This window comes from Sphingomonas sp. IC-56, from assembly GCF_021043375.1.
Lineage (GTDB): Bacteria > Pseudomonadota > Alphaproteobacteria > Sphingomonadales > Sphingomonadaceae > Sphingomonas.
Genome location: NZ_JAJNDV010000004.1, coordinates 112,078 through 223,516, shown reverse-complemented (window position 1 = coordinate 223,516; position 111,439 = coordinate 112,078). Strand labels below are relative to the sequence as shown.

General features: G+C 66.2%; 108 protein-coding genes, 2 tRNA genes and 1 pseudogene (2 of these 111 running past the window's edge). 52 read left to right on the top strand and 59 right to left on the bottom strand.

All coding sequences use genetic code 11. From position 1 onward, the window contains the following. Both LQ953_RS07725 and LQ953_RS07720 read right to left on the bottom strand, forming a co-directional pair. Positions 1–172 carry the 5' end (the start) of a putative bifunctional diguanylate cyclase/phosphodiesterase gene (locus tag LQ953_RS07725; protein ID WP_231030139.1) on the bottom strand. 1,448 nt of this gene lie to the left of the window's left edge, so the window shows 172 of its 1,620 coding nt (coding positions 1–172); the start codon lies at positions 170–172; its stop codon lies beyond the left edge, outside the window. Positions 173–308: 136 nt separating this feature from the next. Beyond that, a complete protein-coding gene (locus LQ953_RS07720) occupies positions 309–1,142 on the bottom strand; it encodes a LysR family transcriptional regulator (RefSeq protein ID WP_231030138.1) in 834 nt (277 codons plus the stop codon). Positions 1,143–1,377: 235 nt separating this feature from the next. On the opposite strand from LQ953_RS07720, the gene uraH reads away from it, so the two are divergent. The 6 genes from uraH to rimM all read left to right on the top strand — a co-directional run bounded on the left by uraH (position 1,378) and on the right by rimM (position 5,223). Beyond that, positions 1,378–1,770, top strand: a complete 393-nt coding sequence (gene uraH / locus LQ953_RS07715) for a hydroxyisourate hydrolase (protein WP_231030137.1) — start codon at positions 1,378–1,380, stop codon at positions 1,768–1,770. A gap of 49 nt (positions 1,771–1,819) precedes the next feature. Then, a complete protein-coding gene (locus LQ953_RS07710; protein WP_231030136.1) occupies positions 1,820–2,308 on the top strand; it encodes a GlcG/HbpS family heme-binding protein in 489 nt (162 codons plus the stop codon). Between the two features lie 268 nt (positions 2,309–2,576). Further along, the gene (ffh, locus tag LQ953_RS07705) at positions 2,577–4,064 is read left to right on the top strand and encodes a signal recognition particle protein (RefSeq protein WP_231030135.1); all 1,488 of its coding nucleotides are present in this window, start codon (positions 2,577–2,579) and stop codon (positions 4,062–4,064) included. Positions 4,065–4,101: 37 nt separating this feature from the next. Beyond that, entirely contained in the window at positions 4,102–4,500 is a 399-nt protein-coding gene (gene rpsP, locus LQ953_RS07700; RefSeq protein ID WP_231030134.1) for a 30S ribosomal protein S16, read from the top strand. A gap of 54 nt (positions 4,501–4,554) precedes the next feature. Continuing rightward, entirely contained in the window at positions 4,555–4,713 is a 159-nt protein-coding gene (locus LQ953_RS07695) for a hypothetical protein (protein WP_231030133.1), read from the top strand. Positions 4,714–4,743: 30 nt separating this feature from the next. Continuing rightward, positions 4,744–5,223 (top strand): ribosome maturation factor RimM, encoded by a 480-nt coding sequence (gene rimM, locus LQ953_RS07690; RefSeq protein ID WP_231030132.1) that lies wholly within the window; start codon positions 4,744–4,746, stop codon positions 5,221–5,223. An 8-nt stretch (positions 5,224–5,231) separates the two neighbouring features. On the opposite strand, the gene LQ953_RS07685 is transcribed toward rimM, so the two are convergent. Next, a complete protein-coding gene (locus LQ953_RS07685) occupies positions 5,232–6,134 on the bottom strand; it encodes an NAD(P)/FAD-dependent oxidoreductase (protein WP_231030131.1) in 903 nt (300 codons plus the stop codon). A gap of 86 nt (positions 6,135–6,220) precedes the next feature. Between LQ953_RS07685 and LQ953_RS07680 the strand changes: the two genes are divergently transcribed. The 5 genes from LQ953_RS07680 (at position 6,221) to LQ953_RS07660 (ending at position 10,570) form a co-directional block, all read left to right on the top strand. After that, positions 6,221–6,493 carry an AbrB/MazE/SpoVT family DNA-binding domain-containing protein gene (locus tag LQ953_RS07680; RefSeq protein ID WP_231030130.1) on the top strand — a complete coding sequence of 91 codons (273 nt, stop codon included), beginning with the start codon at positions 6,221–6,223 and terminating at the stop codon, positions 6,491–6,493. Continuing rightward, on the top strand, positions 6,486–6,866 hold the full coding sequence (locus LQ953_RS07675; RefSeq protein WP_231030129.1) for a type II toxin-antitoxin system VapC family toxin: 381 nt from the start codon (positions 6,486–6,488) through the stop codon (positions 6,864–6,866). The genes LQ953_RS07680 and LQ953_RS07675 overlap by 8 nt, the downstream gene beginning before the upstream one ends. Then, a complete protein-coding gene (gene trmD, locus LQ953_RS07670) occupies positions 6,863–7,597 on the top strand; it encodes a tRNA (guanosine(37)-N1)-methyltransferase TrmD (RefSeq protein WP_231030128.1) in 735 nt (244 codons plus the stop codon). Before LQ953_RS07675 ends, trmD begins: the two co-directional genes overlap by 4 nt. Further along, positions 7,594–7,983 (top strand): 50S ribosomal protein L19, encoded by a 390-nt coding sequence (gene rplS, locus LQ953_RS07665; protein WP_231030127.1) that lies wholly within the window; start codon positions 7,594–7,596, stop codon positions 7,981–7,983. Before trmD ends, rplS begins: the two co-directional genes overlap by 4 nt. Positions 7,984–8,326: 343 nt before the next feature. Further along, entirely contained in the window at positions 8,327–10,570 is a 2,244-nt protein-coding gene (locus LQ953_RS07660; protein ID WP_443026556.1) for a S9 family peptidase, read from the top strand. 137 nt (positions 10,571–10,707) lie between these two features. On the opposite strand, the gene LQ953_RS07655 is transcribed toward LQ953_RS07660, so the two are convergent. The 3 genes from LQ953_RS07655 to LQ953_RS07645 all read right to left on the bottom strand — a co-directional run bounded on the left by LQ953_RS07655 (position 10,708) and on the right by LQ953_RS07645 (position 13,822). Then, positions 10,708–12,525 (bottom strand): M2 family metallopeptidase, encoded by a 1,818-nt coding sequence (locus LQ953_RS07655; RefSeq protein ID WP_231030126.1) that lies wholly within the window; start codon positions 12,523–12,525, stop codon positions 10,708–10,710. 111 nt (positions 12,526–12,636) lie between these two features. Beyond that, positions 12,637–13,398: an alpha/beta fold hydrolase gene (locus LQ953_RS07650; RefSeq protein WP_231030125.1), complete on the bottom strand. Its 762-nt coding sequence runs from the start codon at positions 13,396–13,398 to the stop codon at positions 12,637–12,639. Next, positions 13,379–13,822: a GFA family protein gene (locus LQ953_RS07645; RefSeq protein ID WP_231030124.1), complete on the bottom strand. Its 444-nt coding sequence runs from the start codon at positions 13,820–13,822 to the stop codon at positions 13,379–13,381. Before LQ953_RS07645 ends, LQ953_RS07650 begins: the two co-directional genes overlap by 20 nt. Positions 13,823–13,924: 102 nt before the next feature. Between LQ953_RS07645 and LQ953_RS07640 the strand changes: the two genes are divergently transcribed. Next, on the top strand, positions 13,925–15,739 hold the full coding sequence (locus LQ953_RS07640) for a methyl-accepting chemotaxis protein (protein WP_443026555.1): 1,815 nt from the start codon (positions 13,925–13,927) through the stop codon (positions 15,737–15,739). 137 nt (positions 15,740–15,876) lie between these two features. Here the strand turns inward: LQ953_RS07640 and LQ953_RS07635 are convergent, their stop codons facing one another. After that, positions 15,877–16,905: an aspartate-semialdehyde dehydrogenase gene (locus LQ953_RS07635; protein ID WP_231030123.1), complete on the bottom strand. Its 1,029-nt coding sequence runs from the start codon at positions 16,903–16,905 to the stop codon at positions 15,877–15,879. A 197-nt stretch (positions 16,906–17,102) separates the two neighbouring features. Between LQ953_RS07635 and LQ953_RS07630 the strand changes: the two genes are divergently transcribed. Then, on the top strand, positions 17,103–17,846 hold the full coding sequence (locus LQ953_RS07630; RefSeq protein WP_231030122.1) for an SIMPL domain-containing protein: 744 nt from the start codon (positions 17,103–17,105) through the stop codon (positions 17,844–17,846). 3 nt (positions 17,847–17,849) lie between these two features. Here the strand turns inward: LQ953_RS07630 and LQ953_RS07625 are convergent, their stop codons facing one another. From LQ953_RS07625 to LQ953_RS07610, 4 genes are all read right to left on the bottom strand, one after another. Beyond that, entirely contained in the window at positions 17,850–17,993 is a 144-nt protein-coding gene (locus LQ953_RS07625) for a hypothetical protein (protein WP_231030121.1), read from the bottom strand. A gap of 80 nt (positions 17,994–18,073) precedes the next feature. After that, positions 18,074–19,525: an AMP nucleosidase gene (locus tag LQ953_RS07620; RefSeq protein WP_231030120.1), complete on the bottom strand. Its 1,452-nt coding sequence runs from the start codon at positions 19,523–19,525 to the stop codon at positions 18,074–18,076. A gap of 80 nt (positions 19,526–19,605) precedes the next feature. Then, positions 19,606–19,863, bottom strand: a complete 258-nt coding sequence (locus tag LQ953_RS07615; RefSeq protein ID WP_231030119.1) for a hypothetical protein — start codon at positions 19,861–19,863, stop codon at positions 19,606–19,608. A 73-nt stretch (positions 19,864–19,936) separates the two neighbouring features. After that, positions 19,937–20,419: a peroxiredoxin gene (locus tag LQ953_RS07610; RefSeq protein ID WP_231030118.1), complete on the bottom strand. Its 483-nt coding sequence runs from the start codon at positions 20,417–20,419 to the stop codon at positions 19,937–19,939. Positions 20,420–20,526: 107 nt separating this feature from the next. Here LQ953_RS07610 and LQ953_RS07605 point away from each other — a divergent pair, with 107 nt between their 5' ends. Both LQ953_RS07605 and LQ953_RS07600 read left to right on the top strand, forming a co-directional pair. Further along, positions 20,527–21,087: a YqgE/AlgH family protein gene (locus LQ953_RS07605; protein ID WP_231030117.1), complete on the top strand. Its 561-nt coding sequence runs from the start codon at positions 20,527–20,529 to the stop codon at positions 21,085–21,087. A 2-nt stretch (positions 21,088–21,089) separates the two neighbouring features. Then, positions 21,090–21,512: a DUF1810 domain-containing protein gene (locus LQ953_RS07600; RefSeq protein ID WP_231030116.1), complete on the top strand. Its 423-nt coding sequence runs from the start codon at positions 21,090–21,092 to the stop codon at positions 21,510–21,512. Between the two features lie 4 nt (positions 21,513–21,516). On the opposite strand, the gene LQ953_RS07595 is transcribed toward LQ953_RS07600, so the two are convergent. Then, a complete protein-coding gene (locus LQ953_RS07595) occupies positions 21,517–21,957 on the bottom strand; it encodes a DUF2141 domain-containing protein (RefSeq protein ID WP_231030115.1) in 441 nt (146 codons plus the stop codon). Positions 21,958–22,167: 210 nt separating this feature from the next. Between LQ953_RS07595 and ahcY the strand changes: the two genes are divergently transcribed. The 10 genes from ahcY (at position 22,168) to trxA (ending at position 35,668) form a co-directional block, all read left to right on the top strand. After that, complete coding sequence (gene ahcY / locus LQ953_RS07590) at positions 22,168–23,562, top strand: adenosylhomocysteinase (protein WP_231030114.1); 1,395 nt, start codon at positions 22,168–22,170, stop codon at positions 23,560–23,562. A 156-nt stretch (positions 23,563–23,718) separates the two neighbouring features. Then, the gene (locus LQ953_RS07585; RefSeq protein WP_231030113.1) at positions 23,719–23,952 is read left to right on the top strand and encodes a hypothetical protein; all 234 of its coding nucleotides are present in this window, start codon (positions 23,719–23,721) and stop codon (positions 23,950–23,952) included. Position 23,953: 1 nt separating this feature from the next. After that, positions 23,954–24,262, top strand: coding sequence for a hypothetical protein (locus LQ953_RS07580; protein ID WP_231030112.1), 309 nt, complete (start codon positions 23,954–23,956; stop codon positions 24,260–24,262). A 91-nt stretch (positions 24,263–24,353) separates the two neighbouring features. Continuing rightward, entirely contained in the window at positions 24,354–26,690 is a 2,337-nt protein-coding gene (locus LQ953_RS07575) for a PAS domain-containing sensor histidine kinase (protein WP_231030111.1), read from the top strand. Beyond that, positions 26,690–27,133, top strand: a complete 444-nt coding sequence (gene tsaE / locus LQ953_RS07570; RefSeq protein ID WP_231030230.1) for a tRNA (adenosine(37)-N6)-threonylcarbamoyltransferase complex ATPase subunit type 1 TsaE — start codon at positions 26,690–26,692, stop codon at positions 27,131–27,133. Before LQ953_RS07575 ends, tsaE begins: the two co-directional genes overlap by 1 nt. Then, positions 27,130–28,101: an aminoglycoside phosphotransferase family protein gene (locus LQ953_RS07565; protein WP_231030229.1), complete on the top strand. Its 972-nt coding sequence runs from the start codon at positions 27,130–27,132 to the stop codon at positions 28,099–28,101. The genes tsaE and LQ953_RS07565 overlap by 4 nt, the downstream gene beginning before the upstream one ends. Next, a complete protein-coding gene (locus LQ953_RS07560) occupies positions 28,098–28,859 on the top strand; it encodes a nucleotidyltransferase family protein (RefSeq protein WP_231030110.1) in 762 nt (253 codons plus the stop codon). The genes LQ953_RS07565 and LQ953_RS07560 overlap by 4 nt, the downstream gene beginning before the upstream one ends. 41 nt (positions 28,860–28,900) lie before the next feature. After that, the gene (addB, locus tag LQ953_RS07555) at positions 28,901–31,840 is read left to right on the top strand and encodes a double-strand break repair protein AddB (protein WP_231030109.1); all 2,940 of its coding nucleotides are present in this window, start codon (positions 28,901–28,903) and stop codon (positions 31,838–31,840) included. Between the two features lie 23 nt (positions 31,841–31,863). Further along, positions 31,864–35,292 (top strand): double-strand break repair helicase AddA, encoded by a 3,429-nt coding sequence (addA, locus tag LQ953_RS07550; RefSeq protein WP_231030108.1) that lies wholly within the window; start codon positions 31,864–31,866, stop codon positions 35,290–35,292. Between the two features lie 55 nt (positions 35,293–35,347). Continuing rightward, positions 35,348–35,668, top strand: a complete 321-nt coding sequence (gene trxA / locus LQ953_RS07545) for a thioredoxin (protein ID WP_184083270.1) — start codon at positions 35,348–35,350, stop codon at positions 35,666–35,668. A gap of 197 nt (positions 35,669–35,865) precedes the next feature. On the opposite strand, the gene LQ953_RS07540 is transcribed toward trxA, so the two are convergent. Together LQ953_RS07540 and argJ are read right to left on the bottom strand one after the other, a co-directional pair. After that, a complete protein-coding gene (locus LQ953_RS07540) occupies positions 35,866–36,477 on the bottom strand; it encodes a glutathione S-transferase family protein (protein WP_231030107.1) in 612 nt (203 codons plus the stop codon). 5 nt (positions 36,478–36,482) lie between these two features. Continuing rightward, positions 36,483–37,703: a bifunctional glutamate N-acetyltransferase/amino-acid acetyltransferase ArgJ gene (argJ, locus tag LQ953_RS07535; RefSeq protein ID WP_231030106.1), complete on the bottom strand. Its 1,221-nt coding sequence runs from the start codon at positions 37,701–37,703 to the stop codon at positions 36,483–36,485. Positions 37,704–37,845: 142 nt separating this feature from the next. Between argJ and LQ953_RS07530 the strand changes: the two genes are divergently transcribed. Together LQ953_RS07530 and secA are read left to right on the top strand one after the other, a co-directional pair. Further along, entirely contained in the window at positions 37,846–38,106 is a 261-nt protein-coding gene (locus tag LQ953_RS07530) for a hypothetical protein (protein ID WP_231030105.1), read from the top strand. Between the two features lie 109 nt (positions 38,107–38,215). Further along, positions 38,216–40,957, top strand: coding sequence for a preprotein translocase subunit SecA (secA, locus tag LQ953_RS07525; protein WP_231030104.1), 2,742 nt, complete (start codon positions 38,216–38,218; stop codon positions 40,955–40,957). Positions 40,958–41,155: 198 nt separating this feature from the next. Here secA and LQ953_RS07520 read toward each other — a convergent pair whose 3' ends face one another. From LQ953_RS07520 to LQ953_RS07510, 3 genes are all read right to left on the bottom strand, one after another. Next, positions 41,156–41,770 (bottom strand): CC0125/CC1285 family lipoprotein, encoded by a 615-nt coding sequence (locus tag LQ953_RS07520; RefSeq protein ID WP_231030103.1) that lies wholly within the window; start codon positions 41,768–41,770, stop codon positions 41,156–41,158. A gap of 130 nt (positions 41,771–41,900) precedes the next feature. Next, a complete protein-coding gene (locus tag LQ953_RS07515) occupies positions 41,901–42,416 on the bottom strand; it encodes a phosphoribosyltransferase (protein ID WP_231030102.1) in 516 nt (171 codons plus the stop codon). Then, positions 42,413–43,429, bottom strand: a complete 1,017-nt coding sequence (locus LQ953_RS07510) for an adenosine deaminase (RefSeq protein WP_231030101.1) — start codon at positions 43,427–43,429, stop codon at positions 42,413–42,415. Before LQ953_RS07510 ends, LQ953_RS07515 begins: the two co-directional genes overlap by 4 nt. A 71-nt stretch (positions 43,430–43,500) precedes the next feature. Here LQ953_RS07510 and LQ953_RS07505 point away from each other — a divergent pair, with 71 nt between their 5' ends. Then, positions 43,501–43,695, top strand: coding sequence for a KTSC domain-containing protein (locus tag LQ953_RS07505; protein WP_231030100.1), 195 nt, complete (start codon positions 43,501–43,503; stop codon positions 43,693–43,695). An 11-nt stretch (positions 43,696–43,706) separates the two neighbouring features. On the opposite strand, the pseudogene LQ953_RS07500 reads toward LQ953_RS07505, so the two are convergent. From LQ953_RS07500 to moaA, 5 genes and pseudogenes are all read right to left on the bottom strand, one after another. Beyond that, positions 43,707–44,131, bottom strand: a pseudogene (locus LQ953_RS07500) (secondary thiamine-phosphate synthase enzyme YjbQ). Positions 44,132–44,194: 63 nt separating this feature from the next. Continuing rightward, a tRNA-Asn gene (locus LQ953_RS07495) sits at positions 44,195–44,269 on the bottom strand. Between the two features lie 49 nt (positions 44,270–44,318). Next, positions 44,319–44,393 (bottom strand) — tRNA-Asn (locus tag LQ953_RS07490). A gap of 48 nt (positions 44,394–44,441) precedes the next feature. After that, positions 44,442–45,209, bottom strand: a complete 768-nt coding sequence (locus LQ953_RS07485; RefSeq protein WP_231030099.1) for an NAD kinase — start codon at positions 45,207–45,209, stop codon at positions 44,442–44,444. Further along, the gene (gene moaA, locus LQ953_RS07480) at positions 45,206–46,222 is read right to left on the bottom strand and encodes a GTP 3',8-cyclase MoaA (RefSeq protein ID WP_231030228.1); all 1,017 of its coding nucleotides are present in this window, start codon (positions 46,220–46,222) and stop codon (positions 45,206–45,208) included. The genes LQ953_RS07485 and moaA overlap by 4 nt, the downstream gene beginning before the upstream one ends. An 80-nt stretch (positions 46,223–46,302) precedes the next feature. Between moaA and LQ953_RS07475 the strand changes: the two genes are divergently transcribed. Together LQ953_RS07475 and LQ953_RS07470 are read left to right on the top strand one after the other, a co-directional pair. After that, complete coding sequence (locus tag LQ953_RS07475; protein WP_231030098.1) at positions 46,303–48,291, top strand: putative bifunctional diguanylate cyclase/phosphodiesterase; 1,989 nt, start codon at positions 46,303–46,305, stop codon at positions 48,289–48,291. Next, positions 48,288–48,695, top strand: a complete 408-nt coding sequence (locus tag LQ953_RS07470; protein ID WP_231030097.1) for a hypothetical protein — start codon at positions 48,288–48,290, stop codon at positions 48,693–48,695. Before LQ953_RS07475 ends, LQ953_RS07470 begins: the two co-directional genes overlap by 4 nt. Before the next feature lie 4 nt (positions 48,696–48,699). Here LQ953_RS07470 and mfd read toward each other — a convergent pair whose 3' ends face one another. Both mfd and LQ953_RS07460 read right to left on the bottom strand, forming a co-directional pair. Then, positions 48,700–52,158 carry a transcription-repair coupling factor gene (mfd, locus tag LQ953_RS07465; RefSeq protein WP_231030096.1) on the bottom strand — a complete coding sequence of 1,153 codons (3,459 nt, stop codon included), beginning with the start codon at positions 52,156–52,158 and terminating at the stop codon, positions 48,700–48,702. Positions 52,159–52,269: 111 nt separating this feature from the next. Then, complete coding sequence (locus LQ953_RS07460; protein ID WP_231030095.1) at positions 52,270–52,536, bottom strand: FAD assembly factor SdhE; 267 nt, start codon at positions 52,534–52,536, stop codon at positions 52,270–52,272. 78 nt (positions 52,537–52,614) lie between these two features. Here LQ953_RS07460 and recG point away from each other — a divergent pair, with 78 nt between their 5' ends. Then, positions 52,615–54,675, top strand: coding sequence for an ATP-dependent DNA helicase RecG (recG, locus tag LQ953_RS07455; protein WP_231030094.1), 2,061 nt, complete (start codon positions 52,615–52,617; stop codon positions 54,673–54,675). Between the two features lie 13 nt (positions 54,676–54,688). Here the strand turns inward: recG and tyrS are convergent, their stop codons facing one another. Next, positions 54,689–55,915 carry a tyrosine--tRNA ligase gene (gene tyrS, locus LQ953_RS07450; protein WP_231030093.1) on the bottom strand — a complete coding sequence of 409 codons (1,227 nt, stop codon included), beginning with the start codon at positions 55,913–55,915 and terminating at the stop codon, positions 54,689–54,691. Between the two features lie 47 nt (positions 55,916–55,962). Next, a complete protein-coding gene (locus LQ953_RS07445; protein ID WP_231030092.1) occupies positions 55,963–56,454 on the bottom strand; it encodes a DUF4126 domain-containing protein in 492 nt (163 codons plus the stop codon). A 105-nt stretch (positions 56,455–56,559) separates the two neighbouring features. Here LQ953_RS07445 and LQ953_RS07440 point away from each other — a divergent pair, with 105 nt between their 5' ends. Genes LQ953_RS07440 through LQ953_RS07420 form a run of 5 tightly spaced genes read left to right on the top strand, consistent with a single transcriptional unit; the run spans position 56,560 to position 62,079 of the window. Further along, the gene (locus LQ953_RS07440) at positions 56,560–57,117 is read left to right on the top strand and encodes a DOMON-like domain-containing protein (RefSeq protein ID WP_231030091.1); all 558 of its coding nucleotides are present in this window, start codon (positions 56,560–56,562) and stop codon (positions 57,115–57,117) included. Next, entirely contained in the window at positions 57,114–58,310 is a 1,197-nt protein-coding gene (locus LQ953_RS07435) for an exo-beta-N-acetylmuramidase NamZ family protein (RefSeq protein WP_231030090.1), read from the top strand. The genes LQ953_RS07440 and LQ953_RS07435 overlap by 4 nt, the downstream gene beginning before the upstream one ends. Before the next feature lie 41 nt (positions 58,311–58,351). Beyond that, a complete protein-coding gene (locus tag LQ953_RS07430; RefSeq protein ID WP_231030089.1) occupies positions 58,352–59,533 on the top strand; it encodes a hypothetical protein in 1,182 nt (393 codons plus the stop codon). A 36-nt stretch (positions 59,534–59,569) separates the two neighbouring features. Beyond that, on the top strand, positions 59,570–60,667 hold the full coding sequence (locus tag LQ953_RS07425) for a DUF2336 domain-containing protein (RefSeq protein ID WP_231030088.1): 1,098 nt from the start codon (positions 59,570–59,572) through the stop codon (positions 60,665–60,667). 14 nt (positions 60,668–60,681) lie between these two features. Then, positions 60,682–62,079 (top strand): sensor histidine kinase, encoded by a 1,398-nt coding sequence (locus LQ953_RS07420; RefSeq protein ID WP_231030087.1) that lies wholly within the window; start codon positions 60,682–60,684, stop codon positions 62,077–62,079. 84 nt (positions 62,080–62,163) lie between these two features. On the opposite strand, the gene LQ953_RS07415 is transcribed toward LQ953_RS07420, so the two are convergent. The 3 genes from LQ953_RS07415 to gltX all read right to left on the bottom strand — a co-directional run bounded on the left by LQ953_RS07415 (position 62,164) and on the right by gltX (position 65,341). Further along, entirely contained in the window at positions 62,164–62,487 is a 324-nt protein-coding gene (locus LQ953_RS07415) for a hypothetical protein (protein ID WP_231030086.1), read from the bottom strand. Positions 62,488–62,607: 120 nt separating this feature from the next. Next, positions 62,608–63,891: a citrate synthase gene (locus LQ953_RS07410; protein ID WP_231030085.1), complete on the bottom strand. Its 1,284-nt coding sequence runs from the start codon at positions 63,889–63,891 to the stop codon at positions 62,608–62,610. A 31-nt stretch (positions 63,892–63,922) separates the two neighbouring features. Next, a complete protein-coding gene (gltX, locus tag LQ953_RS07405; RefSeq protein ID WP_231030084.1) occupies positions 63,923–65,341 on the bottom strand; it encodes a glutamate--tRNA ligase in 1,419 nt (472 codons plus the stop codon). A gap of 172 nt (positions 65,342–65,513) precedes the next feature. On the opposite strand from gltX, the gene LQ953_RS07400 reads away from it, so the two are divergent. After that, positions 65,514–67,523, top strand: a complete 2,010-nt coding sequence (locus LQ953_RS07400; protein WP_231030227.1) for a ComEC/Rec2 family competence protein — start codon at positions 65,514–65,516, stop codon at positions 67,521–67,523. Here LQ953_RS07400 and lexA read toward each other — a convergent pair. After that, positions 67,517–68,188 (bottom strand): transcriptional repressor LexA, encoded by a 672-nt coding sequence (gene lexA / locus LQ953_RS07395; RefSeq protein WP_231030083.1) that lies wholly within the window; start codon positions 68,186–68,188, stop codon positions 67,517–67,519. The two genes, LQ953_RS07400 and lexA, sit on opposite strands and share 7 nt — an antisense overlap. 60 nt (positions 68,189–68,248) lie before the next feature. Then, a complete protein-coding gene (locus tag LQ953_RS07390) occupies positions 68,249–69,433 on the bottom strand; it encodes a molybdopterin molybdotransferase MoeA (RefSeq protein ID WP_231030082.1) in 1,185 nt (394 codons plus the stop codon). Positions 69,434–69,611: 178 nt separating this feature from the next. On the opposite strand from LQ953_RS07390, the gene LQ953_RS07385 reads away from it, so the two are divergent. Beyond that, positions 69,612–69,833, top strand: a complete 222-nt coding sequence (locus LQ953_RS07385) for a hypothetical protein (protein WP_231030081.1) — start codon at positions 69,612–69,614, stop codon at positions 69,831–69,833. A 145-nt stretch (positions 69,834–69,978) separates the two neighbouring features. Here the strand turns inward: LQ953_RS07385 and LQ953_RS07380 are convergent, their stop codons facing one another. The 5 genes from LQ953_RS07380 to LQ953_RS07360 all read right to left on the bottom strand — a co-directional run bounded on the left by LQ953_RS07380 (position 69,979) and on the right by LQ953_RS07360 (position 74,256). Then, positions 69,979–70,932: a PilZ domain-containing protein gene (locus tag LQ953_RS07380; protein WP_231030080.1), complete on the bottom strand. Its 954-nt coding sequence runs from the start codon at positions 70,930–70,932 to the stop codon at positions 69,979–69,981. Between the two features lie 103 nt (positions 70,933–71,035). Continuing rightward, positions 71,036–71,506, bottom strand: coding sequence for a cyclic pyranopterin monophosphate synthase MoaC (gene moaC / locus LQ953_RS07375; protein ID WP_231030079.1), 471 nt, complete (start codon positions 71,504–71,506; stop codon positions 71,036–71,038). A 345-nt stretch (positions 71,507–71,851) separates the two neighbouring features. Continuing rightward, the gene (gene trpC, locus LQ953_RS07370) at positions 71,852–72,622 is read right to left on the bottom strand and encodes an indole-3-glycerol phosphate synthase TrpC (protein WP_231030078.1); all 771 of its coding nucleotides are present in this window, start codon (positions 72,620–72,622) and stop codon (positions 71,852–71,854) included. Then, positions 72,619–73,614, bottom strand: coding sequence for an anthranilate phosphoribosyltransferase (gene trpD, locus LQ953_RS07365; RefSeq protein ID WP_231030077.1), 996 nt, complete (start codon positions 73,612–73,614; stop codon positions 72,619–72,621). Before trpD ends, trpC begins: the two co-directional genes overlap by 4 nt. A gap of 57 nt (positions 73,615–73,671) precedes the next feature. Next, positions 73,672–74,256 carry an anthranilate synthase component II gene (locus tag LQ953_RS07360; RefSeq protein WP_231030076.1) on the bottom strand — a complete coding sequence of 195 codons (585 nt, stop codon included), beginning with the start codon at positions 74,254–74,256 and terminating at the stop codon, positions 73,672–73,674. A 110-nt stretch (positions 74,257–74,366) separates the two neighbouring features. Between LQ953_RS07360 and LQ953_RS07355 the strand changes: the two genes are divergently transcribed. After that, the gene (locus tag LQ953_RS07355) at positions 74,367–74,771 is read left to right on the top strand and encodes a hypothetical protein (protein WP_231030075.1); all 405 of its coding nucleotides are present in this window, start codon (positions 74,367–74,369) and stop codon (positions 74,769–74,771) included. A 1-nt stretch (position 74,772) separates the two neighbouring features. Here LQ953_RS07355 and trpE read toward each other — a convergent pair whose 3' ends face one another. Together trpE and LQ953_RS07345 are read right to left on the bottom strand one after the other, a co-directional pair. After that, positions 74,773–76,272: an anthranilate synthase component I gene (gene trpE, locus LQ953_RS07350; protein WP_231030074.1), complete on the bottom strand. Its 1,500-nt coding sequence runs from the start codon at positions 76,270–76,272 to the stop codon at positions 74,773–74,775. A 2-nt stretch (positions 76,273–76,274) separates the two neighbouring features. Then, the gene (locus LQ953_RS07345; RefSeq protein WP_231030073.1) at positions 76,275–78,218 is read right to left on the bottom strand and encodes a peptidylprolyl isomerase; all 1,944 of its coding nucleotides are present in this window, start codon (positions 78,216–78,218) and stop codon (positions 76,275–76,277) included. Positions 78,219–78,364: 146 nt separating this feature from the next. On the opposite strand from LQ953_RS07345, the gene tpiA reads away from it, so the two are divergent. Together tpiA and LQ953_RS07335 are read left to right on the top strand one after the other, a co-directional pair. After that, entirely contained in the window at positions 78,365–79,123 is a 759-nt protein-coding gene (gene tpiA / locus LQ953_RS07340) for a triose-phosphate isomerase (RefSeq protein WP_231030072.1), read from the top strand. Between the two features lie 73 nt (positions 79,124–79,196). Then, positions 79,197–81,161, top strand: coding sequence for a putative bifunctional diguanylate cyclase/phosphodiesterase (locus LQ953_RS07335; protein ID WP_231030071.1), 1,965 nt, complete (start codon positions 79,197–79,199; stop codon positions 81,159–81,161). On the opposite strand, the gene LQ953_RS07330 is transcribed toward LQ953_RS07335, so the two are convergent. From LQ953_RS07330 to serS, 10 genes are all read right to left on the bottom strand, one after another. Further along, a complete protein-coding gene (locus LQ953_RS07330; protein ID WP_231030070.1) occupies positions 81,112–82,506 on the bottom strand; it encodes a leucyl aminopeptidase family protein in 1,395 nt (464 codons plus the stop codon). The two genes, LQ953_RS07335 and LQ953_RS07330, sit on opposite strands and share 50 nt — an antisense overlap. Positions 82,507–82,538: 32 nt before the next feature. Further along, a complete protein-coding gene (locus tag LQ953_RS07325) occupies positions 82,539–83,411 on the bottom strand; it encodes a hypothetical protein (RefSeq protein WP_231030069.1) in 873 nt (290 codons plus the stop codon). Then, positions 83,411–84,811 carry a serine hydrolase domain-containing protein gene (locus tag LQ953_RS07320; protein ID WP_231030068.1) on the bottom strand — a complete coding sequence of 467 codons (1,401 nt, stop codon included), beginning with the start codon at positions 84,809–84,811 and terminating at the stop codon, positions 83,411–83,413. The genes LQ953_RS07325 and LQ953_RS07320 overlap by 1 nt, the downstream gene beginning before the upstream one ends. A 60-nt stretch (positions 84,812–84,871) precedes the next feature. Next, complete coding sequence (locus tag LQ953_RS07315; RefSeq protein ID WP_231030067.1) at positions 84,872–85,234, bottom strand: DUF6481 family protein; 363 nt, start codon at positions 85,232–85,234, stop codon at positions 84,872–84,874. A 6-nt stretch (positions 85,235–85,240) separates the two neighbouring features. Further along, positions 85,241–86,581 (bottom strand): 30S ribosomal protein S12 methylthiotransferase RimO, encoded by a 1,341-nt coding sequence (rimO, locus tag LQ953_RS07310; protein ID WP_231030066.1) that lies wholly within the window; start codon positions 86,579–86,581, stop codon positions 85,241–85,243. An 87-nt stretch (positions 86,582–86,668) separates the two neighbouring features. Continuing rightward, entirely contained in the window at positions 86,669–87,034 is a 366-nt protein-coding gene (locus LQ953_RS07305) for a DMT family protein (RefSeq protein ID WP_231030065.1), read from the bottom strand. Further along, complete coding sequence (locus LQ953_RS07300) at positions 87,031–88,083, bottom strand: potassium channel family protein (protein WP_231030064.1); 1,053 nt, start codon at positions 88,081–88,083, stop codon at positions 87,031–87,033. Before LQ953_RS07300 ends, LQ953_RS07305 begins: the two co-directional genes overlap by 4 nt. Next, on the bottom strand, positions 88,083–89,213 hold the full coding sequence (locus tag LQ953_RS07295; protein ID WP_269141354.1) for a M23 family metallopeptidase: 1,131 nt from the start codon (positions 89,211–89,213) through the stop codon (positions 88,083–88,085). Before LQ953_RS07295 ends, LQ953_RS07300 begins: the two co-directional genes overlap by 1 nt. Positions 89,214–89,217: 4 nt before the next feature. Further along, on the bottom strand, positions 89,218–89,982 hold the full coding sequence (gene surE, locus LQ953_RS07290) for a 5'/3'-nucleotidase SurE (RefSeq protein ID WP_231030062.1): 765 nt from the start codon (positions 89,980–89,982) through the stop codon (positions 89,218–89,220). Further along, positions 89,982–91,256 (bottom strand): serine--tRNA ligase, encoded by a 1,275-nt coding sequence (serS, locus tag LQ953_RS07285; RefSeq protein WP_231030061.1) that lies wholly within the window; start codon positions 91,254–91,256, stop codon positions 89,982–89,984. The genes surE and serS overlap by 1 nt, the downstream gene beginning before the upstream one ends. Positions 91,257–91,347: 91 nt before the next feature. On the opposite strand from serS, the gene LQ953_RS07280 reads away from it, so the two are divergent. Next, positions 91,348–91,860, top strand: coding sequence for a host attachment family protein (locus LQ953_RS07280; protein ID WP_231030060.1), 513 nt, complete (start codon positions 91,348–91,350; stop codon positions 91,858–91,860). 202 nt (positions 91,861–92,062) lie between these two features. On the opposite strand, the gene LQ953_RS07275 is transcribed toward LQ953_RS07280, so the two are convergent. Next, positions 92,063–92,944, bottom strand: coding sequence for a hypothetical protein (locus LQ953_RS07275; RefSeq protein ID WP_231030059.1), 882 nt, complete (start codon positions 92,942–92,944; stop codon positions 92,063–92,065). 402 nt (positions 92,945–93,346) lie between these two features. Between LQ953_RS07275 and dksA the strand changes: the two genes are divergently transcribed. Together dksA and LQ953_RS07265 are read left to right on the top strand one after the other, a co-directional pair. Then, on the top strand, positions 93,347–93,814 hold the full coding sequence (gene dksA / locus LQ953_RS07270) for an RNA polymerase-binding protein DksA (RefSeq protein ID WP_231030058.1): 468 nt from the start codon (positions 93,347–93,349) through the stop codon (positions 93,812–93,814). Positions 93,815–93,912: 98 nt separating this feature from the next. After that, entirely contained in the window at positions 93,913–94,272 is a 360-nt protein-coding gene (locus LQ953_RS07265; RefSeq protein WP_231030057.1) for a PilZ domain-containing protein, read from the top strand. A gap of 58 nt (positions 94,273–94,330) precedes the next feature. Here the strand turns inward: LQ953_RS07265 and LQ953_RS07260 are convergent, their stop codons facing one another. Next, entirely contained in the window at positions 94,331–94,483 is a 153-nt protein-coding gene (locus LQ953_RS07260; RefSeq protein ID WP_231030056.1) for a YdcH family protein, read from the bottom strand. A 158-nt stretch (positions 94,484–94,641) separates the two neighbouring features. Between LQ953_RS07260 and LQ953_RS07255 the strand changes: the two genes are divergently transcribed. After that, on the top strand, positions 94,642–94,839 hold the full coding sequence (locus LQ953_RS07255) for a YdcH family protein (RefSeq protein ID WP_231030055.1): 198 nt from the start codon (positions 94,642–94,644) through the stop codon (positions 94,837–94,839). A 72-nt stretch (positions 94,840–94,911) separates the two neighbouring features. Beyond that, the gene (locus LQ953_RS07250) at positions 94,912–95,370 is read left to right on the top strand and encodes a DUF1465 family protein (protein WP_231030226.1); all 459 of its coding nucleotides are present in this window, start codon (positions 94,912–94,914) and stop codon (positions 95,368–95,370) included. Positions 95,371–95,494: 124 nt separating this feature from the next. Here the strand turns inward: LQ953_RS07250 and LQ953_RS07245 are convergent, their stop codons facing one another. The 3 genes from LQ953_RS07245 to LQ953_RS07235 form a co-directional block, all read right to left on the bottom strand. Then, positions 95,495–96,436: an NAD(P)H-dependent flavin oxidoreductase gene (locus LQ953_RS07245; RefSeq protein WP_231030054.1), complete on the bottom strand. Its 942-nt coding sequence runs from the start codon at positions 96,434–96,436 to the stop codon at positions 95,495–95,497. A 73-nt stretch (positions 96,437–96,509) separates the two neighbouring features. Further along, positions 96,510–97,034: a gamma carbonic anhydrase family protein gene (locus LQ953_RS07240; protein ID WP_231030053.1), complete on the bottom strand. Its 525-nt coding sequence runs from the start codon at positions 97,032–97,034 to the stop codon at positions 96,510–96,512. Between the two features lie 3 nt (positions 97,035–97,037). Then, positions 97,038–97,268, bottom strand: a complete 231-nt coding sequence (locus LQ953_RS07235; RefSeq protein ID WP_231030052.1) for a hypothetical protein — start codon at positions 97,266–97,268, stop codon at positions 97,038–97,040. A 207-nt stretch (positions 97,269–97,475) separates the two neighbouring features. On the opposite strand from LQ953_RS07235, the gene ndk reads away from it, so the two are divergent. Next, positions 97,476–97,898, top strand: a complete 423-nt coding sequence (ndk, locus tag LQ953_RS07230; RefSeq protein ID WP_231030051.1) for a nucleoside-diphosphate kinase — start codon at positions 97,476–97,478, stop codon at positions 97,896–97,898. Positions 97,899–98,008: 110 nt separating this feature from the next. After that, complete coding sequence (locus tag LQ953_RS07225; RefSeq protein WP_231030050.1) at positions 98,009–99,631, top strand: NAD(P)/FAD-dependent oxidoreductase; 1,623 nt, start codon at positions 98,009–98,011, stop codon at positions 99,629–99,631. A 6-nt stretch (positions 99,632–99,637) separates the two neighbouring features. On the opposite strand, the gene LQ953_RS07220 is transcribed toward LQ953_RS07225, so the two are convergent. From LQ953_RS07220 to LQ953_RS07200, 5 genes are all read right to left on the bottom strand, one after another. After that, on the bottom strand, positions 99,638–100,975 hold the full coding sequence (locus LQ953_RS07220) for an ATP-binding protein (RefSeq protein ID WP_231030225.1): 1,338 nt from the start codon (positions 100,973–100,975) through the stop codon (positions 99,638–99,640). Positions 100,976–101,007: 32 nt separating this feature from the next. Then, positions 101,008–101,727, bottom strand: coding sequence for a response regulator (locus tag LQ953_RS07215; protein ID WP_231030049.1), 720 nt, complete (start codon positions 101,725–101,727; stop codon positions 101,008–101,010). Positions 101,728–101,798: 71 nt separating this feature from the next. Then, positions 101,799–102,422: an EF-hand domain-containing protein gene (locus tag LQ953_RS07210; RefSeq protein ID WP_231030048.1), complete on the bottom strand. Its 624-nt coding sequence runs from the start codon at positions 102,420–102,422 to the stop codon at positions 101,799–101,801. 122 nt (positions 102,423–102,544) lie between these two features. Beyond that, a complete protein-coding gene (locus tag LQ953_RS07205) occupies positions 102,545–104,050 on the bottom strand; it encodes a class I adenylate-forming enzyme family protein (RefSeq protein ID WP_231030047.1) in 1,506 nt (501 codons plus the stop codon). An 81-nt stretch (positions 104,051–104,131) separates the two neighbouring features. Continuing rightward, entirely contained in the window at positions 104,132–104,830 is a 699-nt protein-coding gene (locus LQ953_RS07200) for a glutathione binding-like protein (RefSeq protein ID WP_231030224.1), read from the bottom strand. Between the two features lie 281 nt (positions 104,831–105,111). On the opposite strand from LQ953_RS07200, the gene LQ953_RS07195 reads away from it, so the two are divergent. Together LQ953_RS07195 and LQ953_RS07190 are read left to right on the top strand one after the other, a co-directional pair. After that, a complete protein-coding gene (locus LQ953_RS07195) occupies positions 105,112–107,877 on the top strand; it encodes a TonB-dependent receptor (RefSeq protein WP_231030046.1) in 2,766 nt (921 codons plus the stop codon). A gap of 130 nt (positions 107,878–108,007) precedes the next feature. Next, positions 108,008–108,316 carry a DUF1488 family protein gene (locus LQ953_RS07190; protein ID WP_231030045.1) on the top strand — a complete coding sequence of 103 codons (309 nt, stop codon included), beginning with the start codon at positions 108,008–108,010 and terminating at the stop codon, positions 108,314–108,316. Between the two features lie 5 nt (positions 108,317–108,321). On the opposite strand, the gene LQ953_RS07185 is transcribed toward LQ953_RS07190, so the two are convergent. Further along, positions 108,322–109,560, bottom strand: a complete 1,239-nt coding sequence (locus LQ953_RS07185) for a TetR/AcrR family transcriptional regulator (protein ID WP_231030044.1) — start codon at positions 109,558–109,560, stop codon at positions 108,322–108,324. 140 nt (positions 109,561–109,700) lie between these two features. Here LQ953_RS07185 and LQ953_RS07180 point away from each other — a divergent pair, with 140 nt between their 5' ends. Then, positions 109,701–110,984: an acyl-CoA dehydrogenase family protein gene (locus tag LQ953_RS07180; RefSeq protein ID WP_231030043.1), complete on the top strand. Its 1,284-nt coding sequence runs from the start codon at positions 109,701–109,703 to the stop codon at positions 110,982–110,984. After that, positions 110,981–111,439 carry the start of a Zn-dependent alcohol dehydrogenase gene (locus LQ953_RS07175; protein WP_231030042.1) on the top strand. Its footprint extends 627 nt past the window's final position, so only the first 459 of its 1,086 coding nucleotides appear in the window; it begins with the start codon at positions 110,981–110,983; its stop codon lies beyond the right edge, outside the window. The genes LQ953_RS07180 and LQ953_RS07175 overlap by 4 nt, the downstream gene beginning before the upstream one ends.

Below are 111,439 nucleotides of genomic sequence, written 5' to 3'. Positions count from 1 at the left end.
GCTGGTCGGCCGGTTCGGCGCCCTGAGTGAAGTGATCGATCGTCTGGGACAGCACCGAGCTGCCGGTGCCGACGAACAGGAGGATGGCCGCAACGCTGACCGCGCCAGTCAGCAAATGCCCGCGCGGCGCAGCGGACCGGCTGTGCGTGTCCTCGTCATAGCTCACCGACATCGCCGGCCTGTCCCCTGGATTAGATAAGCAACGGCTTTTCCGATGGGGAAGTGTAGATCGGGTTAAACGGGGGCGCTGTGGACGTTCACCGCCAGGGCGCGGGAGCCGATACCGGTCCTTGGTTCATCCACGCGATCTAACGACGCGCCGTGACGCTAATGATCGCTTCTAAGAGCTCGCCGATCGATCCGCTGGACTCCCAAGCGTAGATCGAAAGAGTCAGAGCTGCTTCTGCCGAGAATATGCTGCTGACGCCAACGGCATAACCCTTGGCAGTGCTGATCGGCAGCACCGACACACCAAGGCCCGCCTCAACCGCCGACAGAACACTGGCGAGACTGTTACCGGCAAAGGCGATGTACCATCGGCGCCTTTCGCGCTCGATGCGGTCGATCATGATATCGCGATACAGCCCGCCCGGAGGAAAGGTCACCAGCGGGATCGGATCGTGCCAAGCTCCGCTGCCATTGCCCTCGAACCAGCCGAGTGGTTCGGGAAAGCTGGCCCTGGCATCCCCATCCGCCACCGCTTCCTTCACGATGGCGATGTCGAACTCCCCCGCCCGGAACCGCTTCTTCAGGTCCCGACTAAGGCCCGTTGTCACGTCGAGGCGGATTTCGCGATGACGTGCGGCGAACTCAGCGAACCGACGGCTCATGGCTGATGTCACGATGTCGTCGGGGACGCCGATCCGGATCGAAGTCGTTCCCAAGGGATCAGCGAACAATAGCTCCGCCTCCTCCTGCAAAGCCAGCAGTCTGCGAGCGTAGCCTAGCAGTCGCTCGCCTGATGCGGTTGCCGCGATCGGGCGTGAGGATCGATCGATGAGCGACTGGCCTACCGCGGCCTCCAATCGCCCCAGATGCTGACTAACGGTGGATTGCGTGGAGTGCAGTCGTTCGGCAGCGAGCGTGAAGCTCGCAGTATCGGCGACAGCGACAAACGTCCGAAGGAGCCTGAGGTCGAGCATTCCGTCATTCTAATCGTGAATAACAAGTATTCCCATATTTCATTCGCAAATGGGTGCGCGGATTGCCACTTCTGGTTCTCACAATCCTGAAGACCATCAAGTTGACGATCAGCTCCGCCGCCCCCCGCTCGGCTCCCCACGCCTCGTTTGAGGATGATCGAATCCAATGTCGGCGACATCGAACTTGCGGCTCAGTACCCTTTTTTCTCTTGAACCATCAGCAAGGTTTCCGCTCATGAAAACCATTCTTCTCGCGCTACTGATCGGCACCGTCGCTACGCCTGCCGTGGCGGCGGACATCTCGACCCACGTGCTTGATCTGGCCCAAGGCGTCGGCGGCAAAGCCGTGCCTGTCGTCCTCTACAAGCGTAGCGCGGACGGCGGCTGGCAAAAGGTCGGCGCCGCCACGACCGACGCCAACGGCCGCGTTCGTAGCTTCGGCGATGCCAACGCTTTCGACATCGGCCTTTACAGGCTTCAGTTCGACATGTCGGCCTATCCTAATGCCGCAGCGTCGCCGTTCTTCCCGGAGATCACGCTGACTTTCCGGGTGACTGACAGGGCGGGACATTACCACGTACCGGTGGTCGTCAGCCCCTATGGCTATTCGACGTACCGGGGAAATTGAACGACACCCTTCTCTTTAATCCCTCGGTACATTCGGAAGGCCTGTCGCCGTGTTGAGCAACCTCCTACTTTTTTCGGCAGCCGTCGCCACTTCCGGCCCGGTGGTTCAGCTGGAGCGCAAGACAGTGTCGCTGGCGCTGGCTAACCGCTTGGCGGACGCGGCGGTCGCGTCCTGTCGCACGATCGGCAAGGAAGCGGTGGTTGCGGTCGTCGATCGCGGCGGGAACCTCGTTGCTCTGCAACGGGGTGACGACATCGGTCCGCACAACACCCTTGCGGCCCAACGCAAAGCGTTCACCGCCCTGTCGACGAAAACAAGCACTGCCGCGTTGGCCGAACGTGCGGCAATCGACCCCACCTCGCACAACCTCCTGACCATTCCAGAGTTGCTGCTGCTCGGCGGGGGGATGCCGCTGCTGGTCAATGGAGAAGTTATCGGAGGCATAGGAGTAGCCGGCTCGGGCGGAGCGGCGAATGACGAGCGCTGCGCGACGCAGGCGATTGCGCAGGCTCTTACATCGGAGAACGGGCGTCGATGACCGGGTTGGCGTGTCACGGTTGTAGGAAACGCGCACGATGATCTTGGATAAGCTCCCACATCGACTTGTAGAACGATGACGTCCGCGCCTTGCTGGCTTCCTCTCCCTGGGTTGCCTGCACGGCGCGGTTCGGCTATGGGGCGCGGGACCGTTCCTGTGGGACGCGAGACTCTGACGCCCTGAGGGGTGACGCCGGCCAACGAGGTTTCGTTCGCCGGCGTGTTTTGCGTTTAGCACGTTCGGCAGTGATTTTGGAGTGGTTGGGCCCATGTTCGACAGTCTGAGCGATCGGCTTGGCGGTGTATTCGACCGGCTTCGGGGGCGTGGTGCGCTTACCGAGGCCGATGTGCGTACCGCCATGCGCGAAGTGCGCGTCGCGCTGTTGGAGGCCGACGTTGCGTTGCCGGTGGCGCGCAGCTTTGTCGAGAAGATCACCGAGCAGGCGATCGGCCAGAATGTCCTGCGTTCGGTGACGCCGGGCCAGCAGGTCGTGAAGATCGTCCATGACGGTCTGGTCGACATGCTGGGTTCGGATACCGCCGAGCTGGAGATCGACGTCACCCCGCCGGCCGTCATCATGATGGTGGGTCTGCAGGGGTCGGGTAAGACCACCACCACCGCCAAGATCGCCCGCCTGCTCAAGAAGCAGGGCAAGAAGGTGATGATGGCGTCGCTGGACGTCAATCGCCCGGCCGCGCAGGAACAGCTGGCGGTGCTGGGCACCCAGATCGAAGTGACGACGCTGCCGATCGTCGCGGGCCAGCAGCCGGTCGATATCGGTCGCCGCGCGCTGCAATCGGCGAAGCTTCAGGGCTTCGACGTGGTCATGCTCGACACGGCGGGCCGTCTGCACGTCGATCAGGCGCTGATGGACGAGATGAAGGCGGTCGCCGACATCGCCCGTCCGCAGGAAACGCTGTTGGTCGTCGACAGCCTGACCGGCCAGGACGCGGTGAACGTCGCCACCAACTTCTCCGAGCAGGTGCCGCTGACCGGCGTGGTGCTGACCCGCATGGACGGCGATGCGCGCGGTGGCGCGGCGCTGTCGATGCGCGCCGTTACGGGCAAGCCGATCAAGTTCGCCGGCATGGGCGAGAAGCTGGACCAGATCGAGCCGTTCCATCCCAAGCGGGTGGCCGGGCGCATTCTGGGCATGGGCGACGTCGTCAGCCTGGTCGAGCGCGCCGCGGAGTCGATCCAGCAGGAAGACGCCGAGCGCATGGCGAACCGGCTCGCCAAGGGCCAGTTCGACATGAACGACCTGCGCAGCCAGTTGCAGCAGATGCGCAACATGGGCGGGCTGGGCGCGCTGGCCGGCATGATCCCGGGCATGAAGAAGGCCCAGGCGGCGATGGCGCAGGGTGGCATGGACGAAAAGATCCTGTTGCGCATGGACGCGATGATCACGTCGATGACGCCCAAGGAGCGCGGCAAGCCCGAGCTGATCAATGCCAAGCGCAAGATCCGCATCGCCAAGGGCAGCGGCACCACGGTTCAGGACGTCAACAAGCTGCTCAAGATGCATCTCGAGATGCAAACGGCGATGAAGAAGCTCAAGAAGATGGGCGGCCTGAAGGGCATGCTGGGCATGCTGGGCAAAGGTGGTCCGGGCGGCGGCATGGCTGGTCTGGGCAACGCACTGGGCGGCGCGGACATGGGCGACATGATGGGCAAGATCGGCGGCGGGCTTCCCGGCCTTCCCGGTGGCGCCAAGCTGCCGCCCGGTTTCGAGAACATGTTGAACAAGAAGAAGTAATCCAACCTCTTATCATTCGAAGAAGGAAGTAGATTTTATGGCTCTCTCTATGCGTCTCTCGCGCGGCGGTTCCAAGAAGCGTCCGTATTACCGGATCGTGATTGCGGATGCCCGCAGCCCGCGCGACGGCAAGTTCATCGAGAAGATCGGCACGTACAACCCGCTGCTCGCCAAGGATTCGGGCGAGCGCATCAAGCTGGACACCGAGCGCGCTGCGCACTGGCTCAAGATGGGCGCGCAGCCGACCGACCGCGTCGCTCGCTTCCTGGACACCACGGGCGTCAAGGAGCGCACCGCGCGCAACAACCCGAACAAGGGTGTTCCGGGCGAAAAGGCCAAGGAGCGCGCAGAAGAGCGTGCCGAGAAGGCGCGTGCCGCTGAGGAAGCCGCCAACGCACCGGCTGAAGCTCCCGCCGAGGAAACCGCCGAGGCGTGAGGAACTTGCCGGCCGTCATGCGTTCCGTAACGGACAGCACCAAAGGAGCGCATGATGGCCGGCAATATGCCCAACGGAACCGGACCTGATGACCAGGAAGACCGCGACAATCCGGGTGGGACGACCCTCAACCCCAGCGGCGTGTCGACCGACGCGCCGGCTGAGGGCGACGAAGAAGCCGATCCCAAGCAGCCGGGATCGCCGCAGGGTTGACCCTGCGCTAGCTATACGGGGCGGTGCGTTATGAGTTCGGACCGTCCCGTTACGCTTGCCGCCGTGATCGGCGCGCATGGCATCGCCGGCGAGGTCCGGTTGAAGGTGTTCGCCGACGACCTGGCGACCTACAAGAATTTCAATGGCGGCGCGTTGACGCTGAAGAGCCTGCGTGAGGGCTCGAACGGCGCGATCGCGCGCTTTGCCGAAGTGCCCGACCGCAATGCCGCCGAAGCGCTGCGGGGTACCGCACTGACGGTGCCGCGCTCGGCGCTGCCTGCCTTGGAAGAGGGCGAATATTATCATGTCGACCTGATCGGCCTGCCGGCAGAGGACGAAAGCGGTGCTGCCTTGGGGCAGGTGATCGCGGTCGACGATTTCGGCGCGGGCGATGTGATCGAGATCGAGACGCCCGAGGGCAAGCGCTTCATGGTGCCGATGAACGCGCAGGCGGTTCCGGACTGGAACGGCGAGCGGCTGGTGGTAGCCGAGGACTTTATCGAACGGTGAGCGCTTGCTCAGCGCCAGATGGGGCGTTGCGCGTTCAGCATGTTGCGGATGGTCGTGGCGGCGACGCCGGCTTCGCCCATGGCGTGGCTGATCTGATCGAGACCCTTGGCGACGTCGCCGGCGGCGAACAGGCCGGGAAGTGAGGTGCGCTGGTGGTCGTCGACCTCCAGGCAGCCATCCTCCGCGGCGCGGGCGCCGGCCTGGACGGCCAGATGCGAGCGGATGCGCGAGCCCAAGGCGGGATAGACGCTGTCGAAGGAAAGGCGGCCCTCGGCGGTGTCGAAGGCGATCTGGTCGCCCTCGATTCGCCAATTGCCGCAGGGACCGTCGACACGGCGGATGCCGGCTTCGTCGAGCTGGTCGGCTAGGTCGGTGTCGAGATCGTGCGCTTCCGGGGCGATCATGGTCAGGTCGGCGGTGAAGCCGCGGATGAACAGCGCCTCGCGCATGCCGTGCTCGCCGGTGCCGATCACGCCGACGCGCTTGTCGGTGACTTCATAGCCGTCGCAAACCGGACAGTAGCGCAGCAGGCCGCGCTGGAGTGCTTCATCGTGGAGGTCGTCGGGCATGTCGGGGCGGTGGTTGACCACGCCGGTGGCGAGCAGGACCGAGCGGGTGGCATATTCGCGCTCCCCGACGCGGACGGCAAACCCTTGATCGAGTACGCGCAGGCTGGTGACTTCCGCCTGTTCGCGGGTGGCGCCGTATTTCTCGGCCTGTTCGAGCATGAGGCCGAGCAGCTCCTTGCCCGATATGCCATTCGGATAGCCGGCATGGTTGTGCGTGCACGGGATCAGCGCGGCGCGGCTCGATCCGGAATCGAACATCCGGATCTTGAGATGATAGCGCGCGAGATAGATGGCGGCAGTGAGCCCGGCGGGTCCTGCGCCGATGATGATGCAGTCGTCCATGGTGCGGCGTAGCGCGTGGGGAGCGGGTTCGTTCCTTGATCGGCGGGCGGATAATGTATATACATGATGTATATACGGAGGCGGTGATGAGCGAGGAATATCGCGCCAAGGTGTTCAAGTCGGGCAATTCGGTCGCACTGCGGCTGCCCAAGGCGCTGGGCATCAAGGAAGGCACGGAGATGCGGGTGCGTGAGGAGGCTGGGCGCTTCGTGGTGGAGCCGGCAGAGGCTGCGCCACGCAAGATCGACGTCAGTGCCTTTGCCGGCAAGATCCCCGGGTTCAAGCCCTTCACGCCGGAAGAGCGGGAGTTCGAGGAGCGCGTGCTGGACTGGGAAGGCGCCGGATTGAAGCGTGGCTGAACCGCGATACCTGCTCGACACGAACATCTGCATCTACATCCTGGCCGATAGCGGGCCGGCGGTGCGCAGGCTGGCGAACGAACTGGAAGGTTCGGTGGTCACTTCCAGCATCGCCTTTGCCGAGATCGAGCTTGGATTGCGCAATGCCGATGCGAGTGCGCGGGCGGCAGCCGATGCGCTGTTTGCAGCGGTCGGTGTGCTGCCCTTCGACCAAGCGGCGGCGCGGGCTTATGCAGCGCTGCCGTTCAGGCGCGGGCGCTTTGACCGGTTGATCGCCGCGCACGCGCTGTCAGCGGGGCTGACGCTGGTGACCAACAACGAAGCCGACTTTGCCGACGTGCCGGGCCTCCAAATCGAGAATTGGACCAAGTGACTTTCGCTGCCACCATATTGACGCTGTACCCGGAAATGTTTCCCGGGCCGCTGGGACTCTCGCTTGCCGGTCGGGGGCTGCGCGAAGGGCTGTGGAGCCTGGAGACGGTGCAGATCCGCGACTTTGCCGTCGACAAGCACCGCACGGTGGATGATACGCCAGCGGGCGGCGGAGCGGGCATGGTGCTGCGGGCCGATGTGCTGGGGGCGGCGCTGGACAGCGTGGCGCCGGGGCGGCCGGTGCTGGCGATGACGCCGCGCGGGCGCCCGCTGAGCCAGGAGCGGGTGCGCGCACTTGCGGCGGGGCCGGGCGTGACCGTGCTGTGCGGGCGATTCGAAGGGTTTGACGAGCGGCTGTTGGAGGCGCGCGACGTCGAGCAGGTGTCGATCGGCGACTATATCTTGTCCGGCGGGGAGATGGCTGCGCTGACGCTGCTGGATGCTTGCATTCGGCTGATTCCCGGCGTAATGGGCGCGGCTTCAAGCGGCATGGACGAGAGCTTCGAAACGGGGCTGCTCGAATATCCGCAATATACCCGACCTGTCGAATGGGAAGGGCGCACGATCCCCGAAGTGCTGCGATCGGGGGATCATGCGAGGATCGAAGCCTGGCGACGTGCCCAGGCCGAGACCGATACACGGCTAAGGAGGCCGGACCTTTGGGAGCGCCATGAGGGCGCTCGGGTTCAGTCTCCCTCTGGCGCGCGGCAACGAAACGGGAAAAAGACATGAACGTCATCCAGACGCTCGAAGCCGAGCAGATCGCCAAGTTCAACGAAGCGAAGAAGATTCCGGAGTTCCGCCCGGGCGACACCGTCAAGGTCGGCGTGAAGGTCGTCGAAGGCGAGCGCACCCGCGTGCAGAACTTCGAAGGCGTGTGCATCGCTCGTGCCAACCGCGGCATGGGTTCGAGCTTCACCGTCCGCAAGATTTCGTTCGGTGAAGGCGTGGAGCGCGTGTTCCCGCTCTATTCGCCGAACACCGATTCGATCGAAGTCGTGCGCCGCGGTGTCGTGCGTCGCGCCAAGCTGTATTATCTGCGTGGCCGCACCGGCAAGTCGGCGCGTATCGCCGAGCGCCGCGATCCGCGTCCGACCGAGGTCGCCGCAGCCGAGTAAGCTTCGGCTTATCGAAACAGGAAGGGGCGCGGTGGCTTGGCTACCGCGCCCTTTTTCGTTGATTATGACAGGCGTGCGACCCCCGAGCATGCGTTGGGTTGCCCTCAGATCTTCCCCTGAAAGGGGTGGCGCGCGAAGCGCGACGGAGGGGTATCGCCGTGTCGGGGATGCAGGACGTTCGGAGGCGGGTATACCCCTCCGTCAGCCCTGCGCGCTGCCACCTCCCCTTTCAGGGGAGGATCTTGGAGTGGACGTGAATTCCTGGCGGTCTTTACCCGGCGGCTTGGCTCCGCGATAACCCGCACTCCCCGCGTTCGCGGGTGATGCTCCGGAGAGTCGTGGGATGCGCAAATGGTTGCTGGGATTGGCGTTGGTGTCGTTGGGAAGCGCCGGGATGACTGTTGAGGCTGCGGCGCAGGCGGCCAGCCAGTCGCTGACGCTGGAGCGCATCTTCGGTAGTCCCGACCTGAACGGGCAGACCCCGCGCGCACCGCGCCTGTCGCCCGACGGCAAGTATCTGACGCTGCTGCGCAACCGTGCCGATGAAAAGGAGCGGTTCGATCTGTGGGCGATGGACACCACGTCCGGCGAATGGCGGATGCTGGTCGATTCCAAGAAGATCGGATCGGGCGCGGAGCTGTCCGAAGCCGAGAAGATGCAGCGCGAGCGGCTGCGGATTGGTGGCAGCAAGGGCGTGGTCGCCTATGGCTGGGCGCCCGACGGCAAGTCGATCCTGGTGCCGCTGGACGGCGACTTGTACCTGGCGACGCTGGACGGGCAGACGCGCCGGCTGACCGAGACTACCCAGGGCGAACTGAACCCGACGGTGAGCCCCGCGGGCGGCTTCGTCAGCTTCGTGCGCGACCAGAATTTGTTCGTGCAGCCGCTGAACGGCGGTGCCGCGAAGCAGCTGACCACCACCGGCGCGGACACGGTGCACTGGGGCGAGGCCGAGTTCATCGCGCAGGAGGAAATGGACCGGCGCACCGGATACTGGTGGTCGCCCGACGACTCCCTGGTGGCGGTTGAGCGGTTCGACGAAGCGCCCGTGGGCGTGGTGCGCCGCGCCGCGATCGGCGCCGAGGGCACCAGCATCTATGAGCAGCGCTATCCCGCTGCGGGCACGCCAAACGTGCTGGTCGAGCTGTATGTGATCGATCCGGCGAGCGGCCGGCAGGTCAAGGTCGACCTGGGCGCGAACCCGGACATCTATCTGGCGCGGGTCGATTGGGCGCCGAATGGCAAGACTCTGTACGTGCAGCGCCAGAGCCGCGACCAGAAGCGGCTCGACATGCTCAAGGTCGATCCGGCGACCGGCAAGGCATCGGTGCTGTTCAGTGAGACGATCCGGCCCGAGGCGGGCGGCAAGAGCTGGCTGAACCTGTCGGACGCCTATCACTTCATGCCCGATGGCAGCCTGATCTGGTCGTCGGAGCGCAGCGGCTTCCGCCATCTGTACCGCTATGCCGGCGGCAAGTGGAAGCAGCTGACCAAGGGACCGTGGGTCGTGACCGATCTGGTAGGTGTGGACGAGGCCCGCGGGCGCCTGTTCTTCACCGCCAACAAGGACGATCTGCTCGAGCAGCAGCTCTATGCGCTTGACCTGGCGCATCCGGACAAGGTCACGCGGCTGACCGAGGCCGGGTGGAACAATGGCGCGACGATGGACGGCGCGGCGACGCGGGCGATCGTGACGCGGTCGAGCCCGAGCCAGCCGAGCCAGGTGTATCTGGCCGATGCGGCGGGCAAGCGGATCGCGTGGGTCGAGGAGAATGCGCTGAAGCCGGGGCATCCTTACTATCCCTATGCGGTGAGCCACCGGAAGACGCAGTACGGGTCGTTCAAGGCCAAGGACGGCACGACGCTGTATTGGGAGATGATCACGCCCGAGCTGGAGCCGGGCAAGCGCTACCCGGTGTTCTTCGAGCATTATGGCGGTCCGGGCACGGGGCAGCAGGTGATGCACCGCTGGACCGGCGCGCTGCCGCAATATCTGGTCGACCGCGGATATGTGTATTTCCGCATCGACAATCGCGGGTCGTTCAACCGCGGCAAGGAATTCGAAGACCATATCTACCATGCGATGGGCACGGTGGAGGTCGAGGATCAGGTCGCCGGGGCGAACTATCTGAAGACGCTGCCCTTCGTCGATCCCAAGAAGATCGTGACCTATGGCTGGTCCTATGGCGGCTATATGTCGATCAAGATGCTGGAAAAGGCGCCCGGCGTGTTCGCGGCGGCGGTTTCCGGTGCGCCGGTGACACGGTGGGAGCTGTACGACACGCATTATACCGAGCGCTATCTGGGCGACCCGAAGACGGACCCGCAAAGCTATGCGTCATCCGACGCACTGGCGGAGGCGGGGAACATTCGCGACCCGCTGCTGCTGATCCATGGCATGGCCGACGACAATGTCGTGTTTGAAAACGCGACCGTGTTCGCGGCGCGGATGCAGGCGCAGGGCAAGCCGTTTGAGATGATGTTCTACCCCGGGCAGACGCACCGTGTCGGTGGGCCGGGCGTGAGCGTGCATCTGTGGGAGACGATCCTGAACTTCCTGGATCGGTATACCACGGACGCGAAGTAAGGGCTTGGCGATAGGGTTCCCCGGCGAAGGCCGGGGAACAGTTGCGGGCGGGTGCGGCTCCGTTCCCGCGCCTTCGACAGTGTGTTGCAACTGCGCCCCGGCCTTCGCCGGGGAACAGTTGGTTTGTAGCAGCGGGCTTACCAGCCTTGCGGCTGGCCCTTGTTCTGCTGGTCGAGCCAGGTCTTGAGCGGGGCGAAATATTCCATCATCGCCTTGCCCGAGATCTCGCGGGTGCCGGTGAAGGCCTGAAGCGCGTCGGGCCACGGCTTGGACGCGCCCATTTCCAGCATCTTGTTCAGCCGCGCGCCGACTTCCTTGTTGCCGTAGAAGGAGCAGCGATGGAGCGGGCCCTTCCAGCCGGACTGGTCGCAGGCGGCCTTGAAGAACTGGAACTGGAGCAGGCGGGCGAGGAAGTAGCGGGTGTAGGGGACGCTGCCCGCCACATGGTATTTGCCGCCGGCATCGAACTTGGTCTCATCGCGCGCGACCGGGGGGACGATGCCCTGGTACTGGAGACGCAGCTTGTCCCAGCCGGCTTGATACGCCTCGGGCGCGATCTGCCCTGAGAAGATGTTCCAGCGATATTTGTCGACCATCAGGCCAAAGGGCAGGAACGCGACCTTGTCCATCGCCTGGCGCAGCAGCAGGCCGGTGTCCTTGTCTGCGCTGGGCACCTGCGCCTTGTCGAGCAGGCCGATCTGGGTGAGGTATTCGGGCGTGATCGACAGTGCGACGAAATCGCCGATCGCCTCGTGGAAGCCGTCATTCGCGCCGTTGCGGTACAGCATGGGCTGGTTCTTGTAGGCGCGCTGGTAATAGTTGTGGCCGAGCTCATGGTGGATCGTGACGAAGTCGTCGCCATTCACCTTGATGCACATCTTGATGCGGATGTCGTCCTTCTCGTCCAGGTCCCAGGCCGAGGCGTGGCACAGCACTTCGCGGTCGGCGGGCTTCAGGAAGAGCGAACGTTGCCAGAAGGTCTCGGGCAGGGGGGCGAAGCCGAGCGAGGAGTAGAAGCCCTCACCGGTCTGCACCATCTTGCGCCAGTCATAGTTCTTGGCCTTGAGCAGCTCGCCGGTGTCATAGCCCAGATCGCCCGCGCCCTTGGGGGCCACCACGTCATAGATGTTGCCCCATTCCTGGGCCCACATGTTGCCGAGCAGGTCGGCGCGGATCGGGCCGGTCTTGGCCTGGACCGCGTCGCCATATTTCTCGTTCAGCTTGCGGCGGACATAGGTGTGGAGGGAGACGTAGAGCGGCTTCACCTCGCTCCACAGCTTGTCGGTGAGCTTGGCGAACTCCTCGGGCGGCATGTCATAGGCCGAGCGCCACATGGTGCCGGTGTCTGGGAAGCCCAGGTCGCGTGCGCCCTGGTTGGCGATGCTGGTCATCTTGGCATAGTCGCCGCGCATCGGCGCGCCGACCTGATCGTTCCAGCTGACCCACATTTCCTTGAGCTCGGCGGGATTGCGGCTTTCGCCCATCGCCGCTTCGATATCGCTGCCGTTGATCGGCTTGCCGTTCAGCGTGCCCTTGCCGCGCGCATACATCGAGCCGAGCTTGGTCGAGATGTCCGACAGCGTCTGTGCGGCGCCGGGCGTGGTGGGCGCGGGGAGGGTGATCGCGCTGCGCAGCATGGTCAGCTGGCGCTGCTGCTCGGCGGTGAGGCCGCGCGCCTTCTGGAAGCGGGCCGCTTCGCCGGCATAGCGCACCGCCATTTCGGTCCCGCGCGCACCATAGTCGGCGGCAAGCGCGTCGGTGTCTTCGTTGACATAGGTGGCGTTGATCCAGGCGACACGCTGCGCCGTCAGGTTGAACTCGGTCACTTCCTTTTGGACGCGGTCGAGGAATGCCTGTGCCTCGGCCGCGGTAGGTGCCTGTTGCGCCGTCTGAGAGACTGCGGGTGTGGACAGAAACGCGGCCAGAGCGAGCATCGAAATGCCGGTACGGATCATGGAGGTGCCTTCAAGGACAGGAGGGATGCGCCGGACACTCGCGCGCCGTGCCGCTTGGGTCAAGATGTTGATCGCGGTGGTGAATTCACCTCCACCGAGGTCCGCAAAGGCCTAGCTCTGCAGGAACTCCAGGATCGCGGTCGCCAGTTCGGGCCGCGATACTGCGCTCATGTGATTGCCGGGGATTTCCACAAAGCGGCCGTCAGGGAGCAGGTCGGCCACTTCCTGTGCCGAGCCGTTGTCGAAATCCTCCGCACCAGCGACTACGATGATCGGCTGGGGGATCGCTGCGATCTCTTGCTGCGGCGTGTCGACAAAGGTCTGGAGGATCAGCAGCAGTGCCTCTGGATCGCCCTTGGTGGTCTTGAGGAACGCCTCGGTCATCCATTCGGTGCTGCCGCGCTCGAAGCTGCCGAGATTTGTGAGGACGCGGCGGAAATATTCGCCGCGGCCTTCGGTGGCGAGCAGGCCGCTCAGGCCCATCCCGCACAGCGCCGCGCGTCTGGGGCTGGCGCCGTTGGCAAGCATGCGCACCACCGTGCGGGCGCCGAGCGAATAGCCGCCCAGGTCATAGTCGGTGAGCCCCAGATGCTCGATCAGCGCCATCCCGTCGCGCATCAGCACGTCGGGCGGATAGGCGGCCGGATCGTGGGGCTTGGCGCTTTCGCCGTGCGCGCGCAGATCCGGGAGGATCAGGCGGAATCCTGCCTGCGCCAGCAGCGCGGCGTGGCCATATTTGATCCAGTTGATGTACGCCGTCGAGAAATAGCCGTGGATCAGTACCAGCGGGCGCCCCGTACCTATTTCATGCCACGCCAGTTCGGTACCGTCGAAGCTGGTGAAGCGGTGCGTTTCAGTCGGGAAGTCTGCCAAGTTTTTCCATCCAGCGTTTGACCATGCTCGCATTCTGGTCGGTCCGTGAGGCGGGCAGGTGGCTGGTGTCAAGCCAGTCGCGGTGCCAGCTCTCGCAGCCAGAATGCTCGACAGGCTTGAACCGTTCGGGGTGGTCGAAGCTCCCGACTGTCAGATCCATCTGGTCATGATCGTGCGCTTCATAGGTGAGCGGCGTCCCGCAGCGGGCACAGAAGCCACGCTCGGCGATGGGAGAAGATGTGTAACGCTCGGGCTTCGTATCCCAAACCACGTCCGCCTTAGGCAGGTTCTTGAAGGCGATCGACACGCCGCCCGTGGCGCGCTGGCACATGCGGCAGTGGCAGAGATAGGCGTCGTCGTCGGTGATCGTCGCGCGGTACCGGATGTGTCCGCATTGGCATCCCCCGGTTACCTCTTCGCGCATCGACCTGCTCCCGCAATCGCCAACCTACGTAGATTCCGCAGAGAAAATCCAAGTCGGCAAACGATCCTACAATGGAAAGGAATCACTTTCAAAGCGGGCGCAGTGCGTCCGCCCGGCACGATACCAGAGGACGTCATGTTCGCCCGCATCCGCAACTTTTCACTCGCGACGAAAACCACCGCACTTACCATCTGTGCACTGCTGCTGCTCGCGGTCTCGACTTTCGTCGTCAGCGACAATGCCGTGACGAGCGAAGCGGCCCGCACCGCTGCCGAGCGCCAGGAAACGAACATGCGCGTCGCCTGGAGCGTGCTGCACAACTATGGCGCCGAGTTCCGCCGCGAGGGCGACAAGCTGTATGTCGGCGACAAGCTGCTCAACAACTGGTCGGCGCCGGTCGATGAGATCAAGACGCTGGTCGGTGGCACCGCGACGGTATTCGCGGGCGACATGCGGGTCACCACCAACGTGACCAAGCCCGATGGCAGCCGCGCGGTCGGGACGCCACTGGCGGCAGGCCCGGCGCGCGACATGGTTCTGAACGAGGGCAAGACCTATCGCGGCGAGGCCGACATTCTCGGCAAGTCCTTCTACACCGCCTATGATCCGATCAAGGATGGCGCAGGCCAAACGATCGGCGTGCTGTATGTCGGCATTCCCAAGGACGATGTGGCCGCGTCGATCGACGATCTGCGCCGTTCGATGGCGATTGCGGGCCTGTTGATCGCACTGGCTGCAACCGCACTGTGCTTCCTGGTGAACCGCGCCATGTTCCGGCCGCTGGGGCAGATGGACAAGGCGATGCAGCGCCTTGCCACCGGCGAAACCGGCGTCGACATTCCCGCGCGGGACCGGGCCGACGAGATCGGCCGCATGGCCTCCGCGCTCGAAGTCTTCCGCCAGGCGACGATTGCCAAGCAGGCGGCTGAGGCGAGCAACGCAGAAGCGCAGGCGGACCGCGTTAAGGCGATGGACGCGCTCGGCAATGCATTGAACGGCCTGTCCGACGGCGACCTGACGGTGGAGTTGGGCCGTGATTTCCCCCGCGACTATGCAATGCTGGCCCGCGACTTCAACGACGCCGTGGCGAAGCTGCGCGAGCTGATTAGCGCAGTGGCCGAGAGCACGGATTCGATCCGCACCGGTTCCAGCGAGATCGCCAGCGCGTCCGAAGACCTGGCGCGCCGCACCGAGAGCAATGCCGCCAGCCTGGAGCAAACCTCTGCCGCGATCACGCAGATGAGCGAGCGGATCGGCTTCACCGCGCAGGCGGCAACCAAGACGCTGGCGCGTGCCGACGAGGCGATCGCGGTCGTCGGTTCGGGTCGCAGCACCACCGACGAAGCAGTGAAGGCGATGTCGCGCGTTTCGGAAAGCGCGCAGGGCATCGACAGCGTGATCGAGGGCCTGGACAAGATCGCGTTCCAGACGCGCGTGCTGGCCATGAACGCCGCCGTCGAGGCAGGGCGCGCCGGTGAGGCAGGCCGGGGCTTCGCGGTGGTCGCCGACCTGGTATCGGCGCTGGCGATGCGCGCCGAGGAAGAGGCAGGGCGCGCCCGCGATCAGCTGACCGCCACGCGAGGCGAAGTCGACCTGGCGGTGGGTGCCGTGGAGCGTGTCGACCAGTCGCTGTCGCAGATCGTCGGCACGGTGAACGAAGTGCACACGCTGCTTGGCGCGATCTCGGCGGATAACAATGCGCAGTCGCAGGCGATCCGCGAAGTAAGCACCGCGATCGGCACTATGGACCATTCGACCCAGCAGAATGCGGCGATGGTGGAGGAAACCTCGGCCGCGGCGCGCCAGCTGACCGATCAGGCGTCTGAGCTCGACCGCATGGCGCACGCCTTCCGGGTGTCCGGCAGCGCGCCGATCCGGCCGAAATCGTTCAGCCCGGCATTTCCGAAGGTTCGGTAATAAACTCCTCCCGCGGGAGGAGGGGAGCCGCTCGTGGAGCGAGTGGTGGAGGGGGCGTTCGCCAGCGGGTTCGCCCGCGGTGATCCCCCTCCACGATGCTTCGCAGGGTTCCCCTCCCCGTGCCGGGGAGGATCTTGTCAGTCCGCCTTTTGGAGGTGGCGGCGGCCGAGGAGTTCGGCGATCTGGACCGCGTTCAGCGCCGCGCCCTTGCGGAGATTGTCGCTGACGCACCAGAGCGACAGGCCGTTCTCCACCGTGGAATCCTCGCGCACGCGGCTGACATAGGTCGCATATTCGCCGACGCATTCGACCGGCGTGACATAGCCGCCGTCCTCGCGCTTATCGACCAGCATGATACCGGGCGCTTCGCGCAGGATCGACTGGGCCTGTTCGGCCGAGATTTCGTCCTCGAACTCGATGTTGATCGCCTCGGAATGGCCGACGAACACCGGCACGCGCACGCAGGTCGCCGTCACCTTGATCTTGGGGTCGAGGATCTTCTTGGTCTCGACGACCATCTTCCATTCTTCCTTGGTCGAGCCATCGTCCAGGAAGCTGTCAATATGCGGGATCACGTTGAAAGCGATTTGCTTGGTGAACTTGGTGGGCGTCGAAGGATCGCCGACGAAGATGTTGCGGCTCTGCTCGAACAGCTCGTCCATGCCCGCTTTGCCCGCGCCGGAGACCGATTGGTAGGTTGCGACGACCACGCGCTTGATCTTCGCGATGTCGTGCAGCGGCTTTAGCGCCACCACCATCTGCGCGGTCGAGCAGTTCGGGTTCGCGATGATGTTGCGCACCTTGTACCCATCGATCGCCTCAGGGTTCACTTCGGGCACGATGAGCGGGACGTCAGGGTCCATGCGGTAGAGCGAGGCGTTGTCGATCACCGTGCAGCCGGCTGCGGCGAACTTGGGCGCATATTGGGCCGAGCCCTCAGAGCCGATCGCGAACAGCGCCATGTCCCAGCCCGTGGGATCGAAATGCTCGATATTCTGGACCTTGAGCTGTTTGCCGGTCTCGCCAAAGTCGATCACGTCGCCGGTCGAGCGCGACGACGCCAGCACGGCGATTTCGTCGATCGGGAATTCCCGCTCGGCCAGGATGTTCAACATTTCGCGCCCGACATTGCCGGTGGCGCCAGCGACCACGACACGGTAGCCCATTTGCGTCCTTTTCGATTGTGCCCGCCCGAAAGGAGCGGTGACGCCCATGTAGGCGCGTGGGCAACGAATGGAAACGCTTTCGCCTGTGTACGCGGGAAAGCGGGGCTTTAGCGGCGCGGCGGGCGCGCATTTGTTGTTTGTCGACTTGCACGCGCCTTTGCTCTTAGGCTGCCCCAAGCAAAAGGGGAGAACGCATCATGATGAAGTACGCGATTGCGCTGACGATGCTTGGCGCATCGTCGGGCGTGTGGGCGCAGGCGGCGCCGGCAACGGGCCCTGTGTCGGTGGAGATCCTGTCCACCGGGCAGATCACGCAGGCGGCAAACCGGTATCGGCTGACCGTGACGCTGACCGCCAAGGGCGCGGACGAAGCTGCTGCCGGAAGTGCGTTGGCGGCAGCGCGGGCGAAGCTGCTGCAACAGCTGGGCGGACTGAACGTGCGCGAGGCCCATCCGGACCCTGCCGCGCCGACATCGGTGGCGAGCCTGATCGCGACCATCGGCGGGCGTTCGAAGCCGAGCTTCAGCACCGAAGTGTTGGACGATGACAGCGAGGAAACGCCGCAATCCACCGCGACCGAAAAGCTGATGCTCGATGCGCCGAGCCGTGCGGCTGTGGAAAGCGCCCGCCCGCTCATTGAGGCGAATGGGGGTGCGGTGAGCGATGAAGCAATCCCGCTGCTGATCGACTATGTCGTCCCGACGCGCCAGGCCAAGGCGGATGCGCTGAAAAAGGCGCAGGCCGAGGCTGACGCCTATGCCGCGTCGCTGGGGCTGCGGCGGGCGACGGTCACTCGGATCAGCGAGCGGCAGGACCTGACCGCAGGCGCGATCAACTTTGTGGGCCAGCTGGTCTCGACCTTCGCGCCCAAGCCGGCGGCGCAGGCAGATGAGGTGACGGTGCAGGCGAACCTGACCGTGGAGTTCCAGCTGACCCGCTGAGTTTTACTCGGGGATCTCGTCGGGGATCATGTTCTCGTCCGCAATGCCGGCGTCGAGCTGGCCCGAAGAGTCCGTGCCATCGGCTTGGTGGGCATGGGCACCTTCTTCGGTGTCCAGGTTTTCGGGGCTGGTGGGTTCGGGGTTCATGCTTGCTCTCCTTCGGCCCGGAGAACGCGCCGGCATGGACATCGCTCCACCCCGACCGGGGAAGAGCGATGTCCAGAGGATCAGCGGAACGGCGGTTCGTTGAAGGCGCGCAGCTTGCGACTGTGCAGCTTGGCGCCTTCGCGGCGGAGTTCCTCCACCGTCTCGATGCCGATGCGAAGGTGCTCGTTGATCGCGCGCTCGTAGAAGCGGTTGGCCTGGCCCGGCAGCTTCAACTCGCCATGGAGCGGCTTGTCCGAGACGCAGAGCAGGGTGCCGTAGGGAACGCGGAAGCGATAGCCCTGGGCGGCGAGCGTGGCGGACTCCATGTCCACGCCGACCGCGCGGCTGAGCGAAAAGCGCAGCGCCGACTGCGAATAGCGCAGCTCCCAATTGCGGTCGTCGGTGGTGACGATGGTGCCGGTGCGCAGGCGCTGCTTGAGTTCGTCCCCCGACTGGCCCGACACGGTCTCGGCCGCACGCGCGAGGGCCAGCTGGACCTCGGCAATCGCGGGGATGGGAATCTCGGGCGGGAGCACGTCGTCCATGATGTGATCGTCGCGCAGATAGGCGTGGGCGAGGACATAGTCGCCGATCCGCTGGCTGGGACGCAGGCCGCCGCAGTGACCGATCATCAGCCACGCTTCGGGCCGGAGCACGGCAAGGTGATCGGTGATCGTCTTGGCGTTGGACGGGCCGACGCCGATATTGACCAGGGTGATGCCGGTACGGCCTGGCGCCATCAGGTGATAAGCCGGCATTTGGTGGCGGCGCCAGGCGCTGTCGCTCACCAGCCGGTCCATGTCCTCGGGCCGCTCGATGACGATGCCCCCCGCGCCGGACACGCCGGTGAAGCGGCTGGGCTCGCCATTCTCGCGCGGCCCCAGCTGGCCGCAAGCCCAGCGGACGAATTCATCGACATAGCGGTGATAGTTGGTGAACAGGATGTACTGCTGCACATGCTCGGTCGGCGTGCCGGTATAGTGGCGCAGGCGCGCGAGCGAGAAGTCGGTGCGAAGGCCGTCGAACAGCGCCAGCGGGCGCGTATCGTCCTGGCTGATCCACAAGCCGTCGGCGATCTCGTCACCGATATGGGCAAGCTCGGTCGCCGGGAAGTGGCGCGCGAGATCGCTCGCCGAGACCTGGTCGAGGCTCAGCGCGTGGCCCGGATCGAGCACATAGGCGAAGGGTATTTCCTGGCGCCCGGGCCGTGCCTCCACTTCGACGTCATAGTCCTCGGTAAGGAAGGTCAGCTGCTCGATCAGATAGTCGGCGAAGATCGCCGGCTTGGTCACGCTGATGCGGTACTCGCCCGATTCGACCAGCCGGCCGAACGAGCGGCGCGGGACGGGGCGGTCGGTGCCGCCGCGATAAGTGACGTGGATCTCGGGATAGGCGAAGGAGCCATCGCTGCGGCTTGCCGGCGAGGGCGGGGTGCCGTCGGTGAGATAGCGAGTGAGGGCGGCCTGAAGCCGCTCGACCGAGGCGCTGTAGAGGCGGTCTAGCTCGGTGACGATATCGGATGCGCGTGTCATCTTCGACGGCTAAGCCGTCAAAGGCCGCGTTGCAAGTAGCTGGGCAAAGCCCCTCCCGCGCGGGAGGGGCTCATACCGGCTTACTTCTTCGGGTCGGCCTTTCCGGCTTCACCATTCCCCGCCTTTTCGCCGCTCAGCTTGGTGGCGGCATAGGCCGCGCCACCCACCGCTGCCGCAGCGCCGGCCGCGATTGCTGCGGCGGCGACGGGGTGCTCCTTCACTGCGGTGACGGTTGCGTCGACGGCGCCGCCGATCGCACCCTGCGCAGTCTTGATGAAGGAGGTGTTCGACTCCTCGTTCTTGGTCGCGTTGTCGCTGTTGTTCTTGCTGTCTGCCATGACCTGTCTCCCTTGAAATCGTGCGCGTCTGCAACTCGCGTTGCAGTGCGGCAGTTCCTGCAACGAAACCGTTTTACAGGCGGGCGAGCAGATAGTCGGCCGAGCTGACTTCGAATTGGCCCGGCGCCTCGACATGAAGTTGCTCGATTACGCCGTCGTTGACGAGCATGGAGAAGCGCTGGCCGCGGGTACCCATGCCATAGGCTGAGCCATCCATTTCCAGCCCCATCGCCTTGGGAAACGTGCCATTGCCATCGGCGAGCATGGTCACCTTGCCCTCTACGCCCGACGCCTTGCCCCACGCGTCCATGACAAAGGCGTCGTTGGCAGCGGTGCAGGCGACTTCGTCCACGCCCTTCGCCTTCAGCTCGTCGGCCTTTTCCACAAAGCCGGGCAGATGGCGCGCCGAGCAGGTGGGCGTGAAGGCGCCCGGCACCGAGAAGAGCGCGACACGGCGGCCGGCGAAGAATTCGTCCGAGCTGATCTGCTCAGGGCCATTCTCGGTCACCTTGACGAAACTGGCAGCGGGAATGCGATCGCCGATCTGAACGGACATGAAACTCTCCTGGTGTTGGTTGGCCTTGGGGTAGGCGAGCGGGTGGGAAGCAGCAAGCCGCAGCGGGGGTTGGCGGAGCAAATCGGAAAGCGGTAAGTTGAAAGGCGATGGAGTCGACGCCTTTTCTCACCGGACAGTTTCTGCTCGCCATGCCCGGGATCGGCGATTCCCGGTTCGAACGGGCCGTGATTGCGATGTGCGCGCATGACGAGGACGGAGCGCTTGGCATCGGCATCGGCGAGACGATTGAAGGGCTGGGGCTGCATGAATTGCTGCGCCAGTTCGAGATCGATCCCGGCGATGCGCCGGATGCGGCAGTGCATCTCGGCGGCCCGGTGGAGCCGCGCCGTGGTTTCGTCCTGCACTCCACCGACTGGAGCGGGCAGGACACGGTGGATGTCGGCGGGCGCTGGGCGCTGTCTGGAACCGTCGACGTGCTGCGGGCGATCGCCGAGGGCAAGGGGCCGCGGCACTGGCTGGTGGCGCTGGGCTATGCCGGCTGGGGCGAAGGGCAGCTTGACGCGGAGATGAGCCGGCATGGCTGGTTCAGCACGGCAGGCGACCCGCGGCTGATGTACGATGTCGCAGCGGAGGAGCGCTGGGAAGAGGGCTTTGTCAGCGCCGGCGTAGATCCCCGGCTGCTGGCCAATTGCACCGGCCGGGCCTGAGGTTGGCGGACTTCCAGCTCGATCGGTTCATCCAGGCGCACGCGGGTGCCTACCCGGCAGCGCTGGCCGAGCTGAAGGCGGGCCGCAAGCGCAGCCACTGGATGTGGTTCGTGTTTCCGCAACTAGCCGGGCTGGGTCGAAGCGAGGCCGCGCGTTTCTACGCCATTGGGTCTTTGGAGGAGGCCCGGGCCTATGCGGCGCACCCGGTGCTTGGCGTGAGGCTGCGCGAATCCACGGCGGCCGCGATCGGCAGCGGCGTGGCGGCTGCCGCGTTGTTCGGCTATCCTGACGACCTGAAGTTCCGCTCGTGCATGACGCTGTTCGCGCGCGCCGTCCCGAACGAGCCGCTGTTCGCAGACGCACTGGACGCACTCTGCGGCGGCGAAGCTGATCCGGCGACGACCACGCTGCTCGCCGCCGGATAGGGGCTCACCAGCCGGTGCGGTCTTCCGGATAGCTCATCGCGATGCGGATCGACGCGCCGGATGCAGGCACGGCGATCTTGGCGGCGTCGAAGGTGGGCATGCCTTTCAATTCCTCGGAACGCGACAAGGCAGTGCCTTCTGCCATGCGGCCGTCGGTACCCATCGTGATCTGATTGTCGTTGTCCGCGTCGTGCAGGGCGGTGGCGGCATAGTCGCCCTTGGGGACACCGTGGAAGGTGACTGTGACGTCTCCGGCAGCCGATACCGGCGCGCTTGTCATGTGCGGCGGCGCGGCGCGCAGAAAGGTCGGCTCGGTATACAGGCCGACCCGCAGCGTGCCGCCCTTTGCCTTGACACCCGTGACCGTAACCGTGACGTCGCCATCGGGCGCGGGCGCCGCAGCGGTTATCGAAAGCGCGGCCAGCGCCAGCAGGACCTTGTTCATGTAAACTGCCTCCCTGTAATCCGGTCGGCTCGCGCCGCTCCGAACCCATGCTGCGACGGCGATGCGGGTTTGCCAATCCACCAGTGACTGCTGCGCGGCATATAAAGATATCTTTATATGAGCTTGCGAAGGAAGCGGTGGGAGAGTAGGGCGCAGCCCATCGCCGCCGGTCTTCCGGCGCGCATCCGATTCAATCGTGGAGACCCATTCGTGGCTACCAAGCAAGACTACGTCATCAAGGACATCGCACTCGCCGATTTCGGCCGCGCGGAGATCAACATCGCCGAGACTGAGATGCCGGGCCTGATGGCGCTGCGCCAGGAGTTCGGTGCGTCGCAGCCGCTGAAGGGCGCGCGCATCACCGGCTCGCTGCACATGACCATCCAGACCGCGGTGCTGATCGAGACGCTGACCGCGCTCGGCGCGGACGTCCGCTGGGCGACCTGCAACATCTATTCGACCCAGGACCACGCCGCCGCCGCGATCGCCGCGTCGGGCGTGCCGGTGTTCGCCATCAAGGGTGAGAGCCTGGCCGAATATTGGGACTATGTCGGCTCGATCTTCGATTGGGGTGACGAGACCTGCAACATGATCCTGGACGATGGCGGCGACGCGACGATGTTCGCGCTGTGGGGTGCCAAGCTCGAGGCCGGCCAGTCGTTCGGCGAGCCCGAGAATGACGAAGAAGTCGAGATGCAGCGCGCCGTAAAGGAATTCATCGCGCGCAAGCCCGGCTACCTCACCGAGACCGTCAAGAACATCAAGGGCGTGTCGGAAGAGACGACCACCGGCGTTCACCGCCTGTATCACATCGCGAAGAAGGGCGAGCTGCCCTTCCCGGCGATCAACGTGAACGACAGCGTCACCAAGTCGAAGTTCGACAATCTGTATGGCTGCAAGGAATCGCTGGTCGACGCGATCCGTCGCGGCACCGACGTGATGCTCGCCGGCAAGGTCGCCGCGGTCGCCGGCTTCGGCGACGTGGGCAAGGGCTCGGCCGCGTCGCTGCGCAACGGCGGCGCACGCGTGCTGGTGACTGAAATTGATCCGATCTGCGCGCTGCAGGCGGCGATGGAAGGCTATGAAGTCGTGACGATGGAAGAGGCCGTGACTCGCGCCGACATCTTCGTCACCGCCACGGGCAACGCCGACGTCATTACTGCCGAGCACATGGCCGGCATGAAGAACATGGCGATCGTGTGCAACATCGGCCACTTCGACAGCGAGATCCAGATCGCCGGCCTGTCCAACTACAAGTGGACCGAAGTGAAGCCGCAGGTCGACCTGGTCGAGTTCCCGGACGGCAAGCAGATCATCATCCTGTCCAAGGGCCGCCTGGTGAACCTGGGCAACGCGACCGGCCACCCGTCGTTCGTGATGTCGGCATCGTTCACCAACCAGACGCTGGCGCAGATCGAACTGTTCACCAAGTCCGAGCAGTATAAGAACGACGTCTATGTCCTGCCCAAGCATCTCGACGAAAAGGTCGCCGAGCTGCACCTAGAGAAGCTTGGCGTGAAGCTGACGAAGCTGAGCGAGAAGCAGGCCAGCTATATCGGCGTGCCGGTGGAAGGTCCGTTCAAGCCGGATCACTACCGCTACTAAAAGGCTCGCCAACCGGCTGAGGTGAGAGGCCGCATCCCGCAAGGGGTGCGGCCTTTTGCATTGGGCGGCTTTGCCCGCGCCGGTAACCATGTCTGGCAAATCCGTCCGGAACGCACCCTCCCAACCCACGTTATTCCGGTAAGTGGGAGCATCGACATGCTGCGTGTGCTGATTGCCAGACTCGTCATTGGAGCAGTCGCCGTGTGCGCTTGCGGCGGGGCGGCTGGGGTCGGCCTGGCCAACTATGTCGAGTCGGGATCGTTCCACTTCTACAAGCAGCCGCGCATGACCGACTGGGGCGAGCGGGCCAGCGGGGCGGCCCCTGAAACGTTGGGCCTCTCAATAGCGGCGGCTGGAGCCGGCGGCGGCACCGCCCGGGCCAGCCGCTGACATGGCCAGATCGGACGAGCAGGGCGGACGATTGGGCGAGTCGGCGCGCGAGCGCGTCGCCGAGATATTGCGGACGGCACTGGAGCCCGGCGACGAGGCGCCGATCGATGATGCCACGCGGCGGCTGATGCTGCATCTGTCGATCGACCCGCCGCCGGCACCTGCGCCGTCCGCCCGGCCGCTGGCAACGCCCGAGGCCAGCGCACCACCCCCGTCGCTGCTGCGGCGGGTCTTTGGTCGCAAAGACCGACGGCATGGAGCTGCCAGCGGCGGCTTCCAGCCCAAGGGGCGTGGCTCCGACCGGGGCTGACGCGCGGCGGCGCCAGCAAGCGCTTTGCGTGACGCTCCGCTTTGCCTAAGGATAGGGCCATGGTGGTCCGGCATCGCCGCGGGAACGCGGCTTGATCCTTGTTTCACAGTCTGGCGCGGTGCTGGCCGGGGCGATCGTCGCCCTGCTGGTGCTGCTGGGCGGGTGGACGTTGTTCGCCGGACTGCGGGCGCGGGCAACCGCCCGAAGCTTGACCGATGAAAATGCCTATCTGTCCGCGCTGGTCGCGGCGGGTCCGAGCCAAGCGCTTCTGGTGCGTGCCGATGGCGAAGTGGCGTTGTCGCGGCGGCTGGCAGAGTGGCTGGGGCTGGACCGCGTACCCGGGGAGCTGGCTGACCTTTCCCAGGACGGCGCAGGAATCGCCGCGGAAGACGCCGAACTGCTCGCCCGCCAGGTGATGGCAGCCCAGAAGGCGGGGCGCCCTTTCCGGATGACGCTGCGCCCCCAGGGCGGTGAGCGGGCGCTGCTGGTGGTGGGCGAACGCGCGCCCGAGGCTTTGGGGGCGCCAGGCGGCGCGCTGCTGTGGTTCCTGGACGCGACGGAAAGCGAGCAGGAGATCGCACAGCTGAAGCGCGACACCGACCAGCTGCATGTCGCGTTCGACGCGCTGACCGCGCTGATCGAGGCCGCGCCCATGCCGATGTGGTATCGTGGACCCGATCTGCGGCTGTTGATGGTGAACACGGCCTATGTCCGGGCCGTCGAGGGCAAGGATGGCGAGGACGTGGTCGCTCGCGGGCTGGAACTGGTCGAGGGCGGTGGGCTTGGCGGACCGCTGGCCAATGCCGCGATCGCGCGCGACACCGGCGAGCCGCAGGTCGCGGCGATGCCGGCGACGCTGAGCGGTGCGCGGCGCATGCTGCGCCTGCACGACGTTCCGCTGCCGACCGGCGGCGTGGCCGGCTTTGCCGTCGACACCGAGGAACTGGAGCAGGCGCGGGTCGGGCTGAAGCGCTTTGGCGAGGCGCAGCGCGCGATGCTGGACCGGGTATCGGGCGGCGTGGCCCAGTTCGGGTCGGATCGCGGGCTGGTGTTCTGCAACCAGGCGTTCCGCCGCATGTTCGCGATGAAGAACGAATGGCTGGCCGACCGGCCCGAGTTCGACCGCGTGCTGGAGCGGATGCGCGAAGTGAACCGGCTTCCCGATGTGCGCGATTTTCCCAGTTGGAAGGCAGAGCGGCGCGAATGGTTCACCGCGCCTGAGGCGGTGGAGGAAACGTGGAGCGTGGGGGGCACGCACCTACGCGTGGTGGCGCAGCCCCTTCCCGAAGGCGGCCTGCTGCTGTTGTTCGAGGATCGCACCCAGCAGTTCGAGTTGCAGCGCGAGCATGGCGAGATGCAGCAGGTGCGCACCGCCACGCTGGAAAGCTTGGCCGAAGCGGTGGCGGTGTTCAGCAAGGGACGCTTGCAGCTGTGGAACCGCAAGTTCCGCCAGGTCTGGGGCTTCGAGGACCAGTTTCTCGATGGGCATCCCCAGATCCCGAACCTGGTAAAGGCGGTCGGACCCAAGCTTGCCAATCCCAATCGGGCCGAGGTGCTGGGCGACCTGATCCGCATCGCCGCCAAGGACCGCCAGCAGCGGGGCTCCAGCATCGCCTTTGCCGATGGACGGCATTTCGACATCACCGCCGTACCGCTTCCCGACGGCAACGCGCTGGTGACGATGCTCGACACCACCGATCACCACCGCGCCGAGAGTGCACTGCGCGACCGCAATGTTGCATTGGAGGCAGCGGATCGCGTGAAGACCGCGTTTGTCGCCAATATGAGCTATGAGCTGCGAACCCCGCTGACCTCGATCAAGGGGTTTTCGGAGATGCTACATGGCGGCTTTGCCGGCAAGCTGACCAAGAGCGCGAAGGAATATACCGAGGCGATCCTGACTTCGGTCGATCGCCTGGGTAACCTGATCGACGACGTCCTCGACCTGACACAAAGCGAGGGCATGCCGCTGGAGCGCGAGGCCGTAGACCTGGAGCTTACCGCCAACAGCGCGGCAGAGGCGATTGCGCCCTTGGCCAAGGACAAGCGGATCGAATTGGTGGTGGAGGATGCGGGCAGTGCGGGCCGGGTGACCGGCGATCCGCGCCGGCTACGCCAAGCGATCGAGCATCTGCTGCGTCATGCGGTGGCGGGTACGCCGGAGGATGGACGGGTGCTGCTGCACCTCGACGGCAACGACAAGGTGGCGCGGATCATCGTGTCGGACAATGGCCCGGGCATGAGCGCCAAAGCTGCGGCAAAGGCGTTCGACAGTTTCGGACAGCACGGGATCGCGCGCAACGGCGAGCGCGCGCTGGGCCTCGGCCTGCCGCTCGCCAGGCAGTTTGTGGAAGCGCATGGCGGGCGCATCCAGCTGATCTCCGAACCGGGTGAGGGCACGCTGGTGACGGTGGAGCTGCCGCGGTGATCACCTTGCACTCGGTCGAGGACACGCTGGCGATTGGCGCACGGCTTGCCCAGCTGGTGCGGGCAGGCGACGTGATCGCGCTGTCCGGGCCGTTGGGCGCGGGCAAGACCAGCATCGCCCGCGGGCTGCTTGCCGCCCTGGGGCTGGAGGAGGAAGCGCCGTCCCCGAGCTTCGCGATCGTCCAGCCCTATGACCCGCCGGAGGTCCGGCTGCCGGTGCTGCATGTCGACCTATACCGCATCGAGGATGCTGACGAAGCCGAGGAACTGGGGCTGGAAGATGCGCGCCACGATTCGCTGCTGATCGTCGAATGGCCCGAACGTCTGGACGACGCCTTTTGGCAGGACGCGCTGTGGTTGACCCTGGAGCCGACGCCGAACGGCGCGCGGTGCTTGACAGTGCGAGTGCCGGCGGCATGGAAGGACCGATGGCTGTTGACATGAATCCGCCCGAAGGCGCGCTTGATTTTCTGATTGCCGCCGGATGGGGCGCAGCCGAAATCCGGCCTGTGGCCGGCGACGCTTCGTTCCGCCGCTACTTCCGTGCCGTGGAGCATGACCGCACCGCGATCCTGATGGACGCGCCGCCCCCGCATGAGGACCCGCGGCCTTTCATCGCCATCGCAGAGTGGCTGACCGGACGGGGCTTTGCGGCGCCACGCATCCTGCACCAGGACCTAGATCAGGGGCTGGTGCTGATCGAGGACTTCGGCGACGCGCGGCTGAAGGAGACGGTGGAAGCCGCGCCCGAAAGCGAGTTGCGGCTGTACGAAGCGGCAGTCGACCTGCTGATCCGCCTTGCGGCACAAGCCCCGGCAGACGTCCCGCTCTATGACCAGGCGGTGTACCAGCGCGAAGCGGCGCTGCTCCCGGAATGGTATTGCCCGGCGATGGGGCTGGAAGTCGATGCCCAGGGCTATGCCGATGCGTGGGACGCGGTGCTTGCCCCGGTGCTGGAACACGCGCCGGTGACCGTGCTGCGCGACTATCATGCCGAAAACATCATGCTGATCGGCGGCAGCGAGAGCCTGGGGCTGCTCGACTTCCAGGATGCGCTGGCGGGGCATCCGGCTTATGATCTCGTCTCGCTGCTCCAGGATGCACGCCGCGACGTTCCGGCCGCGCTCGAAACGGCGATGCTGGACCGGTACAAGCGTGTCACCGGCGTCGGCGGCGCGTTCGACGTGGCCTATCATGTGCTCGGCGCGCAGCGGAATGCCAAGATCGTCGGCATCTTCACGCGGCTGTGGAAGCGTGACGGTAAGCCACGCTATGCCGCGCTCTGCCCGCGCGTATGGGGTTATCTGGAGCGCGATCTGAAGCATCCGGCGCTCAAGCCGGTGGCGGACTGGTTCGACGCCAATATTCGGCCGGAAATGCGGGGCGATCCGCTGGTGATCACTGGGGCATGAGCCGGGGGACGACGCTGTCGCTGCGCCCGCAGCCCGACGCGCCGGTGCCGGAAACGGCGATGGTGATGGCAGCCGGGCTGGGTAAGCGGATGCGGCCGCTGACCGCGACGCGTCCCAAGCCGTTGGTGGAAGTCGCCGGCAAGCCCTTGATCGACCATGTGTTCGACCGGCTGAGCAGCGCCGGCGTGCAGCGCGCAGTGGTCAACGTCCATTACTTCGCCGATCAGCTTGAGGCGCATCTGCACGCGCGGGTGAAGGACATGGATGTGCAGGTCTCCGATGAGCGCGCCCAATTGCTGGAGACTGGCGGCGGGCTGGTCCACGCCCGCGAACTGCTGGGCGACAAGCCGTTCCTGTGCGTCAACAGCGACAATCTGTGGGTCGACGGGCCGACCGACGCGATCCGCGCGCTGGCCGCGCAGTGGGACGATGCGCGGATGGATGCGCTGTTGCTCGTGGTGCCGCTGGCCCGCGCGCGCAACCATAATGGCAGCGGCGACTTCCGCGTCGATCCGTTCGGGCGGATCGTCGAGCGGCGCAAGCCTGGGCGGATGGCGCCGTTTGTCTATACCGGCGTGCAGATCCTGTCCCCGCGCGTGATCCGCGATTGGCCGGAAGGGCCGTTCTCCACCAACTTGTTCTGGAACCGGGCTATGGAGGAAGGGCGCCTATGGGCCGCCGTCCACCAGGGGCTGTGGTTCGATGTCGGCACGCCGCCCGCGATCGCCGCGACCGAGGCCGTGCTGGCCGAGATGTGAGCTTGCTTTCTCGCGGCTAAACGCGGAGGAACAAAGCGGGTATGTCAAGCAAGCTGCACCTGTACACGATCCCGCCGCATCGCGCCTTTGCCGACGCGCTGGCGAATGGGCTGATCCGGCGGTTCGGCAGCGATCCGATGCGGCTGGCGCGCGGCACGGTGCTGCTGCCCAACAACCGCGCCAAACGCTCGATTCAGGATGCTTTCGTCCGGGCGAGTGAGGGCGGGCTGTTGCTGCCGCGGCTGGTGGCGCTTGGCGATCCCGAACTGGACGAGGCGGTGTTCGACACCGACATCGTACCCGAGCCCGTTCCCCCCGCGGTCGATCCGCTGCAACGCCAACTGATCCTGGCGCGGCTGATCCAGGAAGCCGGGCAGCCGGTCGACGCGGCCGAGGCGCTGCGCCTCGCCGGGGAATTGGCGACGACGCTGGACCAGCTGCTGGTGGAGGAAGTGCCGCCCCAGGCGCTCAATGAACTGGAACTCGGGCCCGAGTTGTCGGCGCATTGGCAGAAATCGCTGAATCTGTTCGAGATCCTGCTGGAGCGATGGCCGCGCGAGTTGAAGCGGCTCGGGCGGATCGATCTTGCCGAGCGGCGGCGGATGCTGCTCGACCGCGTGGCGACGCGCTGGCGTGCGCGGCCCGCGACCGAAGGCTTTGTTTGCGCGGCCGGCGTCAACACCTCGGCGCCCGCAATCGCACGGCTGCTGCGGGTGGTGGCGGGCATGCCGGGGGGCATGGTGGTGCTGCCTGGCCTTTCCACCACGATCAGCGCGGCGGAGTGGGACATGCTGGGCCCGCACGCCCCCGATCCGGTGACCGGCGCGCGGCGGCGGAGCATCGAAACGCATCCGCAGTTCCAGTTGAAGCTGCTGCTCGACCGCATGGGCGTTCACCGCGACGAGTTCGACCAATGGCGCGCGGGCAGCGAGCTTGATGCGCCGCCGGCACGCAGCAAGGCGATCGCATCGGCGATGGCGCCGCCCGAATTGACCCATGGCTGGACCAATCTGCCGGCAGCCGAGCGGCGGCTGGACGGCGTGCGGGCGCTGGAAGTGGCGACGCCCGCCGAGGAAGCGCAGGCGATCGCGCTGGCGCTGCGCGAAGTGCTGGAGACGCCTGGGCGCACGGCTGCACTGGTCACGCCTGACCGCGCGCTTGGGCGGCGCGTGGCGGCGCATTGTGTGCGCTGGGGGCTGGAGATCGATGACTCGGCGGGTCAGCCATTGTCGATCCTGCCGCCGGGCACGCTGCTGTCGGCGCTGGCGGATGCAGCCGCGCAAGGGTTTGCGCCCTTGCCGCTGCTGACGCTGCTCAAGCATCCGCTCGTAGGGCAGCCTGATCGGCTGGAATGGCTGGAGGGCGCGCGTGCGCTCGACCGCGCGCTGCGCGGGCCGCGTCCGGCGGCGGGGCTGGAGGGTGTCGAGCGGCATCTGGCGGATCAGAGCGGACGCGACGCGCCCATACGGCGACGCGCGCAGCGTTGGTGGCAGGAAATCCAGCCGCCGCTGCGCGCGCTGGAGGCGGCGTTCGGGCGCGGGCCGCAGCCGCTGGGCGGGATGATTGCGGCGTTGCGCGAGGCGGCGCAGACGCTGGGCGGCGACGCGGTGTGGAGCCGGGCGGAAGGACGCGCCGCCGCCGACCTGCTCGACCGGCTGGAGCGTGAGGCGGAGCATGGCCCGCCGCTCGCCGAGCCCGAGGCAATGGCGCCGATGCTGCGCACGCTGATGGACGAACAGGCGGTGCGGCCGCCGCAGGGCGGGCATCCACGCTTGTCGATTCTCGGCCTGATCGAGGCGCGGTTGCAGACCGCCGACCTGATGATCCTGGCCGGGCTGAACGAAGGCATGTGGCCGGGATTGCCGGCGCCCGATCCGTGGCTGGCGCCGCGGGTACGCGCCGAGCTGGGGCTGCCGGGATTGGAGCGGCGGATCGGATTGTCGGCGCACGATCTTGCCCGAGCGCTGGGCGCGCCGCAGGTGCTGCTGACGCGCGCGCGGCGTGACGCCACCGCGCCGACCATCGCCTCGCGCTATTGGCTGCGGCTGGAAGCCTTGTCAGGCGGGCTGGTGCGGGCGCGCGAGCTGGAGCGTTGGATCGCCGCAATTGATGATCCGCGCGGGTTTGATCCCGCCGCGCGGCCCGCCCCCAAGCCCGAGCTCGCGCTGCGGCCCAAGGCGATCGCGGTCACCGAGGTCGACCGGCTGAAGGCCGATCCTTATGCCTTTTACGCGCGGCGCATGTTGCGGCTGATGCCGCTGGATTCGGTGGACGCCGATCCCAGCGCGGCGTGGCGCGGCACGGCGGTCCATGCCGTGCTTCAGCGCTGGTTCGAGCAGGATGATTGCGCGCCCGAGAAGCTGCGCGGCCGGGCCGAGGCGATGCTGAGCGACGAGCGCACCCATCCGATGATGCGCGCGCTGTGGCAGCCGCGGCTGATGGAGGCGATCGACTGGATCGCCTCTGAACTGGTGAGCAGCGCTGGCACGGGACGCCGGGTGATCGCGGTGGAGCGGCGCGGCGTGATCACGTTTGACGGGGTGGAGCTGAGCGGCACCTTTGACCGGCTCGATCGGTTGGAGGGCGGCGGCCTCGCGATCGTCGACTACAAGACGGGCAAGCCGCCATCGCTTGCCGCGGTGCGTGAGGGCTTCAGCCTGCAGCTGGGGTTGCTGGGGCTGATCGCCGAGCGCGGCGGCTTCGACGACATCAACGGGCGGGCGCGGGCGTTTGAATATTGGTCCTTGTCGCGCAACCGCTTCGGTGGGTTCGGCTATGTCGAAAGCCCATGCGATCCCAAGCGGCGCGACCATCTGCCCGCCGATGATTTCATCGACAAGGCGGTGGCGCAGTTCGAAAGCGCGGCGCGGATGTGGCTGACCGGCGAGGAGCCGTTCACCGCCAAGTTGCACCCAGATTACGCGCCGTACGCGGAGTATGACCAGCTGATGCGCCGGGACGAATGGTATGGCCGTGATTGAACAGAGCGGGCGGGAGAGAACGCATGGCTGAAGTCCGCCCGCTCCACCGGCTGAAGGGCAATCAGCGGCTCGCCAGCGATCCATCGCGGCATATCTGGCTGTCAGCTTCGGCGGGCACCGGCAAGACTCAGGTGCTCGCCGCACGCGTGTGGCGGCTGTTGCTCGCCGGGGTCGATCCTAGCGCGATCCTGTGCCTGACCTTCACCAAGGCCGGCGCCGCCGAGATGTCGGAGCGCATCACCAGCCGCCTGGCGCGCTGGGTGCGCGCGAGCGACGCCGAACTCACCGCCGATCTGGAAGCGCTGGGCGAGAGCATATCGCCCGAGGGGCGCCAGCGTGCGCGGACCCTCTTCGCCAAGGTGCTCGACGCGCCGGGCGGCGGCATCCGCATCCAGACGATCCACAGCTTCTGCCAGTCGCTGCTCTCCGCATTCCCGCTGGAGGCTGGGCTGGTCCCCGGCTTCCGCCCGCTCGACCAGCGCGAGGAAGCGGTACTGTCGCGCGAGAGCCTGGCCGAGATGCTGGTCGATGCCGAGCGCGAGGGGCGGCGCGGGCTGACCGACGCGGTCGGTGCGCTGAGCCTGAGGCTGGGCGAGGGCAAGGCCGAAGCGTTCCTGAAGGCCTGCGCGCATTCCGCCGAGGCGATGGAGGCGCTCCCCACCGGTATCCAGCCCTTCCTCCGCCGCGCGCTGGGCCTACCGCTAGGCGACATCGCCGAGGAACTGGAGCGGTGCTGCGGGGACGACGGCTTCGATTGCGTAAGCCTGCGCGAAGTCGCGGCAATGAACGCCACCTGGGCGACCGGCAAGGGGCTGGAGCGGGCCGACACCATCGCCAAATGGCTGGGGCTCTCGGCCAAGGCACGCGCGGAGGGATTGGCGCTGCTCCACCAGGTTTGGGCCACTGCCAAGGGCGAACCGCGCTCGTTCGGCAAGGGACAGGCGCCGCAGGAACCCGGCTATGCCGATGCGGCGATGCGCCTGCACGGACGGTGCGGCGAGCTGTTGGCGATGAAGGTGCAGGCGGATTATGCCGACTTGCTGGCGCAGGGGCTGGAGGCGGGCAGGGAATATGCCCGCGCCTATGCAGCCGCCAAGCGGCGGGTGGGCGCGGTCGACTTCAATGACTTGATCCGGCGCACGGTGGAACTGCTCGGCGAGCCCGGCATGGGCGACTGGGTGCGCTTCAAGCTCGACCAGGTGACCGAGCATGTGCTGATCGACGAGGCGCAGGACACCAACCCACAGCAATGGGCTATCGTCGGCGCGGTGGCCGACGAGTTCTTTGCCGGCGAGGGCGCGCGGGGCGACCGGGTGCGCACGCTGTTCACCGTGGGCGATTACAAGCAGGCGATCTTCGGCTTTCAGGGCACCGACCCGGTATTCTTCCGCGCCGCGTTCGAGCGGTTCCGGCAGCTGGCGGAAACCATGCCGGACCCGGCGTTCGACACCGAGCCGCGGCGCGTCGAGGAACTGTCGCTGACTCACAGTTTCCGCACCACCAAGCCGGTGCTGGAGTTCGTCGACGCGGCGCTCGCCGAGCTGCCCGTACCCGGCATGGGGCCGATGAGCGACCTGGAGCCGCATGCCAGCGAAGTGCCCGGACCCGGCAACGTGACGCTGTGGCCAGCAACGGTGGAAGGCGCGACCGAGGCCGAAGAAGAGGAATGGGTGAGCGACGCCACCCGCAAGCTTGCCGGCGACATTGCCCGGGCGATCAAGCGCTGGGTCGGCACACTGGAGCTGGAGAGCAAGGGGCGCACGCTGCGGCCCGAGGACGTGATGATCCTGGTCAAACGACGCGGCGAGCTCGCCTCGCTGATCGTCGCGCGGCTCTATGCCGAGGGCGTGCCCGTGGCCGGCGTCGACCGTTTGCGGCTCAACGCGCCGCTGGCAGTGCAGGATTTGCTCGCGGCGATCCGCTTCGCGCTTCAGCCCGAGGATGATTTGTCGCTGGCCTCGCTACTGGTTTCGCCCCTGATCGGGTGGAGCCAGGACGAATTGATGGCGGCGGCGCTGCGCGAGAGCGGCGGGCTGTGGCGGCATCTGCGCGCGACGCAGCGCGAGGAACGGCTGGCGCCACTTTATGCCCTGTTGGCGCGGGCGGACATCGCCACGCCGTACCGCTTCCTGGAAGAGATATTGTCCGGCCCGATGCAGGGGCGTCGCAAGCTGCTGCTGCGGTTGGGCGAGGAAGCGCGCGACCCGATCGAGGAACTGCTCAACGCCGCGCTGAATTTCGAGAAGCTGGCGACGCCCTCGTTGCAGCGCTTCCTCGACTGGTTCGATCGCGGCGATGTCGAGATCGTCCGCGATGCCGCGCAGCCGCAAGGATCGGTGCGGGTGATGACCGCGCATGGCGCCAAGGGCTTGCAGGCGCCCCTGGTGATCCTGGCGGACGCAACGGTGGACCCGACGCGGAGCCCACGCGACTTCCTGCTCTGGGCGCCCGAGGAGCATGACGGGCCCAAATTCCCGATCTTCCGTCCGCGTTCGGCCGAGCAGGCCGGCGCACTGGGGGAGGCCGTCGCTGCGGAGAGCGCCCGCGAGCTTCAGGAGCATTGGCGGCTCTTTTACGTCGCAGCGACGCGGGCGGAGGAGCGGCTGGTGATCGCGGGCGCGCTAGGGCCGATGGCCAAGGGCGTGCCGCCGGAGAAGAGCTGGTACGGTGCGTGCACGCGGGCGTTCGACGCGCTGGGCGTGCCCGAAGGCGAGGGCGTGCGCGAGTTTCGCGGGCTGAGCGTCGCCAAGCCGGTAGCGCTTGCATCGCGCGCGGAAGCTGCCGCCGAGGCAGTCGCCGCGCTGCCCGACTGGGCCTCTCGCCCGGCACCACAGGAAGCGCGGCCGCCGCGGCCGCTGGCGCCCTCGTCACTAGGCGAGGACGTGGTGGCCGATCCGCCGCCCTCTCCCAAGCTGCGGCTGGCCGCCGAGCGGGGAAGGCTGTTGCACGCCTTGTTCGAGCGCTTGCCGAGCGTGGCGCCGACAGAGCGCGCGTCGATGGCCGACCGATGGCTGGCCGGGGCGGGCGGTGTCGAGGAAGCGTCGGTACGCGCCGCGCTGATCGCCGACGCGATGGCGGTGACGGAGGATCCGCGCTTTGCCGAACTGTTCGCCCGTGAAGCGCTGGCCGAAGCGCCGATCGCCGCGGTGGTCGAGGGGCTGGTGGTCTCGGGCACGGTCGACCGGCTGGTGGTTACACCCGATCGGGTGCGGGTGGTGGACTTTAAGACGGGACGGCGGGCGCCGCGCTTGGCCGAGGACATTCCGGCCTATCACCTGCGCCAAATGGCGGCCTATGCCGCAGCGTTGCGGGTGATCTTCCCCGAGCGAGCCGTCGAGGCCGCTTTGCTCTACACCGCGGGACCCGTGCTGCACGTGCTGGACGACGAACTGCTCGCCGCGCACAAGCCCGGCTTCGCGGCGACGGAGCAAAGCTTGATCTCGCGCGCTTGAGCCGGCGACCCGGCGCACATAGATAGGCGCGCAAGACAATTCAGGAGACCGTTACATGGCTACGCAGCCCACCACCGACGCCAGCTTCGAAGCCGATGTGCTCCAGGCCGACAAGCCCGTGCTCGTCGACTTCTGGGCCGAGTGGTGCGGGCCGTGCCGCATGATCGCCCCGGCGCTGGAGGAGCTGGCGTCCGAGCTGGGCGACAAGGTCAACATCGTGAAGCTGGACATCGACGAGAACCCCGATGCGCCGACCAAGTACGGCGTGCGCGGGATCCCGACCATGATCCTGTTCAAGAACGGCCAGCCCGCGGCGACTCAGGTCGGCGCGATGCCCAAGAGCGGCATCAAGCAGTGGATCGAGCGCGAGCTCTGATCTGAAGACGTCGCAGAGTCTTCGCAAAAGCGAGGCTCTCTTGCGGCTCTTCAACTGGCGGCCCTCGCACTGCCGCTAGGCTCATACCATCGATCTTCTTCGTCACCCCGGCCTTGAGCCGGGGTCCCGCTGCTTTGACTGTCAGAAGAAGCGGGATCCCGGCTCAAGGCCGGGATGACGGATTGATGGACTCGCCTTCAAGTCAGCGGGATCATCACCTCTCTAGCATAGCCCGGCCGTTCGCGGAGCCGGGCATACCACGCCTCGACATGCTCCAGCCGCGGCCGATCAATGGCAAGCGTGAACCAGGTGTGGGCGTACACGCCCATAGGGACGTCACCGATGCCGAAGTCGGCGCCCGACAGCCACGCCGCTTCAGCCAGGTAGCGGTCGAGGATCGCCATCTGCTTGGCGCAGGCTTCCGCAGAACGCGCAATGGCACCAGCATCACGCGCGTCGTGCTGCCTGCGCACCAGATTGAAGAACGCGTCGCGTTGCGCATCGGCATAGCCGAACTGCCAGTCCATCCATCGGTCTGCCAGGGCGCGCTGCGCTGAGTCGGCAGGCCAGAAGCGTTCGCCGCCATGCCGCGCGGCCAGGTAGCGCAGGATGGCGTTAGACTCCCACAGCGTCACCTCGCCATCCTCGATCGTCGGGATCAACGCATTCGGGTTCTTGGCCAGATAGGCTGCGTCTATGCCGAAGGAGCCCCCAACATCGTGGCGGACATAGGGGATGCCCAGTTCCTCGGCGAACCAGGCGACCTTCTTCACATTGTGCGAGTTAAGCCGGCCCCAGATCGTCAGCACGCGGATCAGCTCCGATAATCGGCGTTGATCGAGATATAGCCGTGGGTGAGGTCGCAGGTCCAAACCGTCGCGCGACCTTCGCCCAGGCCGAGGTCCACACCGATTTCGACCTCCTTGCCTTTGAGATGCGCGGCGACGGGGGCTTCGTCATAGCCTTCGACCGCCAGGCCCTCGCGGGCCACCTGCGTGGTGCCGAAGCGGATCGAGAGCTTGTCGCGCTCGGCGGGTTCGCCCGCCTTGCCCACCGCCATGACAACGCGGCCCCAATTCGCGTCCTCGCCAGCAATGGCGGTCTTCACCAGCGGCGAATTGGCGATCGACAGCGCGATGCGGTGGGCGCTGCGGTCGCTGTCCGCGCCTTCGACATCGATCTGGATGAGCTTGGTCGCGCCTTCGCCGTCGCGGACGACGAGCAGGGCGAGCTGGTGGCACAGGTCCGCAAGCGCGGCGCGGAAGGCGTCGGCGCCGGCATCCTCATCGCTGGCCAGCGGCGCGTTGCCCGCCTTGCCGGTGGCGAAGGCAAGCACCGTGTCGCTGGTCGAGGTGTCGCCATCGACGGTGATGCACGAGAAGGTGCGGGTGTTGGCGTCGGCAAGCGCGCGCTGGAGGAAGGCGGGGTCGACCGCGGCATCGGTGAACACGAAGCCCAGCATCGTCGCCATGTCGGGCGCGATCATCCCGGAGCCCTTGATGATCCCCACCAGGTTGACGGTGCGGCCGTCGACCACCGCCTGCGTCACCGCCGCCTTGGCGAAGGTATCGGTGGTCATGATCGTCTCAGCCGCGGCTTCCCAGCCGGCGGGATCGGCAACGAACGCGGCGTCCAGTCCCGCCTCGGCCTTGTCGATGGGCAGCGGTACGCCAATCACTCCCGTGGAAGACACAAAGATGTCCGATGGCTCGCAGCCGAGATGCGAGGCCGCGCGGGCGGCGATCGCCTCCACCGCCGCGCGTCCCCGATTTCCCGTGAAGGCGTTCGAATTGCCGGCATTGACCACCAGCGCGCGAGCGCGGCCGAGCACCAGTGCCTTCCGGCACCATTCGACTTCGGGCGACGGGCATTTGCTGTTGGTCAGCACCCCCGCGACGCTGGTGCCTTCGTCCAGCGTGACAAAGGTCAGGTCGCACCGGTCCCAATTCTTGTAGCGCGCACGCGCGACGCGCAGCGTGACGCCAGGGATGGCGGGCAGGGCGGGGAAGGGCAGCGCGAGAGGGGAGGTTTCCATAGGCGCCGCCTAGCGAAAATGGGGGCGTGCATAAAGGGCGGGCTTGCTCCGTCCTCCATCCGTCGCGCTAAACGCACGCTTTGGGTTGGACGAACGGGCAGGGGCGCACTATGTCCCGGCTTCTGCCTGGAAGAGAGCCGAATTGGACCTGCTGCTTCTCCTGACTGCGTTGTTCGCGAGCCTGACCGGTATCGGTTCGGGCGATGCGCGGGCGCGCCAGGTGCAGGACGTCGCGGTGGTGCAGGCAAGCAAGGTCGCACAGGCCGTTGCCCAGCGTGCCGAGGCGGCACAGCCGGCCATCGGAGTCGCACAGGCGCTCGCCGAAATCAGGCAGCGTTGGGCCGTGACTCAGGCCCCCGCGCCGGTCTCCGCCAGCCTCCGCTTCGAGCGCCGGCTCGAATAGCGCTCCCGCGGTTCCACCGAGGGGAACCGCGCGCCTTTTCCACACAGCTTTCACCGAGCGCAGCCCCAGCGCCGCGCCCGCACCCCATTCAGATCACAGGATACAAGCCATGCTCGGCGGATTGGCCAAGACCTTTTTCGGCTCCTCGAACGACCGCTACGTCAAGTCGCTCGGCGCCATCGTCAACAAGATCAACGCGTTCGAACCCGCGCTTCAGGCGATGGACGATGCGACGCTTGCCCATCAGACGGTGCTGTTCCGTGAGCGGCTGACCAATGGCGAAAAGCTCGACGCGCTGCTGCCCGAAGCGTTCGCCACGGTACGCGAGGCGTCGGTTCGAACCATGGGCATGCGCCATTTCGATGTGCAGATGATCGGCGGCATCGTGCTCCATCGCGGCGAGATCGCCGAAATGCGCACCGGCGAGGGCAAGACGCTGGTCGCGACCCTGGCGACCTATCTCAACGCGCTGCCGGGTGAGGGCGTCCATGTCATCACCGTCAACGATTACCTCGCCCGCCGCGACGCCGAGTCGATGAGCCAGATCTACAGCTTCCTCGGCCTCACCACCGGTGTGATCGTGCCCGACCTGACCGACCAGCAGCGCCGCGACGCCTATGCGTCCGACATCACCTACGGCACGAACAACGAGTTCGGCTTCGACTATCTCCGCGACAACATGAAGTATGACCGCGCGTCGATGGTGCAGCGGCCCTTCGCAATGGCGATCGTCGACGAAGTCGACTCGGTCCTGATCGACGAGGCGCGCACGCCGCTGATCATCTCGGGCCCCACGGACGACAAGTCCGACCTGTATATGGGCGTGGACGCGGTGGTGAAGCTGTTCCGCCCTGAGGATTATGAGAAGGATGAGAAGCAGCGCACCGTTATCCTGACCGAGGACGGTACCGAGAAGGCCGAGCGCGCGCTTGAAGCCGCCGGGCTGCTCCAGGGCGCCAACCTGTACGATTTCGAGAACACGCAGGTGGTGCACCACCTGAACCAGGCGCTGCGCGCAAACGTGCTGTTCAAGCGCGACATCGATTACATCGTGCGCGACGGCAAGGTGGTGATCATCGACGAGTTCACCGGTCGCATGATGAACGGCCGGCGCTGGTCGGAAGGCCTACACCAGGCGGTGGAAGCCAAGGAAGGCGTCCAGATCGAGCCGGAGAACCAGACGCTCGCGAGCATCACGTTCCAGAACTATTTCCGCATGTACCCCAAGCTTTCGGGCATGACCGGCACCGCCGCGACCGAGGCGCCGGAATTCTTCGACATCTACAAGATGAACGTCGTCACCATCCCGACCAACGTGCCGGTGCGGCGCGTCGACGAGGAAGACGAGTTCTACAAGACCACCGAGGAAAAGTTCGCGGCGATCGCCAAGAAGATCAAGGCGCACTCGGCCAAGGGCCAGCCGGTGCTGGTCGGCACCGTCTCGATCGAAAAGTCCGAGTTGCTGTCCGAGTTCCTGAAGAAGGAGGGCGTCGAGCATTCGGTGCTGAACGCGCGCCACCACGAGCTGGAAGCCGGCATCGTCGCACAGGCGGGCCGCCTGGGCGCAGTGACAATCGCCACCAACATGGCGGGCCGCGGCACCGACATTCAGCTGGGCGGTAACCTCGAATTCCGCATCGAGGACGAACTGGGCGACATGCCCGAGGGGGCGGAGCGGGACGCACGGGTCGACGAGATCCGCCGCGAAATCGCCGCCGAAAAGGAGCGTGTGCGCGAGGCCGGCGGCCTGTTCGTGCTCGGCACCGAGCGGCACGAGAGCCGTCGCATCGACAACCAGCTGCGCGGCCGTTCGGGGCGTCAGGGCGATCCGGGCCTCAGCCGCTTCTATCTCAGCCTGGACGACGATCTGCTGCGTATCTTCGGATCGAACACCTTGTTTTCCAAGATGATGCGCAACAACATCGAGGATGGCGAGGCGATCGGCAGCAAGTGGCTGACCAAGGCCATCGAAACTGCGCAGAAGAAGGTCGAAGCGCGCAACTATGACATCCGCAAGCAGGTCGTTGAATATGACGACGTGATGAACGATCAGCGCAAGGTCATCTATGAGCAGCGCGCCGACATCATGGACGCCGACACGATCGGCGACGTGGTCGAGGACATGCGCCGCGAGACCGTGAACGGCCTGGTCGGCGAGGCGTGCCCGCCGAACAGCTATCCCGAGCAATGGGACGTGGCGGGGCTGACCGAAAAGGTGCACGCAACGCTGGGCATCGAGGTGCCGCTCGCCAACTGGATTGCTGCCGAGGACGCGATCGAGCCGGAAACGGTCGAGGAGCGCATCCGCGAAATGGCCGATGCGCACATCAATGCCAAGTCGGCAGATCTGGAACCGGAAACCTGGGCCCAGATCGAGAAGTCGATCCTGCTCCAGAATCTGGACCATCACTGGAAGGAGCATCTGGCGACGCTCGACGCGCTGCGCCAGGTCGTCCACCTGCGCGCTTATGCGCAGAAGACGCCGCTCAACGAGTATAAGCATGAGGCGTTCGCGCTGTTCGAGCGGATGCTGACCAACATCCGCGAAGACGTGACCCGCACGCTGGCGCATGCTCAGTTCAGCATGGCCCCGCCGCAGGACCTGCCTGAACTTCCCGACTTCTTGACGACGCATATCGATCCGTTCACCGGCGAGGACGATAGCTATGACTATGATGCGGGCGCACAGGGGCTGATCACCACCCGCCTGCCCCAGATGGGCATTCCGCAGCCTTCAGGCGACGGGCTGGGCACCGACCCGTCGCAGTGGGACGGCCTGGTAAGCCGCAACGCACCGTGCCCTTGCGGATCGGGCCAGAAGTACAAGCACTGCCACGGCGCGGTGGCGTAAGGGTCAACACAGGTTCCCCGGCGAAGGCCGGGGCCCAGCCTCGGCCCAGTGGCGGCGGGGAAACGCCCGCCAGTGCATGGCAACTGGGCCCCGGCCTTCGCCGGGGAACAGCTTGTGCTACAACTGCGGTCACCGCACCCAAAACAAAGCCCTCCCGGAGCAGGCTCCGGGAGGGCTTTTATTGTGACTGGCCTCGGATCAGCGACCCTGCTGCGGGGTCTGGATCGTCGGCCCAAGCCGGTTGAGTACCTCGCGCGCATCGAACGCGCGGACATTGTCCGCCGGCTTCGGGCCGCGGCCGATCACGATCTCCGCAACGGCTTCATACTGTTCCACCGTGCGGATATCGACGCTGCGGTCGAAGAAGGGATCGCCCCAGAAGGGATCCCAGCTGCGCCAGCCGAAGCGCGGACGGTAATAGCGCCAGGATGGGCCCCAGCCGCCCCACGGGCTGCCGTAGAAACCGCTACCAAAGCCTCCGCCGATTCCCGGAGTGGCATAGGTGCGGCTCTTCTTCTCGGTGTCGCGGTCGGCCAGGATGAAATAGTCGGCGCCATTTTGCACCGTCAGTTCGGCCGCGCGGAACAGCAGGTAGCGCTCCACAGTCTCACGCGAGGTGAGGCTGTTGCCGGCGAAGCTGACGCGGAAACGGTTGCTTTCGATCTGCTGGTCCGAATAGCCGGTCGCGGACGAGCCGTTGCCGGTGGCCGGACGATAGGGCGTTGCAGTCATGCACGAGGCCAGCGCAAGGCTGCCCGCCACAACTGCGCCGAGACGCGCCAGGCGTCGACGGCGAAGAGTTGGATTCGGCATGGATTCTCCGATCTCTATTCTGTTGTTCTGAGTTCTTGCTGGAGTAACGCGCACCGGGCTCGAAATGTCCTTACGCGAATGCGGTGAGTTGTGCACTTCTGTCGATTGACGGCAGCTGAACAAAACGCATTCAGGCAATTCTTTCAGGCACTTCCGCCGCATCCTGGTCCAGTGCGGCCTTGGGTGCGACCGCCTCCCATGGGAACACGAACCAGTCCTTGGTGATGCTGCGATCCAGCGTCTGAAAGGCGTAGTCGACTCGCTGGGCCGAGCGGATATTGTCGAGCAGCACGGCGAAGCGGATGTTCTCCGAAAGCGCACCCTGCGCTGCCAGCGCGGCGCGAAGTTCGCCGATGGTGCGGCCGCTGTCGTTGATGTCCTCTACGAACAACAGCCGGTCGCCTTCGCGCGTGCGCTGCGCGAGCACTGCGACGAGTTCCTCGCCGAACTGGGCGATGCGGGTGGAATGGTCGATCGAGACCATCGCCAGGCTCATGCGGTGGGAAAGGTAGACGGCCGGTGCCAGTCCGCCGCGTCCGACGCCCACCAGCAGCGTGGGAGACCAGCCGGACGCCGCCTCGGCGATGGCGTGGACGCCCGCGACCAACGAGTCGTGGGTGAAGTGGTTGAAGACGATCTCGCTCATGCGTGCGCCTCCACATAGGCGTCTAGCCGGGCCAGATGCTCGGCAACAGCATCGTCCGGCAGGAATGAGCCCAGGAAGCTGTTGCGCGCCAGGGTCGCGAGCGCCCGCTTGTCGAGCCCGCGTCCGCTGGCCACCGCGCGATAATTGTCGGCGACATAGCCGCCGAAATAGGCCGGATCGTCCGAGTTGACCGTCGCGCGCAGCCCGAGTTCGAGCATGCGGTCGATTGGGTGTGCGTCGATCGAGGCGACGTTGCACAGCTTGACGTTGGACAGCGGGCAGACCGTCAGGGTCATTCTCGATCGCGCCAGACGGGCCACCAGCCGCGGGTCTTCCAGGCTGCGATTGCCATGGTCGAGCCGGTCGACCTTCAGCAGGTCGAGCGCCTCGCTAACATATGCGGGTGGACCTTCTTCGCCGGCATGTGCGAGGCGCTTCAGCCCCATTGCGGCGGCGGCGGCGAACACGCGCTCGAACTTGGCGGGCGGATGGCCGACTTCGGAGGAGTCGAGCCCGACCCCTTCTATCTGCTCGATCCAAGGCTGTGCCTGGCTAAGCGTCTGAAACGCATCCTCTTCGTTCAGGTGGCGCAGGAAACACAGGATCAGCTTGGAGGTGATTCCATGCTGCTTCTCGGCCTCCGCCATGCCCGCAAGCAGGCCGTTTGCGACCACGCCGAAGGGAATGCCGCGATGCGTATGTGTCTGGGGATCAAAGAAAATCTCGGCATGGGCCACCCCGTCGGCCGCCACGCGCTTGAAATAGGCGAGCGCCAGGTCCCGGAAGTCCGCCTCGGTGCGCAGCACCTCCGCCCCGGCATAGTAGATGTCGAGAAAATCCTGCAAATTCGAGAAGTTATACGCTGCGCGCACGTCTTCTACAGTCGCAAACGGGATCGCCACACCGTTGCGCTGCGCCAGTTCGAACATGAGTTCAGGCTCTAGCGAACCCTCTATATGCAGGTGCAGTTCGGCCTTGGGCAGGCCGGTGATGAAGGCGTCGAGATCAGTCATCGCCGCAACATCGCAGGGGTGGCCGGGTGGCGCAAGCAGGAGCGCCGCGCGGTCCTGTGCGTTGAAGCGACATGCCATCCAGCGTGATCCGCAATTGGCGCTATCACCAGGCCGAGCGCCGGCTTGACATCCTGTTCGTCAGCGGACGGCGCTACAGCTATCATCAGGTGCCGCCCAGGATAGCCGAGGAGATGCAGGCGGCGTTATCCAAGGGTGGCTACTTCAACCGCCACATCCGTGATTACTTCGCCTTCACCGAGCACTGAAACGAGCGGACTCAACTGCCCAGCAGGTGCATCGCAATCTGGCGGCGGTGCGGACGACGGCGATGCTCGAACAGGTAGATGCCCTGCCAGGTGCCGAGCGCCAGTTGCCCCTCGATTAGCGGGATTGTCAGCTGGATGCCCGTAAGCGTGGCACGCAGGTGCGCGGGCATGTCGTCGGGCCTTCGTCGTCATGGGCATAATGGTCGCCCTCCGGTGCCAGCCGCGCGATCCACGCCTCCAGGTCGCTGCGCACCTCAGGCGCGGCATTCTCCTGGATCAGCAGCGATGCGGAGGTGTGGCGGCAGAACAGGGTAAGCAGCCCCTGACCGACGGCCTCATCCGCAACCCAGCTGGTTACCGGCCGACTGATCTCGACCACACCCTGGCCCTGCGTGTCGATGTGGAGGATGTGTGTTGCTTGGCGGAGCGGCTGCATGGGAACACGCTAGCAGCCTGGGCAAGAGCCCCGCCACTGTATCGATGCGAGTGTCGAAAAACGTGGCTCCCTGAGTAGGATTCGAACCTACGGCCGCTCGATTAACAGTCGAGAGCTCTACCGCTGAGCTATCAGGGAATACCCATGTCCAAGCTGTTTCGCCTGCCGCCGGCGCTAGGCCAACGGCTGGCTCCCTGAGTAGGATTCGAACCTACGGCCGCTCGATTAACAGTCGAGAGCTCTACCGCTGAGCTATCAGGGAACAAGCGTGGGGGCGTCTATAGCCCGTGTTTTTGGAAGTGCAAGCCGCTCACGCGATGAATTGCTCCATGGTGATGCGATCGTCGAGCGCATGCTCGGGATCGAACAGCAAGGTGAGGTCGCGCACATGGTCGATCTGCACCTGAACCTCGGCGACGTCGCGCACCTCGCGCTGATCGGCAACGGCGGATACCGGACGCTTGTCCGCCTCCAGAACGCGGATACCGATGCGGGTTTTTTCCGGCAGGATCGCGCCGCGCCAGCGCCGCGGCCGGAACGGGCTGATCGGCGTGAGCGCGAGCAGGGCCGAGCCGAGCGGCAGGATCGGCCCCTGCGCGGACAGGTTATAGGCGGTGGAGCCCGCGGGCGTGGCGACCAGCAACCCGTCGCAGACCAGTTCGGGCAGGACGATGCGGTCGTTGACCGTCACTTCGAGCTTGGCAGTCTGACGGGTCTCTCGGAGCAGAGACACTTCGTTGATCGCAGGGAGCCGGCAATGCTCGCCATCGACAGTGACGGCGGTCATCGTGAGCGAGGACACTCGGAACGGCTTCGCGCGGGCGAGACGTTCGGGCAGCCCTTCCAGGCGCCAATCGTTCATCAGGAAGCCGATGGTGCCGAGATTCATACCGAAGACCGGCAAGATGCACCGGCGCTCAAGCATGGCGTGCAAGGTTTGCAGCATGAAGCCGTCGCCGCCGAGTGCCACGACCTGTTCGGCTTCCTCCAGCGGCGCCCAGTCATAGCTTTGGCGCAGCTCTTCCTCGGCAACCTGGGCAGGAGGGGTCGGCGAGGCGACCAGCGCGGTTGGCCTCATCCGCCGGTCACGCTCATGTGGCGCGCGACCGCGGGCGCGGCGCCACGCTCGATGCGGAAATCGTGCGCGGCCGGTTTCAGGTCGAGCGCCTGTGAAATGCGGGCGTCCACTTCAGCAAGGCCGCCGTTGCGGAAAGCTGCCTTCAAATCGACCGAATCGTCATGGCCCAGGCACATGTGAAGCTTGCCGTCGGTCGACAGGCGTACCCGGTTGCAGCTCGCGCAGAAATTGCCGGTGAGCGGTGAAATCAGGCCAAGGCGTATATTCGTGCCAGCGACGCGCCAGTAGCGGGCGGGGCCGCCCGTGCTGCGATCCTCGAACTGCAAGTCGAAGCGGGTACGCAGGTCGTCCATTACCTCCGTCAGGGGCAGGAAACGGTCGGCGCGATCCTCGTCCACCAGACCCAGCGGCATGGTCTCGATCAGCGTAAGGTCGTGGCCCTGCTCCACGCACCAGGCGAGCATGGGCGCGATCTCCTGTTCGTTGAGGCCCTTCAGCGCCACCATGTTGATCTTGATCGCCAGTCCCGCAGCGGCGGCAGCATCGATGCCGCCCAGGACCTGCGCGACGTCGCCGTGCCGGGTGATATGGCGAAAGCGTTCGGGATCGCGGCTGTCCATGCTGACGTTGAGGCGGCGGACGCCAGCGTCGAATAGTGCTCCGGCATGCTCCGCAAGCCGCGTGCCGTTGGTGGTAAGCGTCAGTTCGTCCAGGCCTTGTCCAAGCGAATGGCCCAGCCGCGCCACCAGCTCCATCACATCGCGGCGGACCAGCGGCTCGCCGCCCGTGAGGCGGATCTTCCGCACGCCACGCGCGATGAACCGCTCGGCGATGAGCGCGATCTCCTGCAGATCGAGTAGCGCCTGCCGCGGCATGAACGTCATCTGCTCCGCCATGCAATAGCGGCAGCGCAGATCGCAGCGGTCCGTGACCGAAATCCGCAAATAGGTGATCGCCCGGCCGTGCCGATCCACCAGCTTTTCAGGGAGAGGGGCGGGAACGGCGCTGGCCATATCGCTGGGGTAAGCACTTCGCATGACGCAAACAACCCTTCGGATGGGCAAGGGGATGCGTTGCCGCTATCGATTGCCGCATGGAAGACAGTTTCACGGTCGTCACGAGCGATTCAGCGGAAAACGAAGTACCGGTTTTCATCCTGTCGTTCCGGCAGCGCGATGAGGTTGCGGCCGCGGCGGCGAGCGGCGGATGGCGCGTGATCGCGGCGCGCCGTGCCGACGGATTGGACCAGCGCTTCCTCGCAAGCGGCGCCGCGGTTGCGGTTCTCGACGTGCGCGGCGCAATGTCGGAGGGTCTGGCCGCCGCCAAGCTGCTCGGCCCTACCGTGGAGCAGCACGGCGCGGCGATGCTGATCCTGATCTCGCAAAGCGACACGGTGCATATGCGCCACTTCCATGATGCCGGCGCTACGCATTTTCTGAGCAGCCCGATGTCGTCGGCGGCGATGGCGCATGCGATCCGCTCTGCCTTTCGCCATGCCGAGCGGCTGGCAGGGTGGGGACGGGATGGGGGCGGCGCGACCGAGCCGCTGGGCTGGCGCTTCGATCCTGAGGTAGGCGCGCCGCAACTGACGCCGGCGCTTGCCAATTTGCTGGGCTTGAGCGAAGCGCCGGGCGCGCGCGCGATGCTGCGCCGGTTGGAAGCGCCCGACCGATTGCTGTTGCGGGCGGCACTTCGCAGGCTGGGAGGTAAGGACGGCGGGTCGACGGCTTTTGCACATGACCTGCCGGGTGTCGGGCGCGTGGTGCAGCATCTTCAGCAAGACCGGGAGACGGGTAGGCTCGACGTGCTGGTGGAGGCGCTGGGGGTCGCACCCGATGCCTCCTCGGCCGTGCGCGACTTGCTGACAGGGGCGCGGGATGGGCCCAGCGCGCGGCGGTGGATCGACCGGCGCCTGGACGAGGGCGCGCGGGTGGCAGTGGTGCTGATCGGCATGACGCGGTTCGATACCGTCAACACCGCCTATGGCCGCGAAGTCGGTGACGAACTGCTCCGGGCAGTGTCCAAGCGCGTGAGCGAAGTGTCGCGCGAGGCGCTGGGCGCATCCGCCATTGTCGCGCGGATCGCCGGATCGGAGTTCCTGGTCGCTACTGACGAGTCAAGCGGTGCTCGGCTGGAGCAGGGCGTGGTGCGGCTGGAAGAGGCGCTGGGGCGCCCCTTCGTGGTGAGCGGCACGATCGCGCCAATCGGGGCGAGGCTTGCCACTGCGACCGGGGAGCCAGGGGACTCGGCGGCGGCGATGCTGCGGCGGGCAAGCGAAGCGCTGCTCGGCAGGGAAGTGCGGGCGGACCCGGCTGGCCCGCCGGTGGAGCAGCTTGCGCACGAACTGCACCGCGCGTTGGAGCGTGGGGAGATCGGGGTGCGATATCAGCCGCAGGTCGCGATTGCCTCGGGGCAGATCGTCGGGGTGGAGGCGCTGGCGCGCTGGAACCACCCGGAGCTCGGGGAGATCGGTGCCGAGGCGCTGTTTGCGGCGGCGGAGCGCGCCGGGCTGGAGGCGGCGCTGAGCGACAACATCCAGAAGCGAGCGTTGTCGGGGGCGGCGCGGTGGCCGAGCCTGTTGTCGCGCCTGCGGCTCTCCATCAACGTGACCGCCGCCGATGTGGGACGGGCAGGGTTTGCCGACAGCTTGTTGGGCAGGATAGACGCGAGTGGCTTTCCCCGCTCGCGGCTGACGGTGGAAATCACCGAGACTGGCATTATGGCGGACCTGACCGAAGCGGCAGGGCTGCTTGCGGAGTTGCGCGCGGCCGGGTGTCGCGTGGCGATCGATGACTTCGGGACCGGCTATTCGAGCCTCGCCTATTTGAAGGCGCTGCCGCTCGATTATCTAAAGATCGACAAGCGGCTGAGCCACGACATCACCGGCTCCCCGCGTGACCGGATCGTCGTCCGGGGCGTGATCGACATGGCGCGATCGCTGGGTCTGTCAGTGGTGGCCGAGGGTGTTGAGACCGAGGCGCAACTCGACCTGCTCGCCAAGGAAGGGTGCCAATATTATCAAGGCTATCTGTGTTCCGAACCGCTGGACGTGCCGGCGCTGACGCGGCGGGTGCATGCATGAGCCGCGATCGTCAGGATGTCGGCGGCGTGTGGTATGGCCATTGGGACGCCGAGCAGTTGGAAGTCGAACCGAACCGCTTCATTGCGCTACTGGACGAGCAGAGCGGCGCGATCACCGGCACGATCACCGAACCCGACAGCGAGGAAGCGGGCGGTGTGCTGCGTGCCGTGGTGGGTGGCCAGCGCAGCGGCAGCAGCGTGGCATGGATGAAGCAATATGACGGCAGCGGGCGCCTGGCGCACGCGGTTCGCTACACCGGCGCGGTGAATGCCGACGCGACGGAGATCCGCGGACGCTGGCAGCTGGAAGGCTTTAGTGGGGGCTTCACCATGACGCGCGAGACGTTCAGCGAGGCAGAGCTCGAAGAAGCCGAAGAACTGATTCTTCCGCTTCTCCAGCCCTGACGCTTTACCCCGCCGCCTTGGCGAGACCCCGCGATAGCTGAAGTGCCGCGTTCAGCCGCCCCCTTGGGTTTGCCCAGGCGCGGGTGATCACCAGCTTCATGTCCGGGCGCAGCTTGGCGGTGCCCTCCAGCTTGTCGACATAGGCGAGCAGCCCGTCGATGCTGGGGAACTTGTCCTGGTGGAACGATACCAGCGCGCCCTTGGGCCCTACGTCCAGCTTGGCGATGCACGCCTTCTTCGCGTTCAGCTTCGCTTCGATCAGCGTGATCAGGTTCTCCGTCGCTTCAGGCAGCTTGCCGAAGCGGTCGATCAGCTCGGCGGCGAACTCCTCGATACCGCGACGATCCTCGATGTCGTTGAGCCTGCGATAGAGGCCCATGCGCAGGTCGAGATCGGGGACATAGTCCTCAGGTATGAGGATCGGCGCGTCGACGGTGATCTGGGGCGACAGGTCCTTGGGACGGATCTCGTCGCGCAGGCCGCCGGCCTTGGCGTCCATGATCGCCTCTTCCAGCATCGACTGGTAGAGTTCGTAGCCGACTTCCTTGATGTGGCCCGACTGCTCGTCGCCGAGCAGGTTGCCGGCGCCCCGGATGTCGAGATCGTGGCTGGCGAGCTGGAAGCCGGCGCCGAGTGACTCCAGATCAGACAACACTTTCAAGCGCTTGTCGGCCGCTTCTGTCATCTGACGTTGCGGTGGCGTGGTCATGTACGCATAGGCGCGGGTCTTGGAACGTCCGACGCGGCCGCGGATCTGATACAGCTGGGCGAGGCCGAATTTGTCAGCACGGTTGACGATCAGCGTGTTGGCGCTTGGAATATCGAGGCCGGACTCGATGATCGTGGTGGAAACGAGCAGGTCGTAGCGGCGGTCGTAGAAGGCTGACATCCGCTCCTCGACCTCCGTCGGCGCCATCTGGCCGTGCGCGACCACATAGGAGATTTCCGGCACGTCCTGCGCCAGGAACTTCTCGATGTCGGGAAGGTCGGAGATGCGCGGGGTGACGAAATAGGCCTGTCCGCCACGATAATGCTCGCGCAGCAAGGCTTCGCGCAACACCACAGGGTCCCAGGGCATTACATAGGTGCGCACTGCCAGACGGTCGACCGGCGGAGTCTGGATCACCGAAAGCTCGCGTAGCCCCGACATCGCCATCTGGAGCGTGCGCGGGATCGGGGTGGCGGTGAGGGTGAGGACGTGAACGTCCGCCTTCATCGCCTTCAGCCGTTCCTTGTGGGTGACGCCGAAGCGCTGCTCCTCATCGACGATGACTAGGCCAAGGCGCTTGAAGTCGACGGTCTTGGCGAGGATCGCGTGGGTGCCGACCACCACATCGATTTTGCCCTCGGCCAAGCCCTCGCGGGTTGCCTTGGCTTCGGCGGCGGGAACGAGGCGCGACAGGCGGCCGACCTCCAGCGGGAAGCCCTGGAAGCGTTCGGTGAAATTGCGGTGATGCTGCCGCGCCAGCAGCGTGGTGGGGCACACCACCGCGACCTGCATGCCCGCCATTGCCGCGACGAAGGCGGCGCGGAGTGCCACTTCGGTCTTGCCGAAGCCGACATCGCCGACGACCAGCCGATCCATGGGACGACCGGCAGCCAAGTCGCCCAGCACGTCGCTGATCGCGCGGTCCTGGTCCTCGGTTTCCTCGTACGGGAAGCGATCGACGAAGGCGGGGTAGCCGCCATGGTCGGGCTCGGCGACTTCGGCGGGACGGGTGGCGCGCTTGGCGGCGGTCAGGATGAGTTCGCCCGCGATCTCGCGGATACGCTCCTTCATCTTGGCCTTGCGGCGCTGCCAGGCTTCGCCGCCCAGGCGGTCCAGCGTCGCGCCTTCCTCGCCGGCGCCGTACCGGCTCAGCACTTCCAGGTTCTCGACCGGGACGAACAGCTTGTCGCCACCGGCATAGGTCAGAGCGACGCAATCGTGCGGCGCCTTTTGCACCGGGACCTGAGTCAGCCCTTCATAGCGGCCGATGCCGTGATCGACATGGACGACGAGGTCGCCGGGCGAGAGCGTCGCCAGTTCCTGCAGGAACGCGTCGGTGTTCTTGCGGCGCTTGGAGCGGCGGACGAGCCGGTCGCCCAGCATGTCCTGCTCGGTCAGCACGGCGACGTCGGGCGCGGTGAAGCCGTGGTCGAGCGGCAGGACGATCAGCGCGACGCCCTTGTCCGCGGTGCCGAGCGCTTCCTGCCACGTCTCGGCGAGGACGGCACCCTTCAGCCCGTGATCCGCCAGCAGGCCGGACAAGCGCTCGCGCGCGCCGGCCGAGTAGCTGGCGAGGATCGGCTTGCGCCCGTCGCGGCGAACCTTCGCAAGGTGGCTGACAACGGCTTCGTACACGTTGGTGCCTGCCGTGCGCTCGGGCGTGAAATCGCGCGGACCATCGACGTTGAACTCGAGAACGCGAGCGCTTTCGGGTTCGTGGAACGAGGTCGCGACATGGACTGGGCCATGGTCGAGTGCCTGTGCCCATTGCTCAGGCGTCAGGTACAGCGCGTCGCGCGCCAGCGGCCGATAGCTGCCGGGTGCAGTCGACTCCGCACGCACGCGATTCTGCTGATAATCGGCGATCGCTTCGAACCGCTGTTCCGCCGCGCCGTCGGTGCCGGCGTCGCGGACAATCACTGCCTCGTCGGGCAGGTGCTCGAACAGTGTTTCCAACCGCTCCTCGAACAGCGGCAGCCAATGCTCCATGCCAGCAAGACGGCGGCCGTCGCTGATCGCCTGGTAGAGCGGGTCGCCCGTGGCGTTGGCGCCGAACTTCTCGCGATAGCGGGTGCGGAAGCGCTTGATGCTGTCTTCATCCAGCAGCGCTTCCGATGCGGGGAGTAGGGTAAAGCCATCCACGCGGCCCGTGGTGCGCTGGTCTTCTGGCGAGAAGGTGCGGACGCTTTCGATCTCGTCGCCAAAGAAGTCGAGCCGGAGCGCCTGTTCGGCGCCCGAGGGAAACAGATCGACCAGGCCGCCGCGCACCGCGAACTCGCCATGATCGTTGACCGTATCGACACGGATATAGCCGTTGGATTGCAGCAGCGTGGTCAGCCGCTCCAGGCTGATCCGCTCACCCGGGGCCAGCTTCGCCACCAGCTGGCGGATGCGGAAGGGTGTCAGCGTGCGCTGGGTAACGGCGTTGGCCGTGGTGACGAGCAGGCGAGGGCGACCAGACGTCAGCTGGAGCGCGTGGAGCGTGGCGAGCCGTTCCGCCATGACCCGCAGCGTGGGAGAGGCGCGATCATAGGGCAGGCAGTCCCAGGCGGGATAGCTCAGCACCTCGAGCTCTGGCGCAAAGAAGGGGGCTGTGGAGGCGATCGCCCGCATCGCCGCCTCGTCCGATGCAATGAACACGGCAAGGCTGCCCGCACGCGCCAGATCGGCAAGCATCACGGGCTGGAAGCCCGCGGGCGTGCCGGCAAGGGTGAGGGGGCGCGTGGCGGAGAGGATCGTCTTCAGGTCGGGCATCGTATCTCTGCTCCCTCCCGAACTGGAGGGTTCCATAGAGGGGCAGGGCGGGTGCGCGGGCGCTTCATGCGCCTCTATCGCACCCTCTACCTCCATGATTGAGGGGAGGCGTTATCTCGCGATCGGGATGTAGGTCAGGGTCTTGAGCGCCGTGATGATCGTGCCCTGGTAGCGCGCGGGAACTTCGGCGGTTCCCATCGCCCAGGCCATGATGTCGACGTCCTGTTCCTCCATCATCGCCTCGAACAGCGTGATTTCCTCGTCGTTCCAGCTTTCGCCATTCGCATCGAAGAAACCGCCGATCAGCAGATCGGCTTCCTTGGTGCCGCGATGCCATGCGCGGAAGCGCAGGCGCTTGAGACGATGTTCGCGGTCCATTGGAGAGTCCTTCAAACGCGATAAGCCGACGGCGCTGGAACACGCGGTCGGCTGGGCTATACGGGCCAGCAGATAGCCATGCGACCCGACATTCTCAATCCACTGTTCGCGGAAGTGACCGCGCTGAAGGGCATTGGCCCTGGACTTGCCAAGCCGATGGAGCGGCTGGGGCTGGCGCGTGTGGTGGACGTCGCGTTCCATCTGCCGACCGGGTTCATCGACCGGGTGGAACGGGACGAACTGTTCCAGGCCGATGTGGGGCGGATCGTCGCCATCCAGCTGACGCCGGTAAGCTATCGGATGGGCGGCAGCGCGCGAACGCCTGCACGGGTGCAGGCGGTGGACGGCAAGGGCAACCCTGTCAGCCTGGTGTTCTTCGGCGGCAGTTCGGGCTGGGCCAAGAAGCTTCTGCCGCTCGAACAGCCGCACTGGGTGTCGGGCAAGCTGGAGCAATATGGCGACTTCCTCCAGATCGTGCATCCCGACGTGCTGCCGCTCGAGCGCGCAGGCGACGCAAAGGCGCGCGAGGCTATCTATGCCTGTTCGGATGGAATCACGTCGCGGCGCCTTGGGCAATTAGCGGCGCAGGCGATCGAGCGCGCGCCCGAATTGCCCGAGTGGATCGAGCCCAGCCTGAAGTCGCGGCATGGCTGGCCGGCCTGGCGGGTGGCGTTGGCGGCCATCCATGCCGATCCGGCTGACGCAAAGGCGCGCGAACGGCTGGCCTATGACGAGGTGTTCGCAAACCAACTTGCGCTGTTGCTGGTAAGTGGGGCGGCGCGGGCTAAGCGTGGGCAGCCGCTCACGGGGGACGGGCGGCTGCGCGACGCGTTGAAGCTGCCTTATGCTCCAACAGGTGCGCAGGCGCGGACGATCCGCGAGATCGAAGGCGACATGGCGCAGGTGCAGCCGATGCTCCGCCTGCTTCAGGGCGATGTCGGGTCGGGCAAGACTCTGGTGGCGCTAATGGCGTTGCTGATCGCGACCGAGGCGGGGGCACAGGGCGCGCTGCTGGCACCGACGGAGATCCTGGCGCGGCAGCATTTCGAGACGCTGAGCCGGACCTTGGCGGGGCTCGATGTGAGGGTCGCGATCCTGACCGGGCGCGACAAGGGGCGTGCGCGTGAGGCGACGCTGATGGGGCTTACCGACGGATCGATCGACATCCTGATCGGCACGCACGCGATCTTTCAGCAAGGCGTGGCCTACAAGAACCTCGGCCTGGTGGTGGTGGACGAGCAGCATCGCTTCGGTGTGGCCGAGCGGCTGATGCTGCAAGCCAAGGCGCAGATGCCGCCGCATCTGCTGGTGATGACGGCGACGCCGATTCCGCGGACGCTGCAACTCGCCAATCATGGCGACATGGATGTAAGCCGGCTGGACGAGATGCCGCCGGGGCGCGAGCCGATCGAAACCAGCGTGATCTCCGAGGAGCGGCTAGAGGCTGTCGTAGAGGCGCTGGGCCGTCATCTAGAATCGGGCAAGCAGGCCTATTGGGTATGCCCTCTAGTTGAGGAAAGCGAGAAGACAGACCTCGCCGCGGCGGAGGCGCGCGCGGTGGAGCTGAAGGCGCGTTTCGGCGACAAGGTCGGGCTGGTCCATGGGCGCATGAAGGGGCCGGAAAAGGACGAAGTCATGCGCCGCTTCTCCGCTGGCGAGCATGGCGTGCTGGTCGCCACCACGGTGATCGAAGTGGGCGTGGATGTGCCCAATGCCACGCTGATCGTGATCGAACATGCCGACCGCTTTGGCCTTGCCCAGTTACACCAGCTGCGCGGGCGCGTCGGGCGCGGTGGCGGCAAGTCGCATTGCGTGCTGGTGCGCGGCAGGGGGCTGAGCGAAACGTCGCGCGCGCGGCTGGCGCTGATGCGCAACACCAATGACGGCTTCCTGATTGCCGAGCGCGATCTGGAACTGCGCGGAGGCGGCGAATTGCTGGGCACCCGGCAATCGGGCGAGCGGCAGTTCCGGCTGGTGCAGCCGGAGATGCTGGCGACGCTGATGGAAGCGGCCACGGCCGATGCGCGGCTGCTGGTGGACCAGGACCGCAAACTGAACAGCGTTCGCGGCGAAGCGGCGCGCATCGCGCTGTACCTGTTCGAGCGCGACGCTGCCGTGGGCCTGCTGCGCTCGGGCTAGCGCGCCGCCGCGCCTAGCCGGCGATGAGCAGGCCGTGACGCTTCTTGCCGAAGCTCAGCTTGTTCTGGCCCGACACGGTGATCGTCGCGGCGGGATCGGACACGGGCTGGTCGTCCAGGCGGATCGCGCCCTCGGCGATCTTGCGGCGTGCCTCGCCCTTGGACGCGCACAGGCCAAGCGCCAGCAGCGCGTCCACCACGGCGATGCTGCCGCCCGGCACGGCGTGCGTCGGCAGCGAAGCGCCGGTGGCGCCTTCCTCGAAGGTCTTGCGCGCGGTTTCCGCGGCGAGCGCCGAGGCTTCGATCCCGCGGCACAGCGCAGTGGCTTCATTGGCGAGGATCTTCTTGGCCTCGTTGATCTCGGCGCCTTGAAGCGCCTCGAGCCGGGCGATCTCGTCCAAGGGCAGATCGGTGAACAGGCGCAGGCGCATGCCGACGTCGCGGTCGTCGGTGTTGCGCCAGAACTGCCAGTAATCGAAGTCGGGCAGCTGATCGCGGTTGAGCCAGACGGCGCCACCCACGCTCTTGCCCATCTTGGTGCCGTCCGCGTTGGTCAGCAGCGGCGTGGTGAGGCCGAATACCTGCTGGCCATCGACACGCCGGGCAAGTTCGACGCCGTTGACGATGTTGCCCCATTGGTCCGAGCCGCCCATCTGCAAGCGGCAGCCGGCGCGGCGGCTGAGTTCCAGGAAGTCATAGGCCTGGAGGATCATGTAGTTGAATTCGAGGAAGCTCAGCGACTGCTCGCGGTCGAGGCGCAGCTTGACCGAGTCGAAGCTGAGCATCCGGTTGACCGAGAAATGCTGGCCGATGTCGCGCAGGAACGGGATGTATTCCAGCTTGTCGAGCCATTCGGCATTGTCGAGCAGGATCGCGTCGCTCGGGCCATCGCCGAAGGTCAGGAAGTTCTCGAACACGCGTCGGATCGAGGCGACATTCTGCTGAATGAGATCCTCGGTCAGCAGCTTGCGCGCTTCGTCCTTGAAGCTGGGATCGCCGATCTTGCCGGTGCCGCCGCCCATCAGCACGATGGGCTTGTGCCCTGCGCGCTGGAGCTGGCGCAGCATCATGATCGAGACCAGATGCCCGACATGAAGCGAGGGCGCGGTCGGATCGAAGCCGATATAGCCCGGCACCACCTGTGAGCCGGCAAGGGCGTCGAGGCCCTCCGCATCGGTCAGCTGGTGGATGTACCCACGCTCGGAGAGCAGGCGGAGCAGATCGGACTGGTATTGCGTCATGACGGGCGTCGCATAGCGGCTGCATGCGCGCCCGTCATCCCTGTGGATCAAGCCGGCTGGGACAGTGCCCGGGTCGGCTGATGGATCTCGGGCAGGGGCGCGCGTGCCGCGGCGATCGCGCTGGAGAGCACGATGGCATCCTCCGCAAAGCCGGTCACGGCCTGGCTGCCCTTGCGCATCGCGAGCATGCGGCCGGCAAAGGTCAGGTAGGAAGCGAGAACGGCGGTGGCGCCGGCCACGGCGGCATTGGCGAAGCGTTCACCGCGCGGCGACAGCGCCATGCCCGCAAAGGCGGCGTTGGCGCTGCGGATGATCACGGCAGGCGGGATGATCCGGTCCGGCGCGGTCTTCTGCTTGTCGCCGGCATATTCGTACACTGCTACAGCCGTGGCGCCGAGCGAAACCAGCGGATGCGAAAGGAAGCGAGGCGCGCCATTGTCGGCGGGCAGGGTGCCGGTTCGTGCGGCGTTGGCGACGACCGCAAGCGGCGTCATGGCGCGCGCACCGGCCGTGAGGCCGATCAGGAAAGAGCGAAGCATGGGGCATTGTCTCCTGGAAGCTGTTCGAGGCTAACGGACGAATCGCGCTGGGGCTCCGCCCGTTGCGCCTTCCCTTGGCGCGGCTGCTTTGCTTCAGTGCAGGTCATGACGCTGGCTTCATCCGCAAACCCGCTACGCCGCCAACTGCGCGCGCATCCCGACGCGCCGCCTGGATCGGTGGAGGCCGTTGAGGTCACTGTCATGATGGAGGCGCAGGCAATCGCGCTCACCTATCGCATAGCCTGCCCATCGACAGTCCTGGTGGTTCCAGCGCCTGCCGCGCCGGTGCAGACCGACGGCCTGTGGCAAACGACCTGTCTGGAACTGTTCGTGCGGGCAGGGCCGGAGGCGTATGCGGAATATAATTTCTCACCCTCCGGCGCTTGGGCAGCCTATCGCTTTTCGGGGTACCGCGAGGGGATGGCGCCTGTGCCGCTGGACCATACACCGCAGATCGAGGCGCATGTCGCCGAAGATGCAGTGGTTGTACGTGCCCGCATCCCACTTCCGCCGGTGCTGCCCACCATGGCAAGCCTGACTGCCGTGATTGAGGAAAAGGACGGCACCAAAAGCTATTGGGCGCTTGCCCATCCGGCGGGCAAGCCGGACTTCCATGATGACGCTTGCTTCGTGCTCGAACTCCCGGCAGCGAAGGCTTTATGAACTTCGGCATCGACCGGCTGCTCGCCGAACCCGCGCTCCGCAAACCCCTGGACGGCAAGCGTGTCGCGCTGCTTGCGCACCCTGCTTCGGTAACGAGGGACCTAACCCATTCGCTCGATGCGCTGGTTGCCACTGGGATCAACCTTTCGGCGGTGTTCGGGCCGCAGCACGGGGTGCGCGGGGACCTTCAGGACAACATGATGGAGTCGCCTGACTTCACCGATCCGCGCTACGGCGTGCCGGTGTTCAGCCTGTATGGCGAGGTTCGGCGGCCGACTGCACAGTCGATGGACACGTTCGACGTAATGCTGGTCGACCTGCAGGATGTCGGGTGCCGCATCTATACGTTCGTGACGACGCTGCTTTACGTGCTGGAAGCAGCAGCGGCGCATGGCAAGGAAGTGTGGGTGCTCGACCGGCCCAATCTCGCGGGACGCCCGGTCGAGGGCCTTACCCTGCTGCCGGGCTGGGAAAGCTTTGTCGGCGCGGGGCCGATGCCGATGCGCCACGGCATGACGCTGGGCGAGATGGGGCGCTGGTTTATCGATCACTTCGGCCTCGACGTCGAGTATCACGTGATCGAGATGGAGGGCTGGGCACCCGAGGCTAGGCCTGGGTTTGGCTGGCCGATCGAGCGGCCCTGGATCAACCCGAGCCCCAATGCCGCAAACGTCAACATGGCGCGGGCTTATGCCGGCACGGTTATGCTGGAAGGAACCACGCTGTCCGAGGGGCGCGGCACGACGCGCGCGCTGGAACTGTTCGGCGCGCCTGACATCGACGCGCGGGCGGTGATTGCCGAGATGCAGCGGATGGCGCCCGAATGGACTGCGAGCTGCACCTTGCGCGACATGTGGTTCCAGCCGACCTTCCACAAGCATGTGGGGGCGTTGTGCTCGGGCGTGTTTATCCATGCCGAGGGGCCGGCCTATGATCATGCCGCGTTCCGGCCGTGGCGGCTTCAGGCGTTGGGCTTCAAGGCGATCCGGCGCTTGTACCCCGACTATGCATTGTGGCGCGATTTTCCGTACGAGTATGTGTTCGACAAGCTGGCGATCGACGTGATTAACGGTGGTCCGGGGCTGCGGGAATGGGTGGATGACGCTGCGAGCTCGCCGGGCGACCTGGACGCGCTGACCAAGCCTGATGAAGCAGCGTGGGAAGCGGTGCGGCAGAAGTATCTGATCTACTGATCTTGCCGCAATTGCGCGGCGCAGGCGAACCGCTTAACCACATGGCGATGTTGGCGGGGCTGATTTTTGCAATTGAGGAGGCGAGCGACCGTCCAGGTACGCTTGTCGCGACGCTGCCGTTCGGCGGCATGACGCTGCTCGAATACCAGGTGCGGTTGCTGGTGGGCGCGGGCGCGCAGCAGGTGCTGATTGCGGTGGGACGCGTCACGCCCGCGCTGCTTGCCGCGATCAACCGCGCGTCGCGGCGTGATATCGCCGTGGATGTGGTGCGATCGGCCGAGGAAGCCGCGGAGAAGATGGCGCCGGGCACGCGCGTGCTGGTGCTGGCCGACGGGTTGGTAACGACCGATCCGGTGATCGACCGGATGGGCAGCGAAGGCCCGGAGGCGCTGCTGGTCACCGACCAGGCCGATTCGCCCGCGGCAATCGAGCGGCTCGACATGCGCGACTGCTGGGCGGGGATGGCCCGTATTTCCTTAGCGCAGCTCAAGAAGATCGCCGAGATGCCGGAGGATTACGACTTCCAATCCGCCTTGCTGCGCGTGGCGGCGCAGTCGGGCGCCCAGCATGTGCCGCTGACCAGCGGCTGGCTGCGCGGCGGCCATGCCGTGGAGCGCAGCGCCGAGGGACTGGCCGCGCGCAACACCGGCGTGCTTGCGGCGCTGAGCGAGCGGCGGGACGACTGGGCGGATCGCTGGATATTCACGCGAATCGCCCGGCTGGCGCTGCCCGAACTGGTTTCGCGTAACGTGCCCGACTGGGGTCCGCTGGTGGCGGGCGGCGTGCTGGGAGTGATGGCGCTGGTGGCGCTGGGCGCAGCGTGGACGGGCACCGGCTTGATTGTCGCATTGCTGTCGGCGGCGGCGCTGACCACCGCCGCATCGCTGACGACGCTGCGTGGCGAGGATCGCCGGTCGCAGATGTTGGAATGGGCGATGCTGGGCTTGTTTGGGGGCGTGGCGCTGGTCGCAGGCTGGATCGAGCAGACGCTGCTCGACTCGGCAACGCCGATGGTGCTGGCGATGGTCGCGCTTGCCGCGCAGGCGCTGGTGGAGCGGGCGCCTTCACGGCCGCGGCGCTGGTGGGCGAGCCCGTCGGCGCATCTGCTGCTGCTGACGCCGTTTGCGTTGGCCGGATGGGTGGGGATCGGGTTCGGCCTGTCGGCCCTGTATGCCTTTGGCACACTGGCCGCCGCGGTCGAAGCAACGCGCGAAAAAGCTTAGTCTCGTCTTAATCATGGCTCTGCTAGATCCGAGCCGATGTCGGATCGACTGCACGACACGCGCCATGGTTTGGCCATGGACGCCGAGAAGCTGCTGGCTCGCGCCGCGGCAGCGGAGGCGCGCGCCTCGCGCAGCCTGACGCTGGCGATGGATGACTTCTTTTTGCCCGAAGCGGTGCGGCTGGGCGAGCGGCTGCGATCCGAACTGGCGCTGCTGGTAGAGGGGGTGATTGGCCGGATCGAGGCGGAGCTTCGCGATAGTGGCCGGCGCATCCTGGTCGGGCGGGGCGAGACCAATCTGGCGGCGGCATTGGACCAGCCGATCGGCGCGGTACATGCGCGACTGTGCGAATCAGGGCTGCTGCGCGATCCCGAACTCATGGCGGAGCTGATCGCGCGCGTGCGACAGGAAGCGCTCGGCGCGGCGCTGCCGATGCAGGCGCCGGACGATCCTGAGCAGCCCAGCCTTCTCAATCGGTTCGCGCAGCATTCCGACCGCTTGCTGGCCAATGGCGCAGTAGCGCTGCTGATGGCAGAGAGCCGCCGGCGTGGCGCGAGCGGCACAGGCGATTTGCCTGCGGAACTTCAGCACCGGCTTACCTGGTGGGTGGCGGCAACAATCCGCCAGACCGCACATGTAGCAGCGAGCGACGGTGTCGTGCTGGACCGCGTGCTCTCCGACGCGGCGTTGCGCAGTCTGGCGAATCAAGACGAGGGCGATCGGCTGGAGAGCGCGGCTATGCGCTTCGCGGTGGCGCTGGACGCACCGCCGGAGGAACTGGGCGCGTTGTTGATCGAAGCACTGGGTGATGGGCGCGTGGCGCTGTTCACTGCCATCCTTGCGCATGCGCTGGGGGTGAGTTTCACGATCGGGCGGGACCTGGTGCTGGATCCTGCGGGGGAGCGGCTCTGGGTTGCTTTACGGGCGCTGGACGTGCCGCGCGGTGCGGTCGCGCAGATCGGCTATGCGTTGTGCGAGGCGGATGCGCGGCGTGACCTGGAGCAGTTCGCGGACATGCTCGACGATATCATGGCGCTTGATCCCGCTGAGGCGAGAGGCGCCATGGCAGCCCTGAAACTCCACCCGGATTATCGGGCAGCGATCCTGGCCCTTACCCTTGCGGGTGCGGCGTGAGAGCGGCGGAGCCCATGGCGATGGTTGCGATCGCACGGCTGGATTCAGCGGGTCGCCTGCTCGACGCCGAGATGCGGCTTGCCGAACTGAACGAGCGTGCTGGCGGCCGAGTCGGGGCGCCCTTGGCTATTCCGCAGGTTGCAGCACTGGCGCGGCTGGCGCAGCGGCTGGGCATCGCGATTTCCCGCAACGTGGTTGCGGCCGACGGCGAAGACGACGTCGAGCTGTGGGTCCGTGCCGAGCCGGAGGTCGGCAGTGTGCGACTGGAAGTCAGCGGCTGGCGTGCGCGTCCAAGCTGGCGGGGGCCGGCGAACGAGCCGGACCGGGAAGGCGACTTTCTCCGTTCAGCAGCCGACTGGCTGTGGGAGACCGACGCCGCGCTGCGCATCACCTTTATCTCCACCGAAGCGGGTGCACGGTACGGCTTCGAAGTCGGCATGATGCTGGGCCAGCCGATCACGCGCCTGTTCAGCCTGGCTCAGGACGAAAGCGGCAACCTGCCGATCCTGAACGCCGTGGCGGCGCAGGCGCGCTTCCAAGGGCAGGAAGCCGAACTGCGCGGGACCGGGCGCATGGTCCGGCTTGAAGCCGCGCCGCGCACCGACCCGGCGGGACGCTTTGCCGGCTTCATTGGTGCTGCCTACATGCTCGGCAGCGACGACGTGGAGGCACCCGAACCGGACGCACCACTGCCGACGCCAGGGCCATTCGGCGGCTTTCCGGACTCGTTCAGCCAGCGGCTGGACCGCGCGCTGCGCGAGCCGCTGGGGCGGATCATCGCCAATGCGGACAGCATCAGCGCCCAGACCGAAGGGCCGCTAAAAGCCGATTATGCGGAATATGCCGGCGATATCGCCAGTGCTGGGCGTCATCTGCTCGGCCTGGTCGAGGATCTGGTCGACCTTCAGGCTATCGAGCGCGCCGACTTTACGATCGCGCCTGAGCCGCTGGACCTGGCCGATGTCGCCCGCCGCGCTGCCGGGTTGCTGACGGTTCGGGCCCAGCAATGCGACGTACGGATCGACAAGCCTGCGCTTGACGAGCGGTTGCCAGTCACCGGCGAGTTCCGCCGTGCGCTCCAGGTGCTGGTGAACTTGATTGGCAATGCCGTGCGCTATTCGCCGAGCGGGAGCATGGTGTGGATCCGGCTGGAGCGGGAAGAAGGCTTTGGCCATGTGATTGTCGCCGACCAGGGCAAGGGCATCGCGCCGGAAGACCAGAAGCGGATCTTCGACAAGTTCACGCGGATCGACACGAGCGAGCCGGGCGGAAGCGGACTGGGGCTGTACATCGCGCGGCGGCTGGCGCGGGCGATGGGCGGTGACCTGACTGTGGACAGCGCTCCCGGCATGGGGGCGCGGTTCGTCTTCACGCTGCCACTGCGCCGCGAAGCGTTCGGCGGCGAGGACTAACGGCCCCCGGCGGTGCGCTAATCAAACAAGAGCGGCCGGGCGCATGTGCCCGACCGCTCCGAGTTCTACATCACCAGCAGATTTTTAGCGGCGGGCGCAGACGGTCACCGGGCGGCCGCGACGCCATTCGTTCCAGCACGGGCGATGCGAGCGGTTATAGCGGCTGCGGTTGTAGCGGCGGCGATCCCAGCCGCGGCGGCGGTCACGGCGGTCCCAGCGCCGATCGTCACGGCCCCAGCGATCCCCATCGCGATAGTGCTGGATGTTGCTGACGGCGCTGGCCGCCAGGAAGGTCGACGCGCTTGCGGCCCCGGTTGCGGTGATGGGTGCGGCGGCAGCGGGTGCAGAACCGGCCGCGACTCCGGCAACTGCCAAGGCCGCAGCGGCAATGATCTTTGCGAACTTCATCTTCCGTCTCCTCTTTCTTGCGATGAGAGGACGCTAACCGGGCCTGCAATACGCGAAGCTGAACTGGTCCGTAGGCTGAGGTTAAGTTAACGGCCCCGGACACGCCGGGGCCGAACTAGCTCAGCGCTGGCCGACCGGCACGTAGTCGCGCTGCGTCGGGCCGGTGTAGAGCTGACGCGGACGGCCAATCTTCTGCTCCGGATCGGAGATCATCTCGTTCCACTGCGCGACCCAGCCGACGGTGCGGGCGAGCGCGAACAGCGCAGTGAACATGGTCGTCGGGAAGCCGATCGCCGAAAGGATGACGCCCGAATAGAAGTCGACGTTCGGGAACAGCTTCTTCTCGATGAAGTAGTCGTCCTTGAGCGCGAGCTCCTCGAGCTGGAGCGCGACTTCGAACACGGGATCGTTGACGCCGAGCGACTCGAACACTTCGCGCACGGTCTTCTGCATCACAGTCGCGCGCGGATCGTAGTTCTTGTACACACGGTGACCGAAGCCCATCAGGCGGAACGGGTCGTTCTTGTCCTTGGCGCGCGCGAGGAACTCAGGGATGCGCTCCGGACGGCCGATTTCCTGCAGCATGTTGAGCGCGGCTTCGTTGGCGCCGCCATGCGCCGGGCCCCACAGGCAGGCAATGCCGGCCGCGATGCATGCGAAGGGATTGGCGCCGGACGAACCGGCGAGGCGCACGGTCGAAGTCGAGGCGTTCTGCTCGTGATCGGCATGGAGGATGAAGATGCGGTCGAGCGCCTTTTCCACCACCGGGTTCACGACATATTCCTCAGCCGGAACGCCGAAGGTCATGCGCAGGAAGTTGCCGGTGTAGGACAGCGAGTTGTCCGGATACAGGAAGGGCTGACCCACGCTGTACTTGTAGGCCATCGCTGCGATCGTCGGCATCTTGGCGATCAGGCGGTGCGACGCGATCATGCGCTGCTGCGGATCGGTGATGTCAGTCGAATCGTGGTAGAAGGCCGACAGCGCGCCGGCGACGCCACACATCACCGCCATGGGGTGCGCGTCGCGACGGAAGCCACGGTAGAAGGTCGCAAGCTGCTCGTGCAGCATGGTGTGGCGCGTGATCGTGGTGTTGAACTTGGTGAGCTCGTCCTGGTTCGGCAGCTCGCCGTTCAGCAGCAGATAGGCGACTTCCATGAAGCTGGACTGCTCGGCCAGCTGGCCGATGGGGTAGCCGCGGTGGAGCAGCACGCCCTGATCGCCATCGATATAGGTCAGGCCGGATTCACACGACGCCGTGGAGGTGAAGCCAGGATCGTAGGTGAAGGTGCCGGTCTGTGCATACAGCTTGCGGATGTCGACGACGTCCGGGCCGACGCTGCCTGACAGCACCGGATATTGGACATCTTTCCCCGCCACGTTCAGCTTCGCGGTGTCGCTCATAATCGTCGTCCTTATCTGACCCAATCAGGTTTTATTTAATCTGGTCGGCAATGCGGCCGAGGCTTTCTTCGCGTCCCAACAACGTCAGAACGTCAAAGATGCCCGGAGAGGTTCGTCGGCCTGTCAGCGCGGCGCGCAGGGGCTGTGCGGTTGCGCCGAGCTTCACGCCGGCATCCTCGGCAACCCTGCGCACCGCGGCGTCCAGCGTTTCAGAATCCCAGCTGGTTGCGGCTTCGAGTGCGGCATGCAACTTGACCAGCATGGTGCGCGCGTCACCTTCGAGCAGCGCGGCGGCGCCTTGGTCGATCTCCAGCGGGCGAATGCGGAACAGGAAGGCCGCGCCGTCGGCGAGTTCGAGCAGATTGGCGGCGCGTGGCTTGAGCACGGCCATGGCCGAGACCAGCAGGGCGTGCTGGGCGTCGCTGAGCGCGAAACCGAGACGCGGCGCAACCAGATCGGCCAGCATGGCATCATCGGCGGCGCGGATATAATGGCCGTTTAGGTTTTCGAGCTTCTTCAGGTCGAAACGCGAAGGAGACTTGCCCACGCCGGCGAGGTCGAACCACTCGATCGCCTGATCACGGCTGATGATCTCGTCGTCGCCGTGGCCCCAGCCGAGGCGGAGGAGATAGTTGGAAAGAGCCTCGGGCAGGATGCCCAGATCGTCGCGATACGCGTCGACGCCGAGCGCGCCGTGGCGCTTGGACAGCTTGGCGCCGTCCGATCCATGGATCAGCGGGATATGCGCATAGCGCGGCTCCGGCCATTCCATCGCGCGATAGATCGGCAACTGGCGGAAGGCGTTGTTGAGATGGTCATCGCCGCGGATCACATGGGTGACGCCCATGTCGTGATCGTCGACCACGACTGCGAGCATATAGGTCGGCGTGCCGTCGGAGCGGAGCAGGACCATGTCGTCGAGCTCGGCATTGTTGACGGTCACCGAGCCCTGGACGAGATCTTCGATCGTGACGCTGCCCTCGCGCGGCGCCTTCAAGCGGACGACGAACGGAGCGCCATCGGGAGCCTCGCTCTCGGCGCGATCGCGCCAGCGGCCGTCATAGCGCAGCGGCTGCTTGTTCGCGCGCTGCTCGGCGCGCATCGCTTCCAGCTCTTCGGCGGTAGCGAAGCACTTATAGGCGTGGCCGCGGGCGAGCAGTTCGCGCGCAACTTCGGCGTGCCGCTCGGCGCGGGCGAACTGGTAGACCTCGTCGCCATCCCAATCGAGCCCGAGCCAGCGCATCCCGTCGAGGATCGCCTCGATGGCGGGCTGAGTCGAACGGGCGCGATCGGTATCCTCGATCCGCAGCAGGAACTTGCCGCCATGGTGGCGGGCGAACAGCAGGTTGAACAGCGCAGTGCGCGCGCCGCCGATGTGCAGGAACCCGGTGGGCGAAGGTGCAAAGCGCGTGATGACGCGGTCAGCGGCAGTATCAGATGTTGCGCTCAACCGCGCGTGCTCCCAGACTTGAAAACCGATGGCCAGATCAGCCGCCGACGCCCCTAGCACGGGGTTGCCGCGCCTTCAAATGGGTGCCCCGGCGGCGTTTCGCCAGTGTTTCGGCGCGTTGGAACACTGGCTGGAAGCAGAGCGCGAACACTTGGTGCTGTGGGTGCCGGTTATGCTTGGGGCGGGCATCACGGCGTGGTTCGCGCTGCCCGATCCGGCGCGATGGAGGGCATTCATCCTGGCGAGCAGCGCGGTGGGGCTGCTGGGGGTGGCGGTGACGCGTACCGCGCGCGCGGGCCAGTTGCTGGCGATTGCGGGGCTGGCGATGGCGTTGGGATGCGCGCTGGTGTGGTGGCGGGCGGAGCGAGTCGCGGCGCCGGTACTTGCGCGGCCCGCGGTTGTAGCGCTGCAAGGGCGGGTCGAGCGCGTCGAGTCGTTGCCGGCGCGCGAACTGGTGCGCATTACCCTGGCGTCCGTAGCAGGCAGCGGGCTGCCGCCGCGTGTTCGCGTGAATGTTGCCGAGGCTGATCTGAAGCCGGGCTTGGTTCGTGGTGCGACGATCCGGCTGCGCGCGCGGCTGATGCCACCGCCCGCGCCTTCGGTTCCGGGCGCGTATGACTTTTCGCGAGTGGCATGGTTTGCCGGACTCGGGGCGACCGGCAGGGGTTTCGCGCCCATCGAGATCGTAACACTGGCCAAGGGTGAGGGCGCCGGTCTGCGCGAGCGGCTTTCGACGCACATTCAATCACGAATCGGGGGCAGCGCGGGCGGCATTGCCAGTGCGCTGGCGACTGGCGACCGCGGCGCTATTTCCGAAGAAGACTCCGAAGCGATGCAACGCTCGGGACTTGCGCATTTGCTGTCGGTGAGCGGGCTCCACGTGACGGCGGTCACGGCAGCGGCGATGTTCGTCATGCTCCGGCTGCTGGCGCTCAGTCCGACGCTGGCGCTACGCTGGCGATTGCCGATGGTGGCGGCTGGCGCGGGAGCGTTGGCCGCAGTCGGATACACGTTGCTGACCGGGGCGGAGGTGCCGACGATCCGTTCGTGCGCCGCTGCGCTTCTGGTGCTGCTGGCGCTGAGCCTTGGGCGCGAGGCGATCACCTTAAGGCTGGTGGGGGCGGGGGCACTGATGGTGCTGCTGGTCTGGCCTGAGTCGCTGGCAGGTCCCAGCTTTCAGCTGAGCTTTGCGGCGGTCACGGCGATTGTCGCGCTGCATGAAAGCCCACGGCTGCGGGCGTTGTTTACCAAGCGAGAGGAGAGCGGCGCTCGGCGGCTCATGCGTAACCTTGGCTCGCTGCTTCTGACGGGGATCGCCGTTGAGTTGACGCTGATGCCGATCGCATTGTTCCACTTCCACGAAGCCGGCATTTACGGCGCGCTGGCCAACATCGTTGCCATTCCGCTCACCACCTTCGTCATCATGCCTCTGGAAGCGCTCGCGCTCGTGCTGGATCTTGCCGGCCTGGGCTGGCCGGCATGGTGGCTGACGAGCCAAGCGCTCGAGCTGCTGCTGAGCCTTGCCCATGCCGCGGCCTCCGCGCCGGGATCGGTGGCTGCTCTGCCGACCATGCCGGGAGGTGCTTACGCGGCGATCGTCGCTGGTGGTTTGTGGTTGGCACTTTGGCGGACCAAGATCAGGCTGGCGGGGCTGGTGCCGGCCGCGCTGGGGTTGGGCTGGGCGCTGCTTACCCCGGCTCCGGACCTGCTGGTTACCGGCGACGGGCGGCATCTGGCGGTGCGGCTGGCGAATGGATCGATGGCGGTGCTGCGCGACCGTGCGGGCGACTATACGCGCTCGATGCTCAGCGAGAATAGCGGCGCGGGTGACGAACTCGCGCTGCTCGCCGAAGCGCCCGAGGCGCGTTGCAGCGCCGATCTGTGCCTGGTCGATATGCAGGAAGGCGGGCAGCGCTGGCGCGTGGCGGCGACGCGCAGCGGCTATCTGGTCCCCTGGCGCGACATGATGAAGGTATGTGCAGCGTCCGATATCGTCGTGAGCGAGCGGCGGCTGCCTCCGGGCTGCCGCCCACGCTGGCTGAAGCTCGACCGCGACTTGCTGCGGCAGACCGGCGGGGTGGCGATCGAGCTACGCTCCCGCAACATCCGCACGGTTCGCGATGGCGGCGCGCACCCGTGGAAGACGCCGCCGACCATTCAACCGCCGCGAACGCCTCAGTAGCGTCGCAGCAATCCAGCAAGCCGTCCCTGCACGCGCACCTGATCAGGGCGGTAGCGCTGGGCATCATAGGAGCGATTGGCGGGATCGAGCCGGACCATCGCCCCTTCCTTGCGAAAATATTTCAGCGTCGCTTCGGCATCGTCGATCAGGGCAACCACGATCTCGCCATCGCGCGCGGACTCGGTGCGGCGGATCAGGGCATAGTCGCCGTCGAGGATGCCGGCTTCGACCATCGAATCGCCGGCAACTTCGAGCGCGTAATGCTCGCCGGCGCCGAGCAGGGCGGCGGGGACCGGGAGCATGGTGGCACCTTCGAGCGCTTCGATGGGCGTGCCGGCGGCGATGCGACCGTGCAGCGGGATTTCTACCACGTCATTCGCCGCAGCAGGCAACGAGGTGGACGACGCCGGGGATGCGGGCGCCTTCTTTCGCGCGGCGGTCTCAGCTTTGCGTTCGGGCATGCGCAGCACTTCGAGCGCGCGGGCGCGGTTGGGGAGGCGGCGGATGAACTCGCGTTCTTCCAGGGCACTGATAAGACGGTGAACCCCGCTCTTGGACTTCAGGTCCAGCGCTTCCTTCATCTCCTCGAACGACGGCGAGACGCCGGTTTCGTTGAGGCGATCGGCGATGAAGCAGATGAGCTCGTGCTGCTTGCGCGTGAGCATCGGGAAGTCCTCCGGGTCCAGAACATACACGGAACGTTTATGCAATGTTCCTCGAAATTGTCAAGCGAGGTTGAGGATTTCCACCGAGTCGCCGATTTTTCCAGCCCGCGCATGGGGTTGGCGCAAAATCAGACATTGTGCACGTGCCAGGGTCCGCAGCATCGAACTGTCCTGGATCGTGGAGGCGTAGGCATAGCCTTCGCGCAACTCGGCCCGCAGATAGTCGGTGCGCTCGCCATTGGCGGCAAGCGGTTCGCCCAGCACCGCTATGCTCGTGCGCGGCAGCGGGTCGGACGCGCCGGCGAGGTGCGCGACGAGCGGGCGGACGAACAGGATCGCAGTGACGAAGGCGGAGACCGGGTTGCCGGGCAGCCCGGTCACGAGCGTGCGACCAAGCCTGCCCGCCATCACCGGCTTGCCGGGACGCAGTGCCACGCGCCAGAAGTCCATCTGTGCCCCCACCGCCTTGAGCGCCGGCTGGACGAGATCATGGTCGCCGACCGAGGCGCCGCCGCTGGTGACGAGCAGGTCCGCGTCCAGATCGGTAAAGGCGGCCTCCAACACGTCCTGGCGATCGGGAAGGATGCCGAGGTCGAGTATGTCGACGGGGAGATCGGCGAGCTGCGCGGCGAGCATCAGCCGGTTGGTTTCGGGCAGCTTCGCCTCGCCGACCGGAGCGCCGGCCGGCACGAGTTCGTCACCGGTTGCGGCAATCGCCACGCGGACGCGGCGGCGGACCGGGAGAGTGGCGTGGCCCGCGGTGCCGGCCAGGGCAAGACAGGCGGCTCTGAGGCGGGTGCCCGCCTGGAGCAGCAGTTCGCCTTCGGAAAAGTCGAGGCCGCGCCGGCGGACGTTGCGGCCGAGACAAGGCGGGCCTTCGCCGTCGAGCAACAAGGTGGCGCCGTCACGCGCGGCTTCTTCCTGGACCAGCACGGTGTCGGTGCCGGGGGGAAGCGGCGCGCCGGTGAAGATGCGGACCGCCTCGCCCGTGCCGACCTCCCCCGGGTGGGCGCGTCCAGCGGCGCTTTCGCCGACGACCCGCCAAGGGCCCGGCAGGTCGGCGAAGCGCAGCGCGTAGCCGTCCATTGCGGAGAGGTCGGCGGACGGTTGGGTGCGGCGGGCGAGGAGGTCCTCGGCAAGCCAGCGGTTGTGGGCCTGGGCTAGTGGGACCTGCTCTGCGGTGACCGGCTCGGCCAGGGCGAGGAGGCGAGCTTGAGCTTCGGCGACGGGGAGGAGCGGGCGCATGCCCTGCCTTCGTGCAAACTGGGCAGGGTGTGCAAGGCCTTGGGCTTGCCGGGCACCTTGCGCGCGGTCGGCCGAGTGGCCCGTGCGGCGGTTTCCACCTTGGGTGGGCACCGGGGCGGCGTTGAGGCGTTCCTCCCCTCGAACAGGCGCATACCGCGCTGCGACGGAGGATTAAACCATGACCGAAACGACCGTTATCCCGACGAACACCACGACTGCGGCGCCGACGTCGAACAAGAAGACGGCGCTGACCGATGCCTTTCGTGAGCATTTCTCCGGCGACGCGCCGATCACCGACAAAGCAAAGAGCTTTGCCAAGGCGCGGCCCTGGACGAGTGCCGCGTTCGTTGGTGTGGCGGCTGTGGCCGTGCTGAACACCCTGCGCGGCGTGCGCGGCTGAGTTTTTGCAGGCCGGTGCCCTTGGGCGCCGGCCTCGCTGTTGCGGCAGCACTTGGCTGCTCACAGTGGCCGGGCTCGGTTGCGATGCCCTAGAGAGGGCCGCTTGTAAGCATTCGCCTTCTTCTCCCCCTCTGGGAGGATAGTGGCTACGAAATCGGGCGCCGGCCGGTGATCGCGCCGAGATCGCTCGGACGGAGCGGCATGCGGAATTGGCAGAGGATGCGGCCCGGGATCGTTTCGATCACCGAGGCGGGGCCGCCGCCGATCTCGGGCAGTGCCACCCACAGCTGCGCGCCGGGCAGAAGGTGCGCGCGGGTTTCCAGTTCGACAAGTTGGGCGGTCAGACCGCGGACGCGTGCGTTCCACCAGCGTACGCCCTCGCGAACGCGGGCGGGCGCATCGAGGCGGATGGCGTGCCTGTCGGGGATCATGCCCTCGGCTTCGGCCTCGACAGTCCTTGGCGGCGTGCCCGCCAGTGCAGCCTGTTGCACGCCGCGCAGCCAGGGCATCAGCGTCTGCCAGCCGAGATCCTCGTCAAAGGCGATGCCGGCCTGTCTTTCGCGCGCCCAGCGGACGACTCCGTTAAGCGGTCGAAGGCCGTCCAGGGTGAGTTGGACATGGTCGTCCCGTTTCAGGTCCAGCGTGCTGTCGATGCCCAGACCGCCCTGAGAGATGTTGCGCGTACCGCCATGCCACACACGGCCGTCATGACGTATGGCGACGGTCTGGCGCAGCTCGACACGCGGCATGTGTCGGCGGTCGGCAGGCAGCGCGGCGAGGTTGCGGGCGATGGTGCCGATCACGTCGATCGGCTGGTCGAACAGGATGCCGGCCTCACCATCGGTTACCCACTCCATCCGGCCGGGGATGCCCTGGCCGTTGGACAATTCCAACGTGATGGTGTCACCAGGAGCGAGATCGGCGGACAGGCAGAGCGTGGCGCCGACCGTGGTCAGCTTTTCCAGCGAGCAGGCAAATTGCCCTTCGGGCGCGATCAGCAAAGCGGCGTCGAAAGCGGTATGCGCTTCGCGCATGTCCGCGAACGCCCGGGGCGGATCGGCCGCGAGGCTGAACACGGTTCCGGACCTGACAGGCTGCATGACTCGGGATTCTTCCACTGGGTCCTTCACGGGCCAGATCTAGTCCCGGGTATTGAATCCGGCGTTAACGCGGGCTCCGGAAGACCCTGCCGACTGGCGCAGGTCAGGCGGTCCAGTCGCCGGACTTGCCGCCCTTTTTAGAGAGCAGGCGGACTTCGCCGATGACCATCGCCTTATCGACGGCCTTGGCCATGTCGTAGAGGGTGAGCAGCGCGACGGTGGCGGCGGTGAGCGCTTCCATCTCGACGCCGGTCTGGCCGTAAGTGGCAGCGGTGGCGGTGATGGTGACGCCGGTCTCGTCCGGGGCAAGGTCGATCGCGACGCGGGTGAGCGGGAGGGGGTGGCAGAGCGGGATCAGCTCGGCCGTCTTCTTGGCGGCCATTATCCCGGCGATGCGGGCCGTGGCGAGGACGTCGCCCTTTTTGATCGTGCCTTGTTTGATCGCGGTGGCGGCTTGGGGCGACATGGTGATGCGGCCGGTGGCGATGGCTTCGCGGGTGGTGGGCTGCTTGTGGCCCACGTCGACCATGTGGGCGGCGCCGGTTTCGTCGAGATGCGTCAGGGGCTGGGGCATGTTTTGGGGCATGCGCTGGGTTTGGGTGTGGGGCAAGCGTTGGGAGGAGATTGCGTTCACGCGAAGGCGCGAAGACGCGAAGTGAAGAAGGGGGTGCTCCCGCGGAGGTGCAGGGCGCGGAGAAGAAGGTTGTTCGCGCAGAGGCGCAGAGGGCGTTGGCTTGCCGTAGCGGAGTGCGCCGCGTCAGCGGCAGGAATTGGCGACGTGTGTTGTTCAGGCCGCCGCTGGCGCGGCGGGAAGCACGCTCTGCGTCCCCTGCGCCTCTGCGCGAACCTCTTCTTTGCGCCTCCGCGCCTTCGCGTGAACCAACTTTCCTCCCGCGCTGAAGCGAGAAAGCTATTCGAATCAGCCCACCAAGGCTCGGGTGGCGGCTTCCACGTTGTTCTGCCGCATCAGGGATTCGCCGATCAGGAAGCAGCGGATGTCGTGTTGGGCCATGGCGTCGAGGTCGGCACGGCTGGTGAGGCCGCTTTCGGCGACGAAGGTGCAGTCGGCGGGTGCGCGGGCGACGAGTTCATACGTTTTCTGAACGTCGACTTCGAAGGTCTTGAGGTTACGGTTGTTGACGCCGATCAGACGCGATTTGAGCTTGAGGGCGCGGTCGAGCTCTTCGGCGTCGTGAACTTCGACGAGGACGTCCATGCCGTGCTCGAACGCGGCGGCTTCGATCTCGGTCATCTGGGCGTCGTCAAGCGCGGCGACGATGATCAGGATGGCGTCGGCGCCGATCGCGCGGGCTTCCTCGACCTGCCAGGGATCGATCATGAAGTCCTTGCGCAGCACCGGCAGGTCGCAGGCGGCGCGGGCGGCGATGAGATAATCTTCGTGGCCCTGGAAATACTCGTGGTCGGTAAGGATCGAGAGGCAGGCGGCGCCGCCTGCCTGATAGGCGCGGGCGTGCGCCGGGGGATCGAAGTCGGCGCGGATCAGGCCCTTGGACGGGCTGGCCTTCTTGATCTCGGCGATCAGGCCGTAGCCGCCCGCGGCGGCGCGGGCGTCGAGCGCGGCCTTGAACCCGCGCGGCGGGGTTGGCGTGGGCCAGGTGCGCGGGGCCGCTTTACGCTCGGCGACTTCGCGGCGCTTGGTGTCGAGGATGCGGTCGAGAATGGTGGTCATACGTAAGCAATCCAGCGGTCGAGCAGCGCATTGGCGCGGCCGTCGTCGATGGCGTCGGCGGCCTCGGCTGCGCCTTCGGTAAGCGTCTTGGCAGTGCCGGCGACCATCAGCGCGGCGGCCGCGTTGAGGAGGACGGCGTCACGATATGGGCCGGCGTCGCCGAGCAGCAGGCGGCGCAGCGCCAGCGCGTTATGCGCCGGGTCGCCGCCGCGGATTGCGGCAAGGGGGTGCCGGGGGAGGCCGGCATCCTCTGGCGTGATGCGGGTGGGCAGGGTGGCGCTGCCGATGTTGACGGCAATGCTGGGGTGCTCGGTGGAGAGCTCGTCCAACCCTTCCTCGCCCGAGATCACCGCGGCGGCCTCGACCCCGAGCTGTTCGAGGGCTTCGGCATAGATCGGCGCGTAGTCGGGGCGGGCGATGCCAATCAGCTGACGGGTGACGTGCGCCGGGTTGGCGAGCGGACCCATCAGGTTGAAGATCGTGCGGCGGGCGATGCGGCGGCGAAGCGGGCCGATGCGCGCCATCGCGGGGTGGTGGTGCTGGGCGTAGAGAAAGGCGATGCCGAGGTCGCCCAGCGTGTCTTCAGCCTGCGCGGCGGCGCGATCGAGGTCCAAGCCGAGCGCTTCGAGCGTGTCGGCGGCGCCGGCCTTGGACGAGGCGGCGCGATTGCCATGCTTGGCGACGGGGACGCCGCAGGCCGCGACCACCAAGCTGACGGCAGTTGAGACGTTGAGCGTGTGGTGGCCGTCGCCGCCGGTGCCGCACACGTCGATCGCGCCGGTTGGGGCGGTGATCGGGATCAGGCGCGCGCGCATGGCACGGGCAGCCTCGGCGATCTCGATGCTGGTTTCGCCGCGCAGCGAGAGGGCGATCAGGAAATGCTCGATCGCTTCCTCGGGCACGGCGCCATCGAGGATGTCGGCGAAGGCCTGCGCGGCGGATTCGCGCGAGAGCGGGGTCGCGGGGCTGGGAAGGAGCGAGAAGGTGGTCACGCGGCCTCTATTCCGGGGTGGCGGGGGGAAGTCGAGACTTTGTTGCGGCGCCCCTGTTCAGGCCAAGGCCTTGGTCTTCACGCCTGCTGCCTTGAGGAAGTTCGCGAGCATGGCGTGGCCGTGCTCGGTGGCGATGCTTTCGGGGTGGAACTGGACGCCGTGGATGGGAAGCTCGCGGTGGCGGAAGCCCATCACCGAGGTGTCGGACGCCGTGGCGTTGACCACGAGATCGTCGGGCACGTCGGTGACGATCAGCGAATGGTAGCGGGTGGCGGTGAAGGGCGAGGGGAGTTCCGCGAACAGGCCGGTGCCGTCATGTTCGACCGGGCAGGTCTTGCCGTGCATCAGCCCGCCGCGCACGACCTTGCCGCCGAAATGCTGGCCGATCGCCTGATGGCCCAGGCACACGCCGAGCAGGGGCCGGGCGGTGTCGGCGCAGGCGGCGACGAGGTCAAGACTGATCCCAGCTTCGTTGGGGGTGCAGGGACCCGGTGAGATCAGGAACGCCTGGGCATTGCTGGCGAGGGCATCGGCGGCGGTCAAAGCGTCGTTGCGCACGACCTGAACCTCTGCGCCCAGTTCCATAAGATAGTGGACCAGGTTCCAGGTGAAGCTGTCGTAGTTGTCGATGACCAGGATCATGGGCGTGGAGGTAGGCGCTTGGGGGCGTTGGGGCAATTGCCTTGGCGCGGCCACAGATGGCGGGCAACGCTGGCGCGGCAGGGGCGTTGCGTACGCGTAAAGGAGTGTTGATGCTTTCCCAGTTGCTGATCGCCATGCTGATGGCTGCGCCCGTGTCGCTTCAGGATGGCGCGGAGGCGCGGCAGGAGATGCCCAAGCGGGTGCGCTCGATCCTGCTGTACGGCAACGAGCAATGCCCCAAGTCGACTGACCCGGATGAAGTCGTGGTGTGCGCCAATGCGGGCGATTCGCCGTACCGCATTCCCAAGCAGTTCCGCGACAAGCCCGAGGAAGGCCCCACCGGCCAGGCCTGGACCAACCGCATGGAGACGGTGGAGGAAGTAAACCGGGCGGGGCTGCCCAACAGCTGCTCGCCGGTGGGAACGGGCGGGCAGACCGGGTGCACGCGCCAGTGGCTGCGGCAATGGGCGCAGGAGCGGCTGGACCAGAAGGCCAAGGCCGCGCGGGTGCCGTGATCTACTGGCCGAAGCGGGGTTCGCTGGCGCGTGCCACCGCTTCGCGCGCGGCGGCGAAGAGCGCGCCGGATTTGGCCTCGCATTCGCGCTGTTCGTAGGCCGGGTCGCTGTCGGCGACGATGCCGGCACCGGCCTGGACGTGCATGACGCCGTCCTTCACCAGCGCGGTGCGCAGCACGATGCAGCTGTCCATCGACCCGTCGGGCGAGAAATAGCCGACCCCGCCGGCATAGGGCCCGCGGGTTTCCTGCTCGAGTTCGGCGATGATCTGGCAGGCGCGGACCTTGGGCGCGCCGCTGACGGTACCTGCGGGGAAGCCCGCGAAGAGGGCGTCCAGCGCGTCGCTGCCGGGCGCAAGCTTTCCGACTACGTTCGACACGATGTGCATGACGTGGCTGTAATATTCGACCGTGTAGCTGTCGGTGACGCGGACGCTGCCGGCCTCGGCTGCGCGGCCGACATCGTTACGGCCGAGGTCGAGCAGCATGAGGTGCTCGGCGCGTTCCTTGGGATCCGCGAGCAGGCTGGCGCGGTTGGCTTCGTCCTCGGCGGCGGTCTTGCCGCGCGGGCGGGTGCCGGCGATCGGGCGGATCGTGATTTCGCCGTCGCGGGCGCGGACAAGGATCTCTGGGCTCGAGCCGGTGAGCGCGAAGCCGGGCAGGTCGAGATGATAGAGGAAAGGCGAGGGATTCACGCGGCGGAGCGCGCGGTAGAGTTCGAAGGGCGGGAGCGGGAAGGGCGCGGTGAAGCGCTGGGCTAGCACGACCTGGAAGATGTCGCCGGCGGCGATGTAGTCCTTTGCGCTAGCGACCATCTCGGCATAGCGGCCGGGGGCGAGGACGGGTTCGGCTACTATCTCGTCGACGCGGAAACGAGTGGGTTCTGGTACCTTGGTACCCGAGAGGCGGGCAGCGGTCGTGTTGAGGCGCTCACTCGCCTCTTCGACCAGGGCCTTGGCGTCCTTACCCGGCCACACGGGCGCGACGAGGAAGAGGGTGTCGGCAAGGCGGTCGAAGATGAGGATGACCGTGGGGCGCACGAACATCATGTCGGGAACGTCGACTTCGTTCTGTGGAGGGCGCGGAAGATCCTCGACCAGGCCGATCGTTTCGTAGCTGAAATAACCCACCAGACAGGCGAGCGCGCGCGGAAGTTCGGCGGGCACGTCCATGCGGCAGCGTTCGACCAGCGCGCGCAGTGCGCCTAGCGCCGGTTCGGCGCAGGGGGCGAAGGCGTTGCGGTCCGCAAGCCAGTCGCCGTTGATCTCGGCATCGCCGCCGGTGGCGCGGAAGACGAGGTCGGGAGCGAGGCCGATCAGGCTGTGGCGGCCACGCACCGAGCCGCCCTCGACCGATTCCAGCAGGAAGTCGCCGCGGCCCGGCTCGATGAGCTTGAGCGCGGCGGCGACCGGAGTCTCGGTATCGGCGATCTCACGCCGCCACAGCAGCGCCGGCTTGCCCTGTTCGAGCGCGGCCAGCGCCGCTTCGCTGCCGTGGATCACGCTTAACGAACGCCCTGCTGCGCAAGCTGGGCACGCAGCTGCGCCACGGCCTTTTCATTGCGGGTGATGTTCATGTGCGCGCGGATCGAGCGGATGAACTGGCTGGCATATTCGCCACCGACCTGCGGCGCGATGTCGCCGCGGACACGGGCGATAGCCGCCTTGTCATTCGCTGCGCTGTGCTCCTCCACCTGGTCGAGATAGACAACATAGTAGCCCAGGCGGTTAGGCCCTTCGACCAGCTTGGCTTTCTTTGGGGCCATGCTGAACGCCATCTGGATATAGGGTTCCATCTGGCGACCGAGCACCTCGGCGCGCTTCAGGTCGAACGGCTTGGGCGGAGGTCCCTTCTTCACGCCGGCTTCGGCAAAGGCCTGTGCCATCGGCACGCTCTTTTGCAGCTTGGCAACGATCTGGGTCGCCGCGGCGCGTGCCTTTTGCAGCGCCTGGGTCATCAGATAATCGCCCTTCACCTGATCGCGGATCTGGGCCAGCGGACGCGGCGCGGCGGGGACGATGCGTTCAAGCGTGATCAGCGCGAAGCTGCCGTCCTGACCGAGCGCGATCACCTGCGGCTCGTCACCAGCCTGTTCCACCGCGAAGCCGGCGCGCACGATGGCGCCAAGCTGCGGATCGGGCTGAGTCGTGGGCGCGTCGGGGTTCAGGCCCTGGGCAGTGAGTGCGGGCGTGGCCTGCGCCGACAGCTTGGCGTCGCGCACCGCTTCGTCAAAGGTTTTGCCATCGGCGACACCGTCGTCGATCGACTGGCGCAGATCGGCGAGGCGCTGCGCGGTCTTTCGGTCGGTGACTTCCTTGGCGAGTTCAGTGCGAACCTGGTCGAGGGTGCGCGCGGCAACGCGCTCCACCTTTTCAACCTTCAGCACATGCCAGCCGAGCGGCGAGCGTACGGGGCCGACCACGCCGCCTTCGGCCGCGCCAAAGGCGGCGTTGGCGATCTGCGCGGAGGTCTGGGTGGTGAGAGCGGCCTTTTCCACGCCCTCGAAGCTGGTGGGCTCCAGGCCCGCTGCGCTGGCTGCCGCCGCAATGGCCTGGCCGCCCTTCACCTGGCCCGCGACGCGGTTGGCGGTCGCCTGATCGGCGAAGATGATCTGTCGCAGGGTGCGCTTCTCGGTCGCGGCGAAGCGTGCGCCGGCCTTGGCATAAGCGTCGGCGATTTCGGCATCGGTGGCGGCGGACTGCGCACGCACCGCATCGGGCTTCACCACCGCATAGCGGACCACGCGGCGCTGCGGCACGCTGTAGCGCGCGCGGTTGCTCGCGTAGTAGCTTGCCAGCGTCTTGTCGTCGGGATCGGCGCCGGGGTCCATGGCGATGGACTGGACCAGGCCGACCACGCCGGTGCGGCGCTCCAGCAGCAGCGAGGCGTAGGGGAGGACGACCCCCTCGGGGAGCGCGTTGCCCAGCGTCGCGCGGTTCACCAGCCAGCTGCCATAGCGTTGCTGCATCAGGTCCTGGCGGAAGGCGGCCGGCGAGACGCGGTTCTGCGACAGCAGGTCCTCGAACTGCTTCTGGCTGAACTTGCCGTCGACACCCAGAAAGGAGGGGATGCTGGCGATCTCGCCATCGATCAGCCGCTTGCTGACCTGCATGCCCGATTGCTCGGCAAAGGCCACCAGCGCCGCGCTGTTGATGATTTCATCCACGGCAAGGTCGAGGCCGCCCTGGGCCAGGAACTGTTCCATGGTGACAGGCTGGCCCTGACGCTGCGCATTCTGAAGGAAGCGTTCGATGCGATCGCGGACCTCCGCATCGGTCACCTTGTGCTTGCCGACCTGGGCGATGACGGTGCCGCCGCCGCCGGATTCCGCAGAGCGCAGGCCGGTGATGTCGCCCACTGCGAACGCCAGCGCCATGATGCCGAGGAAGATGAACACCGCGATCAGGCCGAAGCGCGACTTGGTGAAGCGGCGGAAGAATTGAAGCATGAAGGGCCGTTCGCAAGAGGGTGTTGAGCGTGCCTTAGGGCCACGGGGCGTTCCCATCAAGCGTATGGCGATCAAGCTGATGGCCCACCAAGCTTGTGCCCGGCGGCAGGCTTGCTATCGCGAGCCAGCGAACAAGGGAGACGGACATGCGCCGCAAACTGGTGGCCGGTAACTGGAAGATGCACGGGCTGCGCTCGCAGCTGAGCGAAGTGGAAGCCGTGGCGCAGGCAGCCGCCGCCCATCCTGAGGTTGATGTGGCGCTGTGCGTGCCCTTCACGCTGATCGCGGCGGCGGTGGACCGTGCCGGTGCGCTCCCGATCGGCGCGCAGGACGTGCACGAGAATGAGCGCGGCGCGCATACCGGCTGCGTTTCGGCCGAGATGCTGCACGAAGCCGGTGCCACACTGGTGATCGTGGGCCATTCCGAGCGGCGCGCCGACCAGAACGAGACCAGCCATGACGCCTGGGCCAAGGCGGCGGCGGCACGGCGCGCGGGATTGCAGGTGATCCTGTGCTGTGGCGAGACCGAGGCCGAGCATAACGCCGGGCGCGCGGAGCGTATCGTGCAATCGCAGATCGAAAAGTCGCTGCCCGACGGCGCTTCGCCCGAATGGCTGACGGTTGCCTATGAGCCGCGCTGGGCGATCGGAACCGGGCGCACGCCTTCACTCGACCAGATCGAATCGATCCACGCGATTCTGCGTGCCAAGCTGCGTATGATGGTGGGGGACGCCGCCGAAGGTATCCGCATCCTGTATGGCGGATCGGTGACCGGGGACAATGCCGAGGCGATACTGGCCGTGGACAATGTCGACGGGGCGCTGGTGGGCGGCGCGAGCCTGACTGCCCAGAAGTTCGTGCCGATCATCGAAGCAGCAGCACGAGCTTCCGCAGCAAAGGGTTAACGAAGGGTAGCATCCCTATCCGTACAAAGCGGGAATGGGATTGGCGGACTAATCGACGCATCAGCGGGGGATGATGCGTCGCCTTGTTTCGGCATTGTCCCCGTCGAGGGAAACAAGCAGCGAGATCCTGCTGGAGCAGTTTCGCGTGCTGCGGCATCAAATCCCGCTGATGTACGCGCTGATCATGGTCGATGCGGCGTTCCTGAGCGTGTCGTCCTACGGCAGCGTGTCGCATGTGTGGAGCGTGGGCGTGCCGACGCTGCTGGGCATGCTGTCTGCAACGCGGGCATTGTTCTGGTTTCGTCGCCGCAATTTCGAACCCGAGCCCGGTCAGGTCCGCCGCTACCTGTTCAGCACGACGCTGGCCGCCGCGCTGCTGGGCTGGGGGTTCGGCGCGTGGGGGCTGTACCTGTATTGCCAGGCCGACCTGCTCGGTCAGGCCTGCACTGCGATATACGTCTTTATCGGCGCGCTCTGCTGTAGCTGCTGCCTGCAGTCGCTGCCGCGCGCGGGCTATCTGGTGATGCTGTTGGGGGCGATGCCGGTCACGCTCCTCATGATCTTTTCGGAAAGCTGGCTGCTGCGCGAGCTTGGCATCAACATGATGCTGGTGGCGGCGGTGATCGTGCGGATGCTGCGCACCAACTTCGCGGGCTTTCGCGAGGTGCTGACGTCGCGACTGGAAATGGCCGCCGAGCAGCGCCGGGCGCGCGAGGCCGAGCAGCGTGCCTATCAGTTGGCCTATAACGATCCGCTGACCGGACTGCCCAACCGCCGCGCGCTGGCCGAAACGCTGGCCGGGCGGCTGCATATCGAAGCAGGAGGCGCCGCTTTCGCGCTGCTGATCCTCGACCTGGACCGCTTCAAGGCGGTGAACGACGTGCATGGTCATCCCGTTGGCGACCAGTTGCTGCGCAGCGTGGCCGATCGGCTGGGCGAGGTGGTGCAGGATCGAGGGCAGAGCTATCGCCTGGGCGGTGACGAGTTCGCGATTGTGCTGGAAGGCGATGATGTGCCGGCGTGCCATGTTGCGCAGGCCATCGTGCAGCGGTTGGGCGAGCCTTTCATCCTGGGCGATCGCGTCCATCATATCGGCGCGAGCGTGGGCACTGCGCTCTACCCGCTGGACGGCGGTGACCGCGAGACGCTGATGCGGCGCGCCGATATCGCGCTGTACCGGGCCAAGCAGGCGGGGCGCGCGCAGTATTGCCGGTTCGAACCCGCGCTGGACGCCGAGATCGGGCGACGCGCGGGCATCGAAGTGGAGATGCGCGAGGCGATCGCCCGCGGCGCCTTCGTCCCGCACTATCAGCCGATCGTCGACCTGCGGTCGGGCGTGGTGATCGGCAACGAGATGCTGGCGCGCTGGCCGCGCCCTGCCGGCGAGGCGATCGGTCCGGACCAGTTCATCCCGATCGCCGAGGAATGCGGGCTGATCGATGAGCTGATGCTCGGCCTGCTGCGGCGCGCCTTCAACGAAACGCGGCATTGGGGGACGATGCTGGCCGTCAACATCTCGCCCAATCAGCTGAAGGACCGCTGGTTCAGCGAAAAGATGCTGGCGGTGATGCACCAGGCGCAGTTTCCGCCGAACAAGCTGACGATCGAGATCACCGAAAACGCGCTGATCACCGATGCGGCGAGCGCGCGCGAGACGATCGGCGCGCTGAAGCAGCAGGGTATCCAGCTGGCGCTGGACGATTTCGGCACCGGCTATTCGTCGCTGCTGCACCTGCAGATGCTGCCGTTCGACCGGATCAAGATCGACCGGTCCTTCGTTGCGACGATGGACCATGATCCCGAGGCGCTGCGCCTGGTGGATGCGATCGTGTCGCTGGCGCGCAAGCTGGATCTGCCCGTGGTCGCCGAGGGGATCGAGTCCGCGGCCACCGCCCAGGCGGTGGCCGATCTAGGCTGCACCTATGGCCAGGGGTTCCACTTCGGGCGCCCCATGGCCAAGGATGAGATAGAGGCGCTGTGGCAGCGGCTCAACTGCCGTAGCGGTCTTTCAGGACCTTCCAGGTTGCTCGCAGGCTGACGGCCTCTGCCCCCTTGGGGCGGCCGGGCTTGGGCGCGCCGTTCCAGCAGAAGATGTCGAGATGGGCCCACTGCGCCTTGTCCGGCACGAATTCCTTCAGGAACAGTGCGGCGGTGATGGCGCCGCCGAACGGACCCTCGGCGGCGTTGACCATGTCGGCGACGTCGGACTTGAGCAGATCCTTGTAGGGATCGTAGAGCGGCATCCGCCACATCGGGTCGAACTCGGTCTCGGCGGCGGCGAGCAGCTCGCTGGCGAGGGTGTCGTCGTTGACGAACAGCGCCTGGAGATCGGCGCCGAGTGCCACCCGGGCGGCGCCGGTCAGCGTGGCGAAATCGAACACGAGCTCGGGATTGTTCTCGGCAGCCTTGGTGAGCGCGTCGCCCAGGATCAGCCGGCCTTCAGCATCGGTGTTGCTGTTCTCGACCGTGATCCCCTTGCGCGAGATCATCACGTCGCCGGGGCGCGCGGCCTCGCCGTTGATCGAGTTCTCGACCGCCGGGACCAGCATGTGCAGGCGGACGGGCAGACGATTCTGCATCACCAACTCGGCCAGCGCGAGGGCGTGGGCTGCGCCGCCCATGTCCTTCTTCATCAGGCGCATGCCGGCGGCAGGCTTGATGTCCAGGCCGCCGGTGTCGAAGCACACGCCCTTGCCGATGATGGCGATGCGCGGGTGATCGGGGTTGCCCCACTCAAGCTCGATCAGGCGCGGCTCGCGACCCTCGCCGGCAGCCTTGCCGACGGCCCAGAGCATGCCATAGCCCTTCTCGACCTCGGCGCCCTTGGTGACGGTGAGCGCCGCGCCATAGGCCTGGGCGAGATCGGCGGCGGCGGCTTCGAGGTCGGCCGGGCCCATGTCGTTGGCGCCGGTGTTGATCCGGTCGCGCAGCTTGAAGGTGACGGCGGCCATGCGGGTTGCCTCCTCCATCTTCACCGGGTCGCCGGTGAGGAGAATGCGCGGGCCCTGAGGAGTCGCGTCCTTTTTCTTGTAGCGGTCGAACTTGTACTGGGCGGCGAGCCAGCCATAGAGCGCCTTGCCGGGCTCACGCCCTTCGACGCGGTAGGTGCCCTCGGGCAGGGTCTCGGCGAGCTTGGCCAGGCACCAGGGCGACAGGCGATCGACATTGCTGACGACGCTGACCACCGACCAATCCTCGGCATTGTCGCCGGGCAGGATCGCGCTGGAATAGCCGCTGGGCGCCAGCTTCTGCGCAGTGGCGGCGGCGCGGTGGCGCGGCGGCTGGGCGGAGAGCCAGGCGTCGAAGCCCTTGGCGTCGATCAGGTGGATGGTGCGCGCGGTCTGGCCGCGATCGGGTTGAATCAGCGAGGAAAGATCGATCATGGTGCTGATCTAGGGCGGGCAAGGCGCCGCGCCTAGTCCCGCGGCGAAGATCGTACGCACGTGCGCATGGCGAAGTCGATCATGTGGAGCAGGCGGTCGCGGGCCTCAGCGAGTCCTGCCGCGCCGCGGTCCTGCGTTTCGAAGTTGAGGTAGCGCAGGCCGTGGAGCACCGCATAGTTGGAGAGCGAGCCGTCGCTGGTGACGACCCGTTCCTGGACGACGTTGAAGTCGGCGGCGACCATCGGGTTGCGGCAAAAGGCGTCGGAGGGCTGCTGGCGGGCGTGGAAGGTGGCGAAGGCCACGGTGTCGTCATCGTCGAACGGCCATGCACGCGTCTTTGACGCTGCCGGCGTGAGGATGTCGTCGCAGAAGCGGATCGAGATGATGCCCTCGCCGCGCGGATCGGCGCGGTTGCAGCGCGAGTCGGTGGGGTCGAAACCGGGACTGTTGGTGTGCAGCGCGATGATCGGTGCGCCCGGTGCCAGCCCTGCAAGGATGCGGCGGGCATAGCCGGGCAGCGCGCTATCGAAGTTGCGGTTGGGGTCGACGGGCTCGCCATGGTCGACTGCGTGGTTGAGGCGGTTGCCGTCGCGCCCGGGGGCGATGCCGGCATCGACTGCGATCAGCGTGCCGCCGTACAGGCGAAGCGCAGCCAGCGCGGCTTCGAAGCCGGCATCTTCATTGTCATGCGGCACGAACCAGAGCGGGCCGGACGGGCGCGCGCGGTTGGCGATCCGCCACAGCCGCCAGGCGGCGCGTTCTTCCTTGAATTCGATCCGCTCGACGGTGAGGCCCTGCCAGTCGGCGGGGCTGCGGTGGCGGGCGAAATCGTCGTCCTGAATGGGGAGTGGATCGACCGGGGTGGTGAGGGTCCCGAGCGCCAGCGCCAGGAGCGCAGACAGCATCAGTCGCGGGGCATGACGATGAACTGCTCGAACCGGCCCTGTGCACCGGGCTCGGCATAGGTGATCGCGACCAGGCGCTGGCCGGCATAGGTGATGCCGTAGTTGCGGTTGACGAAGCCGCCGCGCAGGCGTGGCTTGCCGAGCGGCACGAACGCCTGCGGTTCGCCGAGTGCACTCAGGCTGGCGCGGTAGTCGGCAGTGGCAGTCGCATCGAAATAATAGGCTGCGTTCCGCGTCAGCAGCGAACCGTCGAGCGTGCCGGCGCGGAGCTGGTCGTAGAGTTTGCGCGCCAGGGCGTCGCGGGTCTGGTCGAGCGAGGGCGCCGCGGCTTCGGCCGAGGGGTAGAGCAAGTCGGTAATGCCCTCGGTGATCGCGCCCTGGGCTCCGCCGAAGTCGGCGTTGACCAGTGCGACCACGGCGTAGCGCTTGTCGGGCATCACCAGGTTTTCGGACAGGAACCCGACCGCTTCGCCGCCATGCGACACGGTGGGGGTGCCGCCATGCTCGCCCAGGCTGACGCCGAGGCCGTAACGCGAGGGGCTGCCATCGGCGAGGCGGACTTCGGTTTCCTGCTCCTTCCAGTCATCCGGCGTGAGGACGGTGCGGTTGATGCGGGCGATGTCCCACTTGGCGAGATCGCTGGCGCTCATCGCGAGCTGGCCGGCGGCCCAGAGCCAGCCGGGGGCGGCGGGCTTGGCGGGGCGCACGGGGCCGAGCGCGAAGCGGTGCGTAGGCTGGGGAAAGCCCTTGCCGATCGCCTTGTCCTGATCGACCGGGCGCATGCCGAGCGGCTTGAAGACCTTGGCCTCGAGATAGGACATCAGGGACATGCGCGACACCTTCTCGACGATCATGCCGGCGACGACATAGCCGGTGTTGGAATATTGCCAGGCAGTGCCGGGTTCGAAGTCGAGCGGCTTCTTGCCCCAGCGATCGACGATGCCCTGGGGCGTCGTCGGCTTCTCCATCGCGGCGAAGCTGTAATCCTGCGGCCAGTAATCCTGAAGGCCGGCAGTGTGGCTAAGCAGCTGGCGGATGGTGATGCGGTCGGCGCCCGAGACGTCGGGAAAATACTTCGCGACCTTGTCGTCGAGGTCGAGCTTGCCTTCATCCTCGAGCAGCAGGACCGCGGCGGCGGTGAACTGCTTGGAGACCGAGGCGATCGGGTATTTGGCCTCGGCAGTGGCGCGAGGCAGGCCGGGGCCCTGGTTGCCATAGGCTTTGGCATAGACGATCTTGCCGTCGCGCACGATCGCAATGGATGCCGAAGGCACCTTGGTGGAGGCCAGCGCCTGCGCGACGATCTGGTCTACCTTTGCGGTCTGCTCGGCGGTAAGCGCCTGTGCAGCGGCGGGAACCGCGAAAAGGAAGGCGGCGGCAGCGAAGGCGGTGCGGATCATCGGGGCTCCAGCGATAGGAGCCCCGAGCATAGGCAAACCGCAGCGATGCGTCACCCGGCTTTAACGGCCGAGCGAGCGGGCCTTGCGTGCGGCGTAGCGCGCGTCGCGCAGTGCCTTGAGTTCGGCAGCCGTGGGGGGCGCCTTTGCCTTGCGTTCCGCTTCGGCCTTGGCCTTTTCCTCTTCGAGGCGGAGGCGTTCGGCCTCGGCGGCAGCAGCCTTTTCAGCCTTTTCGCGCGCGATCGCGTCGCGCTTGGCCTGGCGCTTGGCCTCTTCCTCAGCCTCGCGGGCGAGGCGCGCTTCCTGGCGCTTGGCGAGTTCGGCCGGATCGAGCTTGGGCTGGGCCTTCAGGCGCTCAAGCGCCTTCTTCTTGGCCTCGGCGGCAAGGGCAGCGCGGTCTTGGAAGGTCGGTACTTTATAACCCATGAGTTCTCACATGCTGGGGTTGGAAAGGGGTACGCCGTAGAGGTCGTGCTCATCGGCGTCTTCGATGGCGACAGAAACGATGTCGCCCTGCTTGAGGTGCGCGGCGTCGCGAAGGAACACTTCGCCGTCGATCTCGGGTGCGTCGGCCTGGCTGCGGCCCGTGGCGCCCTCGTCACCGACTTCGTCGATGATCACGTCGAGGGTGCGGCCGATCTTGGCCTGGAGCTTGGCGGCGGAGATCGCCGCGGTCTTCTCCATGATGCGGGCGTAGCGCTCTTCCTTGACTTCTTCGGGCACGGCGCCCGACAAGTCGTTGGCGGCGGCGCCTTGGACGGGTTCGAAGCGGAAGGCACCGACGCGGTCGAGCTGGGCTTCATCCAGCCAGTCGAGCAGGTACTGGAAATCGGCCTCGGTCTCACCGGGGAAGCCGACGACGAAGGTCGAGCGGATGGTGATGTCGGGTGCGATCGACCGCCAGTGGCGCAGGCGCTCGAGCACCTTGGCGTCGTTCGCCGGGCGCTTCATCGTGCGCAGGACGCTGGGGGCGGCGTGCTGGAACGGGATGTCGAGATAAGGGAGGATCAGCCCCTCCGCCATCAGCGGGATGACCTGATCGACGTGGGGGTAGGGGTAGACATAATGCAGCCGTACCCAGGGCGCTATCTTGCCGAGTTCGCGCGCCAGGTCGGTCATGTGGGGGACGACTTCTTCGCCCTTCCACATCCGGGGCTGCTTGCGGATGTCGATGCCATAGGCGCTGGTGTCCTGGCTGATGACCAGCAGTTCCTTGGTACCGGCTTCGACCAGCTTTTCGGCCTCGCGCAGGATCGCGTCGGGGCGGCGGCTGACCAGGTCGCCGCGCAGCGCCGGGATGATGCAGAAGGAGCAGCGGTGATTGCAGCCTTCCGAGATCTTGAGATAGCTGTAGTGGCGCGGCGTCAGCTTGAGCCCGGCATCGGGAACGAGGTTGACGAAGGGCGAGGGCGGCATCGGTGCCGCTTCGTGCACTGCGCCGACAACTTCCTCATATTGATGCGCGCCGGTGACGGCGAGGACGTTGGGGAAGCGGGCGCGGATGACCTCGGCCTCCTTGCCCATGCAGCCGGTGACGATGACGCGGCCGTTTTCGGCGATCGCTTCGCCGATCGCCTCGAGCGACTCTTCCTTAGCGGAGTCGAGAAAGCCGCAGGTGTTGACCAGCACGACGTCTGCGCCCGAATAGTCCGGGGACATGGCATAGCCGTCGCTGCGCAGCTTGGTCAGGATGCGTTCGCTGTCGACCAGGTTCTTGGGACAGCCGAGCGAGACCATCCCCACCTTGGGGGCTTCAGGAAGTTTGGTTGCCATGATTGCGGCGCGACATAGGGATTTCTGGGGAAATTGCTAGAGAGGGCGGTTGCGTACCCCTTCGATCGCTTTGGTGCCGCGGAGGATTTAGGCTGCCGCTACCGGTCCCTTGAACAGGAAGAACGCGCCCGCGGCGATCAGGGCGAAGCCGATCAGGTGATTGGGGGTGATGCGCTGGCCTAGGTACAGGATCGAGAACACGGCGAAGACGCACAAGGTGATGACTTCCTGCATGCCCTTGAGCTGCGCGGCGGAATAGATGCTGCTGCCCCAGCGGTTGGCGGGGACGGCCAGGCAATATTCGAAGAAGGCGATGCCCCAGCTGACCAGGATGACTGCCAGCAGCGGCTTGTCCTTGAACTTCAGGTGCCCGTACCAGGCGAAGGTCATCAGGACGTTGGAGCCGATCAGCATCAGGATCGGGAGGAGGCGGGCGAGCAGGGGTGCGGTCATGCCGCGACCATGTCGCCCGCGCCGGTGAGGTCAAGCCTGAGGGAGGGCGTCGCGACAATCTCGATCACGGTGTCGCCGGCGAGCAGCGTCGCCGCCTCGGCATCGGCGAAGCTGTAGGCTTCCCCATTGCGGCGAAGCTGGACTCCCAGCCCCGTAGCGATGGCGCTCAGGGGCTTGCCGATCTCCTCGACGCGCACCGGGCGCTCGGTCAGCGCGACCTTGCCGCGCGCGGAGGCGAGGTCGGCGAGGTAGTCGGCGATGTTGGTGCCGGTGCACGAACTTGCGAGCAGCAGGCCCGCAAAGCTGACCGGGTTGATCACGGTGGTGGCACCCGCCGCGCGGGCGGGGAATTCATTGTCCTCGTTGCGGACGATGACGCTGATCGGCAGATCGGGGGCGAGATGCCGGGCGGTCAGGGTGATGAGGATCGAGGTGTCGTCGCGCCCGGCGGCGACGATCAACGCCTCGGCCTGGGTGATCCGGACTTCCTCCATCAGCTGGTCACGCGTGGCATCGCCCTGGACGACGATGCAGCCGCATGCGTGGGCGCGGGCGATCGCATCCGCATCCGCGTCGATCACCACGAAGCTTTCAGGCGGAGTGCCGCGCGCGATCAGTTCGTCGACGGCTTCGGAGCCGGTCTTGCCATAGCCTGCGATCACGATGTGGCCGCGCAGGTTCCGCTGGATAATCGTCATGCGCCATCTGTCCCAGCTACGCTTGAGCACGAAATTGTAGGCAGTGCCGAGGAAAAGCAGCACCACGAACACGCGGATCGGCGTCACCACCAGCGCATCGAACAGCCGCGCGCTCGTGCTGACCGGCACGATGTCCCCATAGCCGGTGGTGGTGATCGAGATCGACGTGAAATAGATGATGTCGAGGAAGCTGACATGCCCGTCGGCGGTGTCCTTCAACCCCTCGCGTTCGATCCAGTGCACGCCGACCGCGAGCGCGAGCAGCCCCAGCACCGCCGCTACGCGCCAGCCGATCGCCAGCCATACCGGCAGGCTCGACTTGCGTTTCAACGTGCCGGGCTGGAGCGCCATCAGCGCGCCGGAAGCCGGGTGAGCGGATCGACGGGGGTGCGGCCTTGGCGGACCTCGAAATGGAGCTCGGGGCGATCGGCAAAGCCGGAATTGCCCGAGCGGGCGATGGTCTGGCCCTTGCGCACCGACTGGCCGCGCTGGACGAGCAGCTGACCGGCATGGCCGTACACGCTGGTCATGCCGTTGCCGTGCTTGAGGATGACGAGGCCGCCCAGTGCGGGCACGTCGCTGCCGACATAGGCAACGACGCCGTTCGCCGCTGCGAGCACAGGCGTGTCGAGCGGCACGGCGATCTTGATGCCGTCGTTGCGCTCGCCGCTGCGGCCTGGGCCGAAACGGCGCACCACCTTGCCGGTGACCGGCCAGGCGAGCAGACCGGCGGCGCGCTTGGCAGGGGCGGCAACCGGCGTGGTCGCCGGCAGGACGCGGGCGGAGGAGGCTGTCGGCTTGGCCGGCGCGGCATTGACGGCGAGCGCGGGTTCGCCGCCGGTCAGGATATCGTCGATGTCGATGTGGAAGCGCGCGGCGCGCTGCTCCAGCGTTTCGGGACCGGTCTGCGGGATCAGCAGCCGCTGTCCGGTGCGCAGGATATAGGGTTCGGTAAGCGCGTTGGCTGCGACGACCTGCGACCAGGCGACGCTATAGGCACGGGCGATGGCGATGCCGCTCTCGCCGGCGCGGACCAGATGGTAGCGGCCGCCGGGGATCGTAAGCCGCTGGCCGGCGCGCAGCATGTTGGGGGCGGGGATGGCGTTCGCACGGGCAATCGCCTCGGCACCCGCACCTGTCTTGGCGGCGATGGCGCCCAGCGTATCGCCGGGCTGCACGACATAGGTGGAGCTGGACACCTGGCGGGCATCGGCGACGACGCGGCGGGCTTCCCAGGCAGGCGGTGGGGCAGGCAGGGCGCGGACGTCCTGGTCCAGCGCGCGGCGCTCATACTCGCTCTCCGGCACCTGCTGCGGCGTTCGTGAAGGCAGAGGGCGCTGTTGCTGTGACGCGGGCTGCGGCATTGGCGGCGGCTCGCTTGCCGCCGAACTGTAGCCCGAAGGCGGAATGCATCCCGCCAATGCTGCGCCCGCAACGACCGCGAAGCCTGCGTGCCGATATGTCCTGGTCAACCCCCACATGGCGTTAACTATAGACGGATTTCAGCCTTTCGAGCGAGTCCCTGTGGGTGAGATCGAGTTGCAGCGGGGTGACGGTGACATAGCCCTGCTCGATCGCCTCCAGGTCAGTGCCGGGGACAGGCACGATCGGCAGGCGGCCCATGGCCAGCCAGTAATAGTCGAAGCCACGCGGATCGGTACGCTTGTCGACGCCGACGCGGCCATAATCGCGCAAGCCCTGCGACACGACCTTGATGCCCTGCACCGCGTTGGACGCGACCGGCGGGAAGTTGATGTTGACCAGCGTGCGCGGCGCCCATTCCATGTCGAGCAGCGGCTTGAGCGCGCGTTCGCCCCAAGCCTCGGCAGCGTCGAAGGACACTTTGTCGCCCGAGCCGGTATGCGCATAGCGCTGGCTGAGCGCGACCGAGCGGATGCCGGCGAGTGCGCCTTCCATCGCGGCGGACACGGTGCCCGAATAGCTGACATCCTCGGCAATGTTGCCGCCGCGGTTGATGCCGGACAGGATCAGGTCCGGCTTGTTGTCCTTCATCGCCTCGGCCAGCGCGAACATCACGCAGTCGGTGGGCGTGCCATGGACGGCGTAGCGGTTCTCACCATGGCGGCGGACGCGGAACGGGTCAGTCAGCGAGAGCGAGCGGCCCTTGCCCGATTGCTCATCCGCCGGCGCGATGACCGTGATGTCGTCGGAAATGGTGCGGGCAAGCTTCTCCAGCAGCGCGAGGCCGCGGGCGTGATAGCCGTCGTCGTTGGTGAGGAGGATGCGCATCAGCGCAACGGTTCCAGTAGCTCCAGCCCGCCGAGATAGGGGCGCAGCACCTCCGGCACCGCAACCGCGCCATTCTCCTGCTGGTAGTTCTCGACCACCGCCACCAGCGTGCGGCCGACCGCGAGGCCGGAACCGTTGAGCGTGTGGACGAAGCGGGTGCCCTTTTCGCCTTCGGGGCGATAGCGGGTGTTCATGCGGCGCGCCTGGAAATCGGTGCAGGTCGAGCAGCTGGAGATTTCGCGGAAGCGCGCCTGGCCCGGCAGCCACACTTCGAGATCGTAGGTGCGCGCGGCGGTGAAGCCCATGTCGCCGGTGCACAGCTTCATGCGACGATAGGCCAAGCCCAGCTTGTCGAGGATGCCTTCCGCGCAGGCGGTCATGCGCTCATGCTCGGCTTCGGAGGCTTCGGGGGCGGTGATGGAGACCATCTCCACCTTTTCGAACTGGTGCTGGCGGATATAGCCGCGCGTGTCGCGTCCGGCTGCGCCGGCTTCGGAGCGGAAGCACGGGCTGAGCGCGGCAAGGCGCAGCGGCAGCACGTCGTTCTGCAGGATCTGCTCGCGCACCGAATTGGTCAGGCTGACTTCGGCGGTGGGGATCAGCCAGCGGTCGTCGGTGGTGTGGAAGCTGTCTTCGGCGAACTTGGGCAACTGGCCGGTGCCGAACATGGTCTCGCCACGGACGAGCAGCGGGACCACGGCTTCCTCATAGCCATGCTCCTGCGTCAGCGTGTCGAGCATGAACTGACCGAGCGCGCGGTGGAGCCGGGCGGCGGGGCCGCGCAGGAAGGTAAAGCGCGATCCCGAGATCTTCGCGCCGGTCTCGAAGTCGAGCCCGAGCGCCGGGCCGATCGCGTCATGCTCGCGCGGCTCGAACGCGAAGCTCGGAACGGTGCCGCGTTCGTGGACGAGGGCGTTGTCCTCCTCGCCACCCCCCTGGGGCACGTCGCGCAGCGGCAGGTTGGGGATCGCCGCGAGCATCTCGTTCAGCTCTGCGCCGACTGCCTTTTCCTCGGCATCGATCTGCGGCATCCGCTCCTTCAACGCGGCGACTTCGGCCATCAGGTCGGTGGGGTCGTCGCGGCGGGCCTTGGCCGCGCCGATCGCCTTGGACGCTTCGTTGCGGCGGGACTGTACCGACTGCGCTTCGGTGATCAGCGCGCGGCGGCGCTCGTCCAGCGCGAGCAATTCTGCCGAGCGGGGTTCCACTCCGCGCAGGGCAAGGCCCTTGTCGAAGGCTTCGGGATTTTCGCGGATCGATCGGATGTCGTGCATGGCCGACGCTATGACGGGGGCGACAAAACCGCGCAACCCTGGCGCGAAGCAGGGCGTTAGGGAGGCAGAACCGAAACAAGGAGACAGGTTTATGCAGGTTCCTCATCAGGCAGTGGTTCTGGTTGCCGACGGGCGAAAGATGCTGTTCCTCAGGAATCAAGGGGATGCCGAATTCCCGAACCTGCAGGTCGAGGCCAAGGAGATCCACGAGAACCCCAAGGACTCGGACCAGAAGCGGGATCAGTCGGGCCAGTCATCCTCGACGCAGAGCGGCCCCGGTGCGCCGGCGGTGGCGCAGAACGGATCGATGCACGCCAGCGGCGGCGGCGCGCAGTTCGCGCCCGCACGCGGGCTGATGGGCGAAACCGACTTCCACCAGCTGGAAGAAGACAAGTTCGCCGCCGAAACGGCGGACATGCTGAAGAAGCGCGCGCTCAACAACGATTTCGAATCGCTGATCATCGTGGCGCCGCCCAAGACGCTGGGCGAGCTGCGCAAGCATTATCACCAGTCGGTGAGCGAGCGGCTGACCGGGGAGATCAGCAAGGACCTGACCGGGCACACGGTGGTCCAGATTGAGGAAGCGCTGTTGAAGGCGGAATAAGACAAGCGAACTGCCCCGGCGCGCGGCCGGAGAGCCGGGAGCGGAATCCTTAACTCGCGTTCGTCATCCCGGCCTTGAGCCGGGATCCCGCTTCTTCTTCTGTGGGGCAAGGCAGCGGGACCCCGGCTCAAGGCCGGGGTGACGAAAGAAGAAGGGGCGCTCTGAATCTAGGATAAAGGGCGGCGCCTAAGAGACGCGCTCCTCAGGCCTCGGCAGCTGCTGCCGGGGCCTTTTTGCTGAACCGCTTGCGGACGACCAGCGCGGCCGCGGCGCCGCCGAACAGCAGCACCATCGGCGGGGCAGGGACCGGCGCCGGCCCGCCCGAGCCGCCGCTGCCACCCGAGCTGCCACTGCCGCTGCCGCCGTTGCTGCCGCTCGAGGTCCAGCCGCTCGAGCCGTTCCATCCGCTGGAGCTGCCGGGCTTGTCGGGCTTATCAGGATAGTTGGGCTTGTCCGGCTTGCCAGGCTTGTTGTCCTGATCCTGGTCCTGATGTTGACCCTGGCCTTGTCCTTGACCCTGGCCTTGGCCTTGGCCTTGGTTCTGTTCCTGGTGGTTATTGTTCTCGTTCTGGTTGTTGTTGTTATTGTTGTTCTTATTCTCGTTGTTGTTTTCGTTGTTATTCAGATTGTTGTTCTTGTTGTCGATCTCGATGTTGATGTCGACGCCGCTGCTGCCGGAGCTGCTGCCCGAGGCCGAGCCGCCGAAGAACCCGCCGGCGAAGAACCCGCCCGCAAAGCCGCCGCCGCCCGAACCGCCGATCACGCCCGAGCTGCTCGATCCGCCGGAGCTGGACGACACGAACGGCGCCGGCACCGGAATGGGCGCGCCCTGCGCGGTCATCACCACCACCTGCGGCTGGGCCTGAGCGGTCGTCGTGGTGGTGGTCTTCACGACTCGGCGCAGCGTCTTCTTCGCGACTGCGGCGGTGGCGACCTTGCGCACCACGCGCTTCTTGGCGACGACATGCTGCTTGACCACCTTGGGCTGCTGGACGCGCTCGGCGACGTAAACGCCAGAGCCACCAATCACTGCACCGCCACAAGCGCAGGCGCAGAGTTTCGCCAAAGCCATGCGAACCGACATGATGTCCCACTCTCTTGTTGCTGGACAGTGCTGCCGACGTTTGCATCGACACCAGTGCGCCACTCCTTGGATAGAAAGTGCAAAACAAACTATTAAGCGCAAGTGGGTGAATGGCTGTTAACCTTGATCCGGGACGTATTTCTTTGCCCACGCAGGAAATATTATGGTTAACGTTCGATAACGGCACAGATGCTATGCCCGCCGGTGCGGCAAACCTGCGCGCCGCCGAACAGTGCGAACTCGGACGATGAACTTAGCTCCGGCTAATATCCATGCAGGAAGAGGGTATTGACGCGCACAATCATTCGCTTGTGAAGGCGATGTTGCGAAAGTATAGGCGCGTCCGGGCAACTGGCGGTTTTCGGGGGCTTGGCCACTCGAACACCGGTGAGGAGAGTGGGGATGGCTACCGTTTTGGACTGCTACGACGAACCCGAGAAAACCCTGCCGTCTGCGGCGAACGACCGTCCGGACGGATACAGGCCGCACAATGACGAGCCCTTTATGGGGCCAAGGCAGCTCGCCTATTTTCGCGACAAGCTGCACGCCTGGAAGGATGCGATCTGCCGCGAAGCCGCCGGTACGCTGAACCATCTTCAGACCGACACGCTGCGCGAAGCGGATTTGACCGACCGCGCGTCGAGCGAGACGGACTGGTCGATCGAGCTGCGCACCCGCGACCGCCAGCGCAAGCTCATTTCCAAGATCGACGCGGCACTGCGCCGGATCGAGGAAGGCGAATATGGCTATTGCGAAGTGACCGGCGAGCCGATCCCGCTCGGCCGCCTGGAAGCGCGTCCGACCGCGACCATGACGGTGGAAGCGCAGGAGCGTCACGAGCGCAACGAAAAGGTCTCACGCGAGGAATAACGTGTGGGGGACCGGGCGGCGGCGCGGATTCTTACCGATTCGATAAGGATTGCTGGTGTAATCCGCCCACCAGCCCCTTACGCGTTTGAGCAGTACCGATGGAACAGTTTACGCCTGAATCGATGAACGCGCTATCTGCGGAGGACTTTACGGTCCCGCGCAGTGGCGCCCGCGACAGCTTATTGCTGACCGCGCAGTTCCGCGTGGATGGCGAGGAAGTTCACCAGGTTCGCGTGCGCAACCTGTCTTCGGGCGGGCTGATGGCCGAGTTTGCCGGGCCGATCATGCCGGGTACCCCGGTGGAGATCGAAGTGCGCGGCGTGGGCTGGGTCAGCGGGCGTATCGCCTGGGCGACGGACGGGCGGGTGGGCGTCGCCTTTTCGAGCGAGATCGATCCGATGCGCGCGCGCCGGCCGGTGGGCAAGGGCGGCTCCACGCCTGGCTATCGGTCGCGCTGAGGCGCATCGCAATGACCGGGGCAGCGGCAGGCATGCCCCGCCCCGGGTCGCGCCGTGTTTAGCGGCCGAGCTCTTCCTTTAGCCGCAGCTTTTCCTTCTTGAGCTGCGCGATCAGCATCTGGTCGGGCAGTGGCCGCTGCGACTCGGAGCTGATCTGCTGATCGAGCTTCGTGTGCTTGGCGCTGAGAGCCGACAGGTGCGCATTCTGCATGGAAGTTCTCCTTCAGGGTCGCTGGGGGATGGAAGTAGAACAGCTTTTGGCGGGCGTGTCTCGCCCGGATCGCCCACACGCGACGACGCGTCGAAATCGCGCGATGGTCCGTTGCGATACGCGGGCCCATGGTGCAGGAAGCCGCCACGGGGGCGTGCATGAGCGTAGGCGAGATACAACAGCGGCTGGAAGCGCTGCGATCCGAGCACCGCGATCTGGACGTGGCGATCCTGGCGCTGCTCGATACCGGCACCGCTGACCAATTGCAGATTGCCCGGCTGAAAAAGCGAAAGCTCAAGCTGCGTGATGAGGTCACCCTGCTGGAAGATCAGCTGGTGCCGGACATCATCGCATGATGCTCCGTCTTCATACGCCTGCCTGAGATTAAGCATTTTGTTGGGCCAGCCGCTGTGGCAATCGTCGCGGGCATGACCAGCCACAGCGCATCCTTGATCCATCGGCGGCTGATCGACTCGCTGTATATCGAGGCGATGCTGCTGGCCGACGAGGCGCGCGCCTATTTCGACATTGTCGGGCGCAGCGAGCGCGATGGTCTGGCGGCGCTGCATCGGGTGGCATTTTCGTGCGAGTCGCTGAAGGTGACGACGCGGCTGATGCACATCATCGCGTGGCTGTTGACGCAGCGCGCGGTGGAGGGCGGCGAGATCCCGCGGCGCGACGCACTGCTGCCCTCGCGGCGACTGGGCGAGGCGCCGGAGACCGACGCCGCGACGCTGGCGGCAATGCCGGGACAGGCGGCGGCGATCATCGGGACCAGCATCGGGCTATACCGGCGCGTAGCGCGGCTGGACCAGACGCTGGAGCAACCCGCGGCGGTGTCCAGCCCGGCGCGCAACATGATGGACCGGCTGGCGGCGGCTTTCTGAGCTTTCCCCGTCATCCCGGCCTTGAGCCGGGAGCCCGCTTCTTCTTCCTCTGACGGTCAAGTCAAAAGGCAGCGGGACCCCGGCTCAAGGCCGGGGTGACGAAGGAAAAAGGACGAGCCCCCACTTAGACCAGCGCCGCTCGCGCCGCGTCATACTCCGCCTTCATCCGCTCGATCCGCACCGCGGCCGGCTCCACCGTGCGCACCGCGCCAATGCCTTGGCCCGAGCCCCAGATGTCCTTCCACGCCTTGGCCCCGCCAAAGTCCATGGCCGTGGGATCGCTTTCGGGCAGCTTGTCAGGGTCGAGCCCGGCGGCCAGGATCGAGGCTCGGAGGTAATTGCCGTGCACCCCGGTGAACAGGTTGGAGTAGACGATGTCGCCCGCCCGGCCGTCGACCACCCCCTGCTTGTAGGCGGCGACGGCATTGGCTTCATCGGTGGCAATGAAGGGCGAGCCGATATAGGCGAGATCGGCGCCAAGCACCTGCGCCGCAAGGATCGCGCGGCCGGTGGCGATCGCACCTGACAGGATTAGCGGACCGTCGAACCAATCGCGGACTTCCTGCACCAGCGCAAAGGGGTTGAGCCGGCCGGCATGACCGCCGGCGCCCGTAGCTACCAGGATCAGCCCGTCGGCGCCCTTCTCCACGGCCTTGTGCGCGAAGCGGTCGTCGATCACGTCGTGGAGGGTGATGCCGCCCCAGCTATGGACGGCATCGTTGAGTTCGGGCCGGGCGCCGAGCGAGGTGATGACGATCGGCACTTTCCACTTGGCACAGGTGGCGACGTCCTGCTCCAGCCGCTCGTTGGAGCGGTGCACGATCTGGTTGACGGCAAAGGGCGCGGCGGGAGTATCCGGATGGTCGCGATCCCAGGCGGCGAGTTCTTCGGTGATGCGGTGAAGCCACTCGTCCAACTGGCTTTGCGGCCGGGCGTTGAGCGCCGGGAAGGAGCCGACGATCCCGGCCTTGCACTGGGCGATGACCAGTTCGGGTACCGAAATGATGAAGAGCGGCGATCCGATGACGGGCAGCCGGAGACGGTCGAAAAGCGGGGGCAGGGCCATGACGAAACTGTAGCGCCTCGCATGCCGCTGTCCATGCCGTGCCCCGGAACGCTACGGCAGGCGGGGCCGCGCCTCAGCCGACTCGGGTGAGCCCGGAGGCATATTGCCGCTGCTTGGCAGCGTAGAGCGCGGCGCTGGCCTTCAGCAGCGCCTTTTGCGCGTCGTCGAGCGGGCGTACCGCGCGGGCGGGCGAGCCCATGATGAGGTGGCCGGACGGAAAGGTTTTGCCCTCCGTCACCAGTGCGCCGGCGCCGACCAGGCAATCCTCACCGATCACCGCCCGGTTGAGAATGGTCGCGCCCATACCGATCAGGCTGCGGTTGCCGATGGTGCAGCCGTGCAGGATGGCGTGGTGACCGACCGTCACGTCCTCACCCACCGTGCAGGGCGCGCCGGGGTCGGAATGCAGCATCGCGCCTTCCTGGATGTTGGAGCGCGCGCCGACGGTGATCGGCGTATTGTCGGCGCGGATCACCGCGCCGAACCAGACGCTGACGAGTTCGGCGAGTTGAACGTCACCGATCAGATCGGCGCTGGGGGCGACCCAGGCATCCGACGCCAGAACAGGCCGCTCGCCGCCGATCTCGTACAGCGGCACCGCTTAGAACAGCGGCGCGTCGAAGCCGGCGGGCAGCTGCGGCTGCAGGCCGAGCGCCATGGCGATTGCGACTGCCCCCAGCAGCATCGCCAGGGTCGAGGACAGCGAGAACAGGCCCCAGCCGACCATGGTCATCATCTGCGGGGTCGGACGCTGCTGGCGCTGGTTGCGCTGCATCGCCATCACCACGAACATGCCGAGCATCGCGTACATAAAAATCAAGAATTCGATCATGATAGCCCTCCCCGGCCGTTCGGCTTCCTGGCTAGCGGGACAAGGTTAACGGTTCAATGCCGTGCTGTTACGGATCGTCGCGTAAGATGGGCGTTGATCGCGGCTTTGGCCGCGCGGGGCCTGTATCGTAGGGCCGCTTGCATCGCGGAAGCGCCCCGACTAGAGAGCCGCGACTTTTCCACAATTTGTAGCAGGAGCCGCACGGCCATGGCCGCGACCCGGACCTTTTCGATCATCAAGCCCGATGCAACGCGTCGCAACATCACCGGTGCAGTCACCAAGATGCTGGAGGAAGCCGGCCTGCGCGTCGTCGCTTCCAAGCGCATCCAGATGAGCCGTGAGCAGGCCGAGGGCTTCTACGGCGTGCACCGCGAGCGCCCCTTCTTCAACGATCTGGTCGAGTTCATGATCTCGGGCCCGGTCGTCGTGCAGGTGCTGGAAGGCGAGAACGCCGTGCAGCGCAACCGCGACATCATGGGCGCGACCAACCCGGCCAATGCCGATGCCGGCACGATCCGCAAGGAACTGGCCGAGTCGATCGAGGCCAACTCGGTCCACGGCTCGGACTCGGAAGAGAATGCCGAGATCGAGATCAACTTCTTCTTCAAGCCCGAAGAGATCGTCGGCTGATCATTTCGCTTCCGCAATGAAGCTGGAAGGCCGGGGCATTTGCCTCGGCCTTTCTCTTTTGAGCGATCCTTCTACCCTCTACAGCACCCTCAACGCGCCAGAGTAATCCCATGCTTCGCCTGTCCGGACTCGCCCTTCCGCTCGACCATGCACCCGAAGCGATCCCGTCTGCCGTCGCCAAGCGCCTGGGTGTCGGGGAAGATGCGGTGCTGGAGTACAAGGTGTTCAAACGCGGCAACGACGCGCGCCGCAAGAACGCGATCCAGCTGGTCTACACGGTCGACGTGACGCTCGTCGACGAGGTCGAGGTGCTGGCACGCCTCGCTGGGGACAAGGACGTGCGCGCAACCCCGGACATGGCGTACCGCTTCGTCACGCAGGCGCCGCAAGGCTGGAGCGGGCTGCGGCCGGTGGTGATCGGGGCCGGGCCCTGTGGCCTGTTCGCCGGGCTGATCCTGGCGCAAATGGGGTTTCGCCCGATCATCCTGGATCGTGGCAAGATCGTACGCGAGCGGACCAAGGACACCTGGGGCCTGTGGCGCAAGTCCGAGCTGAACCCGGATTCCAACGTGCAGTTCGGCGAGGGCGGGGCGGGGACGTTTTCGGACGGCAAGCTTTATTGCCGAGTGAAGGACCCGCGCTTCCTGGGCCGCAAGGTGCTGGAGGAGTTCGTGAGGGCCGGCGCTCCCGACGACATCCTGTGGGAGGCGCATCCGCATATCGGCACCTTCCGCCTAGTCACCATGGTCGAAAGCATGCGCCGCACCATCGAGGAGCTTGGCGGCGAGTATCGCTGGCAGACGCGAGTCGATGATGTGGCGCTCGACCGGCTTGCCGACGGTCGCCACAAGCTGCGCGGGCTGCACCTGCATGATGGCAGCTTCCTGGAGGCGGATCATGTCGTGCTGGCGGTGGGGCACAGCGCACGTCCCACCTTCCAGATGCTCCACGACCGGGGTGTGCACATCGAGGCCAAGCCTTTTTCAATCGGGGTGCGGATCGAGCATCCGCAAAGCTGGGTCGACCAGGCGCGCTACGGCAAATGCGCCAAGCATCCCGATCTCGGCGCGGCGGCGTACAGCCTGGCGCACCACTGCGAGAATGGCCGTACGGTCTATAGCTTCTGCATGTGCCCGGGTGGGCGCGTGGTGGCAGCGACCTCCGAAGAGGGCCGCGTGGTCACCAACGGCATGAGCCAATATTCGCGGGCCGAGTTCAATGCCAACTCCGGGCTGGTCGTAGGGATCGACCCGGCGCGCGATTATCCGGAAGGGCCGTTGGCGGGAATCGACTTGCAGCGGCATTGGGAATCGCTGGCGTTCGTCGCAGGCGGATCGAACTACCATGCGCCGGCGCAGACGGTGGGCGACTTCCTGGCCGGGCGGCCCTCGACGGCGCTGGGCGAAGTGATCCCGTCCTATCAGCCGGGCGTGACCCCGACGGATCTCTCCACCTGTTTGCCGCCGTTCGTGCTGGAGTCGTTCCGCGAGGCGCTGCCGGCGTTCGGGCGCCAGATCGCGCGCTATGACCATCCCGATGCGGTAATGACCGGGGTCGAGACGCGGACGTCCTCGCCGATCCGGATCACGCGCGGGGCGGACTTCCAGAGCCTGAACGTCGAGCGGCTGTTCCCGGCGGGCGAGGGCGCGGGCTATGCTGGCGGGATTCTCTCGGCGGCGATCGACGGGATCAAGGTCGCCGAGGCCGTGGCCAGGAGCATCACCGCAAGCTGAGGTCCGTCAGGCTGTACGGGGAAGGGTAATCGTCGCCAGCAGGCCGCCGCCCTCCCGGTTCGCCAGCGTGATGGCGCCGCCTGCATCGCTAACGATGGCGTTTGCGAGCGCTAGCCCCAGGCCGATGCCGCCGGTCTCGCGGTTGCGGGAGCTTTCCAGCCGGGTGAAGGGCGTGAATACCGCGGCGAGCTTGTCCTCGGGTATCCCCGGGCCGCGGTCGGCGACCTCGATGCGGACGCGCTCGGCGGTGGGCACCAGGCGGACTTCGGCGCCGCCGGCATATTTAACCGCGTTCTCGATCAGGTTGCGAACGGCGCGGCGCATGAGGGCGGAGCGCAGGTGCATGCGCAGGCGTGGCGCTTCTTCGAACTGCACATCGTGGTCGAGATCGCGGAAGTCCTCGACCACGGCGTCGATGAGCGCGGACAAGTCGACATCGGTGGCGGGCTCGCTGGGGCGGCCGAGACGCGCGAGCGAGAGGATGTCCTCCAGCGTGCGGTTCATTTCGTCGATGGTGTCGGCCATGCGGTTGCGGTCGTCGTCATCCTCGACCGACTCGATGCGCACCCGCAGCGCCGCCAGCGGCGTGCGCAGGTCATGACCGATGGCCCCTAACATGCGGTCCTTTTCGTCGAGCATGGCCGTAACGCGGCGGCTGAGGTGGTTGTACGCGCCAATTACCGCGCGGACGTCGCTCGGACCGCTTTCCTCAAGCGGGGGCACGCCATCGCCCGGGCGGAAGCTGCGCGCGGCCAGCGCAAGGGTGCGGAGCGGGCGAGCGATCCGCCGGCCGGCCAGCAGCAAGGGAATCAGCACGACGATGTAGAGGATGAGGGTTTGCGCGACGAGCTGCCAAACCAGTCCGCGCTCCATGCGCGGCCAAGCGCCGCGCAAGGACAGCCACCGCCCATCCGGCATTTCCACTGCGACGCGAAGCTCGCCGCCCGCGCGGCGGAGGCGTTCGGCGCGGTTGGCGGGTATCCCAGGAAGCGGGTGATCGGGGGCGATGCGCTGGACCGTGACAATGACCTGGAGCGGCTTAATGCCTGCGTCTTGCAGGCTCTGGCGAAAGTCGGCTTCTAGGTCGCTGCGCCGCTCGCCGCCGGCAATGGGGTTGGCCGCGGTGACCTGAACGCGCGAGCCGCCCTGCGAAGCTTCGCCGGTGCGGCGTCCGCGCGCCCTGTCGGGCGGGGCCGGGTTGTTGAGCCGTTCGCTGGTGTCCACCAGCCGCGTCACTGCAGGTACGATGACCTGGCTGTAGCGAAAGGCGCGCCGCTCGCGCAGCAGCATGCCAAAGTTGATCGCCTGGGCCACGAACAAGGCAAGTGCGACGAGCAGCGCCATCTGGCCGGCAAGGCTCTTGGGCAACAGGCGCCTCACAGGCGCGTCACTTCGGCCGCCAGCGTGTAGCCGCCGCCCCAGACGGTCTTGATGATCGTCGGGTTCTTGGCATCTCCCTCGATCTTCTTGCGCAGCCGGCTGACTTGGTTGTCGATCGCACGGTCGAACGCGGCGGCTTCACGGCCCTGCGTTAAGTCGAGCAACTGGTCGCGGGTGAGCACCTGACGCGGGCGCGTTACGAGCGCATGGAGCAGGTTGTACTCGCCCGTGGATAGCGGCACCGAAACGCCTTCGCGGTCGACCAGGGTGCGCTCTCCGGCCTTCAGGACCCAGCCTGCAAAGGCGAAGCTGCCGGCGTCCGGGGCGTGCTGCTTAGTGCCTCCGGCCTGGATGCGGCGAAGGACGACCTTGATGCGCGCGGCCAGTTCGCGCGGGCTGAACGGCTTTACGACATAATCGTCCGCGCCCATTTCCAGCCCGACGATGCGGTCGGTCTCCTCTGCGCGAGCGGTGAGGAGGATCACCGGCGTCTCGCTGGTCTCGCGGATGTGGCGGCAGAGCGACAGGCCGTCTTCGCCGGGCATCATGATGTCGAGCACCACCAGATCGATCGCATAGGCTGCCATGCGGGCGCGGGCTCCTTCGGCATCGCCGGCCTGGGTGACGCGAAAACCCTGTTTGGTGAGGTACTGCGCGAGCGGCTCGCGGATCGAGCGCTCGTCGTCGACGAGGAGGAGGTGCGGGGTGTCGGACATGATGCGACCGTAACAACTCACCGGATGAAGGGAAGTGCCGGGACGCAGGTGCGCTGCGCCCCGGCTTGCGCTTAGCGGCCTGCAGGTGCTGCGGCACCGTGGTGACGGCCGTGCCCGCGCATCGCCTTCATCTTGGCGTGTGCGGCCTCACGTTCGGCCTTGTCGATGCTGCCATTGCGGTTGGTGTCGACGCGGTCGAAATGCGTGGTGACGGTGGCGCGCATCTCGGCGAGGGTGACGAAGCCGTCGCCATTGCCGTCGAAATGCTTTGCCATTCCACGATGGCCGCCGCGCTTGCCGCCTTCCGTATGCTTGGCCTGGCGCTGCTGGCGTGCGGCCTGGCGTTCGGCGTCGGACAGCGTGCCGTCCTTGTTAGTGTCGAAACGCTCCAGCATCTTCTGCTGGAAGGCGGCGCGCTTGCCATCATCGGTGCCGCCGGGCTTGCGCATGCCGGCGCGGTGCGGCTTGCCCGCGCGATATTCTTCGCGGCTGATCTGGCCGTTCTTGTCGGCGTCGAGCTTGGCGAAGCGCGCGTCGGCGGCGGCAAGCACTTCCTGGCGAGTCAGGATGCCGTCGCCGTTCATGTCGGCCCTCATCATCGGGTTGCCGCGGCTGGGGGCCTGCTGAACGGAGGCGTAGGCGGTGCCGCCGAGCAGGGTGGCGCCGAGCAGCGTTGCGAGGATCGTCTTCTTCATGGGTGCGGAACTCCGGTGCAAGATCCGCGGGGTTGTCCGCGGTTGATGCCCTTCTGAGCCCGAGCTGTCGCAAGTCTTTGCCAACAAAGCGGAAAAGTGTCGCAACTTGTCGTGGTGTCGCTTCAGTCCATGTAGCGCTCGCGCAGTTCGCGCTTGAGGATCTTGCCAATCGGATTGCGGGGTATCTCGTCGATGCGGCGAAGCGCTGCCAGCCGCTGCGTCTTGCCGGCGCGGTCATTGTACCATTTGAGGATTTCCGCGGGATCGCCGGAGCCGACGAAGAACCCGGCGGGCGCCTCGCCCCATTGTTCGGAAGGTACGCCGATCACCGCGCAATCCTGCACGCCGGGATGCCCGAGGAGCATGGCTTCGAGATCGGAAGGGTAGACGTTGAACCCCCCCGAGATAATCAGGTCCTTCTTTCGGTCGATCAGCGTCAGGAAGCCATCGTTGTCGAACCGGCCGAGGTCCCCGTGGCGAATGTAGCGCTGGCCGTCTGTGTCGAACCAGCAGGCATCGGCCGTAACGTCGTCGCGCCCGTGATAGCCGCTCATCATCGCGGGCGAGCGGCCGACAACTTCGCCAATCTCGCCGCTGGGCACTTCGCGCCCGTCTTCGCCGATGATGCGGATGTCGTGGCCGGGCAGCGGCGTGCCGACGGTGGCGAGCTTCGTCGGGTGGGCGTTGCAAACCAGCACGGTGGTGCCGCCGCCTTCTGTCATTCCATAATATTCGACCAGCAGCCCGGGCCAGCGCGCGACTATTTCCGCCTTCAGCGCGGCGGAGAAGGGGGCGCTGGAGCAGCTTTTGAGCTGGAAGCTGGACAGGTCGAAGCGGTCGAAGTTGGCAAGCGCCATGATGCGCTGATACTGAACCGGCACCAGCATGGTTATCGTTGCGCGGTGGCGCTCGGCCTGGACCAGGAAGGTGCGCGCGTCGAATTTGCGCATCAGCACCACGGTGCCGCCCCAACCGAGTGTCGGCAGGACACTGACGAGGGTGGTGTTCGAATATAGCGGGGTGGCTACCAGCGTGACGGCCCGGTCGAAGCCAGCAGGCGCGCGGGCGATGTGGAACCAGCGCATCGCGTGGGGCTGCACTACGCCTTTGGGCGTGCCGGTGGTGCCCGAGGAATAGATGAGGTTGAACGGATCGGCGGCGGTGACGTGCACTGGCTGCGGCGAGGAGCCTTCCGGCGCCAGCCATGCATCCAGTTCGTCGAGGCGGATCTTGCGCGTCCCGAGCGCAAGCGGCGCATATTCGGCTTCGATGAAGACGATCGGCGCGGCGCTGTCGCACACCATCGCCGCAAGCTGATCCGGTGCCGCCGAGATGGCGAGCGGCGCTGGCACGCATCCGGCGCGCAGCGCGCCGAGGAATACCACGACATGCGCGATTGAATTGCCGCCCAGAATCGCGATGGCGGTTCCGGCGGTCACGCCGTCGCGCTGAAGCGCTGCCGCCACGCGATCTACGGCGCCATCGAGTTCGGCATAAGTGACGCAGACGTCTTCGCAGTGGATTGCGGGCTTGGAGGCCTGTTCACGGCCATGTGCGCGGATCAGGTCCGCCAGGTTCGCGAAGTCGCTGCCCAGCAGGGCCGCGGCGGTTGGTAAAGTCTCCCCCATGAAATTCGCGCTAGGCGAGCCGCGCGGCGATTGCCAGTGGCCGCGGGCAGACGACGCCGCAGCGTCGCCGGCCGCTTCGGATCAGGCTTTGGTGGTCGGCGCCTGACCGAACAGAATCTTCTTCTGCTCATCGGTCAACGGCGCATTGGACGGGCGGATTTCCTCACCCTTGGCATAGGCGCGCAGGGTGGCGGGCCGCGTCTGGATGGTCTCGAACCAACGTTTGAGGTTCGGGAAGTTGTCAAGCTTCTGCTTGTGCACCTCGTGCGGCACGATCCACGGGTAGCAGGCCATGTCGGCGATGGAATAGTCGCCCGCAATGAAGGCGCGGTCCTCTAGCCGCCGATCAAGCACGCCATAGAGCCGCGCGGTCTCATTGGTGTAGCGGTTGATGGCGTATTCGACTTTTTCGGGCGCGTAGACATTGAAGTGTCCGTTCTGCCCGGCCATCGGGCCAAGCCCGCCCATCTGCCACATCAGCCATTGCAGTTGGTCAACCTTGGTGCGTTCATCGGGGCCGAAGAACCGGCCGATCTTGTTCGCCAGGTAAAGTAGGATCGCGCCGCTTTCGAACACGCTGATCGGTTCGCCGCCGTCCTGTGGCGCACGATCAATGATCGCGGGCATGCGGTTGTTCGGGGAGAATTTGAGGAAAGCCGGATCGAATTGGTCGCCGGCGCCGATGTCGATCGGCTTGATCTGATATTCGAGCCTGGCCTCTTCGAGAAAAAGCGTGATCTTGTGGCCGTTGGGCGTGGGCCAGTGATAGAGTTCGATCATGTGCTGCATTTCCCGCGCTCGTGGAGCGCCGCAGATAGGAAGCAGCGGACGGTGTGCAATTGGGGCAAGTGATTTTACCCGCAGCGTGTGGCCGTGTCGGCGGCAATGTTTCGAAATAAAGGTTCTGCGGAAGGCAAGGTCGGGTCAGCTTCCGCACCACAGCGGGATACCCTCAGAAAACTCCCACCTTCTTTCGCTTGACGGCAGCCGATCAAAATAGTGTTATTCGAGGATAGGGTATGGAGCCGCGAAGTGTTCCGGCCCGCACAGGGAGAGGAAAGATGATGCGGCTACGCTTATTGTCGGCCTGCGCCATGACGGCGATGGTGATCGCGACGGCAGCGCCTGCCCAGGCGCAGGACGCTGGAAGCAGCACGGATTCGGGCGTGCAGACGCCGGGAACGGACCCAGTTGTGCAAGGCGGCGCGGTTTCGCAAGCCGGAGAAGGCGACAACGAAGAGATCGTGGTCACCGCGCAGGGCCGCGTGCAGGCGCTGTCAGACGTGCCGCTGGCGGTGTCAGCGGTCACGTCGGAGCAGCTTGAGCGCACCGGCGCGACTGACATACGCCAGCTGAACCAAGTGGCGCCATCGCTGCTGGTTTCCTCCACTGGTAACGAAGCCAACGCGTCCGCGCGTATCCGCGGCGTCGGCACCGTGGGCGACAATCCGGGCCTGGAGAGCTCGGTCGCGACCTTCATCGACGGCGTGTACCGCTCGCGCACGGGCCTGGGCCTGAACGACCTGGGCGAGATCGAGCGCGTCGAAATCCTGCGCGGTCCGCAGGGCACGTTGTTCGGCCGTAACGCTTCGGCCGGTCTGCTCAACATCGTGACCAAGGGGCCCTCCTTCACCTTTGGCGGCATGGCCGAGGCAACCTACGGCAATTATGATTTCTGGCGCCTGCAGGGCGCCGTGACCGGTCCGCTTACCGAGCAGCTCGCGTTCCGGTTGGACGGGTTGTACGCCAAGCGCGACGGCTATCTTCGGGACGTGAATACCGATAACCGGTTCAACGACCGCGACCGCTACCTGGTGCGCGGGCAATTGCTGTTCGAACCCAGCTCCGACCTGTCGATCCGTCTGATCGCGGATTACAGCCATCGTGAAGAGGATTGCTGCGCCGCCGTGTTCGCGACCGAGGATGTCGCGCCGGGCAATCGCGGCCTGATCACGCCGACAAGCTCGGTTGCGCGGGTGCTGACCGGGATTACCGGCACGACCTTCGCACAGTACTTCCCGGCGGCCGGCGACGCCTATTCCCGCCGTGTCGCGGTGTCGTCCAATCGCAGCTATGCCGGCGAAACTGAGGATTACGGCTTTTCCGGCGAGATCAACTGGAAGCTGGGCGGCGCTTCGCTGACTTCGATCACTGCCTATCGCAATTACAGCGCGTACCAGGCCGCCGACGCCGACTATGGCCTGGCCGATATCCTCTATTTCGGGCCCGACACGGGCCGCGAGTTCCGGACCTTCTCGCAGGAGTTACGCCTTCAGGGTAATGCATTCGGCGACCGGCTCGACTGGTTGGTCGGCGGCTATTACGCCAATGAAAAGCTTCAGACCCGCCAGGAGCTGAAGTTCGGCAACGATTATGGCCGCTTCGCGAGCTGCCGTATCGCGCTGTCGGCACTGGGTGCGATCTCGCCCACCAATGTCGGCTGCCTAAGCCCGGCGACGGTGGCGGGGCTGAACTCGGGGCTTTCGCCGCTCGGCCCATTGGGTCCGATCGCGGTGGGCGGGCTCCGGCTGCTCGACACAGTCCGCGATGTCGGCGACGATACTGCCGACTTCAATCAGACGAGCGAAAACTTCGCCTTCTTCACGCACAACATCGTGCATCTGACCGACAAGCTCGATCTGACGCTGGGTCTTCGTTACACCAACGAGACCAAAACGATGGATGCGAGCTTCAACAACACTAACACCGTTTGTCCGACTGCGCAGCGCAATCTGCTGCCCTATCTCGCCGCCTCGCAGGCGCTGATCGGCGGCATCATCTCGCTGGCATGCCAAGGCGGATCTTCGGCCGGCATCAACGGGCTGACGCTGGACGACCAGCGCAAGGAAGACCGGTTCACCGGCACCGCCATCCTGTCCTACAAACCGACCGACGACCTGCTGGTGTATGGCAGCTACTCGCGGGGCTACAAGGCGGGTGGCTTCAACCTGGACCGCTCCGCCTTCCGCAACCCGGCGGCGACGCAGCCTTTCCCCATCTTCCCTGCAACGCCGGCGAACGCCGACTTCTATGAAGACGTGCTGCAGTTCGACGAGGAGACGGTCAACGCCTATGAAGTGGGCGTGAAGTTCACGCGGCCGGGCTTCAACATCAACGTCGCGGCATTCCGCCAGGAGTTCAGCAACTTCCAGCTGAACACGTTCAATGGCACGGTGTACATCGTCCAGAACATCAACGGCTGCGATGACGATCTTGGTGGGCTCGACCGCGATTTGAGCCCGACCAGCGGCGCATGCAGCGGTGACATCAAGCCTGGCGTCGTCTCCAAGGGTGTCGAAGTGGAGTTCGGCCTGTCGCCGGCACGCGATCTGCGCGCCAATTTCGGCTTTACCTATGCCGACACGCGCTTTGCCGACAATCTGGTGGGCAGCAAGACGGGTGCTCCGCTCGACCCGCAGCTGCGGCTGCTTCCGGGTGATCAGATGTCCAACGCGCCCGAATTCGTCGTCACGAGCTCGGTCGCCTGGACGCCGTCGCTTGGCGGTAATCTGCGCGGTCTCGCCTATGTCGATGCGCGCATGACCAGCGACTATAACACCGGCTCCGACCTCTTCCCGCAAAAGGAGCAGGACGGCTTCGTGCTGGTAAACGGCCGTATCGGGATCAGCGGAGACAACCAGCTCTGGTCGATCGAGCTGTGGGGCCAGAACCTGCTGAACACCAACTATATGCAGGTCGGTTTCAGCTCGCCGTTCCAGGCGGTGAGCACCACGCCTACGCCCGGCTATCCCGGCGGATCGCAGATCTTCTCGGCCTATCTGTCCGAACCACGGACCTATGGCGTGACGCTGCGCTCACGCTTCTGAAAACCCTGACCTGAACGTGAGAGGGCCCGCGGCGAGATCTGCGGGCCCTTTCTTGTTGGGGGAACCTCCAGCGGCGTTGCTGCGATTAGCTCTGGCAGCGCAGAGTGGCGCTTGAGGGAGATGCAGGCAAATGGCCGAAGACCGGGTCACGATCGACAACAACACGCTGCTGGACAATGTCGGCGACCGACAGGTGGAGTTCGCTGGCGAGGCCAGCGGCGAGCGCTATGACTTTGCCGTGCAATATGACGTGCTGGAAGCGCTGAGCGCGCGCATTCCAGCTGACGACGCGACTGCGATCTTCCAGCATTATTCCAGCGACATCGAGCGGGCTGCGGCGCGTGCGCTGGCGCGGTACAATGATGTCGGCCGGATCATCGTGAGCGGCAACGATCTGGAGCAACCCTGGCCAGCCGAGCGGCCGCACCAGCAGAACTAACGGGTTCAGGCGGTCAGCACGCGATCGTCGAACAGGCCGAACATCAGCGTCGAGGCGTAAAAGGCGGCCGCCTTCTGCCTCGGCATGGTGCTCGCCCAGCCGCGCATGTCAAAGGCTGCATTTTGCAGCGCCATCAATGCCTGGCTGGCGACGAGCGGGTCGATCGCGCGGATCGATCCCTCGGCGATCCCGTCTGACAACATTCCGGCAAAACGCCGGGCGATGCGATTCGATCGGTCGATCATCGTCGTTCGTGCTTCCGGCGGGAGCCCGGACAGCGCCGTAGTGCGAAGCAAGGGGCCGCGTTCGGAGAACTGGTAATCCAGGAGCGTGGCGATCGTGCTTTCCAGGCGGTCCCACTGACTGCCCGCATGGCGCTCCGCCAGCCGCTGGGTCTCGACGATGATGTCGAAACTGCGCCGGTAACAGGCAGTCACCAATTCGTCCTTGGCATCGAGATGGTGGTAGAAGCTGCCCTTGGTGACGTTGAGCTCGGACGCGATCCGCTGGACCGAAGCGCCCCGGTACCCGAGTTCATTGATCAGCCGGGTGGCGGCGAGCAGAAAGGCTTCCCGGCCCGGTTCCGGTTCCTGGTGGACGAGGGTCAGCAGCTGCGGCGCCCAAGGCTGGCCGGGCGCGGCGATGCCGTGGCGGAACACTTCCATCAGCCGGGCTTCGACCCGCGGATATTCATCGACTTCGTAGCGGTCGAGCCAGGCCGGCAGCCAGAAGGTGTTTTCCAGGAGCACATGAGCGCGGGCGCCGAACAGGTCGGTCTGCGCGCGGTGATTGCCGGTGCCCCAGATGCTGCGGGTCTTGCGGAAGATGTTGCGCCAGCCGGCGAGAAGCTGACCCTTGATCGGCTCTTCCATCGCACGGAGATCGGACAGGATGGCGAACGCCTTCTCCTCGCCGCGCTCGATCCGGGCGAGCCGTTCCACATGGTCGTGCAGGTAGCGGGCCACGCGGCGCTCGGGGGTAGTCTCGCGCAAAGCAGCATCGAGCATCGCGTCGAGCCGCGCGAGCGTTTGCTCGAACGCGGCGGCGGCAAGGTCTTCCTTGCGCTTGAAGTAATAGGTGACCGAGGTGGTGTTAAGGCCGACGCGGCGTGCAACGTCGGCAAAGGTCATGCCTTTGGCGCTCTGCTCGTTGATCGCATCGGCAGCGGCCGCCAGAATGGCGTCGCGCTTCGCCTGGAATCGCCTGGTGCCGCCTGCCTCGCCTTGTGTGTCTGACGCGTTCATTATGTGTGAGCTTAGCCGATTTGCGTGTCTGCCAAAGCGTTTTTTGAAGATGCCGTATCGGAAATTGCTCCTGTGACGGCCCTTTACCGAATATCCGGTACGTTCTACGCTAAGGCATAGAACAAGCAGGAGAGGCGGCTATGGACTTCACCTTGAGCGATCGCGAAACCAGGTTTCGAGATCAGGTGAAGGCGTTTATCGATGCCGGAATCCGTCCCCGCGACCCACAATATCGGGAGCAGGCCCATGGCGGAGAGCGATGGAAGGTCGTGCCGGTTATCGAGGAGGTGAAAGCGCGCGCCAAGGCGGCGGGTTTGTGGAACCTGTTCATGCCGCCGCATTCAGGTCAGGCGCATGTCGATACCAGTTTTGCGTTCGACGGGACGCAACTGACCAACCTTGAATATGCGCTGTGTGCCGAGGAGATGGGGCGGATCGGCTGGGCTGCGGAATGCTTCAATTGCTCGGCGCCGGACACAGGCAACATGGAAGTGCTGCACCGCTACGGCTCGCGTGCGCAGAAGGACCAGTGGCTCAGGCCGCTGATGGACGGAGAGATCCGTTCGGCATTCTTGATGACCGAACCCGCGGTGGCATCGTCCGACGCGACCAACATCCAGACGTCGATGGTGCGCCAGGGCGAAGAGTATGTGATCAATGGCCGGAAATGGTGGTCCTCGGGCGTGGGCGATCCGCGCTGCAAGGTCGCGATCGTCATGGGCAAGACAGATGCCGGCGCGTCGCGGCATGCGCAGCAGAGCATGATCCTGGTACCACTCGATGCGCCGGGCGTTCGCATCGAGCGCATGCTGTCGGTCTTTGGCTATGATCATGCACCGCACGGACATGGTGAAGTGGTGCTTGAAGACGTGCGGGTGCCTGCTGACGCGGTACTGCTCGGTGAGGGAAGAGGGTTCGAGATCGCACAGGGGCGGCTGGGCCCGGGGCGGATTCATCACTGCATGCGCACCATCGGGGTGGCCGAGGAAGCCATCGCCGCGATGGCGAAACGGCTGGTCAGCCGCGTGGCGTTCGGCAAGCGGATCTCGGATCATTCGGTGTGGGAGGAGCGGATCGCCCGCGCGCGGATCGACATCGAGATGACTCGGCTGCTGTGCCTCAAGGCCGCCGACATGATGGATCGTGCCGGTAACAAGGCGGCACATCTGGAAATCTCGATGATCAAGGTACAGGCACCTATCATGGCGCTGCGCATCATCGACGATGCCATCCAGGCGCATGGCGGGGCAGGCGTGTCGGACGATTTCGGGCTGGCGAGCGCCTGGGCCAATGTGCGCACGCTGCGGCTCGCCGACGGGCCCGACGAAGTCCACAACCGGACCATCGCGCGGCACGAGTTCGGCAAGCATGCCGAGTTCAAGGCTGAGCGCGTCTCCAGCGGCGACATTGGAGTCAGTCGGTGAAGGCGGCGGTCCTGTTCGAGGCGGGAGCGCCGCTGACGATCGAGGAGGTGCAGGTCTCGAAGCCTGGGCCGCGGGAGGTTCTGATCCGGACGGCGGCGGTGGGGGTATGTCGGTCGGACCTGCACTTCATCGACGGCGCGTTTCCGCACCCGGTACCGACGGTCCCTGGCCATGAGGCCGCAGGCGTGGTGGAGGCGGTCGGGTCGGATGTGGCACATCTGCGGCCCGGCGATCATGTGATCACCTTTTTCACTGCCTTTTGCGGAAGCTGCGAGATGTGCGTGACGGGGCGTCCGTCGCTGTGCATCGACTCTTCAACGCGGCGGGCAGCGGATGCGGAGCCGCGGCTGGCGCTGGCGAACGGTACACCGCTGGCGCCGTTCCTAAATCTGTCTGCCTTTGCCGAGATGATGCTGGTGCATGAAAATGCCTGCGTCGCCATTTCGAAAGAGATG

Coding starts and splice junctions, on each gene's coding strand:
- LQ953_RS07720 (WP_231030138.1), bottom strand. CDS start 1,142: ATGCTCGACCTCAGGCTCCTTCGGACGTTTGTCGCTGTCGCCGATACT.
- uraH (WP_231030137.1), top strand. CDS start 1,378: ATGAAAACCATTCTTCTCGCGCTACTGATCGGCACCGTCGCTACGCCT.
- ffh (WP_231030135.1), top strand. CDS start 2,577: ATGTTCGACAGTCTGAGCGATCGGCTTGGCGGTGTATTCGACCGGCTT.
- rpsP (WP_231030134.1), top strand. CDS start 4,102: ATGGCTCTCTCTATGCGTCTCTCGCGCGGCGGTTCCAAGAAGCGTCCG.
- LQ953_RS07695 (WP_231030133.1), top strand. CDS start 4,555: ATGGCCGGCAATATGCCCAACGGAACCGGACCTGATGACCAGGAAGAC.
- rimM (WP_231030132.1), top strand. CDS start 4,744: ATGAGTTCGGACCGTCCCGTTACGCTTGCCGCCGTGATCGGCGCGCAT.
- LQ953_RS07685 (WP_231030131.1), bottom strand. CDS start 6,134: ATGGACGACTGCATCATCATCGGCGCAGGACCCGCCGGGCTCACTGCC.
- LQ953_RS07680 (WP_231030130.1), top strand. CDS start 6,221: ATGAGCGAGGAATATCGCGCCAAGGTGTTCAAGTCGGGCAATTCGGTC.
- rplS (WP_231030127.1), top strand. CDS start 7,594: ATGAACGTCATCCAGACGCTCGAAGCCGAGCAGATCGCCAAGTTCAAC.
- LQ953_RS07660 (WP_443026556.1), top strand. CDS start 8,327: ATGCGCAAATGGTTGCTGGGATTGGCGTTGGTGTCGTTGGGAAGCGCC.
- LQ953_RS07655 (WP_231030126.1), bottom strand. CDS start 12,525: ATGATCCGTACCGGCATTTCGATGCTCGCTCTGGCCGCGTTTCTGTCC.
- LQ953_RS07645 (WP_231030124.1), bottom strand. CDS start 13,822: ATGCGCGAAGAGGTAACCGGGGGATGCCAATGCGGACACATCCGGTAC.
- LQ953_RS07635 (WP_231030123.1), bottom strand. CDS start 16,905: ATGGGCTACCGTGTCGTGGTCGCTGGCGCCACCGGCAATGTCGGGCGC.
- LQ953_RS07630 (WP_231030122.1), top strand. CDS start 17,103: ATGATGAAGTACGCGATTGCGCTGACGATGCTTGGCGCATCGTCGGGC.
- LQ953_RS07625 (WP_231030121.1), bottom strand. CDS start 17,993: ATGAACCCCGAACCCACCAGCCCCGAAAACCTGGACACCGAAGAAGGT.
- LQ953_RS07620 (WP_231030120.1), bottom strand. CDS start 19,525: ATGACACGCGCATCCGATATCGTCACCGAGCTAGACCGCCTCTACAGC.
- LQ953_RS07615 (WP_231030119.1), bottom strand. CDS start 19,863: ATGGCAGACAGCAAGAACAACAGCGACAACGCGACCAAGAACGAGGAG.
- LQ953_RS07610 (WP_231030118.1), bottom strand. CDS start 20,419: ATGTCCGTTCAGATCGGCGATCGCATTCCCGCTGCCAGTTTCGTCAAG.
- LQ953_RS07605 (WP_231030117.1), top strand. CDS start 20,527: ATGGAGTCGACGCCTTTTCTCACCGGACAGTTTCTGCTCGCCATGCCC.
- LQ953_RS07595 (WP_231030115.1), bottom strand. CDS start 21,957: ATGAACAAGGTCCTGCTGGCGCTGGCCGCGCTTTCGATAACCGCTGCG.
- LQ953_RS07585 (WP_231030113.1), top strand. CDS start 23,719: ATGCTGCGTGTGCTGATTGCCAGACTCGTCATTGGAGCAGTCGCCGTG.
- LQ953_RS07580 (WP_231030112.1), top strand. CDS start 23,954: ATGGCCAGATCGGACGAGCAGGGCGGACGATTGGGCGAGTCGGCGCGC.
- LQ953_RS07565 (WP_231030229.1), top strand. CDS start 27,130: ATGAATCCGCCCGAAGGCGCGCTTGATTTTCTGATTGCCGCCGGATGG.
- LQ953_RS07560 (WP_231030110.1), top strand. CDS start 28,098: ATGAGCCGGGGGACGACGCTGTCGCTGCGCCCGCAGCCCGACGCGCCG.
- addB (WP_231030109.1), top strand. CDS start 28,901: ATGTCAAGCAAGCTGCACCTGTACACGATCCCGCCGCATCGCGCCTTT.
- addA (WP_231030108.1), top strand. CDS start 31,864: ATGGCTGAAGTCCGCCCGCTCCACCGGCTGAAGGGCAATCAGCGGCTC.
- trxA (WP_184083270.1), top strand. CDS start 35,348: ATGGCTACGCAGCCCACCACCGACGCCAGCTTCGAAGCCGATGTGCTC.
- argJ (WP_231030106.1), bottom strand. CDS start 37,703: ATGGAAACCTCCCCTCTCGCGCTGCCCTTCCCCGCCCTGCCCGCCATC.
- secA (WP_231030104.1), top strand. CDS start 38,216: ATGCTCGGCGGATTGGCCAAGACCTTTTTCGGCTCCTCGAACGACCGC.
- LQ953_RS07520 (WP_231030103.1), bottom strand. CDS start 41,770: ATGCCGAATCCAACTCTTCGCCGTCGACGCCTGGCGCGTCTCGGCGCA.
- LQ953_RS07515 (WP_231030102.1), bottom strand. CDS start 42,416: ATGAGCGAGATCGTCTTCAACCACTTCACCCACGACTCGTTGGTCGCG.
- LQ953_RS07510 (WP_231030101.1), bottom strand. CDS start 43,429: ATGACTGATCTCGACGCCTTCATCACCGGCCTGCCCAAGGCCGAACTG.
- LQ953_RS07505 (WP_231030100.1), top strand. CDS start 43,501: ATGCCATCCAGCGTGATCCGCAATTGGCGCTATCACCAGGCCGAGCGC.
- LQ953_RS07485 (WP_231030099.1), bottom strand. CDS start 45,209: ATGAGGCCAACCGCGCTGGTCGCCTCGCCGACCCCTCCTGCCCAGGTT.
- moaA (WP_231030228.1), bottom strand. CDS start 46,222: ATGGCCAGCGCCGTTCCCGCCCCTCTCCCTGAAAAGCTGGTGGATCGG.
- LQ953_RS07475 (WP_231030098.1), top strand. CDS start 46,303: ATGGAAGACAGTTTCACGGTCGTCACGAGCGATTCAGCGGAAAACGAA.
- LQ953_RS07470 (WP_231030097.1), top strand. CDS start 48,288: ATGAGCCGCGATCGTCAGGATGTCGGCGGCGTGTGGTATGGCCATTGG.
- mfd (WP_231030096.1), bottom strand. CDS start 52,158: ATGCCCGACCTGAAGACGATCCTCTCCGCCACGCGCCCCCTCACCCTT.
- LQ953_RS07460 (WP_231030095.1), bottom strand. CDS start 52,536: ATGGACCGCGAACATCGTCTCAAGCGCCTGCGCTTCCGCGCATGGCAT.
- recG (WP_231030094.1), top strand. CDS start 52,615: ATGCGACCCGACATTCTCAATCCACTGTTCGCGGAAGTGACCGCGCTG.
- tyrS (WP_231030093.1), bottom strand. CDS start 55,915: ATGACGCAATACCAGTCCGATCTGCTCCGCCTGCTCTCCGAGCGTGGG.
- LQ953_RS07445 (WP_231030092.1), bottom strand. CDS start 56,454: ATGCTTCGCTCTTTCCTGATCGGCCTCACGGCCGGTGCGCGCGCCATG.
- LQ953_RS07440 (WP_231030091.1), top strand. CDS start 56,560: ATGACGCTGGCTTCATCCGCAAACCCGCTACGCCGCCAACTGCGCGCG.
- LQ953_RS07435 (WP_231030090.1), top strand. CDS start 57,114: ATGAACTTCGGCATCGACCGGCTGCTCGCCGAACCCGCGCTCCGCAAA.
- LQ953_RS07430 (WP_231030089.1), top strand. CDS start 58,352: ATGGCGATGTTGGCGGGGCTGATTTTTGCAATTGAGGAGGCGAGCGAC.
- LQ953_RS07425 (WP_231030088.1), top strand. CDS start 59,570: ATGTCGGATCGACTGCACGACACGCGCCATGGTTTGGCCATGGACGCC.
- LQ953_RS07420 (WP_231030087.1), top strand. CDS start 60,682: ATGGCGATGGTTGCGATCGCACGGCTGGATTCAGCGGGTCGCCTGCTC.
- LQ953_RS07415 (WP_231030086.1), bottom strand. CDS start 62,487: ATGAAGTTCGCAAAGATCATTGCCGCTGCGGCCTTGGCAGTTGCCGGA.
- LQ953_RS07410 (WP_231030085.1), bottom strand. CDS start 63,891: ATGAGCGACACCGCGAAGCTGAACGTGGCGGGGAAAGATGTCCAATAT.
- LQ953_RS07400 (WP_231030227.1), top strand. CDS start 65,514: ATGCTTGGGGCGGGCATCACGGCGTGGTTCGCGCTGCCCGATCCGGCG.
- lexA (WP_231030083.1), bottom strand. CDS start 68,188: ATGCTCACGCGCAAGCAGCACGAGCTCATCTGCTTCATCGCCGATCGC.
- LQ953_RS07390 (WP_231030082.1), bottom strand. CDS start 69,433: ATGCGCCCGCTCCTCCCCGTCGCCGAAGCTCAAGCTCGCCTCCTCGCC.
- LQ953_RS07385 (WP_231030081.1), top strand. CDS start 69,612: ATGACCGAAACGACCGTTATCCCGACGAACACCACGACTGCGGCGCCG.
- LQ953_RS07380 (WP_231030080.1), bottom strand. CDS start 70,932: ATGCAGCCTGTCAGGTCCGGAACCGTGTTCAGCCTCGCGGCCGATCCG.
- moaC (WP_231030079.1), bottom strand. CDS start 71,506: ATGCCCCAGCCCCTGACGCATCTCGACGAAACCGGCGCCGCCCACATG.
- trpC (WP_231030078.1), bottom strand. CDS start 72,622: ATGACCACCATTCTCGACCGCATCCTCGACACCAAGCGCCGCGAAGTC.
- LQ953_RS07360 (WP_231030076.1), bottom strand. CDS start 74,256: ATGATCCTGGTCATCGACAACTACGACAGCTTCACCTGGAACCTGGTC.
- LQ953_RS07355 (WP_231030075.1), top strand. CDS start 74,367: ATGCTTTCCCAGTTGCTGATCGCCATGCTGATGGCTGCGCCCGTGTCG.
- LQ953_RS07345 (WP_231030073.1), bottom strand. CDS start 78,218: ATGCTTCAATTCTTCCGCCGCTTCACCAAGTCGCGCTTCGGCCTGATC.
- tpiA (WP_231030072.1), top strand. CDS start 78,365: ATGCGCCGCAAACTGGTGGCCGGTAACTGGAAGATGCACGGGCTGCGC.
- LQ953_RS07335 (WP_231030071.1), top strand. CDS start 79,197: ATGCGTCGCCTTGTTTCGGCATTGTCCCCGTCGAGGGAAACAAGCAGC.
- LQ953_RS07330 (WP_231030070.1), bottom strand. CDS start 82,506: ATGATCGATCTTTCCTCGCTGATTCAACCCGATCGCGGCCAGACCGCG.
- LQ953_RS07325 (WP_231030069.1), bottom strand. CDS start 83,411: ATGCTGTCTGCGCTCCTGGCGCTGGCGCTCGGGACCCTCACCACCCCG.
- LQ953_RS07320 (WP_231030068.1), bottom strand. CDS start 84,811: ATGATCCGCACCGCCTTCGCTGCCGCCGCCTTCCTTTTCGCGGTTCCC.
- LQ953_RS07315 (WP_231030067.1), bottom strand. CDS start 85,234: ATGGGTTATAAAGTACCGACCTTCCAAGACCGCGCTGCCCTTGCCGCC.
- rimO (WP_231030066.1), bottom strand. CDS start 86,581: ATGGCAACCAAACTTCCTGAAGCCCCCAAGGTGGGGATGGTCTCGCTC.
- LQ953_RS07305 (WP_231030065.1), bottom strand. CDS start 87,034: ATGACCGCACCCCTGCTCGCCCGCCTCCTCCCGATCCTGATGCTGATC.
- LQ953_RS07300 (WP_231030064.1), bottom strand. CDS start 88,083: ATGGCGCTCCAGCCCGGCACGTTGAAACGCAAGTCGAGCCTGCCGGTA.
- LQ953_RS07295 (WP_269141354.1), bottom strand. CDS start 89,213: ATGTGGGGGTTGACCAGGACATATCGGCACGCAGGCTTCGCGGTCGTT.
- surE (WP_231030062.1), bottom strand. CDS start 89,982: ATGCGCATCCTCCTCACCAACGACGACGGCTATCACGCCCGCGGCCTC.
- serS (WP_231030061.1), bottom strand. CDS start 91,256: ATGCACGACATCCGATCGATCCGCGAAAATCCCGAAGCCTTCGACAAG.
- LQ953_RS07280 (WP_231030060.1), top strand. CDS start 91,348: ATGCAGGTTCCTCATCAGGCAGTGGTTCTGGTTGCCGACGGGCGAAAG.
- LQ953_RS07275 (WP_231030059.1), bottom strand. CDS start 92,944: ATGTCGGTTCGCATGGCTTTGGCGAAACTCTGCGCCTGCGCTTGTGGC.
- dksA (WP_231030058.1), top strand. CDS start 93,347: ATGGCTACCGTTTTGGACTGCTACGACGAACCCGAGAAAACCCTGCCG.
- LQ953_RS07265 (WP_231030057.1), top strand. CDS start 93,913: ATGGAACAGTTTACGCCTGAATCGATGAACGCGCTATCTGCGGAGGAC.
- LQ953_RS07260 (WP_231030056.1), bottom strand. CDS start 94,483: ATGCAGAATGCGCACCTGTCGGCTCTCAGCGCCAAGCACACGAAGCTC.
- LQ953_RS07255 (WP_231030055.1), top strand. CDS start 94,642: ATGAGCGTAGGCGAGATACAACAGCGGCTGGAAGCGCTGCGATCCGAG.
- LQ953_RS07250 (WP_231030226.1), top strand. CDS start 94,912: ATGACCAGCCACAGCGCATCCTTGATCCATCGGCGGCTGATCGACTCG.
- LQ953_RS07245 (WP_231030054.1), bottom strand. CDS start 96,436: ATGGCCCTGCCCCCGCTTTTCGACCGTCTCCGGCTGCCCGTCATCGGA.
- LQ953_RS07235 (WP_231030052.1), bottom strand. CDS start 97,268: ATGATCGAATTCTTGATTTTTATGTACGCGATGCTCGGCATGTTCGTG.
- ndk (WP_231030051.1), top strand. CDS start 97,476: ATGGCCGCGACCCGGACCTTTTCGATCATCAAGCCCGATGCAACGCGT.
- LQ953_RS07225 (WP_231030050.1), top strand. CDS start 98,009: ATGCTTCGCCTGTCCGGACTCGCCCTTCCGCTCGACCATGCACCCGAA.
- LQ953_RS07220 (WP_231030225.1), bottom strand. CDS start 100,975: ATGGCGCTGCTCGTCGCACTTGCCTTGTTCGTGGCCCAGGCGATCAAC.
- LQ953_RS07215 (WP_231030049.1), bottom strand. CDS start 101,727: ATGTCCGACACCCCGCACCTCCTCCTCGTCGACGACGAGCGCTCGATC.
- LQ953_RS07210 (WP_231030048.1), bottom strand. CDS start 102,422: ATGAAGAAGACGATCCTCGCAACGCTGCTCGGCGCCACCCTGCTCGGC.
- LQ953_RS07205 (WP_231030047.1), bottom strand. CDS start 104,050: ATGGGGGAGACTTTACCAACCGCCGCGGCCCTGCTGGGCAGCGACTTC.
- LQ953_RS07200 (WP_231030224.1), bottom strand. CDS start 104,830: ATGATCGAACTCTATCACTGGCCCACGCCCAACGGCCACAAGATCACG.
- LQ953_RS07195 (WP_231030046.1), top strand. CDS start 105,112: ATGATGCGGCTACGCTTATTGTCGGCCTGCGCCATGACGGCGATGGTG.
- LQ953_RS07190 (WP_231030045.1), top strand. CDS start 108,008: ATGGCCGAAGACCGGGTCACGATCGACAACAACACGCTGCTGGACAAT.
- LQ953_RS07185 (WP_231030044.1), bottom strand. CDS start 109,560: ATGAACGCGTCAGACACACAAGGCGAGGCAGGCGGCACCAGGCGATTC.
- LQ953_RS07180 (WP_231030043.1), top strand. CDS start 109,701: ATGGACTTCACCTTGAGCGATCGCGAAACCAGGTTTCGAGATCAGGTG.